Genomic DNA, 86,511 nt, shown 5'->3' on the forward strand with positions numbered 1-86,511 from the left:
CAAGGCGGATCTGACGCAGCGCGATCTGGCCGTGCTGGCGCAGATCAATTACGACCGCCAGATGGCGTTCATCGCCGAGCATGCGATGGCCGATGGCAGCAAGGAAATGCTGGGCGTGGTACGTGTTTGGAACGATCCGGACAACATCCGCACCGAATTCTCCGTGATCATCCGCGATGACCTCCAAGGACATGGCCTTGGTAGCCTGCTGATGGAAAAGATGATCCGTTACTGCAAGGGGGTTGGCATCCTCGAGATGGTCGGCACCGTGATGATCGACAATCAGCCTATGCGTGCGTTGCTGAAGCACTTGGGCTTCAGTTTCCGCTATAACATGGAAGAGCAGGTGGTCGAGGCCTCCTTGCGCCTCAATGAGCCAAGCAGCGATTGGCAACGCCACCGTCTGGAGAGTCCGACGGACTGATGCTCCTTGGTCTATCTCTCGATGTCGCGGCGAAGTCGCTTAAGGTCGGCTTCGTCGCTTGGCGAATTCGGTGATCGAGTATGATCGAGACGCTTGGAGGTCCGTGACGGGTTATTGAACCATGGATCAATCATCAGTTGTTTTCATTTGAAGCAATATCAATAAGTAGGTATGATCCAGCACGAGGCATAACGAAATTTTATCTTAATGATCATCTCTTATCATCTCCATGACCATAACAAGAGCCAGGAGACTGACCCGCCAGATACTCGCAACGTGACAACGTGACATTGCTGAGCGCTCTTGCTTCGCAAGGGCATGGCGACGACTTGACCAAAGCAGGCAAGCCTATGACTGAAACGGACGAAACCAATATCAAGATTCAGGTGCGCGGCCTGAGCAAGGTGTTTGGCTCCCAGCCTAAGAAAGCACTCGAGCTGCGAGACCAAGGGAAAAAGCGCCCCGAGATTCTTGAAAAAACCGGCCAGACCCTTGGCCTTTCAAATATCGACTTCGATGTACGTGAAGGCGAGCTTCTCGTCATCATGGGTCTGTCGGGCTCCGGGAAATCGACGCTGATCCGCTGTCTCAATCGCCTCATCGAGCCCACCGAGGGCGATATCGTGATCGATGGTCAGAACATTCCCAAGCTCAGCGAGAAAGAGCTGTTGGAATGTCGGCGCCGTCACTTCTCGATGGTTTTCCAGAATTTTGCGCTATTTCCGCATAAAACCGTGCAGGAAAATGCTGAATACGGCCTCGAGGTACGCGGCGTCGAGAAAAAATCTCGTATCGAAAGCGCACGCAACTCTCTCAAGCAGGTAGGCCTGGATGGCTGGGAAGATGCCTACCCGAGCCAGCTTTCCGGTGGTATGCAGCAGCGAGTCGGTCTGGCCCGTGCATTGGCCAACGACTCTACCGTGATGTTGATGGATGAGGCGTTTTCGGCACTCGATCCGTTGATCCGCAAGGATATGCAACAAGAGCTGATCGAGCTGCAGCACCGCATGAAGAAAACCACGATCTTCATCACTCACGATCTCGATGAAGCCATCAGCATCGGCGATCGCATCATCCTGCTCAAGGATGGCGAGGTCGTGCAGATGGGCACGCCCGAAGAGATCCTGACGCGGCCCGCTGACGATTACGTGGCGCGCTTCGTCGAGGGCGTGGACATGTCGCGCATCTTCACGGCCAACAGTGCCATGCGATCCGTGCGTGCCACGGCGCGTGAGAGCGACGGCCCGCGCACGGTGTTGCGCAAGATGAGCGACAATGGACTCGACTCCATCTACGTCATCGGTCGTGACCGTACCTTGCTGGGGATCGTGAGTGTCGATGACGTCGATGCGGCTGCCAAGGCTGGCAAGGACACGATCAACGAGTTGATCCAGAGCGACTTCCCGAAGGCCGGTCCGGATGAGCCGATGAACAATCTCTTTGCCATGTTCAACGATAAAAGCTATCCGATTGCCATCGTCGACGACAACCAGCGTCTCTTGGGAGTGGTCGTGAAGGGCGCGGTACTTGAAAAACTGGCTGAAGCGGGAGAGCACTGATGGCGATTGATATTCCACGCATTCCCCTCGGCGACGGCATCGAGGGTGGTCTCGATTTTCTAACATCGCATTATTCCGTGGTGACGCGAGGCATCTCACGTGTCACACAAAGCGGGATCACGGTGCTCAACGATGGGCTGATGTGGCTGCCCGAGTGGGCGCTGATGGCGATCATTGCGCTGATCTGCTGGCGGGTTGCCAGCTTGCGCCTAGGCATCGGGGCGGTATTGGGTCTGGCCTTGATCTGGAACCTTGGCCTTTGGGATCCGATGATCGAGACCTTGACGCTGGTGGTGATCGCCACGGTGGTCGCGGTCGTCATTGCCATGCCTCTCGGGGTGCTCGCAGCCATTTCGGATCGCTTCTATAGTGTCATCATGCCGGTTCTGGATTTCATGCAGACCATGCCGGCCTTCGTTTATCTAATTCCGGCCATCCCGTTTTTCGGTATTGGGTCGGTGTCGGCCATTTTTGCCACGGTGATCTTTTCGATGCCGCCGGCGATACGCTTCACCACGCTGGGTATTCGACAGGTTCCCAAGGACTTGATCGAGGCAGCGGATGCGTTCGGTGCTACGCGTAGTCAGAAGCTGATCAAGATACAGTTTCCGCTATCCTTGCCGACGATCATGGCCGGCATCAATCAGACGATCATGCTGGCGTTGTCGATGGTCGTGATCGCAGCGATGATCGGGGCCGATGGTCTGGGCAGCGAAGTGTGGCGCGCCATTCAGCGTCTGCGCCCCGGCGATGGTTTCGAAGCGGGTATTGCCGTAGTGATCCTCGCCATGTTGCTGGATCGCATCACGCAGGCACTTCGCAAACCGAGTAAGAAAACTAGCTAAGAAGCAAGGCGTGGTAAAACGCCGCTTATTCGAGCATGTGCTCGAAAAAAGGAACGGTCGCTGGCCGTTCCGGTAGGATCTCCCATCAATAAGAGAAGGGGAATAACGATGACACGCACTCCATTGAAGAAAGCCGTTCGCTATGGCGCCATCATGATGGCCGCCGGTGCAGGGCTCAATGCGGGCATCGCGCAAGCGCAGGACAGCAAGGGTGATATCACGCTCGCCTATGTCGAGTGGTCTTCCGAAGTGGCCTCCACCAACGTGGTTCGAGCGGTGCTCGAAGAGCAAGGTTACAATGTGGAGATGTCCTCATTGTCTGCTGCTGCGATGTGGCAAGCTGTAGCGTATGGTGATGCCGATGGCATGGTGGCAGCATGGTTACCTTCCACGCATGAACAGTACCTCGACGAGGTGGGCGACAAGGTCGAAAACCTGGGGCCAAACCTGCAGGGTACCAAGCTGGGGCTTGTCGTTCCTTCTTATACCGATATCTCGTCCATCGATGAACTTGATGACAAGGCCGATATGGTCAATGACGAGATCGTGGGAATCGATCCCGGTGCTGGTCTCATGAACCTGACCGAAAATGTCATCGATGAATACGATCTTGATGATGCTATCAACCTGCAATCAGGTAGCGGCGCCACCATGACCGCTGCGCTGGATAGTGCCATCAAGAACGATGAAGATATCGTGGTCGCTGGTTGGACACCACACTGGATGTTCGCACGCTGGGATCTCAAGTACCTGGACGATCCCAAGAACGTCTACGGTGGCGCCGAGCACATCAATACCGTCGTGCGCCAAGGGCTGAAGGACGATATGCCGGAAGCCTACGCGATTCTCGATAACTTCGAGTGGACGCCGGAGCAGATGGGCGAAGTGATGCTCATGAACCAGGAAGAAGACTCCGATCCGTACGAAAACGCCAAACAGTGGGTTGACGAGAACCCCGATGTCGTCGATGAGTGGGTAAACGGCGACAGCTAATAGGCGCTACTTTCGACATGATTTGTCGAAGAGTGTTGAAAGCAGACGCCCGATCCTTCACGGATCGGGCGTTTTGCATGAAGGGCAGGTCAATGCGCTGAATGAGCCAAGCCGTAAGATCAAGGCGCCAAGCGCGTTTTGCTCCAGGCTGCGTCCTGCTCGTGGTGACGGTAGCGAATGCGGTCATGGAGACGATTGGACTGGCCTTGCCAGAACTCCAGAATAAGCGGCCGAACACGATAGCCACCCCAGTGAGGTGGGCGCTCGACGCTCTGGTCGGCATAGACCTGTTCGAAGCGTTGCTTGCGTTCCTCCAGCCATTCGCGGTCGGGAATTTCCACGCTTTGTTGGGAAATCCACGCGCCTAGCTGGCTGTCCCGAGGACGGCTGGCGAAATACTCATCCGACATGTTGGCCTCGGCTTTTTCCACGCGTCCCTCGATACGCACCTGCCGGTGAAGTGTTGGCCACCAGAATACCAGGGCGGCATGCGGGACATTTGCCAACTCACTGCCTTTGTGGCTTTGGTAGTTGGTGAAGAATACGAAACCTTGGTCATCGAAATGCTTGAGCAATACCACGCGGGCATGCGGGAGCCCTTGGCTATCGACGGTGGCCAACGTCATGGCGTTGGAATCTTGAGGTTCATGCTCTCGGGCGGCCGAGAACCAGGTCTCAAACAAGTCGATGGGCGATGCCGGCGTGTGCGCGTCGGAGAGTGTCTCGCCGGCGTAATCGCGTCGCAGGTCAGCGATATCGTAATTCATGATCTTCCTCTCCTAAGTGTGCTTTCAGCCTTATCGGGTGGCAGCATTCCAGCTCATTCGCGTAAGTGCCAATCGCCATGCGGAAGAGGCGTCACCGTCTCGGACAGCTCGTGCATGACATAACACCAGGCTTCTCCCACGGTGTCTCCAAACGAATGCGGTCGTACCATTCAGGATAGCGCTCCAGGCGGTCGAGATCGTTCTTAGTCTGTCAATTGTTGTCGGCGCCAGCGTGCATAGGCGGCGGCGCTGACGAACAAGATGAGGGCTGCGAGTGTTTCCAACGTCCCCCATACCAGCCGCCCCGGGAGCTGTGCGATCATCAGTCCCTGCAAGATATACAGCAGGCTGACGAACGCCAGCATGACATGTCCACGCGGGCGTCGGGTGATGATAGAGGGCAGGAAGAGTACCAGTGGCAGGAGACGCACGGCGATCGGCATCAGGCCGATCTGACCGCTGGCATGCAACTGCCAGCCGCCGATAAGTTGCAAGATAGCCAGTGCCGCCAAGCCGCCCCAGACGCCTCGACGTGCTTGTGTCGCGACATATGCTAACCCGTGACGTGTCGCCAGTTGATCGAGCTGTTGGCGCATCATGTCGCCTCATGCAACGAGCGCATGGCCAGGGCGAGCCGTCCCAGTCGCTCGCCCTGTGCGTGTGCCAGTGCCGTTTCGTCATCATCCAGGGGGCGGTCCGCCTGTGCCCCGGCAAGATGACTCGTGCCATAGGGCGTGCCGCCGGATTGTGTCGTCAGCAGGCGTGTCTCGCGGTAGGGCACGCCTGCGTAGACCATGCCGTGATGCAGCAGGGGAATCAGCATCGTCAGCAGGGTAGCTTCCTGCCCCCCGTGCAGGCTGGCCGTGGAGGTGAACGCCGTGGCAGGCTTGTCGGCAAGGATGCCGTTCATCCATAGCTCGCTGGTGGTGTCCAGGAAGTATTTGAGAGGCGACGCCATATTGCCGAATCGCGTGGGGCTGCCCAGTGCCAGGCCATGGCAGTGGCGGAGATCGTCCAGGCTCGCGTAGACGGCGCCCTCGGCGGGGATTTCCGGATCGACCGCTTCGCAGGTCGTGGAAACGGGCGGGACGGTACGTAGCCGTGCCGCGATGCCGGAGATGCTTTCCACGCCGGCGGCGAACTGTTCTGCCATTTCGCGTGTGGCGCCGTTTCGTGAATAGAACAGGACGAGTACATAGGGTGTTTCAGAAGCGGGGTGAGTCATGGGAGGCCTCGTGTCGGGGGACATCGATCATTCAATCAAGTCGAGAAGAGCTTCCGGAGGACGGCCGATGCGGGCGTTCGTGCCATCGTCGAGTAGCGGGCGTGCATGAGCCGAGGATAGTCGGCAATGGCCTGCAAGCGCTCCTCGTCGCTGGGTGCCTGGAGCGCCAAGGCTTTCCATTGGGCTTCATTGGTGCGAACCAGGGCCGGCGCGCCACCCTCGAGACGCTGGGCGAGCGTACGCAGCTGAGTGAGGTCTAAAGGGGTATCGAGATAGCGATGCACGTTGACGTCGACATGGCGGGCCTCGAGCAGGGCCAAAGCCTCTCGCGACTTGGAACAGCGCGGGTTGTGGTAAAGTGTAAAAGTCGTCATGCCTTAACTCCGGCAGCTGGGGTCGACGAATCAACTAATTAGCCAAGCATTGTAGAGTGCCACATGCGACGCCCACAACTCCTCGACCGCCGCTGGCCCGTCATCATCCTGCGTAGCCTGCGTGAACTGATACAGCGTTTCGATTCTCATGATGGGCTCAAAACTGCTTCGGCGTTGACCTATACGACCTTGTTCGCCGTGGTCCCGTTCATGACCGTTGTCTATGCGATGCTGTCGGCCATCCCTAGTTTTCAGGGGGTCAGCGAAGAGCTTCAGGGCCTGATTTTCAGCCAATTCGTGCCTGCCACAGGGTCGTCGTTGGTCGAGCATCTGCGTGATTTTTCTCGCCAGGCCCGCAGCCTGACGTTAATCGGTCTGATCTTTCTGCTGGTGACAGCCGTGATGATGATGGTCACCGTCGAAAAAGCGTTCAACACGATCTGGCATGTGTCGCGGAGTCGACGGGGAGTGTCCAGCTTTTTGTTGTATTGGGCGGTGCTGACGCTCGGCCCTTTGCTGCTAGGTTCCGGGTTCTTGCTGTCTTCCTACCTGGCGTCATTGACGTTGGTGCGCGGCGCCGCCGAAGTGCTGGGCGGGCCGGCGACGTTCCTGCGTCTGCTGCCGCTGACGCTGAGCTTCACGGCATTCGTCTTCATCTACATGGCGGTGCCCAATTGCCGCGTGCGCTTTCGGCATGCCGTGGCCGGGGCAGGGCTGGCGGCACTGGCGCTGGAGCTTGCCAAGGGGGCCTTTTCGCTTTATGTCACTTATTTCCCTTCCTACCAAGTGATCTATGGCACTTTTGCCGCTGTGCCCTTGTTTTTGATATGGGTGTTTCTGTCCTGGTCGATCGTGCTGGTGGGGGCTGAGCTCGCGGCCTGGTTGAGTGAGCGCCGACGTGTCGAATGGCGCTACTGGCCACCATTCTGGCAAGCCGTGGGTATAGTATCGCGTCTTCATGAAGCGCATCAGCATGGGCGGTCGCTTGCCGACCGAGAATTGGCGATGTGCCTTGGGCTGCGGTACACGGAAGTGATGACGCCTCTGGAACAGCTCGGGGTGGCCGCTCAGCTCGACAATGATCGCTGGATGCTGGGACGTGATCTGGGTGAGCTGACGCTCTGGGAGTTTCAGCGTGCCATGCCATGGCCGGTGCCGCTGGGTGACAATGCGCCGCTGAGTGAAATGGCGCTCGTGCATGCTGCGCTTCAAGAGGCTGAAGATCACCGCCAGCAGGTATTGATGAAGCCTATTGAAAGCCTATTGCACTCGTCTCGTGAATGACGATAGGGTGATTGAAATATTCAAATCTTATACCGTTATCTATCTTTGTACTTTCACCCTATATTGAACCTGATTATAAGCGTTGATAAACCCAAGCACTTTGACCGCTAGCGAGTTTGACGTTTATACGTCGATAACGCTCGCCAAGATGCTCGTACCGGTCCAGTTTTTTGAGTTCATCGTTTGTGACTGAAAGAGTATAGCCATCGACCTGCGCGTTCGCCGCGGGTGAAATATCCAACTCATCACGGGTATAACCGCGAAGCGTGGCGGGTGTCGCAGTACCGGCACGTCCCATGATTAACCAGCGGATCGGGGCATAACGCAGAGTGCCATAGACAAATACAGTATGGTGTTCGAGGCGACGATCCATGATTGGAGGGTTAGCGGGTGCTGCATAGCCATAGGGGCTCTGGAAGGCGTACCAAAGGTAGCCGACCCCGAGAACGATGACGAGTACGGCGGCAACCCCGATTCTATAGACCCAGCGCATTGGCATCTCCCGAGTTCTTGAAGTGCAAGGCTGTGTACGAGCGAAGTAGGGTGCCCATGTTTGCGCTTGCCGCCAGGGGCGGGAAGTGTGGCATTATCTCGTTAGCTTGGGAACCGTCAACGACATCCCGAGATCGTGGGCCATAGGAGAGCAAGCCAATGAGCCAGCACATGCGGGACGATCTATTTAGGCAAATGTTAGGGGAAGACGTTCAACCATTGACTAAAGGTCACGACAAGGCCGACGTCGAGCATTCCCCCACCGTTCCTTCTGAGGCTCAATTGGCTCGCCGTGCTCAGGCCGAGGCCGATGAGTCGGAGAGCAATTTCTTATCCGATGAGTTCGTCGAGCTGGTAGGGCCGGCCGACCCTATCGAGTATCGCCGCGATGGCATTCAACTCGGCGTTCTTGAGCGTTTGCGCCATGGCGGCTATGCCCCGGAAGCGTATTTGCACTTGCAAAAAAGGCCGCTTGAAGTATGTCGCCGCGAGCTGTTTCGGTTCATACGAGACGCGCGCGAGCACGACCTGCGTTGTGTGTTGATCGTGCATGGTCGTAGCAAGGAAGCTGAAGGGCAGGCGAATATCGCACGCTCCTACGTCGGCAAATGGCTGGCGCAGTTCGACGAGGTGCAAGCTTATGTCTCGGCGCATAAAAGCCACGGCGGCTTGGGTGCCACCTATGCCATGTTGCGCAAGTCGGAGCGTGCCCGCGCCAGAAATCGCGAACGCCAGCAGAAACGGCGGGGCTGATTACCTGCCTGTCGGAGAGCAAAAGCGAGGAAAAGGCCGACGTCGTTCTCGTTTGAGCGTGCGTCGGCCAGTGCCTGGCAGCGTTAGGCGCTTTCGCGCATACGCCGTCTGAACAGGGGCTCCGGCGTGTCGGTGCCGGGCTGGTAGCTGAGGCTGAACGTGTCCAGAGCGTTGAGTGCATCTTCGACGACTTGATCCTCGCGCAGCAAGAAGGCATCGAAGCCGCAGCGCGACATGTAATACAGTTGATCGATCAGGACGTCGCCGACCGCGCGAATCTGTCCCCGATACCCATGGCGCTCGCGAAGCTGACGCGCAATGCTGTAGCCACGGCCATCGGTGAACCTGGGAAAGTCGATGGCGATCAGCGGCGCGGCAAGTAGCTGCTCGGCGAGCTCGGGCGTAAGCTCGGTATCGCTGGCAAGCAACGGCGCGATGTCGTCGCCGGACGCTTCCTGCCACTCCACCAACGGGACGATGACCCGCCCGCTCTCGGGGCGTGGTGCATCTTCCTCGCAGAGTACCCATTCATCGTCCTCAACGCGGCGATTGGCGATCAGAGTGCGTGGCTGCTCAGGCATAGACATGCTCCTTGAAAGGCTTCAGGCCGATGCGGCGATAGGTATCGAGAAACGTCTCGTCGGGCGTGCGTTCGCCGACGTAGACCTTCAGTAGCTTGTCGATCACGTTGGTCACGTCTTCTCGGTAGAAAGACGGACCAAGAATTTTGCCCAGTGACGACTCGTTGCCCTGACTGCCGCCCAGTGAAATCTGGTAATACTCCTCGCCCTTCTTGTCGACGCCGAGAATACCGATATGCCCCACGTGGTGGTGACCGCAGGCATTCATGCAGCCGGAGATGTTGAGTTCCAGCGGCCCCAGATCATAGAGGAAGTCCAGATCTTCGAAGCGCTGCTGGATTTCCTGGGCAACGGGGATCGACTTGGCATTGGCCAGCGAGCAGTAATCGCCGCCTGGGCAGCAGATCAAATCGGCCAGGGTGCCTACGGTAGGATTCGCCATGCCCAGCGTCTCGAGGCGTTGCCAGAGTTCTTCCATGCGATCCACCGGCACATCGGTCAGCACTAGATTCTGCTCGTGCGTGACGCGCAGCTCGCCATAACTGAATTCGTCGGCCAGATCTGCAACGGCGGCCATGTCTTCAGAGGTCACATCGCCGGGTGAATGGTCGTGACGCTTGAGCGACAGCGTCACGGCCTTGTAACCGGGAACCTTGTGGTCGGTGACGTTGTTGGTCACGAAGCGAGCGAAGGTACGGTTTTCCCCGCGCAGGCGCTCGTAGGCCTGAATGGCGTCCTCGGTGACATCGCGACGGGGCGGCTCGACGAAGTGGCCGGCCACGGCGGAAATCGCCTCGTCGGTCAACGTCTGAGGGCCATCCTTGAGGTGGGCCCATTCTGCCTCGGTACGGCGTCGAAACTCGTCGATGCCCAGTGCCTTGACCAGAATCTTGATACGCGCCTTGAACTTGTTGTCGCGCCGGCCGTATTGGTTGTAGACGCGCAGGATCGCTTCGAGATACGTCAGCAGGTGTTGCCACGGCAGGTCGTCACAGATCACGGCGCCGATCATCGGCGTACGCCCCAGACCGCCGCCAACAAGTACCTTGACGCGCACGTCGCCGTCCTCGTTGCGCCAGAAGCGCAGGCCCACGTCGTGCACCTGGATGGCCGCGCGGTCTTCCTCGGCACCGGTCACGGCGATCTTGAACTTGCGCGGCAGATAGGCGAACTCGGGGTGAAAGGTCGACCACTGACGAATCAACTCACACCAAGGGCGCGGGTCGACGTCCTCGTCGCCGGCGATGCCGGAGAACTGATCGGTGGTGGTGTTACGGATATCGTTGCCGCTGGTCTGGATGGCATGCATTTGCACGCTCGCCAGATCGGCCAGGATGTCCGGCACGTCCTCGAGTTTCGGCCAGTTCAACTGCAGATTGGTGCGCGTGGTGAAATGACCATAGCCGCGATCGTAGCGTGCCGCGATCTCCCCCAGCTTGCGCAGCTGATAGGAGGCCAGCATGCCGTAAGGAATGGCAATACGCAGCATCGGCGCATAGCGCTGCACATAAAGGCCGTTCTGCACGCGCAGCGGCAGAAATTCTTCGTCGCTGATCTTGCCTTCGAGATAGCGGCGCATCTGGTCGCGGAACTGGGCGACGCGCTCGTCGACGAGCGTTTGGTCGTACGTGTCGTACCGATACATACAGGCGGTGTCCTGCTAGTCACATGGATTGCCGTAGCAGGGCACCTTACCCTGCCTTCTATATTCTTTGAAAGAATAAATAATAATAGCTTATTGCATTTATGTTATTAAAAAGGCCGTTCGATGGTATCTCTCATTCGGGATCGTAGGACAGAACGGGTGACAACCAACGTTCGAGCTCCTTCAATGGCATTTGCTTGCGCGCCGCCAGCGATTCGACCTGATCGCGTCCGATCTTGCCGGTAGAAAAGTATTTCGAGTGCGGATGGGAGAAGTACCAGCCTGAGACCGCCGCCGAAGGCCACATGGCGTAGTTGTCGGTCAGCTCGATGCCGGTCTTGGCGGTGGCATCCAGCAGCCGGAAGAGCGTGGCCTTCTCGGTATGGTCCGGGCAGGCGGGATAGCCGGGAGCAGGCCGAATGCCCTGGTACTTCTCGGCGATCAACGCGTCGTTGTCCAGGGTTTCATTGGGCACATACCCCCAGAATTCCTTGCGTACACGCTCGTGCATGCGTTCGGCGAAGGCTTCCGCAAGGCGATCGGCCAGGGCCTTGACCATGATGGCGTTGTAATCGTCGCCGGCCGCCTCGTATTGCTTTGCTAGCTCGTCCGCACCGTGCCCGGTGGTCACCGCGAAACCGCCGATCCAATCCTGCTTGCCGCTGGGCTCGCCGTTTTCCAGGTCACGCGGCGCGATGAAGTCGGCGAGGCTTTGGCAGACGCCGTCGCGGTTCTTGGTGGTCTGTTGGCGAATATGCTGCAGACGCTCGATCACCTCGCTGCGCGAAGTATCGGCATACACCTCGAGGCTATCGTCGTCGATGCTGTTGGCCGGCCACATGCCGATCACACCGCGCGCCGTTATGTGGCGTTCATCGACCAGCTTGTGAAGCATCGTCTGGGCATCGGCGAACAGGCTGCGGGCCGCCTCGCCGACGACCTTGTCCTCAAGAATCTTGGGGTACTTGCCGGACAACTGCCAGCTCATGAAAAAGGGCGTCCAGTCGATGCGCTCGACCAGTTCTTCCAAAGGATAATCGTCGAATACCTTGAGCCCGCTGAAGGTCGGTTCGGGCGGCGTGTAATCGGCCCAATCAAGAGCGGGACGGCGTTCGCGCGCCTCACTGTAAGTGAGGTCGGCAGCCTTGGGGCGACGCTTGGCATTGCGCTCGCGAACCTTGTCGTATTCCTCGCGGATCTCGGTGACATAGGCTTCCTTGAGCCCTGGCGAGAGCAGCTTGCCGGCCACGCCCACGGCCCGGGAGGCATCGGCAACATAGATCACCGGGTGCTCGTAGCCGGGTTCGATCTTGACGGCCGTATGTGCCTTGGAGGTCGTGGCGCCGCCGATCAGCAACGGGATATCGAAGTTCTGGCGCTGCATTTCCTTGGCCACGTGGACCATCTCGTCCAGCGACGGTGTGATCAGCCCGGAAAGACCGATGATATCGGCGTTATGCTCGCGCGCGGCGGCGAAGATCTTCTCCGCCGGTACCATCACGCCGAGGTCTATGACCTCGTAGTTGTTGCACTGCAGGACCACGCCGACGATGTTCTTGCCGATGTCATGCACGTCGCCCTTGACCGTGGCCATGACGATCTTGCCCTTGGCCTGTGTGCCCGCGCTCTTCTCGGCTTCGATGTAGGGGATGAGATAGGCGACCGCCTGTTTCATGACCCGCGCCGACTTGACCACCTGAGGCAGGAACATCTTGCCATCGCCGAACAGGTCGCCGACCACATTCATGCCATCCATCAACGGCCCTTCGATGACCTCGATGGGGCGCTCGGCACGTTGTCGGGCCAGTTCGGTGTCGTCCTCGATATACGCGGTAATGCCCTTGATCAGGGCATGCTCGATGCGTTTCTCGACTTCCCAGCTACGCCATTCCAGGTCTTCTTTCTTCTCGCCGCCACTGCCGTCGCCCTTGTATTTGTCGGCAATGTCGAGCAGGCGTTCCGTGCCGTCGTCGCGCCGGTTGAGCACCACGTCCTCGACGGCCTCGCGCAGTTCGGCGGGGAGATCGTCGTAGACCGCCAGTTGTCCGGCATTGACGATGCCCATGCTCAGGCCGGCCTTGATGGCGTGATAGAGGAATACCGAGTGGATCGCTTCACGCACCGCGTTGTTGCCGCGAAACGAGAACGAAACGTTGGAAACGCCGCCGGAAAGCATGGCGTGAGGTAGATGCTTGCGAATCCACTGCGAGGCTTCGATGAAGTCGACGGCGTAGTTGTTGTGCTCCTCGATGCCGGTGGCAATGGCGAAGATGTTGGGATCGAAGATGATGTCTTCGGCCGGGAAGCCGATATCATCGACCAGCAGGCGGTAGGCGCGCTCGCAAATCTGCGTCTTGCGCTGAAAGGTGTCCGCCTGGCCTTCTTCGTCGAAGGCCATGACCACGATGGCAGCCCCGTAGCGGCGGCAGGCCATGGCCTGGTGACGAAAGGCGTCTTCGCCTTCCTTGAGCGAGATCGAGTTGACCACCGACTTGCCCTGGACGCATTTGAGCCCCGCCTCGATGATCTCCCACTTCGAGGAGTCGAGCATGATCGGCACGCGCGAGATATCCGGCTCCGAGGCGATCAGGTTCAGGAAGCGCACCATGGCGTCCTGGGACTCGAGCATGCCCTCGTCCATGTTGATGTCGATGACCTGGGCGCCGTTCTCGACCTGCTCCAGCGCCACTTCGAGAGCGGTGGTGTAGTCCTCATCCTTGATCAAGCGCTTGAAGCGCGCCGACCCAGTGACGTTGGTACGCTCGCCGACGTTGACGAACAGCGAGTCCGCTTCGATGTTGAACGGCTCCAACCCTGCGAGACGGCAGGCCTTGGGACGCTCGACGACATGGCGGGGCGCCAGCTCGCGAACCGCCTCGCGAATGGCGGCAATATGCTCCGGGGCGGTACCGCAACAGCCGCCGATGATATTGACCATGCCGCTTTCGGCGAATTCACGCACGATCGCTGCCATTTCATCGGCGGTCTGATCGTATTCACCGAACTCGTTGGGCAGCCCCGCATTGGGGTGCGCCGAAACGAAGGTATCGGCCTTGTGGGAGAGTTCTTCGAGATAGGGCCGCAGTTCCGCCGCGCCGAGGGCGCAGTTGAGCCCCACGGACAGCGGTTGAGCATGGCGGATCGAGTTCCAGAACGCTTCGGTGGTCTGTCCGGAAAGCGTGCGCCCCGAGGCGTCGGTGATAGTGCCCGAGATCATCACCGGCCAACGTTCGCCGCGCGCCTCGAACAGCGTTTCGAGCGCATAGATGGCGGCCTTGGCGTTGAGCGTGTCGAAGATGGTCTCGATCATGAACAGGTCGACACCGCCGTCGATCAGGGCGTCGGCCGCCTCGTAGTAGTTGTCGAACAACTGATCGAACGTGACATTGCGCTTGGCAGGGTCGTTGACATCCGGTGAGAGTGACGCCGTGCGCGAGGTTGGCCCCAGCACGCCGGCGACATAGCGGGGCACGCCGGTTTCCGATCCCATCGCCTCGCAGACATCCTTGGCCAGGCGCGCCGCTTCGCGGTTGATCTCCGGCACCAGGGCCTGCATGCCGTAATCGGATTGCGACAATTGGGTGCTGTTGAAGGTGTTGGTCTCGACGATATCCGCGCCGGCTTCGAGATAGGCGCGATGAATGTCGCGTACCACATCGGGCCGGGTCAGCACCAACAAGTCATTGTTGCCCTTGAGATCGCTCGGCCAGTCAGCGAAGCGCTGTCCCCGGAAGTCGTCTTCATCCAGCTCGTAGCCCTGCAGCATGGTGCCCATGCCACCATCGAGGATCATGATGCGCCGTGCCAGCTGTTCATGGAGCGACGAGAACGAAGCGGCGAGTGTTAATGACGAAGCAGTGGCGGCAGGCATGTCAGCGTATTTCTCCAGCGGGATCCGAGCGATAGAACGAACGTCAGCGAGACAGACTCGAGGCCAATGTCACGCAGGCGGTATAAGAACCGGGGATGGTACCAGAAGCGCCGCAATGTGGGCAGTCGCCAAGACCCAGCAAAATACTCGGGATTGTGTCGGGCGACACTTTTTCATACCATGAAGGCAACATCTCAGGTAGAGAGTAACGTGTTATGAGCCAGCCCATCCAAATCACCGACAACGCTCAGGAATATCTTGCCGAGCTGTTGGCCAAGCAGAACGTCGAAGGCATCGCGGTGCGCATCTTCATCACCCAGCCGGGGACGCCATACGCCGAGACCTGTCTGGCTTACTGCCGGCCGGGTGAGGAAGAGCCGAGCGACGAAAGGCTCGACCTGGACAAGATCACGGTATATCTCGAGAAGAACAGCATCGCGTTTCTCGAAGAGGCAGTGGTTGACTTCAATGCGGACCGCATGGGCGGCCAGCTGACCATCAAGGCGCCCAATGCCAAGATGCCGCAGGTCAACGCCGACAGCCCGCTTGAGGATCGTGTCAATTACATTCTTTACAGCGAAATCAATCCCGGCCTGGCGGCGCATGGGGGTGAAGTTCGTCTGATACAGTTGACCGAGGAAAACTTCGCCGTGCTGCAGTTCGGCGGCGGTTGCCAAGGGTGCGCTGCGGTCGATATAACCCTTAAAGACGGGGTCGAGAAGACGCTGGTCGAGCGCATTCCCGAACTGGTCGGTATCCGTGACGTCACCGACCATACCGATGATACCAACGCCTATTATCGCTGATCGACGCTAGCCGCGACCACTCTTGGTTGCAACAGCTCTGAACCAGCCTCGAAAGCCCGCCATGTGCGGGCTTTCGTTATTTCGAAGGTTGCCGCCCGAGAAGCATCCGCGTTTCGGATTAGACGACGAAGGGCGGCAGTGGTAGGCGTGCCAGTTTTTCGCGCAGCTCCCGATTGATGGCGTGCTGCTGCTCGAGCTCGCGCTCCGCCCGCCGGTTGTCGCTTTGTATCTGCTGTAGCTGGCCCTGACTTTCCCGCAATTTGTTTTCCAATGCCTGCCGTTGCGTAGTTTCGCTGCGCGCTTTTTCTTCCAGTGCCGTGTAGTGGCGACGTTGCTCAGCGAGCTCTGTCTGCACACGCTCGAATTTCTGTTCCAGCGACGCAGCGTGTTTCTGGGCCTGCTTCTCGATATTCTGGCGTTCCTGACGCGCGTCATCGAGAAGCCCCATCAAGCGTGCTTCCGCCGCTTCGTGGCGCTGTTCTTCCTGTTGTAGCTGCGTTTGATGCTCACGTGAGAGCTCTGTCATGGCATCGCGGTGCTCGCTGCGAGCGGTTTCCAGGTGGCGCTGATGTTTCTGGCATTCCTCGTCGAGCTGCTGCACGCGCCGTGCCTGCTGGGTTTCCTGCTGATGGGCCGCTTGCAGCTCGCTTTGCGCGTTGGCCAGTTGCATCGTCTTTTCTTCCAGCCGTGCCTGGGCCTGCTCGAAATGCGTATTCAACGCTGCCAGGCGCTCCTCGGCGTCTGCGGCCTTGCGCGCGGCGGATTGGGCCTCGGTTTGCGCCTCTTCGACACGCTGATCGGCCTCCTGGCGATAATGTGCCAGCGACTCCGCCGCCAGCGCCTGGGCCTTTTCCCAGAGATCCGTCATCCATGCCTGCAGCGCCTCCGGCGGGGTATCGCTCGCCGTGACATCGCGGTTCCGCTCCCGCCGCAATCGCCATTCCCGCAAGTGATCGCTGATGGTCGTGAAGCTTCCCGTGCCCAGGATGTCGCGAATCTTCTGGACGGTGGGCGCGTCGTTTTGACGTAGCAGCGTATCGATCGCGCGCTGCACGTCCTCGTATTGAATGCCGTTGCGGGCCATGTCGAGTCCTCTGTACCGGGCGCCATACAGGGCGTTGGATTACTCTTCACAGCATACCTCGTTACCCGCAATTGGCCAATATTACATTAAACGTAATACGTAAAATACATTATGAAATTTCCAATAAATTCAAGATTACGCGCATTATCTTGAATTATTGGACGTAATATCGGAGACTCGCGGCAATAAAGACACAGAAGGCACCAGGCGTCATGCAGGACGAGCGAGGGCAGAAGCCGAAAGAACAGCAGGAAGGACGACTCGAGGCGATCATCGCCCTCGAAACCGGTATCGCCTCGGCGCCGCCAGAAGCGACGCCGAGAGAGGTTGGGAGCGAGATCGAGGGCCAGCGCGCGAGGCGTAGTGCACATATCTCGGCGCGTACCGATGTGGACGCCATCGCACTCTGGTTGCGCGAATTCGAGTCGAGCCCCCAGACATGGCGCGCCTATCGCAAGGAAGCCGAGCGCTTGCTGTTGTGGCTTCAGCGGCGTGGCGAAGGGTTGGGAGACATACGCCGTGACACACTGGATGCTTACGAACGATTCCTGGCCGACCCGCAACCGGCATCACGCTGGGTAGGGCCGTCGCGTCCACGTGCCGATTTGAATTGGCGGCCATTCCGGCAGCCATTATCGGCGGCCAGTCGACGTCAGTCTTTGGTCATTCTGCAAGGCATGTTCGCCTGGCTAGTCGAGGCGGGATGGCTCGAGCACAATCCGTTTCGGCTGATGCGCGACAAACGTCGGCGCATGGACAATCGCAGCGAACGTATCGAGCGTTATCTCGAGCGAGCGCTATGGCAGCGCTTCTGGGCGTGGTTGCAAACGCCGCCGTCACCGCAGGCCGGTGACGGCGCCTATTATCGTTGGGCACGGCGGCGTTTCTTGTTCGGCTTTGCTTACCTGCTGGCACCGCGACTCGGTGAAGTGGCTCAGGCGCGCATGGGCGACTTCATCCAGCGCGAAGGGCGCTGGTGGTGGCGGGTCGTGGGGAAGGGCGACAAGCTTGCCGAGGTACCGGTGCCACCGGACATGATGACGCTGCTCGCGGAGTGGCGAATGACGCTGGGCGTGTCACCGCAGCCTGAACCCGACGACACCACGCCGTTGCTGCGCGCACTGGATGGCCGGCGCGGGGTAGGGGATAACCAGCTCTATCGGCTGATTCGCGAGACATTTCGGGCGGGGTACCAAGCTCTTGACGACCTGCCTGAGCCCACGCGCGCGCCGCTACAAAAGGCTACTCCCCACTGGCTGCGCCACACTGCCTTGACCCATCAGGCGCAGGCCGGCGTGGAGTTGCGCTATCTGGCGCATACCGCCCGCCATGCGCGCCTGGATACCACCGCGCGCTACCTGCACGCCGAGGCTGAAGAGTGGCATCGTCAATTGGCACATCACCGGCTCACGGACGCCGACACGCATGATGATGGCACGTTATAATGGGTGATCGATTTGCGAGGAGGGCGCATGACAGCACGCGAAGCACAAGCCGAACTGGCAGATGAGTTCGCCATATTCGATAACTGGATGGATCGCTACCAGTACATCATCGACATGGGCAAGCAGTTGCCGGCATTCCCTGAGTCGTTGAAAAGCGACGACACCAAGATTCAGGGATGTCAGTCCAATGTCTGGATTCACGACCGCCTGGAGGATGGCCGGCTGCATTTCGATGCAACCTCCGACGCCGCCATCGTTTCGGGGTTGATCGCCGTACTGCTGCGGATCTACAACGACCGGCCCCCCAGTGAGATTCAGGCGACGCCGCCGGACTTCCTGGGCGAGCTTGGCCTCGACAAGCATTTGTCGCCGACACGCAGCAATGGGCTGCATGCCATGCTCGATCGTATCTATACGGTGGCCAAGCAAGCCGCCTAGCTTGGCTGAAGGGTGAGTTGCTGGAAAAGTGGAGGGCCGTCAGTGTGTATCGGAACGCTCGTGGTCGGCGCAAGAGCCACAGTCGCCTGGTCCGGGCGGCACGGGGTCGACGCCGCCGGGATGACCGGGATGACATTTCAGAATCCGCTTGAGCGCCAGCCAACTGCCTTTCAGCGGGCCATGGATCTGGATGGCCTCCACTGCATATTGCGAGCAGCTGGGCCAGAAGCGGCAGCGCGGGCCGAGCAAAGGGCTGATAACGTATTGATAGCCGCGTAGCAGCCCGATCATGAGGCCCGAAAGGCACTTGCCGAGAAGGCGACGCATGGCTAACGCTGGTCGTAGAGCTCGGCGGGATCGATCAGCGGGGCGCTGTCGATTTCCGCCGTTTCCTGGCCCAGCGCGATGTAGAAGCAACTGCGCCGCCCGGTGTGGCACGCAGGGCCTTGCTGATCGACGCTCAGCAGCAGAGTATCGCCGTCGCAGTCGAGATGTGCCGCCACTAGACGTTGAACCTGCCCGGAGGATTCGCCCTTGCGCCACGGCTTGCCACGCGAGCGGGACCAGTAGCAGACACGCCCGGTCGCCAGCGTTTCCTCCAGCGCGGCCCGGTTCATCCACGCCATCATCAACACCTCGCCGCTCTCATGCTGCTGCGCAATGGCGGGAATCAGCCCGTCATCGTTCCAGCGCGCGGCGTCGAGCAGGGCGCTCGTCGATTCGTGCCTGCCTTGCGCGGCCGGCTCGAGTTGCTTGTAGAGATCGGTCATGGCATGTCGTCGCTTTGGCATGGATGAGTTAAGCGGATACTTGCTCGGTGCACGATGCACACAAGCCCAGCAGTTCGATAGTTTGGCGCTCGATCCGGTAGCCTTGTTGACGGGCTATCTGGGTCAGTTGCTCGTTGACGTCGTCGAGGTGCAATTCGTCTACACGCCCGCACGAACGGCATATCAGTAACTGAAAGCCATGTACGTGCTCGGGGCAGGGACAGGCGACATAGGCATTGAGCGACTCGATGCGATGCACCAGGCCTTGCTCGATGAGAAACTCCAGCGCGCGATAAATGGTTGGAGGGCGCGCCGAGGCATGCTCTGTGGCAAGACGGTCGAGCAGGTCATAGGCCTTGAGGCCGCCAGGCGAGGTGGCGATCATTTCCAGGACACGTCGCCGTATCGGGGTGAAGCGCGCACCGTGCTTTTGGCACTGGCGTTCCGCCTGAGTCAGTAGTGCATGGGGGTCGAGCATCGCAACACCATCGTTCTCGGTAGTGCGGAGCATTCTACGCCGTTGCCCCGGACGGGGCCAGACGCGCTCCGGCTCCCGCGCTCGATCATGCAGAACTGGCCAGTTCTCCCTCGCGTGCGAAATGTTGCTGCGCGAAGGCGACACGTGCCTCGACCGAACGTGTCTCGGCCTGCTTCTCGATCAGATCCAGGCGCCGTCTTAGCCCTTCGCCATTGGCCATCTGAATGGCCAGCCCCGGGCGCGCATTGAGCTCGAGCAGCATCGGGCCATGATGGCGGTCGAGCACCATATCGGTACCCAGATAACCGAGCCCGGTCATTTCATAGCAACTGGCGGCCAGATGGAGTAGGGCATCCCAGCCTGGAACGTACAGTGAAGCCAGGCCGTGGCCGGTGTCGGGATGGTCTTCGCGGGGGCGATTGAACTGCACGCCTCGCAAGGCCGCCCCCGTGGTGATGTCGAGTCCCACGCCAACCGCGCCCTGGTGCAGGTTGGCCTTGCCATCCGATGCCGCCGTGGAAAGGCGCATCATCGCCATGACCGGATATCCGCGGAAGATGATGACGCGGATATCGGGCACGCCTTCGTAGGTGTACGCGGCAAAGACTTCGTCGAAGGCGATCAATGACTCGATCACGGCGACATCGGGTGTGCCGCCCAGCGAATAAAGACCGGACAGAATATTGGAGACGTGTCGTTCCAGGTCCACGCGCTCGATACGGGTGCCACTGGGCTTGATGTAACCACCATCCTGTTGGCGCTCGACGACGAGAATGCCCTTGCCGCCACTGCCTTTGGCGGGCTTGATGACGAAACCGGGCGCGTCTTTCACCATCTCGACGACGCGCTTTACATCGAACTGCGTGCTCACGGTGCCGATCAAGTCCGGCGTGGTGATGCCGTGGCGCTTGGCCAGAAGCTTGGTCTGCAGCTTGTCATCGACCAGGGGGTAGAGCCGACGATCGTTATAGCGGCCGATGTAGCGTATGTTGCGGCGATTCATGCCGATGACGCCCTTGGCCTGCAACTTGGCTGGAGTCGCCCACATGTCAGTCATCCTTCGCCAAGGGCTGGAAGCGTCGCAATTCCAGCAAACGATACCCGGTATAATTCCCCAGCAACAAAATCATGGCCATGAGAATCAACTGCACACCCAGGAAGTTGAAGGTGATGTGGCGCACCCAGGGGTTGTTCATGGCCAGGTAGGCCAATACAGCGGTCAGCAGGCTGCCGAAGCCTTGCTTGAGGACTTCCTTGGGGCCTTCTTCCTCCCACAGGATCGACATCCGTTCGATGGTCCACGAAAGAATGATCATCGGGAAGAAGGTGATGGTCAGTCCTGCATTAAGACCGAAGCGATACGCCATGACCGAGAATAACGAAATGATGGCGATGACCGTGATGATCACCGCCGACACTCGCGCCACCAGTAATAGATTGAGCCTTGATAGATAGCTGCGAATCACCAGGCCTACGGCAACGACGAGCAGAAAACCGATTAAACCGGTAATCAAGGTCGTCTGGATAAAGGCCAGGGCGATCAATACCGGCATGAAGGTGCCGGAAGTCTCGAGTCCTACGAGAACACGCAGCAGCACGACCACCAGCGCCCCGATGGGAATCAACAGGATCGTCTTGAAGAGTGCCTGTTCCTCGATGGGCAAGCTGTGAATGGAGAAGTTAAGTAGGGTGTCGTCGGTAAACTGATTGCGCACCGCGACCGATGCCGGCTCGTTATGGCGCAGCATCGAGAAACTCACGCGAGAGTCGCTGCCGCCCTGGACTTCGAGCACGGCATTGCCATTACGCTCCCACAACAGGAGGTTGTCGGGTTTGCCTTGCTGTCCCGTGCGAGGGTTGATCAGCACCCACTCGTCGTTTTCGAATACTTGCAGCCACGGGGTCAGCGACTGTCGACGACGGCCGTCTTCCAACGTTAAGCCATTGACGATCCGGGCATGAACGTCGGCTTGATTGAGCAAGCGCGTCAGCAATACAGGGCGCTCGTATTGAGAGAGCAGGAGTCGGGCGTTTTCTCCCTGGCGTTGATCGGTGAATTCCTTGATCAACTCGCGCGTGAATGTGAAGGCATCCGCCGAGCGTTCATGTGCTTGATCGATGACTTCTCGGGCAGCCGTGTCATAGGGCCGCTCCCAGCCTATATCGCGTTGCAATGCCGGGGGCTCGGCCAGAAACTCTTCTTCGCCATCGGTTACCAGAAGTTGAGCCGAGTAATAAAGCTGCTGAGGCCCATTGGCTTGACGGATGGCCCACTGCGCATGGCGTGCCTTGTCGTCACGCAGATACGACAGACCGAATCCCGAGGAAGCGGTGTTTTCCGTCAGCAGGCGGAAGCCTGGCTGATTGGAGGGAAGGGCAAGATCGACTCTGACGGGGCCGTTATCGGCATCGAAATTGACCTGTGCCTCGACTTCCCATATCTGCCGTTGCTCGCCCGGCATGAAGGGAACTTCGTAGTTAAAATGCCGGAAGATGGTCAATACGATACCGATGAGCAGCAAGGCGCCGACCAACAGGTAAAAGGGCACTCGAGACATGCATTATCCTTGTCGACAAGGCGGCGTCGCCGTGACGCCGTCCACTAAGGTTATCGAGATGCGCCATGGAAGGGCGCCGGCTCAGCGAGTTTCTTCCTCGCTATCGTTGTCCTGCTGATCCTTTGCCGCTTCTGCCGCGCTCTCGCCACCGGGATATTCCGGCCGCGGATGAATGTAGGCCTGGCTGACGTCGATCAGCGCAATGTCCATGAGGAAGCGCCGGCCCAACAAGACGGGATAATCGAGATGCGAGCGGTCGTTGAGCGTGAACTCGACGCGTTGCTTGAGGGGCCCCAGGGTCATCAGCAAACTGATCACGGGGCGGCTATCGGTACCTGATGCCTGAATGATCTTGACGCGACGTGTCACCGGCGCCTCGATCACGTCGTCACGCATACCGTCGACGGCTGGCTCATCATCTTCGAGTGCCAGCTTGAAACGCACCCAGCTTTCGCCATCGCGTTCGAACTCCGTCACGTCATGCGCCGAGAGCGAGGAGGTATTGGCACCGGAATCTACACGAGCCTTGAGATAGGTGCCAACCGTGGGAAAGCCGACCCATTCGTTGCGCCCCAGCATTTCCTTGCTGGCAGTATCGCTGCGCTCGACGGGACACGTGGTCACCACGCGTGGTTCTTGACCGATATTCTCGACATCGGCGCGTAAGTGCCGCAGCAGCTTGCCATTAGCCCGTACATTGTCACCGATGCGTTGTGCGCGTTCGGCTTGAACACGTAACAGCTCGGTTTGAGTCGAGCAGCGTAGCGCCAGGTTGTTTTCTAGGCTCTCGAGACGTTGGTTGAAAGCCGTCTCGGTCAAGTCGTCGGCGGGCTGGGTCACTTGCGGTGAGACGCAACCTGCGAGCGTCAGCACACCAAGGCACAAAGCGGAAAGAAATAACGAGCGGGAGTGCATAGCATCTTCCTGTCGCGGGCCATCTTGGCAACGCATTGAAACGAAACGAGAGGGCGTAGAACTCAGACGCCAGAATATCAGACGCCAGAACAAAATCGCGCTTGATCATACGGAGTTGGTTGCAGGGATGTCCATTACTGACACAAGATAAAACATGGTATTTAACATAATATATATTATGCGAACTCAGGGCCTTATCTTTGTCACTCAATGGCGTCCCACCTTTGATGTTTATTTTGGTGATTTTCGTCATCTCTTTGTTACGTCTTTTCCGCGCGTCTTTACGTTTTCCCGCCGCTGGGCATTGCGCCCGGCGTTTATAACGTTTTTATACGCGGGAAACCTATCAATATGAAAAATCAATCTAAGATGATCGACCTCGATACCATGTTCGGCGCGGTGTCGGTGTCCGTCGATGAGGCCGTTCGCATCCTGGGCGTGCATCCCAAAACCGCCGAGCGTTGGGCGCGCGGTGCGCAGACGATCAGCCGCGAGCGCGCGGCGCTGCTGGCGATCCTGAGCGGTCAGGTGGTACCCATGCCAGAATGGCACGGGTTTAGGTTTGAGGTGCGACGCGGGCCGACGCCGCGTTACCGGCCTTATGCGGTCCTCATCGACCCGTGGGGACGCGAATGGGGACCGGCGTCGTTCGCGCCGGATATCCAGCCGCGCCAGCGGCGTGCGGCGCGGGCATGGTGGCGGCGTTCGTCAGAATAACCGCCCTTGGGTGCCGCGCTTGGCGCGGCGCCCTTTGCCTTTGGTGTTGACGATCTTGCCGCCCTTGCGAAACTTGAACCCCTTTTTGAGCCGTCCGCAGGCGTTGAGCGCGTCTTTCTTGCTAGCCATTTTTCATTTCCTGTCGTAACTCCTGGGCGATTTCGAGGCGACTGACGCGCGTCGTGAGCCGCATCATATACAGCCCCATGGCGAGAATGCCGAGATTGCCCCCGGCATTGATGGCCTCGATCAGTGTGCCGTCCGTCATACAAACGCCCCGATCAGTGAGGTGAACACGTCAGGCGGCAGGAATTGCCCGGTAAAGATGCCCAGGATCCCCGAAAGCGCAATTCCCGCGCCCTTTTTCTGGCTGTCGTTGAGTTTCATAGCGTCGAGAATCCTCCGTTATCAAAGCGATTTTGTACTTCGTCCGGCGTCATGCTGGGGCCGTCATACTCCCAGCTATCGCCCCAGGTGCTTAGCTTGATGGTGCCTTCGGTCAGGTCGCCGAATGAGGTCTTCCACCATGCCTTGTTGGCCGTTTCGGTGACGCTGGGCATGCCCCGCACCCCTTTATAGAGGCGGTATCCTACATAGGCCGCGCCGCCGATCATGGCGAGCTGGCCTAGGGTGCTGGCGTTCTTGAGTGTGCTTGCGATGCTCATGCCATTTTGACCCCGCGTTTAATCAGTGCCGTGGCGTAGGGCTGCTGACCGTTTTCGTGCTCGATGATCGCGGCGATCAGCGGGACGCGCACGGCGGGCTTGGTAATGTCGAGCGGCGCATCGGGCGACGCGCCGACCTCCTCGGCGACGTGTTCGATATAGCTACTGGTGTCGTTCTCGGTGCTGGGTGCCCAGCGATTGATGACGCCGCGCACGGTGTTGATGCCGTGTTTGCGGTAGTAGGTATCGAGCACGCGGGCGAGCGCGCGGATGCCGTAGACCGGCTCCACGAAGCGCAGAAACCGGCCATCGTTGCGCGGGCTGTCGAGTCCCTGCCAGTTGGTGCCGGTGTCCTCGATATTGCCGGGATTGTTGTTGCGGATGCCGCGTGGCTCCCATGTCGTCACGTCAAAACCTCCTAACCAGTCGAGTACCCCGCCGCTCTCGGTGTCGGTGTCCGGCTGGGGTGTGGTGTCATAATCGGGCGCCCAGGGAATGCCGGATTCCCCGAGCCCCCCGGTGGTGGTGCCGCCGCTGGTGTTGTTGCTGGACGGCAGGGGCTGGCGTGGCGTAACGAGATACCAGCCCACGCCGCCGAGCATCAGCACCGCCGCGAGGCGTCGCATCACGCGGCCCCCGTGGCGTCCGTGGTGGTGTCGTCTGCCGCCGCTGCCTCGGCGTCGAGCCGGGCCTGATGCTGGGCGTCGGCGTCGGCGAAAATGGCGTCGATGGCGTCGCTCGTTTCGTCGTCGATCAGGAGTTCGCGCCCGGCGAACGGCTGGCGCTCGAGCCAGCGGTAATCGCCCTCGACTCCGACGAAGGCCACATCGTCGGGGAGTGCGCTGGTATCCACGGGATAACTGTTCATCAGGTCGACGAAGGCCAGCCCGGCCTCTGCGATGATTTGGCGTGTCGGTGTCATAGTGCCCCCTATTTGAGTTTCATCACCCAGCGCCCGGCGATGCTGGGTTGCATGTTGTTGTGTGCGGCGTTGCCGCCGCGCTGGCCGATGCTGATGGTGTGCGAGTGATTGCCGTTGCCGTTGATGTTCAGGCTGTGCGAGTGGTTGCCGTTGCTGTTGATATTCAGGCTGTGCGAGTGGTTGCCGGCGTATGAGGTGTTTTGTGACTTTTCTTCAACGTCGCCAGTCGACCCGCCCCCTAAATCATGTTCGTAGCCAACATTATTTAGGACTTTCCCCATAGAGTGCCGGTGATTGCCGGTGGTGCTGGTGTTCCCCGAGTGCCCGTGGTAGCCCTTGGTATTGGTGCTGCCTGAGTGCCCGTGATGGCCGTTGGTGCTGGCGCTCGCACCGTGGTCGTGGCTGGGCATTTCGTCGGTGCCCAGCGTGTGGGTATCGGCCCCACCGCCCTGACCGGGCGTCTGCGCCCAGGTGTCGCCGACACGCCCGGCCCCCTCGTCGGTGCCCACCGGGGTGCGCCCCCGGTAGTCGGGCAGCGTGTCGCCATACATGGTTTTGACCTGGGTCGAGGCCCAGGCCGGCATGTCCGAGCCATCGAGCAAGACGGTGTTTTTCGGGAGCTGGGCGAGTGGTAGATGCAGTGGCACGCCCACGGGGAGCCCGCCGCCACCTGCGGGAATGAGCCGTGCCATTAGATGACCTCCGCGACGTGCAACACGTCGCCACTGTCGCCGATGATGTCGATCGCGCCGGTGATGTCGAGTTCGAAGGTATCGCCCGGCTGGATCGGCAGCCCCGCAATCGCCAGGTTATCGCCGTTGTCGGCGCTGGCCCGCATAACAAGCTGACGGCGTGCGGGGTTGTCGGGGATCGTCTCGCCTCCGGCGATGTCGCCCACGGCGCGCAGCGTGGCGGCGGGTGCCGGGGCCACGGCCCCGCTCATGCGGGCCGACTCGAATTCCCCGAGGCCGACGATCACCACCACGCGGCGCGCAATCTCGCTCTCATTGCGAAAACGGATGGTGGTAAACGCCCGGATGCGTGCGCCCTCGCCCTCGCGCACGGTGAGCGAGTCCCCGGCGTCGGTGATGGCGCGCACGGTGGCCCCATCGGCGTCTAGCACCCGGAAGTAATCCCCGTTCATCTGGACGGGCACCTCGCTACCGGGCTCGATGCTCAAGACGTAATCGCGTAATTGACCGGTTGCCATGTCTTATCCTCGTTTCGATGCCCAGGCGATGCCGACCAGCGCCACGGATGCGAAGGCGGCAACATAAATGACGGTTTTGGTCGCGTCGCCCGCATTGCCGACCTGCTCGCGCTGGGTATAGTCGCTGACAAAATCCATGGCGCGCTGGGTGCCGTTTTCCCCGGCCTGCGCGACCTCGCGGGCGAGCTGTTGCATGCCGGTTAGGGCGTCACCTGCCAATCCCAGGGAGTCGCTATTGACGCCATCGGCAAAGTCGAGCGAGTCGCGATTGACGCTATCGGCCATATCGAGCGAGTCGACGTTGATGCCCTCGGCAAATTCGAGCGAGTCGCGGTTAATGTCGCGGCTCGTCTGAGCGATCTCGTCGGCCAGGTCGAAGGCGCCATCGCTCATCTCGGCGGCATTGCCGGTGATTTCCTTGGTGCCCGATTCCAGGGCCTTGGCGATGTTGTCGAGCGTCACCGCGTCGGCGCGCTGGACCAGGACGCGGTTGCCCTTGCCGTAGACGTTCGCGCCCTCGGCCTGCTGGCTGACGTTCGTGGTGTTATAGGTTTTATCGCTGCTGCTGCTACTGCTACCGCCGCCCATATCGGTACACCCGTTCAGATTCGTGGAATCCCAGGCGGGACAACATGCGTCCCAGCGCCGGGCGCTTGGTATGGAACCGGACGGACCAGCCCCAACGGTCGGCGGTGTCACAGAGCGCGGCCACCTTGGCCGGAGCGTCCTCGCCCGCCCCGGCCACGATCACCAGCTCGGGTGCCTGCGTGGCGTACTCTTCGAGGCGCACGACGATACGGGATCCATCGGGGTACGCGAGCAGCGTGGCGCGGCCCGCGTTCACCTCGTCGATGACAATATCGGCATCGTCGCCCATCGCCGGGGACAGGGTTTCGATGTCCTCGGCGGTCATTTCTTCCAGACCTTGAGGCCAACGAGCCCGACCACGCCGATGATCGCGACCATCTTCCAGTCGATGCCGTTATCCTTGCGCACCCGTGAGCCGCTGGCGTAGAAGTCGCCAACGCTCAGGCCCAGCCCTTGCGTGTCGCCATAGTTCCCGGCGCTCGACGGCCCCGCGCTACCACCCGACCCGCTGAAGCTCATTGGAGGCATTGCCATGTCGCGAGCCCCTTACTTGATGAGATAGAACGCGAGCAACACCACACCCCCGGCGATCAGCAATTGCCCGCCGCTCAGGTTGCCGGGTAGCCCCGCCATGGCGGCGGTGTTGGGCTGCTGCCGGTTGCCGCTGGGCGTCTGCGTCGTGGTGCGCTCATAAGCCTGTGAATCGCCGGTACTCTCGGCGATGCCCTTGGCCTTCTCGAAGTTGATCCAGGTGTTGAGGCCGTCGCCTAGCACGTCGTTGACGCCGCCGAAAATGCCCTTGGCCTGCTCGAAAAAACCGCCGTCACCGTAGTTGATGCCGTCGTTGCTGTAGTCGGTGGCCGTCTCGGAACTGAGAACGTCGCCGAATAGGCCCCCGCTCCCGCTGGTGTAATCTGTTAGCGCCATGCGACCCCCTTAGATGCCGTTGTAGCCGTCCAAGTACTCGACCAGGACTGTGACCGCGCCCGGCGTGTCCAGGGTCAGGCGGAAACGCTGGTCCTGAATGTTTCGCGGGCTGGTGTCGATGGTCTGGCCCAGGTCGCCTTCCTGCAGCCAATCGACGGCCAGATACCCGCCCTGCGGCTTGCGCCCGGCTTCCTTCTGCATGTACTGCAATAGGCCTTTGTCGCCCTCCACGATCTTGCGTGAATTCTGCTCGACCTCGACGCGGCTAATATCGTCGTCGGCCTTGAAGAAATGCACGGCGGCGATGCGCGGTCCCTTGGGAATGTTGTCGATCTCGAAGGTGCCGGATGTGGCGCTTGAGTAGACAAACCGCTTGAGCTTGTTCATCACACCCAGGGGCTTGGGGGATGACTGCACCGCGCGGGCGTCGATGCTGGGGTTGGTCGCATCGGCGTGGATGTCGATTTCGAGCTGGAGCGTTTGCACTACGCCCTTGCCGTTGAGGCCCGTGCCGAGGCCGGTGACGCGCTGTTGTTCCAGGGCGTTCATTTCCGGGCGCACAAACCAGATCGTAACGAAGCCGGCTTCGTCGTGACGCCCGTAGTAGCTGTTGATGCTGGCGAGCTGCGCGGCGCTTTCGTACTCGATCACCGGCTTGCCGTCGATCAAGAGACGAATATCCTTCATCTGCTCACGGGTCACGCCGCTAGTGCGTAGCACCAGCTTTTCGTAGGTGCGGCCCAACGGCATGTTGAGCGTGGCGGTGCCGCCTGCGGTGACGTTGGCAAGCGAGGGCATGCGGACAATCTGACGCATCGTGTTTTCTCCTATCCTGTGGGGTTACTTGCCGCCGCTGACGATCTTCGCGGCGGTGTTCAGCCCCGCTTTTTTCATGCCGTAGACCGCAAGGCCGATCACCACGGCGCTTGTGAGAGTCGATACAACAATCGTCATATCCAGGTTGTCGGTGTACTTCTCGACGTAATCGCCCATGTCTGTTTCCTGCTGTTCGTTGATGACGAAAAAAGCCCCCGTGCCGGGTGGCAACGGGGGCAAGATCCAACAGCATTCGCTCAAAAGACCAGCGTCATTCGCTCAGTTCGGTCAAAATCCGGCGCTGTCCCTCGAATGTGAGGCGGTGCCAGGTGATGTCAGGGCCGCGCTTGCACAGGTAGTGCAGGGGCTCGACGGCTGCCAGGCGCTGCTCGCTGACGGCGGCGAGGCGTGACATGCGGGGAATGTCGGTGGCCTCCTGCCGTCCGATCCAATACTCGGCGGCTTGCGTGTAGACCGTTTTGCTAATTTCGGTCCCGCGCTGGCTCGCCATGGTTAGCCCGCCGTTGTATTTGCGCGCGCGGCGGATCAGCTCGCCGAATTTCGGCGTCGCTTTGCCCGCGCTGGGCGACACGTCGGCCAGTTCCTCGATCAATATCTCGGTCGGCGTTCGGCCATCGAGCGCGGTGAACACTAAGGCGCACCACCATTCCCACGTTTTGAGGTCGATGGCCCCGGCCCATAGCAGCCGGAACGGTCGCCCCGACGACACGCCCCGCGCCACGGCGCGGGCAAACTGGGCGCGGTTATCGAAATGGTGGCCGTCGTGGTCTTCGTCCGGGTCCCAGCCGATCAGGCGGATGCCCCGCGCCGGGATGACGGCGCGGATGAGCTGGCTTTTCCCGGCCCCGGTCGCCCCCAACACCAGCCGGTGCCGGTTGGGTAACGAGGTGTCGGGATTAAACGCCATGCGCGGCCCCCTGGGCCTGCCCCGCGTCGTCCTCGGCCTCGCGTTCCTGGGCCTTGGCGGCATCCTCGGCGCGGCGCTGACGGTACGCGCCGACCATCACGCCGCCGATCCAGAGCCCGGCGCTCAGGTAGTGCATGTATGGGCGCAGCCATTCGGGGATCTCGCCGGAAAAGTCCCGCGCGATGGGCATCATCACGTCTTCGCCCTGGGTGCGGCTCTCGCGGTCGAGGCTATGACCGGGATGGATGAGGCTCGCGGCCACCTCGACGCCCTGCACCGCCATTTTTGCGATGGCCTGGGCCTGTTGCTCCTGGGCCTCGGCGTCTTCCCACTCCCCGGCCTGGGCCTGCTCGGCGGCATCCTCGGCGCGGGCCTGCGCGGCCTCGTCGGTTTCGGCCTCGGCGGCGAGTTGTTCCAGGGCGTTAGCCGCGTCGTCTTGTTCGTGCGTTGCTTGCATGGTCATCGGTCGGTCTCCGGTCGGTTTATCGGGTGGCGAGGAAGGCGCCCACGCCCAGCGCGCCGAGTAGCAACACGCCCACGCCCCGCGCGGGGCTCGGTCGCCCGCTCGGTTGCGGCTCGCTCGGCGTGTCGGTCTCGGGCTCGGGCTCGTTGGGGTCAAATTCGGCGGGCGTCGGTCGCTCGGTGTCGTCGGGCACGTTGGCCGGGCGGATGGGCTGCACCCCGGTCGCCCACTGCGTCTCACGCCATAGGCGCTTTTGAATGGTCGCGCCGGTCGGCTGGCTCAGGCCGCAATCTGTGCATTGCCAGTACAGGTGCCCGCCCCGGCGCTTGGATTGGCGCACCTCGGCCCCCTCGGTGCCGCATGTCGGGCACGTCACGGTGCCTAGCGTGGGATTACTCATGGGGTGCGGCCTCCCGTGCCAGCTCGCGGCGCGTCAGCTCGTCGGCGATCTCGGCCATCATCAGCGCCGCCGCTTTGAATTGAGCGGCGGCGAGCATGGGCGATAGCCCCGCGACGGCGTCGCATTTCGCGCGTAGCTGGGCGCGTTTGTATTCCAGTTCCCGGTTGGTCATGCGGTCAGTACCTCGGCGGCTTCATCTAGTGTGATTTTCCCGTTGGCGAGCCATTGGCGGACAATGTCCTCGCCCTCTCGTATTGATTGCAGACGGTGGCGCTCGGCCTGGGCGGCGGCGATGCGCTGGGCTGATTCGTGGCGGTATTGCTCGGCGTCGTGCGCGATCTGCAAACGCAGTCGGCGGACGTTTTCGGGATCGGGGGCCGGATTCATGCGGCGGAATGATTCAGTTACGTGCCATTCCCAATCATTGAGCGGGTCGCGATGCGGTGCCGCGTCGGGGGGCGTACAGTTATTGACACCAGTCCAAGCGGCGGCGGAGCCGCCGACACCCAACTTCTCAAAATCAAACCCGGCGTCGCTCGGCTTGCGCTCGACGGTCCAGCGATAAAGCCGGGTCAGGTATTCGGCGGTGCCGACCTGACTACTGACGGCCACGCCGTAGGTCGCCGGTACCGGATCGCCATAGCGCCCGGTATCGTCCAGCTTCTCGAAGCGCCACGGGCGCGCTGGTTGATCGTCACGTTTGGTCATGGGACCGCCCATTAGGCGCAGGAACTCGGCCCATTGGTTGCCCAGGCACGCGCGGCGTAGCTCGCCCAGGATCGCCGCCGCCTCGGGCTCGGGCCGCGTCGCTTGCTCCCATGCCTCTACGTCGGCGTCGGTTGTCAGGCGGCGCAGCTCGCGCCACACGCCCACCGATGGCAGGCCGTAGAACTGAAACTGACGAATCCCCCAGGTTGCGGCCCATGCCTCGATTCGCGGCGCACTGCTGGTCAGGTCATGGCCGTAATGGTCGAGATGATCGCCCTCGACCTCGCCCCGGACGTGCTGCTTGCCGTTGATGTTCTTGCAAATGTATTTCGCGACGTAGCCCGCCGCGCTGCCCCGCGCCGGGTCGATGCGCACCGGCTTGAAGCGCTTTTGCTCGCGATCCTTCGCCTTGGCGTCACTGTCGCCGGGACGCCGGTCTATTTCGTGCGGCGAGTCGGCCAGCGCGTAGCGACGAAGAATGGCGGTGATGGCCGGTTCGTCGGCGGGCTCGCACCACAGCAACAGGTGCCAGTGCGGGCACCCGTCGTGATGCGGCTCGACGACGCGGATGCCGTAGAAGCCCAGGCCGTCGCGCCCGAATTTCGCGCGGGCCTTGTTCCATAGTTTGGTTAGGTAGGCTTGCGCCTCGCGGGGGGTGCTGCCGTCGTAATGCCGATTGACACGCGCGGTGCCCTTGATGACGGCATGAAACCGGCTCGGGCATGTGAGGGTGTAGAACATCCCCACATGCCCCAGGCGATTAGCCTCGTCCTCGGTGTCTGCGAGCCGCAACATCAGTTCGGCGCGGCGATGATCGGGATTCGCTAGCCCCAGTTCGGCTAGCTCGGCCAGGGTGTACTCCTGCGCGTGCTGATTCGTGGCGACCAGTCCGGCGAGCAATTCCCGGTTGCGGTGCTGCTGGGCGCGGCGTTGGCTCAATCCCTGATGACTGACGTAGATACCGGCGCGGTCATGCACGCGCCCTAGCACGCGTTCGCGCTGTTCGAGGCGGCGAGCATTGAGGCGGCGCAACTGGCGACGCCACCACAGCGGGCACGCCATGCGTGCGAGCCCGCCCCGGTGGCCGTAACCGGTGGGCGCGTCTAGCTGATGCCGCTCGACGCGCCGCGCGGCACGCTGATAGGCGTACACATCGTCCCCCAGGCTCGCGGCTTCCGTCGCCACGGCGCGTGCCTGTGCGCTGGCGTGGCTGGTTAGGGCGTCGTCGTCGGTGGTGCAGTACCAGGGGCCGCAGCGGCGCAGCGAGTCGGCGAGCACCTGGCGATCAATGGCGGCGGCGTGGGTGGTCATGCGGTGCCCCGCTCGATCTCGTCGGCGAGCGATTCCAGCCGCTCGGCCATTCTGATGAGCCGCCCAGCCTCCCCGCCATCGTCGTAATATACGTCTGCTGCCGTTCGCCGACTCCCCCGCGCCGAGGCCCGTAGACGTTCCACGGTGGCGTCGATCTCGTAATCGGCGATGGTCTTCATGCCTCACCCCCGATGATGCCGTTTGCGCTGGCGTCGGCTTCGATCTCGTCGGCGAGCTGGCTCAGTCGCGTCGATAACTCGGCGTACCAGTAGCCCAGGCCGGTACCGGCGTAGACGTGCAGCGCATCGCGGAAGAAATCGGCGCGGGCGCGCAGTTGGTCCACGGTGTCGCGGGTGCGGCTGTTGGTTATGCGGTCACGCCCGGCAGCGTCGTGAAGTGCGCTGCGTAGGCGATCAAAGGCAGGGGGAGTATCAATCCCAGGACTGGAAACGGCTTCAACATTTAGGCCCTGTGCGTTTTGCATAGCGTTCTCCATCGGCTTATCGCTGACGGGAAACGCTGGGGAGCTACCCCAGCGCCGGGCCGTTGGCCCTGTTCAGCGATGGAACGGAGAAACCATAGTCTGAGCCCTCTTTACTAATCAACAGGCGCTGTATCATCGCCCTCCTGTTGAATAGCAGTCTATGATGCATGGGAACGCAACATTCCCAGGGAATTGACTATGACCACTATGGAACTGCTCGAACGCCTGAAAACCGCCAATGACGGGGCCTCGGACTATCGGATAGCCCAGATTTTGGCCGTCAAGCCCCAAACGGTCTCTCACTGGAAAAACGGACGCGGAACCATGGGGGATGAAGTGGGAATTCGGGCCGCTGAGGCGTTGGGATTGGACCCGGTAAAAGTGATTGTTGACCTGCATATTGAGCGCGAGGAAGGGAACCCGACGTTCTCGGTTTGGAAGGCGCTCGGGAAGCGATTGGAGATGGCCGCACTCCCCGCCGTGGCGGGCTTCGTGGGTTATTTAGCAAGTGCCGGTTTGCAGCATCCGCTAATATGATTCCTTATATATTATGCGAACCTGAGGCATAATCAACACGGCTACGATCCACAGCGCCTGTCACTGCCTCTTAATGCTATCAATGTCGACGTCCTCGGCAGTTTTACCTCAACTCACGCACAAAAGAAAACGCTGCCTCATCCGGCAGCGTTTTCGCGGTCGAACTAGACGCTAGCGCTTATTCGTCGAGCGGCGCGTAGGATCCGTCTTCACGATGCACTTCACGCCCGGTCAAGGCGGGATTGAATGTGCATACCACGGTCATGCCTTTTTCCTTGCCACGCAGCAAGTGCTCATCGTGTTGATCGAGTAGATACATATCGCCGGCTTTGATGGGATGAATCTTGCCATCGGCCAGCGTCTCGACTTCACCTTCACCTTCGTAGCAAAACACGGCTTCAAAGTGATGCTTGTAGTGAATGTGAGTCTCGGTGCCCGGATGAATGCGGGTAATGTTGAACGAGAAACCGACGTTGTCGTCGGCCAGCACCAAGCGCGTGCTATCCCAGTTGCCGTTGTCGGCTTCGACGAAGCGCTCGGTCTTGCGACACTCTTCCAGGTTACGAACGATCATGTAGCGCAATCCTCCATGGTGCTCAATAAAGGGCCCGCAATCTCGCGGGCCGCATCCTCAGTCCACTGTAACGCATGTGACGATAACAACTTTAGTGGACTAACGAATAATACGCTCAGGCTTGACTGAAGACTTCCTTGACGCTGCGTTCAAGGATATCCAGACCTTCATTGAGATCTTCGTCGGAGATGGTCAGCGGGCACAGGCATTTGACGACCTGGCCGGAGTGCCCTGACGTCTCGATGATCAAACCGTTCTTGAAGGCCTGAGCGGTGATCTTGTCGGCCATATCGCCGTCGACGACATCCAGACCGCGCATCAGGCCACGACCACGTTCGCTGGCGTCATGCCCTTGCTCGGTCATGAAGGTGGCGATTTTCTGGAAGCGCTCTTCGACGATACCGCCTTTACGCTGAACGTCACGCTCGAAGGCATCGTCGCTCCAGAAGTGACGCATGGCGGCGGCGGCGGTCACGAGCGCAAGGCTGAACCCACGGAACGTGCCGTTGTATTGGCCGGGTTTCCAGATATCCAGCTCCGGGCGCATCAGCACGTGAGCGAACGGCAGTCCGTAGCCTGATAGCGATTTGGAGTTGGTGACGATGTCCGGCGTGATATCAGCATGCTCGAAGCTGAAGAACTTGCCGGTACGACCGCAGCCGGCCTGGATGTCATCGATGATCAGCAGGATGTCGTGAGCGCGGCAGATTTTCTCGAGGCGTTGTAGCCACGGAATGCTGGCCGGATTGATACCGCCCTCGCCCTGCACCGTTTCGACGATCACGGCGGCGGGAATATCGAGACCGCTGGAGTTGTCGCCCAGCAGCTTTTCGAAATAGCCCAGGGTGTCGGTGCCTTCGCCCATGTAGCCATCGAAGGGCATGAAGCTACCACCCTGCATCGGGATGCCGCCGGTGGCTTCACGGAATTTGCGGTTACCGGTGGTGGCCAGCGCCCCCATGGTGACGCCATGGAAACCGTTGGTGAAGGCGACGATGTTATGGCGCCCTTTGGCATTGCGGGCGATACGAATCGCGGCTTCCACGGCATTGGTACCGGTCGGCCCCGGTAGTTGAACCTTGTAGTTCAGCCCACGCGGCTTGAGGATCACCTCTTCGAGGGTTTCCAGATACTCACGTTTGGCCTTGCTCCACATGTCGAGGCCGTGAACGATGCCGTCGGAGGCGATGTAATCCACCAGCGCCTGCTTGATGTGGGGATTGTTGTGACCGTAATTCAGCGTGCCGGCGCCCGCGAGAAAGTCGATGTACTGCTTACCGTCTTCAGAGTGCAGACGGGCACCCTTGGCTTCGGTGAAAACGGTGGGAAACGAACGCGAATAGGTCCGAACTTCAGACTCCATACGTTCGAGAATCTCAGTCTGCATAGATTGCCTCTTTAAGCGGGTCAAATTCGTTGCGGCTCGAACGGGCCGATTCGGACGAGATTTTCCGGATCGTGCTCGCCACCCAGCTGCCCCGTGGAAAAATACTCACGGCTGTTCAGCGGTGCCTGCCAACGATCGGCAAGGCGCTTGAACAGCCCCCACGATGCCTCATTATCGGGTGTGATGGTAGTTTCGAGATGGCGGACACCACTCATCCCCGAGCGCATCAGCACGGCTTCGACGAGACGCCGTGCCAAGCCCGTTCCGCGGGCTTTCTCACCCACGGCCACTTGCCACAGGAAATAGGTATCCAGGGCGTTGCGTTTTACGTAGCCGGAGACGAAACCGACGATCTCCCCTCCTTCGTCCGTGGCCACGGCACAGGTATCGCGAAACTGCGTCGCGAGCAATAAATAGGCGTATCCCGAGTTGACATCCAAGGGAGGACACGCCTTGACGAGCTCGTAGATCCCCCATCCATCGTCGGTCGTGGGCTTGCGGATAAAAAGAGTCTTCTGTGCACTGCCAATCACGGTGTCGGCGACGCTCGGACGCGCTAGATCGGCGGAAGGCGTGAAGTTCTCGGTCGTGGGTGTCATATCCATTTTCGCTAATGGCGAATGTGTTCGCAATAATAACAGCGGCTTATGTATTGATCAAATGACTGATTATCGTCATGTCGCTATCACATAAAAATACATTATAGACTGATGGGCGACTATGGAATGCGTCACTACCCTGACGTTTATGTAACCACGACTGCTCTTAGTCTAGTCAATCATGATTGATTCGTATGCATGCGTTGCGTAGAGAGATCCCTTTGTCGAATAGCAACGCAAACGGGCCACCGATGTGGCCCGTCTGCTATCCGAAACTGCATCATATCGCTAGCGACGTGACAAGGAGCGCATCGTGACAAACTCCTCGGCACTGGTGGGGTGAATGCCCACCGTGGCGTCAAAGTCGGTCTTGGTCAGGCGTGCGCGTACGGCGATGGCGATCCCCTGGATGAGTTCACCAGCATCGTCACCCACCATGTGGGCGCCGACTACACGGTCGGTCATGTCGTCGACGACCAGCTTCATCAGGCAACGTTCCTGACTACCCGAGAGTGTGTGCTTCATGGGACGGAAGTCGGTGCGATAGATGCGCACCCCACCCTCGCACTGTTCGCGAGCTTCTTCTTCGCTGAGGCCGACGGTACCGATATTGGGATGACAGAACACTGCCGTGGCGATGTCCTGGTAATCCAGCGGGCGCGGTGGCGTATCGCCATAATGGTGCTGGACGAGGTGCATGGCCTCGGCAAGCGCCACGGGCGTGAGCTCGGGGCCCCCGGTCACGTCGCCCAGGGCGAGGATCGACGGCTCCGAGGTCTGATAACGCTCGTCGACTTTCACGGTGCCATTGGGATTGAGCGCGATATCCAGCTCGTCGAGCCCCAGGCCGGTAAGGTTCGGGCGGCGTCCGGTGGCCGCCAGCACGACATCCACTTCCAGCGTTTCGCCGTTGGTCAGACTGACGCGATAGACATCGCCGACCGGCTCGATACGCTCGATGGTGGTTTCGAAGTGTAGGTTGACGCCCTTCTTCTGCATCTCGTCGCGGGTGAACTCACGCACTTCACGGTCGAAGCCGCGCAGGAACAACTCGCCGCGATAGACCAGGTGCGCGTCGCTGCCGAGCCCATTGAAGATACTGGCGAACTCGACCGCGATATAACCACCGCCAAGCACCAGGAAGCGCTCGGGAAAGGTCTCCAGGTCGAAGACGCGATTGGAGTCCACGGCGTGTTCCGCACCTTCGATATCGGGAATCCACGGCCAACCGCCGGTCGCTACCAGGATCTTCTCGGCGGAGACCGTTTCGCCGTTGATCTCGATGCTGTGCGGGCTGGTGATGCGGGCGCGACCATTGATCAACGTGACGTCGGCGCCTTCGAGCAAACGCCCGTAGATACCGTTGAGGCGCTTGATCTCCTCAATCTTGTTGTCGCGCAACGTCGCCCAGTCAAAGCGTGGCGCCTCGGGCAGCGTCCAACCGAAGCCGGCGCTATCCTCGAAGGCATCATGGAAATGTGCCGCATAGGAATACAGTTTCTTGGGCACACACCCGACATTCACACAGGTGCCGCCCAGATAGCGGTCCTCGGCGATGGCCACGCGTGCACCTGTGGCGGCTGCCGTGCGTGCGGCGCGTACGCCACCGGAGCCCGCGCCGATGACAAATAGGTCGTAGTCGTACTGAGCCACGTCGTTCTCCTGACTTTTCGATGGTGAAGATGATAACAGTCCGGGGAACGCTCAGGGAGGGGCCTGATTGACGCTTGCTAGCTGAGAAGGTAAAAGTTGCTTGAATACCCCCTGCATGAAGAGAATTACATGAGCGATATCAAGAAGCTGTTGGAACAGAATCGCCAATGGGCCGCTGGTGTACGCGAGCGTGACCCGGACTTCTTCGAGCGCTTGTCGCATCAGCAGAATCCCGATTATCTGTGGATAGGGTGCTCGGACAGTCGCGTGCCAGCGAATCAGATCATCGACTTGCCGCCGGGCGAAGTATTCGTGCATCGCAACGTGGCCAATCTGCTGTATCACAATGACATGAATGCGTTGTCGGTGGTGCAATTCGCGGTCGATGTACTGCAGGTCGAACACATCATGGTGGTTGGTCACTATGGCTGCGGTGGCGTGCGGGCCGCGATCGCCGACGGCGATAACGGCATGATCGATTACTGGCTGCATAGCGTTCGTGAATTGTACAGCGTCAACCGTGAGGCGTTGGAGCCGTTGTCGTTCGACGAGAAGGTCGATCGGATGTGCGAACTCAACGTGCGCGCGCAAGTCGCCAATCTATGCCGTACCAAGGTCGTGCAGCGTGCCTGGCAGCGGGGACAGCAGCTCTCGGTGCATGGTTGGGTCTATGGCTTGTCCGACGGCTGTGTAACCGATCTCGAGTGTACGGTATCGCAACTCGACGAAGCTTCGCACATTCATCGCTTCGACCGCGTCGCGCGCTGATATCGAGCACGCGTTGGAAGCTCTCAGGACGGTGTTATTCATCTGACGAATGGCGACCATCAAGATTTCGATTGTCGTCTTCCTACAAAGCTCTTTATGTTGAAGCTGACGATTCTCGTCGCATAACAATACACAATAGGGCTTCAACATGATCGACAAGAAGACTCTCCTGGCCTCGTTGCTCGGCGCTTCCGTCGTGCTTCCACTGCCAGCGCTGGGGCAAGACGAATCCAGCGATAGCGATCCCGTGACATTACGCATGGCCTACGATGCCGACCCGGTGTCGTTGGATATCCATGAACAGCTTTCCGGCGGCATCCTTCAGCTTTCGCATCTGACTCACGACCCCCTCGTGCGTTGGACGAAAGACGTCAAGTTCGAACCGCGTCTGGCGACGGACTGGGAGCGCATCGACGACAAGACGATGCGCTTCACGTTGCGTGATGGCGTCAAGTTCCATACCGGTAACGACTTCACGGCCAAGGATGTGGTCTGGACCATCAACCGCCTGAAGCGCAGCGGCGATTTCAAGGCGATCTTCGATCCTATCGCCTCGGCCACCGCCATCGACGAGCACACCGTCGAGATCAAGACGCATAGGCCCTACCCGCTCGTTCTCAATCTCGCGACTTATATCTTCCCCATGGATAGCGAGTACTACTCCGGCGAGACGGAAGACGGCGATCCCAAGGACGAAATCGTCAAGAATGGCGATTCCTTCGCATCGCGGCACTCTTCGGGTACTGGCCCTTACGAGGTCGTGTCGCGTCAACAAGGCGTCAAGGTCGAGTTCGAGCGCTTCGATGATTACTGGGACAAGGATTCCCCGGGCAATGTCGACCGTCTCGTGCTGACACCGATCGGCGAGAACGCCACCCGCGTATCGGCGCTGCTTTCGGGCGATGTCGATTTTATCGCCCCCGTGCCGCCCAATGATCTGGAACGTGTCAAAGCCGACAAGAATGTCGAGCTGACCACCATGTCAGGGACGCGCATCATTCTGATGCAGCTCAACCAGAAGCGTGTGGAAGCGTTCGAGGACCCGCGTGTCCGCCAGGCCTTCAACTACGCGGTCAATCAGCAAGCTATCGCCGACCGTCTGATGAAAGGCTTTGCGACCCCCGCGGCGCAACTCTCGCCCAAGGGCTACGACGGTTACAACGATAGCCTGGAACCACGCTACGACGTCGAGAAAGCCAAGGAGCTGATGAAGGAAGCGGGCTACGAAGATGGCTTCTCGGTCACCATGATGGCGCCCAACAACCGCTATGTGAACGACGCCAAGATCTCCCAAGCGGTGGCCACGATGTTGTCGCGCATCAATGTCGACGTAGACCTCAAGACCTTGCCCAAGGCGCAGTACTGGGGGGAATTCGACGATCGCGCCGCCGATATCATGATGATCGGTTGGCATGCCGACACCGAAGACTCCGCCAACTTGTATCAGTACCTCACCGAGTGCCCGGACGCCGAAACAGGGGCTGGCCAGTACAACGCGGCCAACTACTGCAACCCGGAAATCGACGAGAAAGTCGCGCAGGCGAATGTCGAGACCGATCGTGACAAGCGCGCAGAGATGCTGCAGGCGGTCGAGAAGGCGCTGTATGACGACGCCGCCTTCATGCCGTTGCACTGGCAGGATCTTGCTTGGGCGGCGAAGAAAAACGTCAAGCTCGAGCCCGTGGTCAACGTCATGAACTTCCCGTATCTCGGGGATCTCGTAGTCGAGCAGTAAGGGCGCGACCATGCAATGCCGCCATCGGGCGGCATTGCCCTACTCCCATCCACGCTGTTTCTCCGGCCCGGCCCACTCTGAGCATGGGTCGGAGATGCCCGTTTAACAGGACACGCCACCCATGATCGCTTTTCTGATCAAGCGACTGATGCATGCCTTCGTGGTCATGTTCGTCATCAGCGTTATCAGTTTCGCCATACAGAGCAATCTGGGCGATCCCATCCAGCAGATGGTGGGACAGTCCGTGCCGGAGAGCCAGCGGGCCGAACTGCGAGAAGAGCTGGGGCTCAACGACTCCTTCCTCGTGCAGTACGGCCGCTTCGCGGCCAACGCCCTGCAAGGTGATTTTGGTTACTCGTACTTTTTCAACGAGCCGACGACAGAGGTTATTCAGCGCCATTTACCGGCGACACTGGAACTGGTGATTGCCGCGACACTGATCATCGTGGTGTTCTCGGTGCCCATCGGGGTCTACTGTGCCATACGTCCGCGATCGGCCCTGTCACGCTTTTTCATGAGCGTGTCCATCATCGGTATTTCGATCCCCGTCTTCCTGACGGCCATCATGTTGATTCAACTCTTCGCGATCGGCGTCGACTTCTCACCGTTTCCGGTGGAGACGGGATGGGGACAGTGGCTCAACGGTGTGCTGTCCACCGAAGGCGGAATGCCGTCATACGGGCGCGGCAACAACTTGACGCATCTCTTCGGCACCTGGGATAGCAACTTCTTCTCCCTCGATGGCCTGACATATCTGGTGCTGCCCGCCGTTTCGTTGGCGTCGATCATGCTGCCGCTGTTTATTCGTCTGATACGTGCCGAAATGCTCGAGGTCCTGCAGTCGGAATACGTCAAGTTCGCCACGGCCAAGGGAATCTCGCTCAAGCGCATCTATTTCGTGCATGCGCTCAAGAACACCATGTTGCCGGTCATTACCGTCGGCGGCGTTCAACTCGGCACCATGGTGGCCTACACCATCCTGACCGAGACCGTCTTCCAGTGGCCGGGCATGGGACTCATGTTCCTCGAAGCCATCCAGCGCTCGGATATTCCGCTCATCGTCACCTACCTGATGATTGTCGGCTTGATCTTCGTGGTCACCAACACGCTAGTTGATCTGATCTACGGGCTGGTCAATCCGACCGTGAAACTGACAGGGAAGCCGGCATGACGACAACGACTGCAATAACGCCTTCCCGCTGGAAGCGTTTCCGTAATTCTTACCTGGTCTACAGCTTCAAGCGTGACTGGATCGCGCAATTCTGTCTGGCCATTTTCCTGTGCATCCTTTTGGGAGCGGTGTGCGCGCCCTGGCTCGCGCCGATGAACCCCTACGATCTCACCCAGATCAATATCCTCAACTCCGAGCTTCCTCCCATATGGGTCGACGGGGCTGACGCTCTTTTCCCCTTGGGTACTGATGCCCAGGGGCGTGATCTGCTGTCGACCATTCTCTATGGCGCGCGCGTCTCGCTGATCATCGGTTTCGGGGCGGTGATGCTCCAGGCACTTATCGGCGTCACCGTGGGGCTGTTGGCGGGCTACCTGGGCGGCCGAATCGATGCATTTCTGATGCGCCTTGCCGACATCCAGCTATCGTTCTCGACGCTGATGGTCGCCATCATCGTCGGGGCATTGATCAAGGCCGTCTTTGGGGGTGCCGTGTATAGCGATTACGCCGTCTGGCTGCTGGTGTTGATCATCGGGCTTGCCGAATGGCCGCAATACGCCCGCACGGTACGGGCATCGGTACTCGCCGAGCGTTCCAAGGAATACGTGGATGCTGCCCGGGTCATGGGGTATCGCGACCGGCGCATCATGTTTCGCCACATTCTGCCCAACACGCTCTCGCCGATTTTCGTCATCTCCACCGTCCAGATCGCCAACGCCATCATCTCCGAGGCCGCCCTTTCCTTTCTGGGGCTGGGCATGCCGGAAACCCAGCCTTCTCTGGGCTCATTGATCAAGTCCGGCTTTGATTATCTGCAGTCCGGGTCCTGGTGGATCACCTTGATCCCCGGCGCGGTCCTCGTGGTGCTGGTACTGGTGGTCAACTTGCTTGGCGACTGGCTGCGCGACGTCATGAACCCTCGGCTCTACAAGGGGTAACGCACATGGCTTTACTCGAAGTTTCCAATCTCGATGTGCGCTTCGCCCTGCGCCAAGGTGAGGTGCGCGCCTTGCGCGACGTCAGCTTCACGCTGGATCGTGGCGAGCGCCTGGGCATTGTCGGCGAATCCGGGGCGGGCAAATCGGTGGCCGCATTCACGCTACTCAACCTCATCGCCAAACCGGGATATATCGCCGGTGGCAGCATTCGCTTCGAGGGTAATGATCTGGCGCGAATGTCGGCACGCGATCTGCGTCGTGTGCGCGGCAACCGGATCTCGATGATCTTTCAGGATCCGATGATGACGCTTAATCCCGTGCTTTCCATCGGCGAGCAGATGGTCGAGAGCCTGAAGGCGCATCGACGCATCTCGACACGCGAAGCGCGCGCCATTGCACTACACAAGCTCAAGCAGGTGTATATCCCCTCGCCGGAAACACGTCTGGACCAGTATCCTCACGAGCTTTCCGGGGGCATGCGTCAGCGCATCATCATCGCGATCGCGCTCCTGCTGGACCCGGACATCATCGTCGCTGACGAGCCCACCACGGCGTTGGATGTCACGATTCAAGCCGAGATCATGACCTTGCTGCGCGAGCTGTGCGAGAAGCACAACGTGGGGCTGGTGTTGATCACCCACGACTTGGGGGTGGTCAGCCAGATGACCCAGCGCACATTGGTCATGTACGCCGGACGCGTCATCGAGCAGGGGCCGACGCGTGAGATCATCAACGATGCCCAGCACCCTTACACGCAGGGCTTGCTCAATGCCCTGCCGCAGATGACCACGCCAGGCAGCCGGCTCAATCAGATTCCCGGCTCGATGCCCGCATTATCCAATACGCCGAGTGGCTGCGCTTTCCATCCGCGTTGCCAATATCGTTACGACGCTTCGGGACAACCGCGCCGCGATTGCCTCGAAGAGGTCCCCGAGTTCGTTACCTCGGGAAATTGCGACGTTGCGTGCCACATGGTGCGTGACATGCTCGCCAAGGAGGCCTCATGAATGCCGTTGCCGCCCAGCCCTCTCCCGCGACTACGTCACAGAACCGCGCTGAGGCCGAGTCTTTGCTGGAAATTCGCGGATTGTACAAGCATTTCCCGTTGGCCGACGGGTTTCTCGAACAGTTGCACTTCGAAAAAGGTCGCCTGGTGCGGCGCAATGAGCAGGTGCATGCCATCAACGGTGTCGACCTCAGCGTTCAACGGGGCGAGGCCTTGTGCGTGGTCGGCGAATCCGGCTGTGGCAAATCCACCGTGGCGCGCCTGGTCATGGGGCTACTGTCGCCCAGCGCAGGGGAAATTAGTTATGCCGGACAGCGCATCGATAACATGCGTGGCAAGCGGCTACTGCCCTATCGTCAGCGCATGCAGATGATCTTCCAGAACCCGTATGCCTCGCTTAACCCACGCATGACGATTCAACAGACGCTGGAAGAGCCCCTGCGCTTTCATCACCCCGACTGGACGACACCCCAGGTCCAGGACAAAGTGGCCGACGTGATGGCGTCGGTAGGCATCGATCCGGAATGGGGCAAGCGTTTCGGGCACGAGTTTTCCGGTGGTCAGCGCCAGCGGATCGCGATTGCCCGGGCGTTGGCCGTCGACCCCGAGTTCATCGTCGCCGACGAACCCATCTCAGCGCTCGATGTGTCGATCCAGGCGCAGGTGCTCAATCTGCTGATGGACGCCCAGGCCGAACGCCACTTGACCTATCTTTTCATTACCCATGACTTGGCGGTCGTCGAGCACTTCGGCACGCGTGTGGCGGTCATGTACCTGGGCACGGTGTGTGAGCTGGCCGATACGCGTTCGCTGTTCGCGAGGCCCAAGCACCCTTATACGCAAGCATTGCTCTCGGCGATCCCGCGTCTCGACGATGACCGCCCCGAGCACGTACGCCTTTCCGGCGAGGTGCCTACACCGGTCCACCTTCCTTCGGGCTGCGTCTTTCATGGCCGCTGCCCGCACGCCATGGAGCGCTGTCGCCAGGAAGTACCCCAGCTTATCGTCGCTGACGATGGCAACCAGGTGGCGTGTCATGCGGTCGAGGAAGGCCGACTCTGAACGCAATGTGGAGAAACAAACGTGCAGCGTCCCGATCACCTACGCGTGACGGGGCGCCGCCATGCGATGCCGCACGCCTCGGCTGGCGTGCGGCGTCAACGATGATGGATGGCGTCTGACAATGGAAATTCGCTGGCTCGAAGACTTTATCGTGCTGGCCAGGGAACGCCATTTTTCCCGGGCCGCCGATGCCCAGCACGTGACCCAACCGACTTTCTCGCGGCGTATCAAGTTGCTCGAGGAGGAAATGGGAACCACCTTGATCAATCGCCAAACGCTACCGTTGAGCCTGACGCCCGCCGGCGAGGAGTTTCTAGCGCTTTGCGAGCAGATTACCGAGCGTGTGCGACTGACGCGTGACCGTTTGCAGTCGATTGCCGCCGACGAAGCTCGGCGTATCCTGCTAGCCGCGCCGCAGAGTCTGGTGTCGAATTTCCTGCCCGATTGGCTCGACCAGCATGCCCTGACACCGGCGATATCGCCCTACTTGCGCGCCACGAGCTGGTTGATCAGCGATTACCTGCATGGACTGGAACGCGGCGAATGTGATTTGGCGCTATTGTACTGGCCGCGTGGTCGCATTGCCCTCGATCTTGAAATGAGCGAGCTTGAATACCTGAATCTTGGCGAAGAGCGACTCGTTCCGGTCAGCGCCCCCGATACCGAGGGGCATCCGCGTTTCACCTTGCCGGGAACGCGCCGCCAGCCCCAACCGCTGATCGCCTTTCATCCACGCGGTTTGATGGCAGCCGCGCTCGAGGCACACCTCAGCCGCCAGCCGGACGCCGTCTACCTGAACACGCTCAATGAAAGTGTGCAGGCCACCAATATTCGCGAACTGGTGATACAAGGCTACGGGCTTGGATGGTTGCCGCAACGCAGTGTGACCACGCCGATGGCCAATGGCGAATTGGTGCGCGCTGGCGACGAGCGCTGGGATGTCCCGCTGGATCTGCGCTTGTACGCACGCAAGGATTCACGTCACCCCGGTTTACCAAGTTTATGGCAACAACTCGAGGCAACGTATGGCCGTGTCTGAAGGGCACTTGCCGAGCAAACGCAACGCGTTAGGCACTGCCTTACAACGCGTAAACTGTAAGCCAGCCCGGTCCGTCTTTCGCCGATTTTGTCTTGTCTGTCCTTCGCTCGCCGACTTTGCAGACAGCGCCTAAGCTACAGATAGATTCGCAAGAGCCTAACCGATGTCACGCACGCTGTTTTCCGCCGATTTTTGCGCGCCACGAGGACTGGGTAATCGCCACGTGCAGACCCTGTTACCCCGCTTTCGTCGTCTTCCCCCACTGGCGCGCGAAACGGAAATCATTAATCTACCCGATGGCGATTTCGTCGAGCTGGCCTGGGCCCAGCCGGCTCCCACACGAGCGGACGCACCGGTATTCGTGCTGTTCCATGGTTTGGAAGGCTCGTTCGACTCCCCGTATGCACGCGAATTGATGCGCGCGGCGAGTGAGATGGGCTGGCGGGCGGTACTGATGCATTTTCGTGGCTGTGGACAGGCGCCCAACCGGCTTGCCCGGGCCTATCATTCGGGCGATACGGCGGATGCTTATTGGGTCATCGGGCAGCTGGCGCTGCGTTATCCACGTGCCATCAAGGTGGCGGCCGGTGTCTCGCTGGGCGGTAACATGCTTCTCAAGTTGGTCGCCGAGCAAGGTGGCGACGGTCTCGATCTGGCCGGGGCCATCGCCATCAGTGCACCACTCGATCTGGCGGCCAGCGCCGATGCCCTCAATCGTGGCTTTGCCCGCGTCTATCAGCGTCATCTGCTCAACGCCCTCAAACGCAAGATCACCACCAAGCTGGCGGCCGGCCCCTTGCCGATTACGCTCAATGCACGACAGCTCGCGGGCCTGGAGACATTCTGGGCATACGACAACGCGGTGACGGCGCCTTTGCACGGCTTTCAATCGGCCAGTGACTATTACCGGCGCGCTTCCGCCGGTCGCCTGCTGGGCGACATAGAACTGCCGACCCTGATACTGCACGCCGCAGACGATCCTTTCATGCCCGCCGACCTATTCTCGCGATTGCCGGCCCCGGCCGATGCCGTGCGCCTGGAAATCGCCCGCCAAGGCGGGCATGTCGGTTTCGTCGAGTCACGCCAGGGCCAACTTGGCTCCTGGCTGGCGCGGCGTGTTGCAGGGCAACTGGAATGCTGGGCTGCGCACCTGGTGCTGCATCGCTCGCTGGCGGCAGGACCCAACGGTTGATGCGCGTCGACTGTTAGAAGAGGTCTGGCGCTTTATGTCACCGGGCAGGCCACCCCCGTGCCCTTGAGGCCGCAATACCCCGCCGGGTTCTTGGCTAGGTACTGCTGGTGATACTCTTCCGCATAGTAAAAGGTCTCGAGTGGTGCGACTTCAGTGGTGACATGCCCCAAGTCTTGCTGACGAAGGGCATGGTCGTATTCCTGCAAGCTTTTGTCGACGAGCGGGCGCTGTAGCTCATCCGTGGTGTAGATGACGCTCCGGTACTGGCTGCCGATGTCGTTGCCCTGGCGCATGCCCTGCGTCGGATCGTGCGCTTCCCAGAAAGCACGCAACAATTCCGGCAGGCCGATTTCAGTGGGATCGAACACCACGTAGACCACCTCGGCATGGCCGGTGTGTCCGCTGCAGGTTTCCTCGTAGGTCGGATTGGGCGTATAACCACCGGCATAGCCTGCCGCCGTTACATAGACGCCCGGCATCTCCCAGAACAGACGCTCGGCACCCCAGAAACAACCAAGCCCCAGCACGACTTCTTCATGTCCCTCGGGAAACGGGGGCAACATCGAACGGCCGTTGACATAATGGGTGCCGCTGATACGTAGGGGTGTCTCACGCCCCTTGAGTGCCGTTTCTGGCGTGGGAAGCTCGAGCGATTCTTGTGACAACATAGGGAAAATCTCGCATGACAATGAGTATAAAAGCGTCCGATATCTGCCCCTGTGGGCAGTCACGGCGCTTCGATGAATGCTGTGCGCCGATCCATGAGGAGCCAAGCCGCGCGAGGACACCCGAGGCGCTGATGCGAGCACGCTATAGCGCCTTCGCGCGCGATGCGTACGACGCGTTGATCGCTACCTGGGATCCCGCCACATGCCCCACTCGCGACTCACTGGCCAGGAGCGAGGCACGCTGGCTGAAGCTGATCGTCCATGACAGCACCCAACAAGGCGAGAAAGGCACGGTGACGTTCAGTGCCGATTTCATCGACGCCGATGGCTTTCAGCGTCTTACCGAGACCAGCCGCTTTCGGTTCGCCACTCATGCCGACCAGTGGTTCTATATCGACGGCGACGCCCAATGGCGTCGCCTCGATATCGGTCGCAATGCCGCGTGTCCCTGCGGCAGTGGCCTCAAGGCGAAGCGCTGCTGCGCCCGAGGCTGAAGGTATAGATCAAGTCGAGTGCTTGAGCCGCGCCGGATACCGCTTCCAGATACAGGTTCTGGATCAGTCGATAGCGCAGTGTCAGCTCGGCGATGGGGGAGAAAATGCCAACGCCGTAGCCAACTTTCAAGTCATCGAAGATATAGCCACTGACGACGACCTGACTATCCTCGCCCGAGCCCGAGGTGTCGAGACTTAAATCGTCGACCCCGAAGGCCTGGCCGAGCTGGCCTACGGCACGCCCGCTCTGCGATAGCGAGAGCCCGATCAGCGCCGAGGTCAGCGCCCCATCGCCACCGTCGTCGCCCGGTGCGCGGCCTCTGAGCAGATAAGAAAGAGCCCGGCTTTCCGACATCGCGGGTTCCGAGAAGATGCTTAGTTGCGGATTCTCCGCACGGCCCGTGACGCGTAGCCCTGCGGTCACGTCGTCCTCGATGGTATCGGGGTTGCGAATCGCCTCGAACTGTAGACGCGGCTGGGACGCCGGCCCGCTGAACAGAATCTGCCCCTGGCGAATGATCAGATCCTGTCCGAACGCGGTATAACTGCCATCGACCAGGTTGACATTGCCGAACAACTGCACAGGGCCGCTACCCTGGCGTACTTCGAGCTGGCCTTCCAACTGCGACTCGAGGCCATAGGCTTCCAGGCTCATGTCCGGACCGAGATGCAGCATGACGCTGATATCCAGTGCCATGCCGGCGTCGGATAGCGCTTGAGCCGTGGCCTCGCCCTGTTCACCCGATGCTGCGTCTTCTTGCTGGGCGGCGTCCTCTTCGCGCGTGATAATCACCTCGTCGCTGCTCGGTGCGACGGCGGAGGGCGGAATCTTGCCCACCTCCAGGCGTGCCCAGGGAACATCGACATCGCCACGCACACGCAGGCGGTCCGGATTGGCATCGACGCGCAGGTCCGGGGCGACGCGCAAACGCCCGAAGTCCGGCAGGCCGATCTCCAGCGGATCTTCCTGGCCTTCGATGCCCAGGCGTGTCTGCCAGGCCGACGGGTCCTGCCAGTCGGCTTCGCCATCCAGGTTGAGCTGCCCTTTTTCACCCGCCACGAATCCTTCGATATCGGCGCGTTGTCCAGCGAAGTCGATGCCCAGTCGCGCATCGCGTATCGCGACGGGAATGGCCGCGCCACGGGCTTTTACGCCCTCGGCCGTCAGCTCGCCATCGAGATCGGGCTGACGCAACGTCCCGGCGAAGGTGACATCGCCGGCGAGTGACCCTTCGAGGTTGGATAAACCCTCGACGAGCGCACTATACGGCGCGAAGGCGACGTCATCGACCTGCAGGCGCCCTTCCAGGGCGGCTTCGCCCAACGGATCGTCGATGCCCAACGACAACGCCAGTTGCCCGGTGTCGCCTTGATCGAGTGTCAGGCGTGTATCGGCGCGAGATGGCGTGGCATCGAACGTCGCCGCGAGGCGGCTGTCCGGCAGTTCCCACGGGTTGCCACGAGCATCTTCACCGGTGACGTCCAGTTGGCTATCGATCTGCCCTTCGGCATGCCACTGTTGGCCCGCCTGTTGCCAGCTCAGGTTGGCCTCGCCCTGGGTCCCGCCATCCACGTGCCAGCCCGACGGCAGTTTGTCGGCAAGCAGGTCCATGGGAACGTCGCGCAAGGCCAGTGACGCGTCGCCGGCATCGGCGGAGAGTCGCGCCTGGTCGATAAGACAGGCCTCGCCTCCCTGCTGGCGCACTAGGCAGAACGGCGAGAGCGTCACGCGTTGGGCGGCGACATCGGCATCGAAGTCCAGGGCGTCATCGAGCGCGATATCGCCGTATTCGGTCGCGAGGTCAAGCGGCGCCAGCGACCCGCGATAGCGCTGAGTGTCGGCGTCGTACTGGCCGTCGAGCGTGAGACTCGCTTGTGAAAGCGGCAAGCCGCTTCTCATCTGGGCATCGAGCCCCAGGGTGTGCTGAGATAAACGCCCCGACAGCGTAACGCTCAGGGCGTCGACACGTTGACCACCGGCCTCGAGTCCTTCGATAGACACATCGGCCTTCACGCGCGGGTCGTCGATTCCTTCGCTATACGCCTTCAGCGACAGGGATTCGAGTTGTTGCGCCTGGTAGCGTAGCGCCTCGCCGGTCAAATCGAGGTCGAGACGCGGCGATTCGAGGGAGCCCTGAGCGTCGAGGTCGCCCTGCAAGGCGCCACCGAGCCCGGGCCATAACGTGGCGAGTTGCGGTGCCTCGATGCGACTGCGCAGATCCAGACGCTGTCCGATGTTGCCTTCGGCGGTGATGCGGTTATCGCCCTGACGCAGGTCGAGTTGGTCGATCGCCCATTGCATCTGGCTATTGCCGCTGAGCTTGGCGTTCAAGCGCAGGGCTCTGTCTTGCAAGGTGCCATCGATGGCCAACTGCGGTATACGTAGCCGCCAGCCCTGAGGCTGCATGTCGAAGCCGACGCGCGCCTGACCGTTGAGCGTCCCGTCGACGGCTTCGGTAAAAGCGCCTACGGGCAGCTTGTCGAGCTGAAGTTCGCTTTCCACCGAAAGTGCCGAGGCCCAGTCCACCTGACCGCGGCCGGTCAGGGTTCCGCCTTCGGCCTCGAGTGTGAGCGGTGCCCAGGCGAAGTGAGACGTATCGCCACGGCCCTCGAGCGTCAAGCGACTCTTGGGGAGGCCATCGCCACGTGCCGCCAGATCGAGTGCGACCCGATAATCTTCCAGGGAGCCATCGGCGTCGAGATGCAGCGTGTCGAGCCGATAGACGGCTGTGCCTGCGCCCACGCGCTGCGCTGCCGACAGCGCGGCGGCGTCCAGACGGCTCTGCGCAGCGAGCTCAGGCGCGGTGAGCGCGCCCGCCAGCGGCCAAGTGATATCGTTGGCCTCAAGCGACAGATCGAATGGCAAGGTCGGTGCCAGCGCATCGACCTGTCCCTTCAGCGTGGCCGTGACGGGACCATTGGCGTCGAGGTCGAGCGCCAGATCGGCCAGAGAGCCATCCAGCGTCAACGTCGCTCGCTGACCGGCCAACGGAGCACGTGCGATATGCGTTTCCAGACTGCCGTGGAGGGGATAATCGCCGCTCAAAGTAGCCTGCAAGGCAAGTTCCGCTTCACCGTCATCGCTGCGCACGTGCAGTCGATGAATCGCGACGTCGCTGCCTTCGGTGGACAGCGACAGCGTGGCCCGCGCTAGACGGTAGGACGTTGCGCCACGCAACTGGAAGTCGTCGATCACCAGGCTCGGGGCGCGGATGTCGAGCGGCAAGTCGATCTCGGGTAATTCAAGGCGGCGTGCGGAATCGGTATCGGATGTCTGACTATCAGCCGCCGGCACTTCTTTGGCCTCAGATGACTTATCGGTCGCGGATTCCTCGGCAGTATGACTCTCGACCGCCTGTGAAGCGGCATCGATAGTTACTGCAGGGATAGCCGGCGATGCCATTCCTTGGGTCAGGCGCTGTCCCTCGCTCATCGGCAGGTAGAGTTGCGTTCCCTCCAAGCGTGTGGGCAGTAATGTAAGGTCGTTGCCGGAGACGCGCGCCCCGCTGGTGAAGTCATCCCATTGCAGTTGCGTGCCATCGGCCAGGTCGACGCGTACGTCCTCGAGCCCGAGGGCGCGTATCTCGATGGGGAACGGGAACCACAGCGCGGGCATGCCCCCGCCTGACGATGCATCGGTTTGGGCATCGTCGCTGGTCTCGCCAGGTGACAAGGCAATGTGCGCGCCCTTGACTTGCAGTCCCTGGAGACAGAGCTTGCCGTCCAGCAGGCAGTCATCGGCCCAGCTCAGATGCAGTCGCTCGACATCGAGGGCGAGAGTGCCGATATCGAGATGCAGACCGCGTAACGTCAGCGTGTCCAGCGGTGCTCCTTCTACCTCCTCGACCTCATACCAGCCACGCGACTGACCTTGATCGGCCAGCCACGCGGTCCCCCAAGGTGACAACGCCACCCCGAGCAACGACAACACCAGTCCCAAGAGCCACAGCGGTACGTAAATCAGTGCTCGGATCAGAATTCCGGCCCGATGGCGAAATGCAGACGCCACGCGTCCTCCTCATTGTCGAAAGGATGGGCGATATCGAAACGCACGGGGCCCACGGGCGAAATCCAGCGCACACCGATACCGGCACCGGTCTTGAGTTCCTCGGGCCACCACTCATCGAAGGCGTTGCCGGTATCGATGAAGGTTGCCCCCCACCAGTTGCCGGTGACCCGACGTTGGTACTCGGCGCTGGCGGTTAACATATGCTGGCCACCGAGCAGTTCGTCATCGTCGTTTTCTGGTGCCAGGCTCTCGTAGCTGTAGCCGCGCACGCTTTGATCGCCCCCGGCGAAGAAGCGCAGCGAAGGAGGAATCTTGTCGAAGGTGTCGGTGGCCATGGCTCCCCCACCGACACGACCGACGAAGCGGTTGTCCTGTCCCAGCGAGCGAATCCATTGCGAATCGAACGTGGTGCGCACAAAGCGCGCGTCCGACCCCCACTTGGGATCGGAGACCTCCAACGACAGCCGTTGTCGATCGCCCCACATGGGGAAATTGGGCTGCCGCGTGCGGGTACGGGTCCAACTGATGCCTGGATATAACAGCAGGACTTGTTCGTCCTGATCCGCCTGGGTGAAATCCTCGTATGTGGTACGAAAATAGAGTTCCTGCACCCAGTCGTTGTCGAATTCCCAGCGCCGCGCCAGCTCGACCGAACTCTCCAGACTCTGGGTATCCTCATTGTCAAGGTTACGCAGACCATAGCCGAGGCGGTAGCTATCGCGTAGCGGGTCCGCCAGCGGCATCAGATACTCACCATCGAAGCGCTGCTCGGGGCCCGAAAGGTACAAGGCATTCGACAGGCTGTGGCCACGATCATTGAGCCACGGCATGTCCCAACTGAATTGGACGCGTGGCCCCACATCGGTGGCATAGCCGATCCCGGTCTCGAACTGGTGGCGGTCGGCGGGAATGACATCGACGTCGACGGGCACGTCGGTGCGCTGCTGGCCATGGAGTTGGCGCACGGCGGCAAGCCCTGGACCATTCGTCAAAGGAGGCCTACGCCCGGTGGCCTCTTGCCACCATCGCCCATTATTCGCGTCACCTCCGCCACTATCGAGACGTGGGCGCACGGCGATGCCGCGAAACCAGTCGGTTTCTCCCAGACGCTGGTTGTACTCGGCCAGTTGCCCGGCCAGATAAGGATCGCCGTCCTCAAACGGCAGCATGCGGCGCAGGCGGTCTTCTTCGATCTGGCTCCCCGAGAAACGGATGTCGCCGAAATGATACCGTGGCCCGCTGTTCATCCTCAGGAAAATACGCGCACTGGCTTCCCAGGGACGGACTTCCATTCGACGTTGGGTAAAGCCGGCATCGAAATAGCCGCGTTCGAGCGCCAATGTGGAAAAGCGGCTCTTGGCACTTTCGTAACGGTCATGACGTAGTGCATCGCCTTCCTTGAGAGCGACTTGATCGAGCGCGTTCTGGAAGGCGCGATCCTTGTCAGCCTCGCCGTCGATACCCACGTCGAGCTGGGTGATATGTGTCTGTGGGCCTGGGTCGATGGTAACGACGGCGTCGGCATCGAACGTTCCCTCGGGATACGCCGTTTCGATCTGGGGCGAGTAATAGCCGAAGGCACGCAGCGCTCGTTGGGTGCGATCGCGGACCTCGCTATCCAGGCGTTCCTCGCTGATGTTCTGGGTATCGACCGGGCGCAGGAAGGTGACGACATTCTCGGCAGCGGGGCCTTCGAGCCCCTCAACGGACGCATCCAGCGCATAGGCGCCGGACGTGACGATACTCAATGCCGCTCCCCACAGGAGGCGCCGTGTCATGGAGAGGCGCATCGGCGTCAGCCTCCCCGATGCTGCTGATCGACAACGTTCACCCGTGGCGAGGCGATAAACCTCGCGCGTTGATCTCGGCTGATTTCCAATGACTCAATCCTTGTCGTGAGATCGCGTGATTAGTCGCGGACGGCATTACTGAGAAGCGGAAAGCGCTTCCACATTGGCATTGAGAGCCAATTGTCCCTGGCGAAGTTCCCTTAGATCGTCCTGAACGGCTGCGACCTCATCGGCGACCTCATCATGATCGCCGGAGAGTGAGGCGAGACGCGCGCTCAGATCGTCGAGGTTCTCTTGCAGGTCGTCAAGCGTTTCGCCACGCGCCTGACGTGCATCGGCCAGTTCCTCGAGACGCTGTGACAAAGCCTCGATCCCATCGCCCTGCTCTTCCTGGTGCGAAGAGAGCGATTCCAAGCGTGACGACAAGGTGGCGCGCGCATCCTCGCCGGTGCTTTCCAGGGCCTTGAGCGAGGATTGCTGGGCAGCAATCAGCGTTTGCTGCGTCTCTTGCGTCTCACGCAACCTCTCCAAGGCATTACCCGAACCTGTGCTTTCTTCCAGCTCGCTAACCTTGGTTTCCAGGTTGCCTATCACCGCGCGGGAAGCGCCCAGTTCAGATCGCAGCCGGTCCAGTTCATTGCGCAAGCTGTCGCTGGAGGCATCCAACGAGCTGCCTGTGGCGTCTAGGCGGTCGGTCAAGGTGTTTTGACGTGCTTCAAGGTTGGAAAACCGCGCCTGCCAGGCTTGGCGCTCTTGCCAGTAAAATCCCGTGATCCCTGCCAAGGCGACGATGAGGAGCAGCGTCAGGCACCATAATGGCCAGACGCGCGAACGGCGCCGTCGCGTGCCGCTGCTGCGACGCTGTGGATGGCTGTCGAGGCGTTCCTCGGCGATGGGGGCGTCGCGCTCGGGCACAATACGCGGCTCCTGACGTGTTCCTTCAGGTCGTTCAGACATGCTCGGCTCTCGTCTCGACTACGTTATTAATCAATACCCTGGCGCATCCACGAGTGTGGTGAAATGGGCGCTTACCGGGGCCGATGCTAGGATACCGGGCGTCGTTGAGGACGCAGATGCTTGGTATTGTAAGGTTTTTAAGCAAAAGGAGAACACCATGGCATTTGAACTGCCCGCCCTACCGTATGAGAAGAATGCGCTCGAACCGTATATCTCCGCCGAAACCCTGAAGTATCACTACGGCAAGCACCATCAAGCCTACGTGAACAAGCTCAACGAGTTGACCCAGGGTACCGCCGATGAAGACAAGTCACTCGAAGAGATCATGCAATCGGCTTCCGGCGTCATGTTCAATCAGGCCGCCCAAGTATGGAACCATACTTTCTACTGGCACTGTCTTTCCCCACAGGGTGGCGGCGAACCCAAGGGCGCGTTGGGCGATGCGATCAAAGCGACGTTCGGTTCCTTCGAGCAGTTCAAGGAAACGTTCCACGCCAAGGCGGCAGGTAACTTCGGCTCCGGCTGGACCTGGCTGATCAAGACCGCCGATGGTGGCGTGACCATCAGCAACACCGACGATGCCGACTGCCCCATCGCGCACGGTCAGACGCCGCTGATGACCATCGATGTCTGGGAACATGCCTACTACATCGATTATCGCAATGCTCGTGCCAAATATCTGGATGCCATATGGAACGTCATCAATTGGGACTTCATCGCCCAGAACTTCAACGGCTGATCGTCCGTCGAGATAAGCACTGAGCACGCCCCGTTTCGACGGGGCGTGCGTCATTCAGGCATTCGCAGGGTCCGCTCGTCGGCCGATACCGCGATAGATCAAACCGCGTGCCGCGACATAATCGGGATCGAAGATGTTGCGGCCATCGAGGATCAACGGCGTGGCCATGAGTTCACTCAGACGACGCCAGTTGGGATTCCAGTAGCATTTCCACTCGGTGACCAGCATCAGGGCATCCGCGCCCTCGCAAGCGGCGTAAAAATCGCCGTCGCAAAAGCGCACGCGAGGATGATCCCCGTAGAGGTCACGCAGTGCCGGCAACGCCTCGGGATCGTGAATGCTGACATAGACGCCCTGTGCCAGCAGCGCCTCGAGCAAGGTCAGCACCGGCGCCTGGTCGATGCGGGTGGTGCCGGGCTTGAATGCCGCTCCCCAGATCGCCACGCGCCGCTCGAAAAGCTGACCATTAAAGTGGTGCCAGAATTTTCGAAACAGCGTCTCTTTTTTCTGCTCGTTGATGTCGAGGACATGCTCGAGCAGCAGCGATTCGCGACCGGAGGCATGCTGGACATCGGCCAGGCGCATGAGGTCGCGCGAGAAGCTGGGGCCGCCAAAACCACAACCGGGATACAGATACTCGAACCCGATGCGACTGTCGGCGCCCATCCCCAGGCGGACGTGTTCGACATCGACATCCAGCGAGTCGGCCAGGCCCGCCAACTCGTTCATGTAGCTGATGCGTGTCGCCAACATGCCGATGATTGCCAGCTTGGAGAGCTCCGCGGCACGGCGTGGCATGAGCTGGAAGACGTCCTGACGGCGGTTGAACGCGCGTAGCAGCTCGCGTACCTGAGCGGTGGCCTGGCTATCTTCGCTGCCGAGCAACCAGCGTGCCGGACGGGTGAAGGTTTCCCAGGCACGCCCTTCTTCGAGCATGTCCGGCAAGGCGACGGCTGACTGGCCGGCATGGCCTAGCAGTGCCTCTAGGCGTTCGGTGTGGCCGACCGGAAACGTCGAATTATTGACGATTACCAGCGGGGTGCTTTGTGCGGCGGGAATGTCGGCCACATAGGCTTCGGCGGCCTCGCGCTGATCTGGAGCCAGCGCCAGCCAATGGATCTCGACCTCTTCCCGCATGGGCGTGTCGGTCAGGCGCAGCAAGCCCGAGCGACACCCTGCATCGATCTGGGATTTGAGTCCCGGTTCGCGAAGCAGCCATTCGGCATGTTCCAGACGTTGCCAAGGCACCTCGGGATGCGAGCACCAGTCGACCTGGTGCCCCACCGAGGAAAGCGCTGCCGCCGCCACGGCCGCCGATAGCTCGCTTCCATACACGTTCACGCGCATGGCATCAGCCCTCGTTTGCGTAACGGCCCAACAGGGCTCGGAATCCTTCGCCATACTGGGGATGGCGCTTGGCGAGTGCCAGCGTGGCTTCCAGGTAGCCTAGTTGGTGCCCGCAATCGTAGGTATTGCCGCGCATGCGATAGGCCTCGGCGCCCTGCTGCTGGCGCAGGGTTTCGAGGGCGTCGGTGAGCTGGATCTCATTCCCTGCACCGGGCTTGGTCTCCGCGAGCAACGGAAAGATTGCGGCCGGTAGCAAATAACGCCCGATCACCGCCAGGCTCGAAGGCGCCTCCCCGGCCTTGGGCTTTTCGACCATGCCGGTCAGCGGTGCGCTATCGCCGGGGCTCGGTGCCTCGCCCTCGAGCGCGACGATCCCATACTTGTGGGTCATCTCTTGCGGCACGTTTTCGACCATGATCTGTGCCTGGCCGCTCTTGCCGTAAGCCTCGATCATGCCCGCCAGGTCGTTCTGCGCCAGGTCGCCGGCATCTACCAGCACATCGGGCAGCAGCACGGCAAACGGATCGTCGCCAATCACTGACTGTGCACACAGCACGGCGTGCCCCAGTCCCAATGCGACCGGCTGGCGCACGGCAATGATGCTTACGTCCTCGGGCACGATGTTGCGGACTTCCGCGAGCAGTTCATCCTTGCCCTTGGCTTCGAGCATCGCCTCGAGCTCGAAGTTCTTGTCGAAGTGGTTCTCGATAGCGCTCTTGCTGGAATGCGTCACCAGCACTATCTCCTTGATGCCGGCGGCCACCGCCTCTTCGACGACGTATTGAATGACCGGTTTGTCGACGATAGTGATCATTTCCTTGGGGATGGCCTTGGAGGCTGGTAGACAACGTGTACCGAGCCCAGCAACGGGGAGTACGGCCTTCTTGATCATCAGGAATCCTTCCTTAGCGTTCTAGGGTCGAGTGTCGGCAGTATGCCATAGTGAAAAGCACGAAGGCGCCACCGATTCGGCATTCCTTTGATGGTATTCAGGCAAAGAGGTTCGCACTGTCTTGCATTGTCGAGGTTGTCGGAAAGTGCCCCTCAACATCCGCGCGTAACATTGTAGAATGTGCCTTATTGGCGTGCCGACACGTGACGACCCATACAGACATTAGATTTCGAGACGAATGCTGCGGCATCGGTTCGATCATTTCTCCAAGAGGAAGCCCCATGAGCGAGACGTTCGGTAACAACGTGGATCACGCCGAGATCGCCAAGTTCGAAGCGCTTGCCAGCCGCTGGTGGGATCCTGAAAGCGAGTTCAAGCCGCTGCATGAGATTAACCCGCTGCGTCTGAACTTCATTGATGAGCAGGCCAATCTGGCGGGCAAGACCGCCATCGATGTGGGCTGTGGCGGCGGCATTCTCAGCGAGGCGATGGCGCATCGCGGTGCCCGGGTCACGGGCATCGACATGGGAGAAGCGCCGCTCGCCGTTGCGCGCCTGCATCAGCAGGACAGCGAGGTAGAGGTCGACTACCGCCAGATCAGCGCCGAGGAAATGGCGGCCCAGCATCCCGGTGAGTTCGATGTCGTCACCTGCCTGGAAATGCTCGAGCATGTCCCCGATCCGGCGGCGATCGTGCGTGCGTGCGCGACCCTGGTCAAACCCGGCGGCCACTTGTTCTTCTCGACCATCAATCGCAACCCCAAGGCGTACATGTTCGCCATTCTGGGGGCCGAGTATGTCTTGCAGCTGTTGCCTCGCGGTACGCACAGCTACGATAAGTTCATTCGCCCGGCGGAGTTATCGTCCTGGTGCCGCGACGCCGGATTACGCGTGCGTCGGCAAACCGGACTGACCTACAACCCCGTGACCAAGCGCTATCGCCTGGTGGCCAACGACGTGTCCGTGAATTACATGATGCATTGCACACCGGAATGGACGGGTACGGGAGAGGCGCAATGAGCCACGCCCGGCCGGCGGCGCTGCTTTTCGATCTCGATGGCACGCTCGTCGACACGGCGCCTGATCTGGCGCAAGCCACCAATGCCTTGCGAACCCATCACGGACTCGCGCCATTGCCTTATGAAACCATCCGCGCACAGGTCTCGAATGGCGGCAGCGCCCTGGTGGAGCTGGCGCTGGGATGGGCGCCTACGCATGCCGATCATGGCGAGGCCCGGCGTTACCTGCTCGAGACCTACGGCCGTAACATCGCGGTGCATAGCCGCGTATTCCCTGGCCTGACGCCTCTGCTCGCGGCATGGGATCGGACCCAGCGCCCCTGGGGAATAGTGACGAACAAACCGCGCGCCTATGCCGCACCCTTGGTCGAAGCACTCGGTCTGACACATGGCGTATTGCTGGCTGCGGATGATCTGCCGCTCAAGAAACCCGACCCTGCGCCACTACTCGAGGCAGCGCGCCGTCTCGGCGTCGCGCCCGTCGATTGCTGGTACATCGGTGACCATCTACGTGACATGCAGGCGGCGCGCGCGGCGGGCATGCACGCTATCGCGGTACGCTATGGCTACATTGGCGATGAAGAAACCCCCGATACGTGGCCGGTGGATCGTTGGTTCGAAACGCCGGAAAGCCTGACGCAGGCGCTTTGGCCTTGCGAAAACGATCTGAGCGTTCACTCAGGCTGACGATACCGCCTACGCGAAAGCGGGCGCTGCTCCCTTTGTGAGCGGCACCCTGAGCACTTGGCGTTGCTCCGGCATGTTTCCTCAATCAGTCGTCCGATTGATTGAGGAAATCCTCGGCCATTTCGGCGGCATTGCTATCAGGATAGTCGTCGCGAACGCGATTCAGAAGTTCCTCGCTTTCATCGGGATGGCCTTGGCGCGCCTTGAGCAGTCCCAGCTTGTAGAGAGCATCCGCGACCTTGTTGCTGTCGGGATAGTCATCGATGACCGTCTGGAACGATTCGGCGGCCGCGTCCAATTGCGATTGAGCGGAATACAGCTCGCCTAGCCAGTAATGCGCATTCGGAAGCAGATCGGAATCTGGGTATTCATCGATGAAATCTTCGAAGGCTTGTACCGCATCATCAAATTGACGCGCCTGAACCTCTTTGAAGGCAGCTTGGTAGGCGTCGCGCCCCTGTTCGCTTGACGTACCCTCTTGAGCGCCACCTGCTTGCGACTCGTTGGTACCGGCATCACCGGTGACCGACTCGGCCACGCCACTATCTACCCGGGAGGAACTGGCACGCGACGCCATGTTATCGACGCGCTTTTCAAGATCCAGAAAGCGTTCCTGCGAAAGTTTCTTCTGCTGCTCGAGTTGATAGCGCAATTCCTCGAGCTGCCCACGCAATTGCTTGATCTCGCGTTGGCTGTCCTGGAGCTGATTGAACAAGGCCAGGTTGCCGCCACCGCCGCTAGATTCTTCACGCGCGGCTGTCTGGCTATAGAGGCTGCTACTGGACTGGTCGTTCAAATCATCGACCGAGGGTTGAGCCCATACGGACAACGGGAGCATCAAGGCTCCCGCGCCGCACAGTCTTTTCAGACCGTGTTTCATACCTGACTCCGGCGACGTTTAGTAGGAAAAGACGACGCGGCGATTCTGGGCATACGACTCTTCATCGTGTCCACGTACCGCGGGACGCTCTTCGCCATAGCTCACGATTTCGACCTGTGACGACGAGACGCCTTCCACGCTGAGATATTGCTTGACGGCTTGCGCACGACGTTCACCCAGCCCCAGGTTGTACTCACGGGTGCCACGCTCGTCGGCATGTCCTTCCAGGACGACATCGGTGTTGGGGTGATTCTTGAGGTACTTGGCATGCGCTTCGAGTACCGATTCGAATTCCGGACGAATGGTGTCGCGGTCGAAAGCGAAGTAGATGGTGCGCTGTTCGGGAATGGCATCGCGGTCGCTCATCTCGCTGCCCGAGGTGCCCTGCCCGCTTTCCATGCCTTGGCTGGAGGCAGAGCCTGAAGCAGCGGCGCCGGATCCGGACGTGCCGTCCATGCTGCCATCCTGAGTGCCGCCAGTGCTGGAACACCCCGCGAGGACGGCGAGTGAAATGGCGACGGCGAGGCCTTGGGCATAAGGTTTGAATTGCATTGTTTTCTCCTTGCTTGAAAGTCGAATGACTCTAACGCGGTTTAGTCCAAAAAGGGTGACCATGCGGGTTCGCGAACGTCCCCTTGTGGCGATGGCAGCCGGAAGGAAGCACTACCATCGTCCGATACGGCTCCCAATACACCGCGGGTCCCTTCTTGCGTAGCGAAGATTATCATGGTGCCATTTGGTGCGACACTGGGAGATTCATCCCAGTTGGAATCGGTGAGGATCGTCATGCGATCAGTATCCAGATCCTGGCGAGCGATGTGAAAGCCATCGTCGTCCCGGGTCACCATGAATATCGCATCACCATCCGGATTGAAACGCCCACGTGAATTATAGCTACCGGTAAAGGTGATCCGCTGGGCCTGATCGTCTCCCAGGTTGTAACGATAGATCTGCGGATTGCCACTACGGTCGGAGGTGAAAATCAGGCTACGACCGTCCGGTGCCCACTCGGGTTCGGTGTCGATCGCGTCGCTATGCGTCAGACGCGTGAGGTCACGCGAGGCGAGATCCATGACATAGATCTCCGGCTGGCCATCCTTGGAAAGCGACATCGCTAGCTTGCGACCGTCCGGTGACCAGGCCGGTGCACCATTGATCCCTTCGAAGGAGGTCAGACGGAGACGCTGCCCTGTCGAAAGATTCTGGACATAGATGGAGGGCCGTCCCGTCTCGAACGAGACATAAGCCAGCTTGCGACCGTCGGGCGACCATGCCGGCGACATGATGGGCTCATCCGAGGAGAGGATTTCCTGGTTGTTGTGCCCATCGGAATCGGCGATATTCAACGTATATTGGATGTTGTCATCGACGCCATTGGCCGTGACATAGGCGATGCTCGTCGAGAAGGCGCCACGAATGCCGGTGATCTCTTCAAATATCTGATCGCTGATATAGTGCGCGCTATCGCGCAGTTGATCGCGGCTGGAGGTCACGACTTCGCCGAGCATGCGATCTTCGCCATTGACGTCCAGAAGTTCGTACTGAATGCGGTACTGGCCATCCTGGTTTTCGACCTTGCCCACCACCAGGTAGTCGCTATCCAATTGTTGCCAGTCTTGGTAGTAAACTTCATCGCTACTGCTGGGCCTAGAGATCAGCGCATCGCGCGACAGTGGCTCGAAACGACCGCTTCGTTCCAAGTCATTGCCGACGATGCGCGAGACCTCTTCCGGTAGCTCATCTCCTCCTTCCATGGGGACGATGGCAATGGGGATGGCCTGATCGCTGCCCTTGGTGATTTCGATGGTCAGCTCGGCATGCGCCATTCCGGCACACAACATCAGCAACAGAGCGGCTGTCCAAAGGTTGAGTCGTTTCATCAGCGGATGTCCTCTGGGTTAAAGTCCAGATTGAATTCACGGAACTGACCTTTTACCGAAGCGTCGAGTTCGCGCATTTCACGGAATGGCGCCGCCTTTTCGACGGCTTTGATCACGGAATGATCGAAAGCGGAATCTCCACTGCTTTGAGTGATGGTGGCGCTTACCAGCTCGCCAGTGGGCAGTAATTGGATTCGCACGATGGCGCGTAACTCCGAAGACGCATTGGAGGGTACATTCCAGCTTTGCTCGACGTATCGGCGCACCAGGTTCTTGAAGCCATTGGCGGCTTCGCTGGCCTGCTCGGCGTTAGCAATGGATTGTTCTTCATCACTGATCATGCTGTCCAGTGATGACTCATTGGCCTGGGCCGCCCGTTCGGCAAGTTCTTCCTGACGCTGCCGCTCGGCTTCGGCCTCTTCCTGGCGTTGTCGCTCGGCTTCGGCTTCTTCCTGACGCTGCCGCTCGGCTTCGGCCTCTTCCTGACGCTGCCGCTCGGCTTCGGCTTCTTCCTGACGCTGCCGCTCAGCTTCAGCCTCTTGCTGACGCTGTCGTTCGGCTTCGGCCTCTTGCTGACGCTGCCGCTCGGCTTCGGCTTCTTCCTGACGCTGCCGCTCGGCTTCGGCTTCTTCCTGACGCTGCCGCTCGGCTTCGGCTCGCTGCTGTGCTGCGCGTTGCGCTTCTTCCTGCAAGCGCCGGGCTTCGGCCTTGGCTTCTTCCACTGCGCTATCCGTTACCTCTGCGTCGCTATCGGCCTCTGGTTCATCAGAAGATTCGGAAGGCACCGATTCCTCGGGCTCCGGCGCATCCTCCTCTTCCTCCGGCTGTGAAGGCGGCGGCGTGGAATCTTCGGTCTGCTGAGGTTGATCGGTCGCCGTTTCAGCGCGCACCAGCGTCGCCTGGACCACCGATGAAGAGGTCGGATCGGGCTCGCTTTCAGGCCATTTGATGATGGTGAGCATCAGCGCCGCGATATGCACGCCAATGGCCAGCAGCACTGGCCAGCCATAGCCTACACGGCGTTCACGTTTCGCCATGTCGATGCCTCACTCTTCACCGCCGGAGGGAGGTTCGGAGATCAGTCCGACGTTGCCCACTCCCGACCCTTGCAGCGTACTCATCAACGTCACTATCTGACCGTAGGCAACATTACGGTCGCCGCGCACCATGACCGGTGTGTTTCCGTGGCGGCTCAGCATGGCCTTGACCTTTTCCCCGAGTTCATCGAGGGCGACGGACGTCTCTTCGTCTCCCAGGGAAATGTAGTACTGCCCTTCACGGTCCACCGACACGATCAGTGGCTCTTGCTCCTGGGTATCGATGGGCTCGGAAGACACCTGTGGCAGTTCGACATCGACGCCCTGATTGAGCATGGGGGCGGTGATCATGAAGATCACCAACAGCACCAGCATCACATCGATGAACGGCACGACATTGATCTCTCCCATCGGCTTGCGCCGCTGGCGATGATGATAGGATCCGTACATGCTTCCTCCCTCAGGATGCCTCGCGTTCGCTGCGCCCCTGCAGGTTACGGTGCAGGATGGCGTGGAATTCCTCGGCGAAGTTTTCGTATTTGCCGAGCAAGCGTCCCGCATGAGCGGATAGTCGATTATAGAAGATCACTGCGGGAATAGCGGCAAACAGCCCCATGGCCGTGGCGACCAACGCTTCCGCGATCCAGGGCGCCACAGTGGAGAGCGTGGCCTGCTGTGCCATCGACAAGCTTTGAAACGATCCCATGATGCCCCATACGGTACCGAACAGACCGATATAGGGGCTGGCCGAAGCGACCGTGGCCAGGAAGGTCAGGTTCAGCTGGAGGCGGTCTTCTTCACGCGAAAGCGCGACTCGTTGGCCTCGCTGCACGCCCTCGAGTACGGCATCGGTGCTTTGAGTCTTGGGCATCAGACGGTTGAATTCACGAAAGCCGGAGCGGAAAACATGCTCCGCACCCAGCGATTCCTGTTCGGCGGGCAGGTCACGATAGAGCTCATTGAGATCAACGCCGGACCAGAAGCGGTCCTCGAAATCACGATATGCCTTTTCGGCGCGACGTAGCGCGATGCTGCGCTGGAAAATGATGATCCAGGAGGCTATGGAGGCAGCCAGGAGCAGGAGCATGACCAGTTGAACGATCAGGCTGGCGTTCATGATCAGATGCGGAATGGACATGGAGTCGTTCACGGCAGTCCTCGTGTCGCTTGAGAGTTCGTTTCGCTTGGGTTATCCGTGCATCAGTGGTTGCAGGGCATCCGGCCAACGTACGGGTTTAAGCCGAGAAGCCTCGAGGCAGACGATGTCTACCCGGGCTTCGCACAGTCGTTCCCCGCGACGTGTCACTGTCTGGGCGAAGGTCGCCCGGCAGGCAGTGGATTCGACGACGTCTGCCGTGATCTGCAGTTCGTCGTCGAGGTGGGCAGGCTTGGCATAACGGCATTCCAGATGATGCACGACCAGTTGGATACCCTGTGCGAGCAAATCACGCTGGGTCAGGCCGTGGTGGTTTAACCACTCGCTGCGTGCCCGCTCCATGTATTTGAGATAGTTGACGTAATAGACGATGCCGCCGGCATCGGTATCTTCGATGTAGACCTTGAGCGTATGCGTGAAACCGCTCATGCATCGTCCTCCACCCGCTTGTCGTCAAGCGACGGCGCCGCGACGACGGTATCGCTCGGTGTCAGGCCGAAGTGTTCATAAGCCAGACGTGTGACCACGCGTCCGCGAGCGGTACGCATCATGAATCCCTGCTGGATCAGGTACGGTTCTAGGACATCTTCGATCGTGTCGCGTTCCTCGCTGATCGCTGCCGCGAGACTGTCGACCCCGACAGGGCCTCCATCGAACTTCTCGATCATGGCCATCAATAGGCGTCGGTCCATGTGGTCGAGTCCATGGCGGTCGACATGCAGCATGTTGAGGGCTTGATCGGCAATTGCTTCGTTCAGGCGACCGTCGCCGCGCACTTCGGCGAAGTCACGCACGCGCCTCAGCAGACGATTGGCGATACGTGGCGTACCACGCGCGCGGCGGGCTATTTCGGCCGCGCCATCACGGTCGGCCTCGACCCCCAGTAAATGCGCCGAGCGGACGACGATCTCGGTCAACTCGTCGACCGCGTAGAATTCCAGCCGCTGCACGATACCGAAACGATCGCGTAGCGGTGACGTGAGCAGACCCGCACGCGTGGTGGCGCCGACTAGCGTAAAGGCCGGCAGATCGAGCTTGATGGAACGCGCGGCGGGACCCTCGCCGATCATGATGTCGAGCTGGTAATCCTCCATCGCCGGATACAGCACCTCTTCTACCGAGGCGGGAAGGCGATGGATCTCGTCGATGAACAACACATCACCGGCTTGCAGGTTGGTGAGCATGGCGGCAAGGTCGCCGGCGCGCTCGAGCACGGGACCGGAGGTCGATTTGATATCGACGTCCATCTCGGCGGCGATGATGTTGGCCAGCGTGGTCTTGCCCAGGCCGGGCGGCCCGAAGACCAGAGTATGATCGAGGCTATCGCCGCGCTGACGGGCGGCGCTGATGAAAATATCCATCTGCTCGCGGACGCGGGGCTGACCGATGTACTCGGCAAGCCGCTGCGGACGGATGGCATGATCCACGTGCACTTCGCTGCCCTGAGGTTGTGCCGCGATCAGACGGTCGGTATCGATCATTCGCGGTCCTTAGCCTGCCATCTTGCGTGTCAGGGCGGCTTTGATCAGGCCTTCCGTGGAAAGGCTCTCGTCCAGCCCGGACAACATGCGCGAGGCTTCGGTGGGTTTGTAGCCCAAGGCCACGAGGGCTGATTCCGCATCGGCGAAAGGATCGGCTGCAGGCGCTGCGGGTGAGGCACCCAGCTCAAGGGCATGCAGGGCGTTTTCCTGCTCGAGCTGCCAATGGGGAAAGCGATCACGCATTTCCACGACCAGGCGATCGGCGGTTTTCTTGCCGACCCCGGGAAGGCGCGTCAGCGCCTTGCTGTCATCTTCCATGACGCAGCGGATGAAGGCTTCCTGATCCATACCGGAGAGAATCGCCAAGGCCAGCTTGGGCCCTACCCCGTTGACCTTGATCAGGGCGCGAAACAACTGGCGTTCTTCACCGCGCGCGAAGCCATATAACAGATGCGCATCCTCGCGCACCGCCATATGCGTGTGGAGCTGGACCTCTTCCCCCACCGCCGGCAATGCCAGCAAGGTGGTCATGGAAGTCTCCAGTTCATAGCCGACGCCGCCGACGTCGACGACGATCCACGGCGGTTGCTTTTCCAGCAGGGTGCCACGCAAGCGTCCAATCATGCACATCGAGTCCTTCGATTGACTGGGTTGACACTATACTGATCCGCCTCGCGACTGACCAGCACTCGACAAGCGGCGCCTCAGTCGGGGCGAAAGTCCCGCCAACGCTGACGCGACCCGCTTCGCCGCCGCCCACGTGCCGCTGATAGCGAGCGTCCCTGGCGAGCATAGGCATGCGTCAGGGCGATAGCCAGTGCATCGGCGGCATCGGCCTGGGGCGTGCCGTCGAGCCCCAGAATCGCCGTCACCATATGCTGTACCTGATCCTTGGTTCCTGCGCCGGTGCCGGTGACGGCCTGCTTGATCTGGGTGGGGGCGTACTCGAAGACCTCAAGACCATGATTGGCGGCACAGACGATGGCCGTGCCACGTGCCTGCCCCAGCTTGAATGCGGAGTCGGCATTCTTGGACATGAAGACCTGCTCGATGGCGACTTCATGCGGACAATGCACGCCGATCAACTCGGCGATGCCGGCATACACCTGGGCGAGCTTCTGGGCCAGATGATCGCTCTTGATGCGGATGCAGCCGCTGGCAACGTAACGTGGCGTCGCCGAGGCGACATCGACGACGCCGTAGCCGGTGATACGCGACCCGGGGTCGATTCCCAGCAGAATCATCGACTCATCATCTCCGTGGCGCCACTCACACGCGTCACACTACTCACTCGAGTTCCGCCATGACGGCATCGGAAAAATCGGCGTTGGAATAAACGTTCTGCACATCGTCGAGGTCTTCGAGCATGTCGAACAATTTGAGGACCTTGCGCGCCGTGTCGACGTCGTCGATGGGGGAATAGTTATCCGGATAGGACCCGACATCGCTTGCGGTGGGCTCGATGCCCGCCTCGACCAGCGCATCCTTGACTGCACCGAAGCCTTCCACGGACGTCACGATCTCGAGCGTACCATCGTCCTGAGTGACGATGTCTTCGGGTTCGGCGACCAGCGTAGCCTCCATGGCGGCCTCCTCGGAGGTGCCCTCCGGCAGTGTCAGCCGACCCTGCTTATGGAACATGAAAGCGACGGACCCGGACGTCCCCAGGTTACCGCCGTTCTTGTTGAAGGCGTGGCGCACCTCGGAGACCGTGCGATTGCGGTTGTCGGTCATGCACTCGACCATCACGGCAACGCCTTCGGGACCGTAGCCCTCGTAGACGGTTTCCTCCATCTCATCGCCGTCGGTATTGCCGGCGCCGCGCTCGATGGCACGCTGGATGGTGTCCTTGGTCATGTTGTTGGACAGCGCCTTGTCGATGGCAGCGCGCAGGCGGGGGTTATCCGCCACTTCGCCACCTCCCTGACGCGAGGCAACGGTCAGCTCACGAATGAGTTTGCTGAAGATCTTGCCACGTTTGGCATCCTGGGCGGCCTTGCGGTGCTTGATGTTCGCCCATTTACTATGGCCTGCCATATCGACGTCACTCCTTGGGAAAACAGGCGTTCGCGTTTGCAGGACACCCGGCGTCGCCTCGACGCCGGGAAAACGAGAAGAACGTGGCACAAGCGGCGTTCGTCAGACCTCGCCGTTGCCACCTTGCTGCGCCTTCGGGCGCAGGCGGATGTTGAGTTCCTTGAGCTGCTCGGCGCTGACCTCGCCTGGCGCGTCGGTCATCAGGCAGGCGGCGCTCTGCGTCTTGGGGAAGGCGATCACTTCACGAATCGTCTTGGCACCGCTCATCAGCATGACCAGACGGTCGAGGCCGAAGGCCAGTCCGCCATGCGGCGGTGCGCCAAAGCGAAGAGCATCGAGCAGGAAGCCGAACTTCTCCTCGGCTTCTTCCTCACCGATGCCCAGCACCTCGAAGACTGCACGCTGCATGGCTTGATCGTGGATACGGATCGAGCCGCCGCCCAGCTCGGTACCGTTCAACACCATGTCATAGGCACGCGACAGCGCCTTGGCGGGTTCTGACTTGAATGCCTCCGGCGTGCACGACGGTGCGGTAAACGGATGGTGCAAAGCCGCCAGGCGGCCGGCATCGTCGGCTTCGAACATGGGGAAGTCCACGACCCACAACGGCGCCCAGTCCTGAGTATAAAGATCGAGATCCTCACCCAGCTTGACGCGCAACGCGCCCAACGCCTCATTGACGACGCGGGTCTTGTCGGCGCCGAAGAAGATGATGTCGCCATCCTCGGCTCCCACGCGGTCGAGCAACGGCTCGATGATGCCTTCCATGAACTTGACGATGGGCGACTGCAGCCCTTCGATGCCCTTGGCACGCTCGTTGACCTTGATCCAGGCCAGCCCCTTGGCACCGTAGATGTTGACGAAATCGGTGTAGGCGTCGATGTCCTTGCGTGACAGCTTGGCGCCGCCGGTGACCTTGAGCGCCGCGACGCGCCCGTCATCGGCCTTGGCCGGACCGGAAAACACCTTGAAGTCGACATCACGCATCAGGTCGTTGACATCGACCAGCTCGAGCGGGATACGCAAGTCGGGCTTGTCCGAGCCGTAACGGTTCATCGCTTCGCTGTACGGCATCTTGGGGAATGCCGGCAGGTTGACATCGAGCACTTCCTGGAACAACTGACAGATCATGCCTTCGGTCAAGGACATGATGTCGCTTTCTTCGACGAACGAGGCTTCCAGGTCGATCTGAGTAAACTCGGGCTGGCGATCGGCGCGCAGGTCTTCGTCACGGAAGCACTTGGCAATCTGGTAGTAACGGTCGAAGCCCGAGACCATCAATAGCTGCTTGAATAGCTGCGGTGACTGCGGCAAGGCGAAGAACTCACCCGGATGCGTACGGCTCGGCACCAGGTAGTCGCGGGCCCCCTCCGGCGTGGCACGCGTCAGAATCGGCGTCTCTATATCCAGAAAGCCCTGGGCCTCGAGATAGGCGCGTACGCTGTGCGTGATCCGCGAGCGCAACCGCAGCTTGTCGATCATTTCCGGGCGACGCAGATCGATATAACGATGCTTGAGACGGATCTCCTCGCCGACCTTGCCGTGCTCGTCGAGCTGGAACGGCGGCGTGGCGGCCGTGTTGAGCACTTCGACGTCTGATGCCAGCACTTCGATCATGCCGGTGGGCATGTTGGGGTTCTGGGTACCGTCGGGACGCAGGCGAATGCGTCCGCGAATGCGCAGTACAAACTCGTTGCGGGCACGATCGGCATTGGCGAACGCCTCGGGAGTATCGGGATCGACGACGATCTGGGCGATACCATCGCGGTCGCGCAAATCGAGGAAGATCACTCCCCCGTGGTCGCGACGACGATGTACCCAGCCGCAGAGTGCGACTTCCTTATCCACCTGGGTTTCGTTCAATTGACCGCAATAGTGACTGCGCATGTCTTATCCTGTTTCGTTGCGTGTTTCATGGGGCGATTCGGCGCCGCCCGAACGGCGCCGAACGCATCAGGCGGGTGTCTTGCCGCCAGTCTCTGTAGATGTGGAAGGCGCGGAGGCCTCTCCCGCGAGATTGCGTTTTTGCCCCGATTTGAAGTCGGTTTCATACCATCCGCCGCCGGCCAGGCGAAAGCCCGCCGCGGAAACCAAGCGTGATAATTCTGCGCGCTCGCAGCGTGGACAATCGGTCAACGCTGCCGCGCTGACTTTCTGCAGCTTTTCCAGGCGATGGCCGCAGGCCTTGCACTCATACTCGTAGATGGGCATGGTTCTCACCATTCATGTCATCAAGAAGCGCCCGCGCGACGTTCGCGCGGTGGCAGGGATATAGGGCCGGAGATCGCACTTTCCAAGCCTTTTCTTAAAGCCGCTCATTATAGCGCGTTGCGCCACCCAGCGGGCAAGCGTATCAGGGTTCGATATCATGTAGTTTGCCGCTACGATGCCAGCCCCACTCCACTTCGTTAAAAGAAAAGGATGTCGCATGAAAGCCGTGATTCTCGATGCCGCCAGCCTCGGCGACGATATCGATCTCTCGCCGCTGCACGCAGCGGTCGACAACCTCGAGGTCCATGCGCATACCGCTGCCGATAAACGCCAGGAGCGTCTCGCCAATGCGGATATCGCGATTACCAACAAGGTGGTACTGGACGGCGATCTGCTCGCGTCCCTGCCCGATCTTAAATTGATCTGCGTGTTGGCGACGGGGACCAACAATATCGACATGGAGACTGCCCGAGCCCAGGGTATCGAAGTGCGTAACGTCTCCGCCTACGGCACGGCGAGCGTAGCGCAACATACCCTGATGTTGATGCTTGCACTGGCCAATCGTCTACCGCTTTACATGCGCGATGTCGCTGCTGGGCGCTGGAACGATAGCGCCTTGTTCTGCCTGCTCGATCATCGCACCTTGCAACTGGCCGACAAACATCTGGTCATCGTCGGCCATGGCGAACTCGGTCGTGCCGTGGCGCAGTTGGCCGAGGCTTTCGGCATGCGCGTCACCTTTGCTGCACGCCCCGGCAACGAAGCGCAGGATTCGCGCCCTTCCCTCGCCTCGCTGGCTGGCGAGCTCGATGTATTGAGCCTGCACTGCCCGTTGACGGAGCAGACACGGCATCTCGTCGACGCCGAGATGCTGGCCCGTTTCAAGCCCAGCGCCTTGCTGCTCAATTGCGCGCGCGGCGGTATCATAGACGAAAGCGCCGCGTTGGACGCGCTACGTGGCGGCTCGCTTGGCGGGCTCGGCGTCGATAGCTTGCCCGAAGAACCCCCGCGTAAGGGGCATGCGCTGATTGGCGCCATGGACGAGGCGCTCAATCTCATCGTCACCCCGCACAGCGCTTGGATCTCGCCGGAGGCTCGCGCCAATGTTGTCAGCCTGACGCGCGACAACCTGCACCAATGGCTCGCTTCGCGTACTTAATACATGATTTCTACGGTCGGGAGCTTGCATGCTTTACAACTACGGTTCCATCAATATCGATCATGTCTACCGCGTCAGTCATCTGGTGCGGCCCGGCGAGACACTATCCAGCCAGAGCTTCACGCAGGTGCTGGGCGGTAAAGGTGCCAATCAATCATTGGCCATGGCTCGAGCAGATGGTGACGTGACGCATTGGGGACGTGTATCTCAGAACGATCGCTGGGTGCTGGAAATCCTTGCTCAGGCGGGCGTCAATACGTCTGCGATCGAACTCACCGCCGATGCCAGCGGGCATGCCATCATTCAGGTCGACGATCACGCCGAAAATGCCATCATTCTCTATCCCGGCGCCAATCATGGCTTCAGTGAACGTCACCTCGATGCCTTGATGCCCTCGGTCAGTCCTGACGATTGGTTATTGCTGCAAAACGAATGCAATGCGCTCGAAAACGTCATGGCCCTCGCCTCGCACCACGGCATGCGTATCGCCTTCAATCCCGCGCCGCTCGGCGCCAACGTGCACTCTCTGCCCCTCGAATTGTGCCAGATGCTGTTCCTCAATCGTGGCGAAGCTGCAGCGTTGGCGGGGCTCGACGAACACGCCGGGGCCGACGAACTCATGGAGGTTCTCTCTCGACGGCTGCCCGAGGTGGAGCTGGTGTTGACGCTGGGACGTGATGGCGTGCGTTATCAGCATGGTGCCCAGCGCCTCGAACTTCCTGCGTTCCCTGTTGAAGCCGTGGACACGACTGCGGCGGGCGATACCTTCATCGGTTACTTCATGGCTGCACGCCAACGCAGCGACCCCATCGAGACGTGCCTGTATGAAGCGAGCGCTGCTGCGGCCTTGTGCGTGCAATGCGCCGGCGCAGCACCCAGCATCCCGCTTGCCAGCGAGGTCGCAGCGACCTCTCGTGATTGGCCGGCGCGCGATATCTTGCGCCGTTGACTCTCGCGGTACCGTCTTTTGGTTACTTGAACATTATTTGCAACAGGACATCTATGAGCATTCCGCTGATTTTCGATACCGACCCCGGCGTAGACGACGCCCAAGCCATTGCCATCGCCCTGGGGCATCCCGAGATCGAACTTCTCGGCATGACCACGACCTATGGCAATGTCGATATCGAGACTGCCACCACCAATGCATTGCTGCTCGCCGAGCTCGCCGACCAGCGCATTCCCGTCGCGCAGGGTGCCGCAGCGCCCCTGGTCAAGCTCAAGCATCCGGCGCCGGCGCATATCCATGGCGATAACGGGCTGGGCAATCATCCCTTGCCGGTACCGACGCATCATGCGGAGACGATCAGTGCGCCACAGTTCATCGTCGAGCAGATCAATGCCCGCCCCGGCGAGGTCACCCTGGTCGCCGTGGGTCCGCTGGGTAACTTGGCCGCTGCGCTGCAGCTCGACCCGGGCATCGTCGAGCGAGTCAAACAGATCGTCGTCATGGGGGGAGCGATTCGCGAGGGTGGCAACGTCACGCCCGTCGCCGAAGCCAATATCTTCAATGATCCGCATGCTGCGGCACGCGTATTGACGGCAGGCTGGCCACTGACCCTGGTGGGGCTGGATGCCACGCATCGCTGCGTGCTGGGGCCCGCGCAAATGGACAAGATCGCCGCCGCCCAAGGCAAGCTGGGCGAGGTGCTGGCCGGCAGCTATGCGTTCTATCGCGCCTTCTATCGTACCGCGCTGGATATCGATGGCTGTTGCCCGCACGACAGCTGTGCCTTGGCGTGGCTGATGCGCCCGGAACTCTTCACCACCAGGCGCGGACACTTGAATGTCGTCACCGATGGAGACGCCGAAGGCCAGACGCTGTTTGCGCCGCAAGAGCGTGCTTTCATCGATCCCCGTTGGTCACGCACACCGCTCGTCGATGTGTGCATGAACGCCGAGGGTGAGGCCGTCGTGGACTGGATCGTCGAGACGCTGACCCGCTGAGAGCCCGTTGCCCCGCCTTTTCTGCCCATAGCTGGTGGAACGCGGCGGAGGCCGTTTCAACCGAGCTCGAAGGTACTCGGAGGCGTGACCTCGACTTTTTCACACTCGACATGGGTAACGCGCGACGCCGGCGGCCCTTGCCATAACCAGCGCACGACACGGTCGACGGCCGCCTGCTCGCCGCACAGCATTACTTCGACGCGGCCGTCGCCGAGGTTCCGGGCATACCCTTTGAGTTCTTCCTTTAACGCTTGATCGCGTGTCGCGGCGCGAAATCCAACGCCTTGCACGCGGCCGGTGACCCACGCCTTGAGACAATATTCATGCATGGCCCTCTCCTTTGCTTTCAGGCGTCGCGCTGGCGGCCGTATATCCTGAAGAATCCACGAATTCACGCTTGACCAGGACTGCAGAGTTGCGCGGCACAATACGCTTGCCACGCGCTTCGAGATGGGTGCGAGTGAAAGCAGCGCCATACAGCAGAATCAGCGAGCTGTAGTAAACCCACAGCAGTACCAGCACGACCGAGCCCGCCGCGCCGTATGTCGACGCCGTAGCGGTATAGGCAAGATATGCGGCAATGGCGTAACGCCCTATTGCAAATAGCACCGCCGTTACGACCGCGCCAACCATAACATCTCGCCAACTGACGACGACATCCGGCAATACCTTGAAAATAGCGGCGAAAAACAGCGCAATCACTGCCAGCGAGACGAGGAATTCGGCGCTGCCCAAGAGCGCGTTGATACCCGGTAGCCAGTCGCTTGCATACCTGAAAAAGGCTTGCAGCATCACGCCCAGCACCAACGACACCATGAGGATGAAACCCACTGCCAGCACCACGGTCAGCGATAGTAGACGCTTCTTGATGAACAACCAAAAGCCATTGCGATCGGGACGCGCCGTTACGCCCCAGAGCGTATTGAGGGAGAACTGCATCTGTGCGAAGACGGTTGTGGCCCCGATCACCAGCGCGCTGATGCCGAGCAAGGTTGGCAAGATGCCGGAGCTTTCGATGCGCGACTGCGCCACCGCTTGCTGAATCGCCATGGCGGCGTCCTGACCCATGGTATCCTCTAGCTGCGCCACGATCTGGCCTTGCGCAGCATTCTCGCCCAGTACCAGCCCAATCACGGTGACGGCAATGATGATCGTCGGCGCTAGTGAAAATAGGGTGTAAAACGCCAAGGAACCCGCGTAGCTGAACGCATTGTGTTCAAGCCACAAGGTCGTGGCATTGACGACGATTCGGTACCAATAGCGCGGCGAAAGATTAATCACGGACTCCCCTTGTCGAACATGATGAATGACGAACACAACGTGGCTTTGTCTCAGGATAGCGCAGATGCCCCGGCCACTGCTTATATTGCAGAGCCCCGAGTGGCTGCCCATAATGGCTCGGCCCTGCCAACGGAGCTTTCATGTCCAACACCACCACATCCTTCCCCTCTTCCGATACACCCTATGCTTTCGATTGTCTGGTCTTCATCGGGCGTTTCCAGCCGCCGCATCGAGGGCATATCACTGTCATCCGCGAGGCATTGCAGCAGGCACGGCAAGTGATCGTGATGGTGGGGTCTGCCTGGCAAGCCCGTTCGCTGCGCAACCCGTGGCGTTTCGAGGAACGTCGAGACATGTTGCGTGCATGCTTCGATGGCGAGGATAACGCGCGACTCGAAATCACGCCGTTACTGGATGCGCTCTACAACAACGATGTCTGGGTGCGCGATGTGCAGCGCCGGGTGCGCGATGTGGTCGTTCCCCAACAGGGTCGGTTACCACGGATCGGATTGATCGGCGCCAGTCGCGGTCAGTCGAGCTACTATCTCACGCTGTTTCCGCAGTGGGAGTCGGTCAGCGTGCCGCTGGTCAGCGACGTCTCGGCGAGTCGGATTCGCGAGGCATTGTTCGGGCAGCCGGCATTGGCGGGCGATTACTTGGCACGCGAAGAAATCAGCGGCTTGCCGGCACCGGTCTGCGATGTGCTGCGGCGCTTTCTCGAAACACCCGAATGCGCACAATTGTGGGAAGAGCAGCATCTGCTTGAGCAGTATCGTGAGGCCTGGGCGCAGGCGCCCTATCCGCCGGTGTTCGTGACCGTCGATGCCGTCGTGGTGCAATCCGGGCATGTGCTGCTGGTCGAGCGGCGAGCGGCGCCCGGCAAGGGGTTGCTTGCTTTGCCGGGAGGCTTCATTCAGCCCCAGGAGCGCTTGTTGGATGCCTGCCTGCGCGAGCTGCGTGATCGGGTGCGCTTGAAGATTCCCGAGGCCGTGCTCAAAGGCTCGCTACGCGGTCAGCGCTTGTTCGATGAGCCTCACCGCAGCTGGCGTGGCCGAACTCTGGCGCAGGCTTTCTATTTCGCCCTACGGCCCGAACAGCAACTCCCCCAGCTCAAGCCTTCGCGCAGTGGCGAACAAGCCCATTGGGTGGCGTTGGCAGACCTCGACCCCGAGGCATTGTTCGAAGATCATTTCTTCATCATTCAGAACTTTCTAGGCTTGCCGGCCGGCATGGCGACGCCGTGACGCGACTCGCTGTCAGGTGTTCATGCCTGCAGAAAATCGCGTGGCAGCTTCATCATCTGCCGCCAGAGTTTCTCGACGCCGGGCTTGTGCACCAGCGAACATCGATACAGGCGAATCTCCAGGGGAATGTCCCATTGCGCGTCTCCCGCGCGGACCAAGCGCCCTGCGGCGAGTTCTTCGCGTATACAGAAATCGGGAATCCACGCCATGCCGACCCCTTGCAGGGCCATGCCCTTGAGACCTTCCGCCATGGCGGTCTCATAGACGGTCTTGAGGCGCATGCGTAGCGGGTCGTTCTTGAGCAGCATGCGCACGCTACGTCCCAGAAAAGCCCCTTGGGTATAGGCGAGAAACGGAATACTCGCCTCGTCATCCAGCGCGAAGCGTGGGGAGCCGTCGTCGTTGGGCACGCAAACCGGCAGCATTTTTACCTGACCGATGGAGAATGAAGGAAAGGCCTCGCCATCGAGCTGCATGCTGGCATAGGGGTCATAATACGCCAGCATCAGGTCACAGTTGCCTTCACGCAACACGTGGATGGCGTCCCCCACGTTCATGGCCACTAGTCGCGTCGGAAGTTCACCCACGCCCTTCTGCAGGCGCGAAATCCAGCGTGGGAAAAACGTCAACGCCAGCGAGTGTGCTGCGACGATATCGAGCGCTTCGTTGGCCATCGATAGGCCACGCAAGTGAGCGAGACATTCACTCAACTGCTCGACCATGCTACGTGCCGTGACCAGAAATAGCTGCCCTTCCGGAGTCAGCCCGATAGGCGTCGTGGACCGATCGACCAGGGTGGCACCCACGGCTTGTTCCAGGGAGCGAATGCGTCGGCTGAAAGCGGGTTGAGTGACGTGGCGTTGTCTCGCTGACGCGGAAAAACTGCGTGTATTGGCGAGGGCCACGAAATCTTCGAGCCACTTGGTTTCAAGATTCACCGGTACTCCTGGTGGTCACGTAATAAATGTACGAAAGACGCAAAGCATGCCATAGACGTCGTATCCCGACACGCTGCAGATGTCATTGTACGGGCGCTAGCAGATACGCCGCCCGAGAGACGAGCTTACGCCAGATGGGACGATTGTTGAGTTCATCCAGCGAGACCTCTCGACAGACCGCAAGATCCCGGCGCAGCATATCCTCGACTTGGCTGGCAAACGACGCATCGGGCACATAGGCGGTAATCTCGAAGTTGAGCCGAAACGAGCGATTATCGAGATTGACCGATCCGACCAGTGCCGTCTCGTGATCGACCAGGACGACTTTCTGGTGCAGGAACCCCGGTTGATAGCGAAAAATACGTACGCCGTGGCGAATCATTTCGGGCAAGAAGGAAAAGGCGGAGAGGAAGACCAGCAAGTGATCGGGACGCTCGGGAATCATCACGCGCACATCGACCCCCCGCAATGCGGCAAGCTTCAAGGCATCTTGTACTCCCTGGTCGGGGACGAAGTACGGGCTGGTCACCCACAGTCGTTCATGGGCCCCGTGAATGACATGCTGAATCAACAGGCTTGCCGTCTCGCAGTTATCGGCCGGACCGGAGGGCACGATCACCACGTGCTGGCACTCCTCGCAGGTGATCGACGGTTCCCAGTTCAGTGACAGAATCTCGTCGGTGGCCCAGTACCAGTCCTCCCAGAAGGCCTCCTGCAATCCCATGACGCTCGGTCCGGTGAGCTTCAGATGGGTGTCGCGCCAGGAGCCGTATCGCGCCACCCGTCCCAGATACTCATCGGCCACGTTGAAGCCACCGGTCCATCCTTCGCGGCCATCGACGACCAGAATCTTGCGATGATTGCGGAAGTTGATCTGGAAACGGTGCCGCCAGCCGCGCGACGAGTTGAAGGCCGTCACTTCGACGCCGGCTTCCGCTAACTCGCGCAAGTAATCATTGGATAGACTGCGACTGCCGATTTCATCGTAAAGCAGGCACACCCTCACACCTTGCTCGGCTCGACGCATCAAGTGCTGCTTGAACAAGGTGCCGATTTCATCGGCGCGGTAAATGAAAAACTGCACGAGAATATATTCGCGTGCCGCATCGATTCCCCTCAGCAAGCTCTGAAAGGTTTCGTCTCCATCGATGAGCAGCTCGGCGCGATTGCCAGTGCTCATGGGCATCATGGCTAGGCGCTCCACGGCCTGAATACGCGTAGTGTCAAACGAGGGACGAGAAAAGAAAGGCTCGAGCCGCGGCCTGAAACGCAATAGTACCTGGCGTAGTACGGTGTCGCGTTCACCGCGGGCGGAGGTATACCCGTAAAAACGCGGACGACCGAAGATCCAGTAGATAGGGACGGCCAGATAGGGAAAGGTCAACAGCGTGACGATCCAGGCAACCGCCCCTTGTGAAGTACGGCTCGACATCAATGCCATGATGGCAGACAACGCACCCAGCACATGGATCGTTACGATCAGGATACCGATCAGCCCGGATGTCATGTCGGCTCCTCCCTGAAACCTTCGAAGCGCCCGCTGGCTAAAAATCAGGCCCCGTGTGGACGGAGCCTGAAGCAACGATCATCGCATGATCATGCACTCGCGGCGATGATCTCTTTCCATTTCGCCGGACCGATCTGATGGACCGATTCGCCTTGGCTGTCGACGGCGACGGTCACCGGCATGTCTTCGACATCGAACTCATAGATCGCTTCCATGCCGAGATCCTCGAAGGCGACCACGCGAGACTTCTTGATCGCTTGCGCCACCAGGTATGCAGCGCCCCCGACCGCCATCAGATAAACGGCCTTGTTGTCACGGATCGCCTCGATTGCCATCGGCCCCCGCTCGGCTTTGCCGACCATCCCCTGAAGGCCTGTCTGCTCGAGCATGGTGCGCGTGAACTTGTCCATGCGTGTGGCGGTCGTGGGGCCGGCAGGGCCGACGACTTCATCGCCCACCGGATCGACGGGGCCAACGTAATAGATGAAGCGTCCCCGCAGATCGACGGGCAGTGGTTCGCCTTTGGCCAGCATGTCGACCATGCGCTTGTGCGCGGCATCACGGCCGGTCAGTAGTTTGCCATTGAGCAGCAGTGTATCGCCCGGCTGCCAGGAAGCCGCTTCTTCAGCCGTGACGGTGTCCAGGTTCACCCGCTTGACGTTGTCACCCATTTCACGCGTGATTTGCGGCCAGTCTTCCAGCTTCGGGGCGGGGAGCGATGCCGTGCCGCTGCCATCCAGCGTGAAATGCACGTGACGCGTGGCCGCGCAGTTGGGAATAATGGCGACCGGCTTGTTGGCAGCGTGGGTAGGATAATCCTTGACCTTGATATCGAGCACGGTCGTCAGCCCACCCAGCCCTTGCGCGCCGATGCCGGTGCGATTGACTTGCTCGAAAAGCTCGAGACGCAGTTCCTCGGCCCGGTTCGCGGCGCCACGTGCTTTGAGATCCTGAATATCGATGGGATCGAGCAAGGCTTCCTTGGCGAGTTCCATGGCCTTTTCGGCGGTGCCGCCAATGCCGATGCCCAGCATGCCCGGCGGGCACCACCCTGCCCCCATCTTGGGTAGCTGTTCCAGGACCCATTCGGCGACATTGTCGGAGGGATTGAGCATCGCGAACTTGGACTTGGCCTCGCTCCCGCCCCCTTTTGCCGCGACATGGATCTCGATCTGATCGCCGGGAACTAGCTTGTGATGGATGACGGCTGGCGTATTGTCGCCGGTATTCTGACGTTTACCGTTGGGATCGGCCAATACCGAGGCGCGCAGCACATTATCGGGAAGCTGATACGCTTGGCGGACGCCTTCGTTGATCATATCGTCGAGGCTCATGTCGGCTTCCCACCGGACGTTCATGCCGATTTCGACGAATACGGTCACGATGCCGGTGTCCTGACAGATCGGCCGATGGCCTTCGGCACACATTCTAGAGTTGATCAGGATCTGGGCGATGGCGTCGCGAGCGGCTGGATTTTCCTCACGCTGATACGCCTCGTGCATGGCGTCGATGAAGTCTTTGGGATGGTAGTAGGAAATAAACTGCAAGGCATCGGCCACGCTCTGGATTACATCATCCTGGCGTATCACGGTCATGAAAGGAACTCCTTCTTATGAGTAAGATCTCGCGAGGTGCCGTCAGGAAGCATCGCGAGAAACACAAGCGCAGGATTATACCTAAAATGAGCGATCACGCCTGTGGTGATCACTAACGTCTATTAACCGATGTTTAGCTTTATTGGGGATTTTTGTAACAAGAGATAACGGTATAAATCTATGCTTTCCATATCAGCCCAACTCAAGCAGCCTTGCTTTCAAGGATTGCAATTGATCACGCAGCCTTGCGGCTTCTTCGAACTCTAGGTTCTGCGCAGCTTCGTGCATGGCGTCCTCGAGCTTGCCGATTTCGCGAGTCAGACCCGAAGCATCCATCCGATTGAGCTGCTCGGCACTGTAGTCACCCGGCGCTTCGGCAACACGCTTGTCGGGCCGCTTGTTCCCGACCTTCTTGCCCGGAGTCTGCGCCCCTTCCATGATATCGGCGACCGACTTTGTCACCGTCTTGGGCGTGATGCCATGCTCTTCGTTGAAGGCGATCTGTTTATCACGCCGGCGCTCGGTTTCATCCATCGCTCGACGCATCGAATCCGTTATTCGATCACCGTAGAGAATCGCCTTGCCGTGCGCGTTACGCGCCGCACGCCCGATCGTCTGTACCAGTGAGCGCTCGGCACGCAGGAAGCCCTCCTTGTCAGCATCGAGAATCGCCACCAACGAGACTTCCGGTATGTCCAGTCCCTCGCGCAGCAAGTTGATGCCTACGAGTACGTCGAATTTGCCCAGCCGCAGATCGCGAATGATCTCTATGCGCTCGACGGTATCGATATCAGAGTGCAGGTAGCGGACCCGGATATCGTGCTCACCGAAATACTCGGTGAGATCCTCGGCCATGCGCTTGGTCAACGTCGTCACCAGAACGCGCTCCCCCACGTCGGTACGCAACCGAATCTCGGAGAGCAGATCGTCTACCTGTGTACTCGCCGGCCGCACTTCGATTTCAGGATCGACCAAGCCGGTGGGACGCACGACCTGCTCAACGACCTGGCCAGCATGTTCGGCCTCATACTTGCCCGGCGTCGCAGAAACGAAGGTTGCCTGCGGGCATATCCGCTCCCACTCCTCGAACTTCATGGGACGATTGTCCAGCGCCGAGGGTAACCGGAACCCATACTCGACCAGCGTTTCCTTGCGTGAACGGTCACCCTTGTACATGCCACCTACCTGGGGAACGCTGACGTGGGATTCGTCGATGAATAACAGCGCGTCATCCGGAAGGTAATCGAAGAATGTCGGGGGCGCCTCACCTGGCGCACGGCCCGATAGATAACGTGAGTAGTTCTCGATGCCGTTGCAATATCCCAGTTCGAGCATCATCTCGATGTCATAAAGCGTGCGCTGCTCGAGACGCTGAGCTTCGACGAGCTTGTCGTTCTTGCGCAACCAGTCCAACCGCTCGGCCAGTTCGGCCTTGATGTCATCCACGGCGCCGAGGATCGTCTCGTGCGGCGTCACGTAGTGGCTCTTGGGATAGATCGTCATGCGCGGCACCTTGCCACGCACTTCACCGGTCAACGGGTCAAACAGGCTGATGGTCTCAATCTCGTCGTCGAATAGCTCCACCCGCACCGCTTCATCTTCCGCATCCGCCGGGAAGACGTCGATGACATCCCCCCGAACGCGATAAGTGCCGCGACGGAAATCCATGTCGTTGCGGGTATATTGCAGCTCGGCGAGACGCCGCAGGAAGGTGCGCTGATCGATCTGCTCGCCACGGTTGAAGTGCAAACGCATCTTCAGGTACTGATCGGGATCCCCCAAGCCGTAAATGGCCGAGACGGATACCACGATCAACGCATCGCGACGTTCCAGAAGCGCTTTGGTCGCCGAGAGACGCATCTGCTCTATATGGTCGTTGACCGAAGCATCCTTCTCGATGAAGGTGTCCGACGACGGTACATAGGCTTCCGGCTGATAGTAGTCGTAATACGAAACGAAATACTCGACCGCGTTATCGGGAAAGAAGCTCTTGAACTCGCCGTAAAGCTGGGCTGCCAGCGTCTTGTTCGGCGCCATGACGATGGTCGGACGCTGCAGACGCTCCACCACGTTAGCCATGGTAAACGTCTTCCCCGACCCGGTGACCCCGAGCAGTGTTTGATGCGCCAGTCCTGCGTTGAAGCCGTGGATCAAGCCCTCGATAGCCGACGGCTGGTCGCCCGCAGGCTGGAATTGCGACTGAATGCGAAAGGGTTTGCTCATGAGTCTCACATAAGGGCGAGGTAAGGGCCATTCAAGCCTCGACCGCGCTCGCGGTCAGGCCGGGCGCGTGGTGATGTTCACGTCGCTTGCGGTCATCAGGCGTTGTATCGGGCAACGGTCGGCAATCTCGAGCAGACGGTTCAGAGTTTCGGGATTATCGATGCCCTGGAACGCCAGGGTCACGGTAAGTCGATAATGACCACGCCGCAAACTCCCTCACCGTCGCCTGCTGGCGAAACGATCCAATGACCGTGATTGTCATGGCATCCTCCCTGTGGCACTCAGTGTGCCTTGTAACCCAGTGCCTGGACAGTCCGCAGCAATGCCTCGCGTCGCACACGCCCTTCGACTTCGGCGCCATGACGGCCGACTTCGGCTTCCTCGACGCCGTCCATTTCCATCAGGGCCGTGGTGATGCGATTGACATCCTCGGCACTATCGACCTGCTCGAAGGTCAGTACTATATGCGCCATGGGAGCTCCTCCATCCGTTCATTCGTTTGCAGATGGCAGTTTATCATGGCACAACGGCAGCGCCGCGATGGTTGGAAAATCCCTTGCTCGCCCTGATATTCGAGAGTGACATTCGAATACGGTCGAGCGACCGTCGCGTTCGCGATACGGAGTTATTCCATGAACGATTGGAGCAGGCATCTAGAAGCGCAAGGGCTAGTGCGCACAGCGGAGAATGAGTGGCACTTCGGTGAGGCCGTTTCCGAGGCGCGCGTGCCCTTGTCGTCCACGGCAATTGCGCCGTTGCCGCAGTACTCGATCATGGAAATTGCCGGCCCCGATGCCGAGCGTTTTCTCCAGGGTCAGACTAGCGCCCAGGTGACGCTTGTCGATGGCGAGTTCGCGCCCTTGACGGCGTTTTGCTCTCCCAAGGGGCGCATGCTGGCCAATGGCCAATTGATGCGCGTGGACGAGACACGCTATTGGCTTGTGCTGGATAGTGGGGTGGCCGAGCCGTTGCATGCACATCTCGCGAAATATGCTCCCTTCTACAAGGTCGAGATCACGCAGCCGGCGACGCGGATATTCGGTGTATTCGGCGAGGATGCGACTGCCCAGGTCGAGGCGCAACTCCATGTCACGGCCCCAGCCACATGGGCGATGGCTCAAAACGATGCAGCGGTCATCCTGCGTCATCCAGGCCCGATTCATCGCTTCATGATCGTCGTTCCCGAGGACACGGCCTTGTCCGCATGGAAGGCTTTCGAAGGCATCGCAACGCCCGTCGGCAACGCAGTATGGCGTTTGCAGGACATCCAGGCCGGCCTCGCTTGGCTGGGCGAGACGCAACGTGACAGTTATCTCCCCCAGATGATCAATTGGGAAGCGTTGGGCGGAATCAGTTTTCGCAAAGGCTGCTACACCGGCCAAGAAGTGGTCGCGCGGGCGCATTTCCGTGGTCAGGTCAAAAAGCGTCTGCTGCGTACTCAGTCGGAAAACGCCACGTTACCAGCGCCGGGCACGCCCGTGCATGACGCTAACGGCAAGTCTCAAGGCGACGTTGTGTGCGCCGCCCTGAACGCAGATGGAAAAGCCGAGGTACTCGCTATTATCACCCAGCGCGACGAACCCCGCGAGCTCAACATCGATGGCGTGCCGCTCGAGCGCCTGGCGTTGCCCTATGCAATCGAGCGTGTCGATCCGGAAAGCATGTCCCTTAGCGCTTGATATTACGCCAATCCGAATAGGCGGCGGGCGGTGGCGGTGCTCTGCGTCGCCACCATGTCGTAGGACTGCCCCCGCAGCTCAGCCACCGTTTTGCAGACAGCATGAACCTCGGATGGCTCATTGCGTACGCCTTGTGCGCCGCATAGCGGCATATCCGGACTATCGGTCTCGAGTACATAACCATCGTCGGGCAGCGAATGTATAGCACGATGCAGGCGCTGGGCGCGTGTATAGGTCGCGCCCCCACCGAGCCCGAGGACGAATCCCAACGCCAGAAATCCCCGAGCTTGCTCCGGGCTTCCCGAGAACGCGTGTATCAGGCCGCCGGCGGGCAATGCGAGCTGACGCAGGCGCTTGACCACCTGATCGTTGGCTTGCACGCAGTGAATCACGACCGGCAGATGGCGACGTTTCGCGATACGCAATTGCGCATCGAAAAGCTGCCACTGACGATCGAGATCACCCAAACGCGCATCGATGCCGCATTCACCGACGGCGACGGTATCCGGATGAGCGTCGAGCTGAGCTTCAAGCGCGTCGGTATCTCCAGCCGCGTGTGCCTGAAGAAAGTAAGGGTGCAGCCCATAGCAGACACTGATCTCCGGGCGTTGCCCAAGGTCGGCTACCCGTGGCCAACGCGCACGCGTCGTCCCCGGAACGATGCAATGCCCTACCCCGGCCTTGGCCGCACGCGCCAGTACAGCGTTGCGGTCTTCATCGAAGACATCGAAGTCAAGATGACAATGGGCATCGATCAGCGTTGCGGACATAGTATGTCTCTCTCGCCGACGCACACGAGACAATGCGCCGGCGACAGGTGCGCTAGCGAGGCGTCAGTGTTCACGCGTGGCACGGAATTCGACATCCGGCCAACGCTCTTGCGTCATCTGCAGGTTGACGCGCGTCGGCGCCAGGTAAGTGAGATAGTCCCCACCATCCCAGGCGAGGTTGGTGCTGGCTTTGCGCTTCAGCTCATCGAGCATCTTGGTATCGTTACAATACACCCAGCGCGCGGTTTGTACATTGACCGGCTCATAAAGACAGTCGACCTTGTATTCCTGCTTCAAGCGATGCGCGACGACATCGAACTGCAGCGACCCGACGGCACCGACAATCAAGTCGTTGTTGTCCATCGGCATGAACACCTGCGTCGCGCCCTCTTCCGAGAGCTGCTTCAATCCCTTTTGCAGGGCTTTCATCTTGAGCGGATCACGCAATCGCACACGCTTGAACAATTCGGGCGCAAAGTGAGGGATACCCGTGAAGCGCATATCCTCGTTCAGGGTGAACGTATCGCCGATTTGAATCGTGCCATGGTTGTGCAAGCCGATGATGTCGCCGGGCCAGGCTTCTTCGACATGCGAACGGTCGGAAGCCATGAAGGTCAGCGCGTCGGCAATCTTGACGTCTTTGCCGATGCGCACGTGGCGCATCTTCATGTTCTTGTCGTACTTGCCCGAACATACGCGCAGGAAGGCAACACGGTCACGGTGCCTGGGATCCATGTTGGCCTGAATCTTGAAAACGAAACCGGTGAAACGTTCGTCGCTTGCCTCGACGGTGCGCTTATCGGTATCGCGCGCTAACGGTGAGGGCGCATATTCGACGAAGCCATCGAGCATTTCACGCACCCCGAAATTCCCCATTGCCGTTCCAAAATATACAGGGGTCAATTCGCCACGGCGATAGGCATCGAGATCGAAAGTATGAGACGCGCCGCGGACCAGTTCGACTTCCGCCCGCAATTCTTCAGCGGCATCCTTGCCCAGCGTTTCCTCGACCTCGTGGCTATCGAGCCCTTCGATGCGTAAATCTTCCGGGATCCGGTTGCCCTGACCCTGCTTGTAAAGGTGGATGACATCATTATAGAGGTGATAGACGCCACGAAAATGGCGTCCCATTCCCACCGGCCAAGTCATCGGGGCACATTGAATGTTCAATACCGTTTCGACCTCATCCATCACTTCGACCGGATCACGGATATCGCGGTCCATCTTATTAATGAATGTCAGAATCGGCGTCGTGCGCAAACGACAGACGTCCATCAATTTGATGGTGCGATCCTCGACCCCTTTGGCGCCATCGATCACCATCAGTGCCGAATCCACGGCCGTCAGCGTGCGATAGGTATCCTCGGAGAAGTCTTCGTGGCCAGGTGTATCGAGCAGATTGACGATCCGACCGTTATACGGAAACTGCATCACGGATGTCGTCACCGAGATGCCACGCTCCTGCTCCATCTTCATCCAGTCGGACGTGGCATGGCGCTCATCGCGCTTGCTTTTGACCGAGCCGGCGAGCTGAATCGCGTTGCCGAACAGCAGCATTTTTTCGGTAATGGTGGTCTTGCCGGCGTCAGGGTGCGAGATGATGGCGAAGGTCCGGCGTAATTCTGCTTCTTTAGCCACTTGAGTGTCTGACATCGATATACTTCGCTGATTTGCGGCAGTCGATGCTGATAAAGCATCTGACTGAAAAGAATGGATTCTTGCCGCGAATTGTACTGCTTAGACGTGCATGTGGGTAGAGGCTTCTAAACACCAACGGC

At 60.2% G+C, this 86,511-nt stretch carries 97 protein-coding genes (1 of these 97 cut by a window edge); 28 read left to right on the top strand and 69 right to left on the bottom strand.

Translation table 11 applies throughout. From position 1 onward, the window contains the following. From L1073_RS07620 to L1073_RS07635, 4 genes are all read left to right on the top strand, one after another. Positions 1 to 424, top strand: the 3' end of a protein-coding gene (locus L1073_RS07620) for a bifunctional acetate--CoA ligase family protein/GNAT family N-acetyltransferase (protein WP_246898123.1). It extends 2,324 nt beyond the left edge of the window; only the last 424 of its 2,748 coding nucleotides appear in the window; the start codon falls outside the window, past its left edge; its stop codon occupies positions 422 to 424. 350 nt (positions 425 to 774) lie between these two features. Next, on the top strand, positions 775 to 1,983 hold the full coding sequence (locus tag L1073_RS07625; RefSeq protein ID WP_246898125.1) for a quaternary amine ABC transporter ATP-binding protein: 1,209 nt from the start codon (positions 775 to 777) through the stop codon (positions 1,981 to 1,983). After that, a complete protein-coding gene (locus L1073_RS07630; RefSeq protein WP_246898127.1) occupies positions 1,983 to 2,828 on the top strand; it encodes an ABC transporter permease in 846 nt (281 codons plus the stop codon). The genes L1073_RS07625 and L1073_RS07630 overlap by 1 nt, the downstream gene beginning before the upstream one ends. Before the next feature lie 108 nt (positions 2,829 to 2,936). Beyond that, entirely contained in the window at positions 2,937 to 3,821 is an 885-nt protein-coding gene (locus L1073_RS07635; protein ID WP_246898128.1) for a glycine betaine ABC transporter substrate-binding protein, read from the top strand. Positions 3,822 to 3,940: 119 nt separating this feature from the next. Here the strand turns inward: L1073_RS07635 and pdxH are convergent, their stop codons facing one another. The 4 genes from pdxH to L1073_RS07655 all read right to left on the bottom strand — a co-directional run bounded on the left by pdxH (position 3,941) and on the right by L1073_RS07655 (position 6,187). Next, positions 3,941 to 4,588: a pyridoxamine 5'-phosphate oxidase gene (pdxH, locus tag L1073_RS07640; RefSeq protein ID WP_246898130.1), complete on the bottom strand. Its 648-nt coding sequence runs from the start codon at positions 4,586 to 4,588 to the stop codon at positions 3,941 to 3,943. Between the two features lie 203 nt (positions 4,589 to 4,791). After that, a complete protein-coding gene (locus L1073_RS07645) occupies positions 4,792 to 5,187 on the bottom strand; it encodes a DUF2069 domain-containing protein (protein WP_246898131.1) in 396 nt (131 codons plus the stop codon). Beyond that, positions 5,184 to 5,813 carry an NAD(P)H:quinone oxidoreductase gene (wrbA, locus tag L1073_RS07650; protein WP_246898132.1) on the bottom strand — a complete coding sequence of 210 codons (630 nt, stop codon included), beginning with the start codon at positions 5,811 to 5,813 and terminating at the stop codon, positions 5,184 to 5,186. The genes L1073_RS07645 and wrbA overlap by 4 nt, the downstream gene beginning before the upstream one ends. A 35-nt stretch (positions 5,814 to 5,848) precedes the next feature. Beyond that, positions 5,849 to 6,187: an ArsC/Spx/MgsR family protein gene (locus L1073_RS07655; RefSeq protein WP_246898134.1), complete on the bottom strand. Its 339-nt coding sequence runs from the start codon at positions 6,185 to 6,187 to the stop codon at positions 5,849 to 5,851. Positions 6,188 to 6,250: 63 nt separating this feature from the next. Between L1073_RS07655 and L1073_RS07660 the strand changes: the two genes are divergently transcribed. Then, a complete protein-coding gene (locus L1073_RS07660; RefSeq protein WP_246898136.1) occupies positions 6,251 to 7,471 on the top strand; it encodes a YihY family inner membrane protein in 1,221 nt (406 codons plus the stop codon). 73 nt (positions 7,472 to 7,544) lie between these two features. Here L1073_RS07660 and L1073_RS07665 read toward each other — a convergent pair whose 3' ends face one another. Next, on the bottom strand, positions 7,545 to 7,964 hold the full coding sequence (locus tag L1073_RS07665) for a gamma-glutamylcyclotransferase family protein (RefSeq protein WP_246898138.1): 420 nt from the start codon (positions 7,962 to 7,964) through the stop codon (positions 7,545 to 7,547). Positions 7,965 to 8,122: 158 nt separating this feature from the next. Here L1073_RS07665 and smrA point away from each other — a divergent pair, with 158 nt between their 5' ends. Continuing rightward, complete coding sequence (gene smrA, locus L1073_RS07670; protein WP_246898140.1) at positions 8,123 to 8,716, top strand: DNA endonuclease SmrA; 594 nt, start codon at positions 8,123 to 8,125, stop codon at positions 8,714 to 8,716. Positions 8,717 to 8,799: 83 nt separating this feature from the next. Here smrA and L1073_RS07675 read toward each other — a convergent pair whose 3' ends face one another. The 3 genes from L1073_RS07675 to metH form a co-directional block, all read right to left on the bottom strand. Then, the gene (locus L1073_RS07675) at positions 8,800 to 9,297 is read right to left on the bottom strand and encodes a DUF934 domain-containing protein (RefSeq protein WP_246898142.1); all 498 of its coding nucleotides are present in this window, start codon (positions 9,295 to 9,297) and stop codon (positions 8,800 to 8,802) included. After that, on the bottom strand, positions 9,290 to 10,942 hold the full coding sequence (locus tag L1073_RS07680; protein ID WP_246898143.1) for a nitrite/sulfite reductase: 1,653 nt from the start codon (positions 10,940 to 10,942) through the stop codon (positions 9,290 to 9,292). The genes L1073_RS07675 and L1073_RS07680 overlap by 8 nt, the downstream gene beginning before the upstream one ends. A 133-nt stretch (positions 10,943 to 11,075) precedes the next feature. After that, positions 11,076 to 14,813, bottom strand: a complete 3,738-nt coding sequence (gene metH, locus L1073_RS07685; RefSeq protein ID WP_246898145.1) for a methionine synthase — start codon at positions 14,811 to 14,813, stop codon at positions 11,076 to 11,078. A 215-nt stretch (positions 14,814 to 15,028) separates the two neighbouring features. Here metH and nfuA point away from each other — a divergent pair, with 215 nt between their 5' ends. Continuing rightward, a complete protein-coding gene (gene nfuA / locus L1073_RS07690) occupies positions 15,029 to 15,619 on the top strand; it encodes a Fe-S biogenesis protein NfuA (RefSeq protein WP_246898147.1) in 591 nt (196 codons plus the stop codon). Positions 15,620 to 15,737: 118 nt separating this feature from the next. On the opposite strand, the gene L1073_RS07695 is transcribed toward nfuA, so the two are convergent. After that, the gene (locus tag L1073_RS07695) at positions 15,738 to 16,703 is read right to left on the bottom strand and encodes a DNA-binding protein (RefSeq protein ID WP_246898149.1); all 966 of its coding nucleotides are present in this window, start codon (positions 16,701 to 16,703) and stop codon (positions 15,738 to 15,740) included. 212 nt (positions 16,704 to 16,915) lie between these two features. Here L1073_RS07695 and L1073_RS07700 point away from each other — a divergent pair, with 212 nt between their 5' ends. Further along, complete coding sequence (locus L1073_RS07700) at positions 16,916 to 18,148, top strand: tyrosine-type recombinase/integrase (protein ID WP_246898151.1); 1,233 nt, start codon at positions 16,916 to 16,918, stop codon at positions 18,146 to 18,148. Between the two features lie 27 nt (positions 18,149 to 18,175). Continuing rightward, positions 18,176 to 18,586: a SufE family protein gene (locus L1073_RS07705; RefSeq protein ID WP_246898152.1), complete on the top strand. Its 411-nt coding sequence runs from the start codon at positions 18,176 to 18,178 to the stop codon at positions 18,584 to 18,586. A 39-nt stretch (positions 18,587 to 18,625) separates the two neighbouring features. On the opposite strand, the gene yidD is transcribed toward L1073_RS07705, so the two are convergent. From yidD to L1073_RS07735, 6 genes are all read right to left on the bottom strand, one after another. After that, on the bottom strand, positions 18,626 to 18,913 hold the full coding sequence (gene yidD, locus L1073_RS07710; protein ID WP_246898154.1) for a membrane protein insertion efficiency factor YidD: 288 nt from the start codon (positions 18,911 to 18,913) through the stop codon (positions 18,626 to 18,628). Between the two features lie 2 nt (positions 18,914 to 18,915). Next, entirely contained in the window at positions 18,916 to 19,356 is a 441-nt protein-coding gene (hisI, locus tag L1073_RS07715) for a phosphoribosyl-AMP cyclohydrolase (RefSeq protein WP_246898156.1), read from the bottom strand. 28 nt (positions 19,357 to 19,384) lie between these two features. Then, positions 19,385 to 19,834, bottom strand: a complete 450-nt coding sequence (locus L1073_RS07720; protein WP_246898158.1) for a transcriptional repressor — start codon at positions 19,832 to 19,834, stop codon at positions 19,385 to 19,387. Between the two features lie 85 nt (positions 19,835 to 19,919). Further along, the gene (locus tag L1073_RS07725) at positions 19,920 to 20,882 is read right to left on the bottom strand and encodes an alpha-L-glutamate ligase-like protein (protein WP_246898160.1); all 963 of its coding nucleotides are present in this window, start codon (positions 20,880 to 20,882) and stop codon (positions 19,920 to 19,922) included. 1 nt (position 20,883) lies between these two features. Next, positions 20,884 to 22,392, bottom strand: coding sequence for an inactive transglutaminase family protein (locus tag L1073_RS07730; protein ID WP_246898162.1), 1,509 nt, complete (start codon positions 22,390 to 22,392; stop codon positions 20,884 to 20,886). A gap of 81 nt (positions 22,393 to 22,473) precedes the next feature. Further along, positions 22,474 to 23,307, bottom strand: a complete 834-nt coding sequence (locus tag L1073_RS07735; protein WP_246898164.1) for an ATP-dependent zinc protease family protein — start codon at positions 23,305 to 23,307, stop codon at positions 22,474 to 22,476. Positions 23,308 to 23,658: 351 nt separating this feature from the next. Between L1073_RS07735 and L1073_RS07740 the strand changes: the two genes are divergently transcribed. Beyond that, positions 23,659 to 24,024, top strand: a complete 366-nt coding sequence (locus L1073_RS07740) for a hypothetical protein (protein ID WP_246898166.1) — start codon at positions 23,659 to 23,661, stop codon at positions 24,022 to 24,024. Here L1073_RS07740 and L1073_RS07745 read toward each other — a convergent pair. The 21 genes from L1073_RS07745 to L1073_RS07840 all read right to left on the bottom strand — a co-directional run bounded on the left by L1073_RS07745 (position 24,016) and on the right by L1073_RS07840 (position 33,446). Beyond that, entirely contained in the window at positions 24,016 to 24,153 is a 138-nt protein-coding gene (locus tag L1073_RS07745) for a hypothetical protein (protein ID WP_246898168.1), read from the bottom strand. The genes L1073_RS07740 and L1073_RS07745 overlap by 9 nt on opposite strands. After that, the gene (locus L1073_RS07750; protein WP_246898170.1) at positions 24,146 to 24,292 is read right to left on the bottom strand and encodes a hypothetical protein; all 147 of its coding nucleotides are present in this window, start codon (positions 24,290 to 24,292) and stop codon (positions 24,146 to 24,148) included. The genes L1073_RS07745 and L1073_RS07750 overlap by 8 nt, the downstream gene beginning before the upstream one ends. Further along, positions 24,289 to 24,411: a hypothetical protein gene (locus L1073_RS17215; protein ID WP_281506020.1), complete on the bottom strand. Its 123-nt coding sequence runs from the start codon at positions 24,409 to 24,411 to the stop codon at positions 24,289 to 24,291. Before L1073_RS17215 ends, L1073_RS07750 begins: the two co-directional genes overlap by 4 nt. Then, positions 24,408 to 24,689 (bottom strand): hypothetical protein, encoded by a 282-nt coding sequence (locus L1073_RS07755; protein ID WP_246898172.1) that lies wholly within the window; start codon positions 24,687 to 24,689, stop codon positions 24,408 to 24,410. The genes L1073_RS17215 and L1073_RS07755 overlap by 4 nt, the downstream gene beginning before the upstream one ends. Beyond that, positions 24,686 to 25,318, bottom strand: a complete 633-nt coding sequence (locus tag L1073_RS07760) for a hypothetical protein (RefSeq protein WP_246898174.1) — start codon at positions 25,316 to 25,318, stop codon at positions 24,686 to 24,688. The genes L1073_RS07755 and L1073_RS07760 overlap by 4 nt, the downstream gene beginning before the upstream one ends. After that, complete coding sequence (locus tag L1073_RS07765) at positions 25,315 to 25,611, bottom strand: hypothetical protein (protein ID WP_246898175.1); 297 nt, start codon at positions 25,609 to 25,611, stop codon at positions 25,315 to 25,317. Before L1073_RS07765 ends, L1073_RS07760 begins: the two co-directional genes overlap by 4 nt. Before the next feature lie 8 nt (positions 25,612 to 25,619). Continuing rightward, the gene (locus L1073_RS07770; RefSeq protein ID WP_246898177.1) at positions 25,620 to 26,303 is read right to left on the bottom strand and encodes a hypothetical protein; all 684 of its coding nucleotides are present in this window, start codon (positions 26,301 to 26,303) and stop codon (positions 25,620 to 25,622) included. Next, complete coding sequence (locus L1073_RS07775) at positions 26,303 to 26,821, bottom strand: hypothetical protein (protein ID WP_246898179.1); 519 nt, start codon at positions 26,819 to 26,821, stop codon at positions 26,303 to 26,305. The genes L1073_RS07770 and L1073_RS07775 overlap by 1 nt, the downstream gene beginning before the upstream one ends. Positions 26,822 to 26,824: 3 nt before the next feature. Further along, positions 26,825 to 27,409: a hypothetical protein gene (locus L1073_RS07780; RefSeq protein ID WP_246898181.1), complete on the bottom strand. Its 585-nt coding sequence runs from the start codon at positions 27,407 to 27,409 to the stop codon at positions 26,825 to 26,827. Further along, positions 27,396 to 27,734, bottom strand: a complete 339-nt coding sequence (locus L1073_RS07785) for a hypothetical protein (RefSeq protein ID WP_246898182.1) — start codon at positions 27,732 to 27,734, stop codon at positions 27,396 to 27,398. Before L1073_RS07785 ends, L1073_RS07780 begins: the two co-directional genes overlap by 14 nt. Further along, on the bottom strand, positions 27,731 to 27,943 hold the full coding sequence (locus L1073_RS07790) for a hypothetical protein (RefSeq protein ID WP_246898183.1): 213 nt from the start codon (positions 27,941 to 27,943) through the stop codon (positions 27,731 to 27,733). Before L1073_RS07790 ends, L1073_RS07785 begins: the two co-directional genes overlap by 4 nt. A gap of 12 nt (positions 27,944 to 27,955) precedes the next feature. Beyond that, complete coding sequence (locus L1073_RS07795; protein ID WP_246898185.1) at positions 27,956 to 28,336, bottom strand: hypothetical protein; 381 nt, start codon at positions 28,334 to 28,336, stop codon at positions 27,956 to 27,958. A 9-nt stretch (positions 28,337 to 28,345) separates the two neighbouring features. Beyond that, positions 28,346 to 29,152, bottom strand: coding sequence for a major capsid protein P2 (locus L1073_RS07800; RefSeq protein ID WP_246898187.1), 807 nt, complete (start codon positions 29,150 to 29,152; stop codon positions 28,346 to 28,348). 24 nt (positions 29,153 to 29,176) lie between these two features. Continuing rightward, positions 29,177 to 29,329, bottom strand: a complete 153-nt coding sequence (locus L1073_RS07805) for a hypothetical protein (RefSeq protein WP_246898188.1) — start codon at positions 29,327 to 29,329, stop codon at positions 29,177 to 29,179. 94 nt (positions 29,330 to 29,423) lie between these two features. Continuing rightward, a complete protein-coding gene (locus L1073_RS07810; RefSeq protein ID WP_246898190.1) occupies positions 29,424 to 30,080 on the bottom strand; it encodes a hypothetical protein in 657 nt (218 codons plus the stop codon). After that, entirely contained in the window at positions 30,070 to 30,543 is a 474-nt protein-coding gene (locus L1073_RS07815; protein WP_246898191.1) for a hypothetical protein, read from the bottom strand. The genes L1073_RS07810 and L1073_RS07815 overlap by 11 nt, the downstream gene beginning before the upstream one ends. Positions 30,544 to 30,562: 19 nt before the next feature. Then, positions 30,563 to 30,943, bottom strand: coding sequence for a hypothetical protein (locus L1073_RS07820; RefSeq protein WP_246898193.1), 381 nt, complete (start codon positions 30,941 to 30,943; stop codon positions 30,563 to 30,565). Further along, positions 30,936 to 31,115 carry a hypothetical protein gene (locus tag L1073_RS07825; protein ID WP_246898194.1) on the bottom strand — a complete coding sequence of 60 codons (180 nt, stop codon included), beginning with the start codon at positions 31,113 to 31,115 and terminating at the stop codon, positions 30,936 to 30,938. Before L1073_RS07825 ends, L1073_RS07820 begins: the two co-directional genes overlap by 8 nt. Continuing rightward, entirely contained in the window at positions 31,112 to 32,962 is a 1,851-nt protein-coding gene (locus tag L1073_RS07830; RefSeq protein WP_246898195.1) for a replication endonuclease, read from the bottom strand. The genes L1073_RS07825 and L1073_RS07830 overlap by 4 nt, the downstream gene beginning before the upstream one ends. Continuing rightward, positions 32,959 to 33,141 (bottom strand): hypothetical protein, encoded by a 183-nt coding sequence (locus L1073_RS07835; RefSeq protein ID WP_246898197.1) that lies wholly within the window; start codon positions 33,139 to 33,141, stop codon positions 32,959 to 32,961. Before L1073_RS07835 ends, L1073_RS07830 begins: the two co-directional genes overlap by 4 nt. After that, positions 33,138 to 33,446 (bottom strand): hypothetical protein, encoded by a 309-nt coding sequence (locus tag L1073_RS07840; RefSeq protein WP_246898199.1) that lies wholly within the window; start codon positions 33,444 to 33,446, stop codon positions 33,138 to 33,140. The genes L1073_RS07835 and L1073_RS07840 overlap by 4 nt, the downstream gene beginning before the upstream one ends. A gap of 198 nt (positions 33,447 to 33,644) precedes the next feature. On the opposite strand from L1073_RS07840, the gene L1073_RS07845 reads away from it, so the two are divergent. Next, entirely contained in the window at positions 33,645 to 33,983 is a 339-nt protein-coding gene (locus tag L1073_RS07845; protein WP_246898201.1) for a hypothetical protein, read from the top strand. A gap of 178 nt (positions 33,984 to 34,161) precedes the next feature. On the opposite strand, the gene L1073_RS07850 is transcribed toward L1073_RS07845, so the two are convergent. The 4 genes from L1073_RS07850 to gorA all read right to left on the bottom strand — a co-directional run bounded on the left by L1073_RS07850 (position 34,162) and on the right by gorA (position 38,196). Next, positions 34,162 to 34,557: an ectoine synthase gene (locus L1073_RS07850; protein WP_246898202.1), complete on the bottom strand. Its 396-nt coding sequence runs from the start codon at positions 34,555 to 34,557 to the stop codon at positions 34,162 to 34,164. 115 nt (positions 34,558 to 34,672) lie between these two features. Next, complete coding sequence (gene ectB / locus L1073_RS07855; protein ID WP_246898204.1) at positions 34,673 to 35,944, bottom strand: diaminobutyrate--2-oxoglutarate transaminase; 1,272 nt, start codon at positions 35,942 to 35,944, stop codon at positions 34,673 to 34,675. A 20-nt stretch (positions 35,945 to 35,964) separates the two neighbouring features. After that, on the bottom strand, positions 35,965 to 36,543 hold the full coding sequence (ectA, locus tag L1073_RS07860; protein WP_246898206.1) for a diaminobutyrate acetyltransferase: 579 nt from the start codon (positions 36,541 to 36,543) through the stop codon (positions 35,965 to 35,967). Between the two features lie 288 nt (positions 36,544 to 36,831). Then, entirely contained in the window at positions 36,832 to 38,196 is a 1,365-nt protein-coding gene (gene gorA, locus L1073_RS07865; protein WP_246898208.1) for a glutathione-disulfide reductase, read from the bottom strand. A 129-nt stretch (positions 38,197 to 38,325) separates the two neighbouring features. On the opposite strand from gorA, the gene can reads away from it, so the two are divergent. The 8 genes from can to L1073_RS07905 all read left to right on the top strand — a co-directional run bounded on the left by can (position 38,326) and on the right by L1073_RS07905 (position 47,107). Further along, positions 38,326 to 38,964 (top strand): carbonate dehydratase, encoded by a 639-nt coding sequence (gene can, locus L1073_RS07870; RefSeq protein WP_246898210.1) that lies wholly within the window; start codon positions 38,326 to 38,328, stop codon positions 38,962 to 38,964. Positions 38,965 to 39,112: 148 nt separating this feature from the next. Continuing rightward, the gene (locus L1073_RS07875; protein WP_246898212.1) at positions 39,113 to 40,699 is read left to right on the top strand and encodes an ABC transporter substrate-binding protein; all 1,587 of its coding nucleotides are present in this window, start codon (positions 39,113 to 39,115) and stop codon (positions 40,697 to 40,699) included. 121 nt (positions 40,700 to 40,820) lie between these two features. Beyond that, a complete protein-coding gene (locus tag L1073_RS07880; RefSeq protein ID WP_246898214.1) occupies positions 40,821 to 41,870 on the top strand; it encodes an ABC transporter permease in 1,050 nt (349 codons plus the stop codon). Then, complete coding sequence (locus L1073_RS07885; RefSeq protein ID WP_246898216.1) at positions 41,867 to 42,808, top strand: ABC transporter permease; 942 nt, start codon at positions 41,867 to 41,869, stop codon at positions 42,806 to 42,808. Before L1073_RS07880 ends, L1073_RS07885 begins: the two co-directional genes overlap by 4 nt. A gap of 5 nt (positions 42,809 to 42,813) precedes the next feature. Then, on the top strand, positions 42,814 to 43,815 hold the full coding sequence (locus tag L1073_RS07890; protein WP_246898218.1) for an ABC transporter ATP-binding protein: 1,002 nt from the start codon (positions 42,814 to 42,816) through the stop codon (positions 43,813 to 43,815). After that, positions 43,812 to 44,876 (top strand): ABC transporter ATP-binding protein, encoded by a 1,065-nt coding sequence (locus L1073_RS07895; protein WP_246898220.1) that lies wholly within the window; start codon positions 43,812 to 43,814, stop codon positions 44,874 to 44,876. Before L1073_RS07890 ends, L1073_RS07895 begins: the two co-directional genes overlap by 4 nt. A 121-nt stretch (positions 44,877 to 44,997) precedes the next feature. Beyond that, complete coding sequence (locus L1073_RS07900; protein ID WP_246898221.1) at positions 44,998 to 45,915, top strand: LysR family transcriptional regulator; 918 nt, start codon at positions 44,998 to 45,000, stop codon at positions 45,913 to 45,915. Positions 45,916 to 46,078: 163 nt separating this feature from the next. Next, positions 46,079 to 47,107 (top strand): hydrolase, encoded by a 1,029-nt coding sequence (locus L1073_RS07905; RefSeq protein ID WP_246898223.1) that lies wholly within the window; start codon positions 46,079 to 46,081, stop codon positions 47,105 to 47,107. Positions 47,108 to 47,139: 32 nt separating this feature from the next. Here L1073_RS07905 and msrA read toward each other — a convergent pair whose 3' ends face one another. Continuing rightward, complete coding sequence (gene msrA / locus L1073_RS07910; protein ID WP_246898224.1) at positions 47,140 to 47,775, bottom strand: peptide-methionine (S)-S-oxide reductase MsrA; 636 nt, start codon at positions 47,773 to 47,775, stop codon at positions 47,140 to 47,142. 14 nt (positions 47,776 to 47,789) lie between these two features. Between msrA and L1073_RS07915 the strand changes: the two genes are divergently transcribed. Then, positions 47,790 to 48,269 (top strand): YchJ family protein, encoded by a 480-nt coding sequence (locus L1073_RS07915; protein ID WP_246898226.1) that lies wholly within the window; start codon positions 47,790 to 47,792, stop codon positions 48,267 to 48,269. Here L1073_RS07915 and tamB read toward each other — a convergent pair. The 3 genes from tamB to L1073_RS07930 all read right to left on the bottom strand — a co-directional run bounded on the left by tamB (position 48,238) and on the right by L1073_RS07930 (position 55,025). Continuing rightward, positions 48,238 to 52,278 (bottom strand): autotransporter assembly complex protein TamB, encoded by a 4,041-nt coding sequence (tamB, locus tag L1073_RS07920; protein WP_246898229.1) that lies wholly within the window; start codon positions 52,276 to 52,278, stop codon positions 48,238 to 48,240. The genes L1073_RS07915 and tamB overlap by 32 nt on opposite strands. Next, positions 52,242 to 54,056: an autotransporter assembly complex protein TamA gene (gene tamA / locus L1073_RS07925; protein ID WP_246898230.1), complete on the bottom strand. Its 1,815-nt coding sequence runs from the start codon at positions 54,054 to 54,056 to the stop codon at positions 52,242 to 52,244. The genes tamB and tamA overlap by 37 nt, the downstream gene beginning before the upstream one ends. Before the next feature lie 147 nt (positions 54,057 to 54,203). Next, the gene (locus L1073_RS07930; protein ID WP_246898232.1) at positions 54,204 to 55,025 is read right to left on the bottom strand and encodes a hypothetical protein; all 822 of its coding nucleotides are present in this window, start codon (positions 55,023 to 55,025) and stop codon (positions 54,204 to 54,206) included. Positions 55,026 to 55,182: 157 nt separating this feature from the next. Here L1073_RS07930 and L1073_RS07935 point away from each other — a divergent pair, with 157 nt between their 5' ends. After that, positions 55,183 to 55,764: a superoxide dismutase gene (locus L1073_RS07935; protein ID WP_246898234.1), complete on the top strand. Its 582-nt coding sequence runs from the start codon at positions 55,183 to 55,185 to the stop codon at positions 55,762 to 55,764. A gap of 54 nt (positions 55,765 to 55,818) precedes the next feature. On the opposite strand, the gene L1073_RS07940 is transcribed toward L1073_RS07935, so the two are convergent. Further along, entirely contained in the window at positions 55,819 to 57,111 is a 1,293-nt protein-coding gene (locus tag L1073_RS07940; protein ID WP_246898235.1) for a nucleotide sugar dehydrogenase, read from the bottom strand. Between the two features lie 4 nt (positions 57,112 to 57,115). Then, the gene (gene galU / locus L1073_RS07945; RefSeq protein WP_246898237.1) at positions 57,116 to 58,003 is read right to left on the bottom strand and encodes a UTP--glucose-1-phosphate uridylyltransferase GalU; all 888 of its coding nucleotides are present in this window, start codon (positions 58,001 to 58,003) and stop codon (positions 57,116 to 57,118) included. Between the two features lie 281 nt (positions 58,004 to 58,284). Here galU and ubiG point away from each other — a divergent pair, with 281 nt between their 5' ends. Both ubiG and L1073_RS07955 read left to right on the top strand, forming a co-directional pair. Further along, a complete protein-coding gene (ubiG, locus tag L1073_RS07950; RefSeq protein WP_246898239.1) occupies positions 58,285 to 59,022 on the top strand; it encodes a bifunctional 2-polyprenyl-6-hydroxyphenol methylase/3-demethylubiquinol 3-O-methyltransferase UbiG in 738 nt (245 codons plus the stop codon). Next, positions 59,019 to 59,708 carry an HAD-IA family hydrolase gene (locus L1073_RS07955; protein WP_246898241.1) on the top strand — a complete coding sequence of 230 codons (690 nt, stop codon included), beginning with the start codon at positions 59,019 to 59,021 and terminating at the stop codon, positions 59,706 to 59,708. The genes ubiG and L1073_RS07955 overlap by 4 nt, the downstream gene beginning before the upstream one ends. Before the next feature lie 85 nt (positions 59,709 to 59,793). On the opposite strand, the gene ybgF is transcribed toward L1073_RS07955, so the two are convergent. The 13 genes from ybgF to L1073_RS08020 all read right to left on the bottom strand — a co-directional run bounded on the left by ybgF (position 59,794) and on the right by L1073_RS08020 (position 70,390). After that, positions 59,794 to 60,588, bottom strand: a complete 795-nt coding sequence (gene ybgF, locus L1073_RS07960; RefSeq protein ID WP_246898243.1) for a tol-pal system protein YbgF — start codon at positions 60,586 to 60,588, stop codon at positions 59,794 to 59,796. An 18-nt stretch (positions 60,589 to 60,606) separates the two neighbouring features. Further along, the gene (pal, locus tag L1073_RS07965) at positions 60,607 to 61,140 is read right to left on the bottom strand and encodes a peptidoglycan-associated lipoprotein Pal (protein ID WP_246898245.1); all 534 of its coding nucleotides are present in this window, start codon (positions 61,138 to 61,140) and stop codon (positions 60,607 to 60,609) included. 41 nt (positions 61,141 to 61,181) lie between these two features. Further along, the gene (tolB, locus tag L1073_RS07970; RefSeq protein WP_246898246.1) at positions 61,182 to 62,468 is read right to left on the bottom strand and encodes a Tol-Pal system beta propeller repeat protein TolB; all 1,287 of its coding nucleotides are present in this window, start codon (positions 62,466 to 62,468) and stop codon (positions 61,182 to 61,184) included. After that, entirely contained in the window at positions 62,468 to 63,505 is a 1,038-nt protein-coding gene (tolA, locus tag L1073_RS07975; protein WP_246898248.1) for a cell envelope integrity protein TolA, read from the bottom strand. The genes tolB and tolA overlap by 1 nt, the downstream gene beginning before the upstream one ends. Positions 63,506 to 63,514: 9 nt before the next feature. Beyond that, positions 63,515 to 63,955, bottom strand: a complete 441-nt coding sequence (gene tolR, locus L1073_RS07980; RefSeq protein WP_246898250.1) for a protein TolR — start codon at positions 63,953 to 63,955, stop codon at positions 63,515 to 63,517. A 10-nt stretch (positions 63,956 to 63,965) separates the two neighbouring features. Continuing rightward, on the bottom strand, positions 63,966 to 64,643 hold the full coding sequence (gene tolQ, locus L1073_RS07985; protein ID WP_281504585.1) for a protein TolQ: 678 nt from the start codon (positions 64,641 to 64,643) through the stop codon (positions 63,966 to 63,968). A gap of 51 nt (positions 64,644 to 64,694) precedes the next feature. After that, complete coding sequence (ybgC, locus tag L1073_RS07990) at positions 64,695 to 65,090, bottom strand: tol-pal system-associated acyl-CoA thioesterase (protein WP_246898253.1); 396 nt, start codon at positions 65,088 to 65,090, stop codon at positions 64,695 to 64,697. Beyond that, positions 65,087 to 66,142, bottom strand: coding sequence for a Holliday junction branch migration DNA helicase RuvB (gene ruvB / locus L1073_RS07995; protein ID WP_246898254.1), 1,056 nt, complete (start codon positions 66,140 to 66,142; stop codon positions 65,087 to 65,089). Before ruvB ends, ybgC begins: the two co-directional genes overlap by 4 nt. Positions 66,143 to 66,151: 9 nt before the next feature. Beyond that, the gene (gene ruvA / locus L1073_RS08000) at positions 66,152 to 66,766 is read right to left on the bottom strand and encodes a Holliday junction branch migration protein RuvA (RefSeq protein ID WP_246898256.1); all 615 of its coding nucleotides are present in this window, start codon (positions 66,764 to 66,766) and stop codon (positions 66,152 to 66,154) included. A gap of 80 nt (positions 66,767 to 66,846) precedes the next feature. Further along, entirely contained in the window at positions 66,847 to 67,386 is a 540-nt protein-coding gene (gene ruvC, locus L1073_RS08005; protein WP_246898257.1) for a crossover junction endodeoxyribonuclease RuvC, read from the bottom strand. 43 nt (positions 67,387 to 67,429) lie between these two features. Continuing rightward, positions 67,430 to 68,179: a YebC/PmpR family DNA-binding transcriptional regulator gene (locus L1073_RS08010; RefSeq protein WP_246898259.1), complete on the bottom strand. Its 750-nt coding sequence runs from the start codon at positions 68,177 to 68,179 to the stop codon at positions 67,430 to 67,432. A gap of 102 nt (positions 68,180 to 68,281) precedes the next feature. Beyond that, positions 68,282 to 70,066, bottom strand: coding sequence for an aspartate--tRNA ligase (aspS, locus tag L1073_RS08015; protein WP_246898260.1), 1,785 nt, complete (start codon positions 70,064 to 70,066; stop codon positions 68,282 to 68,284). A 66-nt stretch (positions 70,067 to 70,132) separates the two neighbouring features. Continuing rightward, entirely contained in the window at positions 70,133 to 70,390 is a 258-nt protein-coding gene (locus tag L1073_RS08020) for an FmdB family zinc ribbon protein (protein ID WP_246898261.1), read from the bottom strand. Between the two features lie 217 nt (positions 70,391 to 70,607). Between L1073_RS08020 and L1073_RS08025 the strand changes: the two genes are divergently transcribed. Genes L1073_RS08025 through L1073_RS08035 form a run of 3 tightly spaced genes read left to right on the top strand, consistent with a single transcriptional unit; the run spans position 70,608 to position 73,496 of the window. Continuing rightward, complete coding sequence (locus tag L1073_RS08025) at positions 70,608 to 71,549, top strand: NAD(P)-dependent oxidoreductase (RefSeq protein ID WP_246898263.1); 942 nt, start codon at positions 70,608 to 70,610, stop codon at positions 71,547 to 71,549. 28 nt (positions 71,550 to 71,577) lie between these two features. After that, the gene (locus tag L1073_RS08030; protein ID WP_246898264.1) at positions 71,578 to 72,498 is read left to right on the top strand and encodes a ribokinase; all 921 of its coding nucleotides are present in this window, start codon (positions 71,578 to 71,580) and stop codon (positions 72,496 to 72,498) included. 53 nt (positions 72,499 to 72,551) lie between these two features. Beyond that, the gene (locus L1073_RS08035) at positions 72,552 to 73,496 is read left to right on the top strand and encodes a nucleoside hydrolase (RefSeq protein ID WP_246898265.1); all 945 of its coding nucleotides are present in this window, start codon (positions 72,552 to 72,554) and stop codon (positions 73,494 to 73,496) included. A 56-nt stretch (positions 73,497 to 73,552) separates the two neighbouring features. Here the strand turns inward: L1073_RS08035 and yccX are convergent, their stop codons facing one another. Together yccX and L1073_RS08045 are read right to left on the bottom strand one after the other, a co-directional pair. Further along, positions 73,553 to 73,825, bottom strand: a complete 273-nt coding sequence (gene yccX / locus L1073_RS08040) for an acylphosphatase (protein WP_246898266.1) — start codon at positions 73,823 to 73,825, stop codon at positions 73,553 to 73,555. Continuing rightward, on the bottom strand, positions 73,818 to 74,777 hold the full coding sequence (locus L1073_RS08045; RefSeq protein ID WP_246898267.1) for a YihY/virulence factor BrkB family protein: 960 nt from the start codon (positions 74,775 to 74,777) through the stop codon (positions 73,818 to 73,820). The genes yccX and L1073_RS08045 overlap by 8 nt, the downstream gene beginning before the upstream one ends. 140 nt (positions 74,778 to 74,917) lie before the next feature. On the opposite strand from L1073_RS08045, the gene L1073_RS08050 reads away from it, so the two are divergent. Next, positions 74,918 to 76,021, top strand: coding sequence for a bifunctional nicotinamide-nucleotide adenylyltransferase/Nudix hydroxylase (locus tag L1073_RS08050; protein WP_246898268.1), 1,104 nt, complete (start codon positions 74,918 to 74,920; stop codon positions 76,019 to 76,021). Positions 76,022 to 76,041: 20 nt separating this feature from the next. Here the strand turns inward: L1073_RS08050 and L1073_RS08055 are convergent, their stop codons facing one another. From L1073_RS08055 to L1073_RS08075, 6 genes are all read right to left on the bottom strand, one after another. Then, positions 76,042 to 76,959: a LysR substrate-binding domain-containing protein gene (locus L1073_RS08055; RefSeq protein WP_246898269.1), complete on the bottom strand. Its 918-nt coding sequence runs from the start codon at positions 76,957 to 76,959 to the stop codon at positions 76,042 to 76,044. Positions 76,960 to 77,041: 82 nt separating this feature from the next. Next, the gene (gene cls / locus L1073_RS08060; protein WP_246898271.1) at positions 77,042 to 78,466 is read right to left on the bottom strand and encodes a cardiolipin synthase; all 1,425 of its coding nucleotides are present in this window, start codon (positions 78,464 to 78,466) and stop codon (positions 77,042 to 77,044) included. Positions 78,467 to 78,555: 89 nt separating this feature from the next. Beyond that, complete coding sequence (locus tag L1073_RS08065; protein ID WP_246898272.1) at positions 78,556 to 80,061, bottom strand: fumarate hydratase; 1,506 nt, start codon at positions 80,059 to 80,061, stop codon at positions 78,556 to 78,558. Positions 80,062 to 80,253: 192 nt separating this feature from the next. Next, the gene (gene uvrB / locus L1073_RS08070) at positions 80,254 to 82,284 is read right to left on the bottom strand and encodes an excinuclease ABC subunit UvrB (protein ID WP_246898274.1); all 2,031 of its coding nucleotides are present in this window, start codon (positions 82,282 to 82,284) and stop codon (positions 80,254 to 80,256) included. A 54-nt stretch (positions 82,285 to 82,338) separates the two neighbouring features. After that, positions 82,339 to 82,467: a hypothetical protein gene (locus L1073_RS17225; RefSeq protein WP_281506021.1), complete on the bottom strand. Its 129-nt coding sequence runs from the start codon at positions 82,465 to 82,467 to the stop codon at positions 82,339 to 82,341. A 98-nt stretch (positions 82,468 to 82,565) separates the two neighbouring features. Next, complete coding sequence (locus tag L1073_RS08075) at positions 82,566 to 82,757, bottom strand: hypothetical protein (RefSeq protein WP_246898275.1); 192 nt, start codon at positions 82,755 to 82,757, stop codon at positions 82,566 to 82,568. Positions 82,758 to 82,916: 159 nt separating this feature from the next. Here L1073_RS08075 and ygfZ point away from each other — a divergent pair, with 159 nt between their 5' ends. After that, positions 82,917 to 83,963, top strand: coding sequence for a CAF17-like 4Fe-4S cluster assembly/insertion protein YgfZ (ygfZ, locus tag L1073_RS08080; protein ID WP_246898277.1), 1,047 nt, complete (start codon positions 82,917 to 82,919; stop codon positions 83,961 to 83,963). A gap of 2 nt (positions 83,964 to 83,965) precedes the next feature. Here ygfZ and L1073_RS08085 read toward each other — a convergent pair whose 3' ends face one another. Both L1073_RS08085 and L1073_RS08090 read right to left on the bottom strand, forming a co-directional pair. Continuing rightward, positions 83,966 to 84,733 (bottom strand): TatD family hydrolase, encoded by a 768-nt coding sequence (locus tag L1073_RS08085; RefSeq protein WP_246898278.1) that lies wholly within the window; start codon positions 84,731 to 84,733, stop codon positions 83,966 to 83,968. 63 nt (positions 84,734 to 84,796) lie between these two features. Then, the gene (locus L1073_RS08090) at positions 84,797 to 86,386 is read right to left on the bottom strand and encodes a peptide chain release factor 3 (protein ID WP_246898279.1); all 1,590 of its coding nucleotides are present in this window, start codon (positions 86,384 to 86,386) and stop codon (positions 84,797 to 84,799) included. Positions 86,387 to 86,511 lie beyond the last annotated feature (125 nt).

The sequence above is a fragment of the Chromohalobacter nigrandesensis genome (assembly GCF_023061285.1).
GTDB classification, from domain to species: domain Bacteria; phylum Pseudomonadota; class Gammaproteobacteria; order Pseudomonadales; family Halomonadaceae; genus Chromohalobacter; species Chromohalobacter nigrandesensis.

What these genes read in the sequence shown, in the direction of transcription:
- tolR (WP_246898250.1), bottom strand. Translation starts at nt 63,955, where the DNA reads ATGTACGGATCCTATCATCATCGCCAGCGGCGCAAGCCGATGGGAGAG.
- yccX (WP_246898266.1), bottom strand. Translation starts at nt 73,825, where the DNA reads ATGCATGAATATTGTCTCAAGGCGTGGGTCACCGGCCGCGTGCAAGGC.
- L1073_RS07675 (WP_246898142.1), bottom strand. Translation starts at nt 9,297, where the DNA reads ATGCCTGAGCAGCCACGCACTCTGATCGCCAATCGCCGCGTTGAGGAC.
- L1073_RS07740 (WP_246898166.1), top strand. Translation starts at nt 23,659, where the DNA reads ATGAAAAATCAATCTAAGATGATCGACCTCGATACCATGTTCGGCGCG.
- L1073_RS07655 (WP_246898134.1), bottom strand. Translation starts at nt 6,187, where the DNA reads ATGACGACTTTTACACTTTACCACAACCCGCGCTGTTCCAAGTCGCGA.
- metH (WP_246898145.1), bottom strand. Translation starts at nt 14,813, where the DNA reads ATGCCTGCCGCCACTGCTTCGTCATTAACACTCGCCGCTTCGTTCTCG.
- L1073_RS08035 (WP_246898265.1), top strand. Translation starts at nt 72,552, where the DNA reads ATGAGCATTCCGCTGATTTTCGATACCGACCCCGGCGTAGACGACGCC.
- tamA (WP_246898230.1), bottom strand. Translation starts at nt 54,056, where the DNA reads ATGACACGGCGCCTCCTGTGGGGAGCGGCATTGAGTATCGTCACGTCC.
- L1073_RS07830 (WP_246898195.1), bottom strand. Translation starts at nt 32,962, where the DNA reads ATGACCACCCACGCCGCCGCCATTGATCGCCAGGTGCTCGCCGACTCG.
- yidD (WP_246898154.1), bottom strand. Translation starts at nt 18,913, where the DNA reads ATGCGTCGCCTTCTCGGCAAGTGCCTTTCGGGCCTCATGATCGGGCTG.
- L1073_RS07625 (WP_246898125.1), top strand. Translation starts at nt 775, where the DNA reads ATGACTGAAACGGACGAAACCAATATCAAGATTCAGGTGCGCGGCCTG.
- L1073_RS08090 (WP_246898279.1), bottom strand. Translation starts at nt 86,386, where the DNA reads ATGTCAGACACTCAAGTGGCTAAAGAAGCAGAATTACGCCGGACCTTC.
- L1073_RS07730 (WP_246898162.1), bottom strand. Translation starts at nt 22,392, where the DNA reads ATGTCTCGAGTGCCCTTTTACCTGTTGGTCGGCGCCTTGCTGCTCATC.
- L1073_RS08030 (WP_246898264.1), top strand. Translation starts at nt 71,578, where the DNA reads ATGCTTTACAACTACGGTTCCATCAATATCGATCATGTCTACCGCGTC.
- aspS (WP_246898260.1), bottom strand. Translation starts at nt 70,066, where the DNA reads ATGCGCAGTCACTATTGCGGTCAATTGAACGAAACCCAGGTGGATAAG.
- L1073_RS07845 (WP_246898201.1), top strand. Translation starts at nt 33,645, where the DNA reads ATGACCACTATGGAACTGCTCGAACGCCTGAAAACCGCCAATGACGGG.
- galU (WP_246898237.1), bottom strand. Translation starts at nt 58,003, where the DNA reads ATGATCAAGAAGGCCGTACTCCCCGTTGCTGGGCTCGGTACACGTTGT.
- pdxH (WP_246898130.1), bottom strand. Translation starts at nt 4,588, where the DNA reads ATGAATTACGATATCGCTGACCTGCGACGCGATTACGCCGGCGAGACA.
- msrA (WP_246898224.1), bottom strand. Translation starts at nt 47,775, where the DNA reads ATGTTGTCACAAGAATCGCTCGAGCTTCCCACGCCAGAAACGGCACTC.
- L1073_RS07725 (WP_246898160.1), bottom strand. Translation starts at nt 20,882, where the DNA reads ATGTGGGCGACTCCAGCCAAGTTGCAGGCCAAGGGCGTCATCGGCATG.
- L1073_RS07645 (WP_246898131.1), bottom strand. Translation starts at nt 5,187, where the DNA reads ATGATGCGCCAACAGCTCGATCAACTGGCGACACGTCACGGGTTAGCA.
- nfuA (WP_246898147.1), top strand. Translation starts at nt 15,029, where the DNA reads ATGAGCCAGCCCATCCAAATCACCGACAACGCTCAGGAATATCTTGCC.
- L1073_RS07720 (WP_246898158.1), bottom strand. Translation starts at nt 19,834, where the DNA reads ATGCTCGACCCCCATGCACTACTGACTCAGGCGGAACGCCAGTGCCAA.
- L1073_RS07705 (WP_246898152.1), top strand. Translation starts at nt 18,176, where the DNA reads ATGACAGCACGCGAAGCACAAGCCGAACTGGCAGATGAGTTCGCCATA.
- L1073_RS07790 (WP_246898183.1), bottom strand. Translation starts at nt 27,943, where the DNA reads ATGGCAATGCCTCCAATGAGCTTCAGCGGGTCGGGTGGTAGCGCGGGG.
- L1073_RS08075 (WP_246898275.1), bottom strand. Translation starts at nt 82,757, where the DNA reads ATGGCGCATATAGTACTGACCTTCGAGCAGGTCGATAGTGCCGAGGAT.
- L1073_RS08050 (WP_246898268.1), top strand. Translation starts at nt 74,918, where the DNA reads ATGTCCAACACCACCACATCCTTCCCCTCTTCCGATACACCCTATGCT.
- ybgC (WP_246898253.1), bottom strand. Translation starts at nt 65,090, where the DNA reads ATGAGCGGTTTCACGCATACGCTCAAGGTCTACATCGAAGATACCGAT.
- L1073_RS07815 (WP_246898191.1), bottom strand. Translation starts at nt 30,543, where the DNA reads ATGACCATGCAAGCAACGCACGAACAAGACGACGCGGCTAACGCCCTG.
- L1073_RS07940 (WP_246898235.1), bottom strand. Translation starts at nt 57,111, where the DNA reads ATGCGCGTGAACGTGTATGGAAGCGAGCTATCGGCGGCCGTGGCGGCG.
- L1073_RS07825 (WP_246898194.1), bottom strand. Translation starts at nt 31,115, where the DNA reads ATGACCAACCGGGAACTGGAATACAAACGCGCCCAGCTACGCGCGAAA.
- L1073_RS07770 (WP_246898177.1), bottom strand. Translation starts at nt 26,303, where the DNA reads ATGGCACGGCTCATTCCCGCAGGTGGCGGCGGGCTCCCCGTGGGCGTG.
- wrbA (WP_246898132.1), bottom strand. Translation starts at nt 5,813, where the DNA reads ATGACTCACCCCGCTTCTGAAACACCCTATGTACTCGTCCTGTTCTAT.
- L1073_RS07735 (WP_246898164.1), bottom strand. Translation starts at nt 23,307, where the DNA reads ATGCACTCCCGCTCGTTATTTCTTTCCGCTTTGTGCCTTGGTGTGCTG.
- tolQ (WP_281504585.1), bottom strand. Translation starts at nt 64,643, where the DNA reads ATGTCCATTCCGCATCTGATCATGAACGCCAGCCTGATCGTTCAACTG.
- L1073_RS07935 (WP_246898234.1), top strand. Translation starts at nt 55,183, where the DNA reads ATGGCATTTGAACTGCCCGCCCTACCGTATGAGAAGAATGCGCTCGAA.
- ectA (WP_246898206.1), bottom strand. Translation starts at nt 36,543, where the DNA reads ATGACACCCACGACCGAGAACTTCACGCCTTCCGCCGATCTAGCGCGT.
- ectB (WP_246898204.1), bottom strand. Translation starts at nt 35,944, where the DNA reads ATGCAGACTGAGATTCTCGAACGTATGGAGTCTGAAGTTCGGACCTAT.
- smrA (WP_246898140.1), top strand. Translation starts at nt 8,123, where the DNA reads ATGAGCCAGCACATGCGGGACGATCTATTTAGGCAAATGTTAGGGGAA.
- L1073_RS07700 (WP_246898151.1), top strand. Translation starts at nt 16,916, where the DNA reads ATGCAGGACGAGCGAGGGCAGAAGCCGAAAGAACAGCAGGAAGGACGA.
- L1073_RS07850 (WP_246898202.1), bottom strand. Translation starts at nt 34,557, where the DNA reads ATGATCGTTCGTAACCTGGAAGAGTGTCGCAAGACCGAGCGCTTCGTC.
- L1073_RS07880 (WP_246898214.1), top strand. Translation starts at nt 40,821, where the DNA reads ATGATCGCTTTTCTGATCAAGCGACTGATGCATGCCTTCGTGGTCATG.
- L1073_RS07750 (WP_246898170.1), bottom strand. Translation starts at nt 24,292, where the DNA reads ATGACGGACGGCACACTGATCGAGGCCATCAATGCCGGGGGCAATCTC.
- L1073_RS07800 (WP_246898187.1), bottom strand. Translation starts at nt 29,152, where the DNA reads ATGCGTCAGATTGTCCGCATGCCCTCGCTTGCCAACGTCACCGCAGGC.
- L1073_RS08025 (WP_246898263.1), top strand. Translation starts at nt 70,608, where the DNA reads ATGAAAGCCGTGATTCTCGATGCCGCCAGCCTCGGCGACGATATCGAT.
- L1073_RS07840 (WP_246898199.1), bottom strand. Translation starts at nt 33,446, where the DNA reads ATGCAAAACGCACAGGGCCTAAATGTTGAAGCCGTTTCCAGTCCTGGG.
- L1073_RS07820 (WP_246898193.1), bottom strand. Translation starts at nt 30,943, where the DNA reads ATGAGTAATCCCACGCTAGGCACCGTGACGTGCCCGACATGCGGCACC.
- L1073_RS07890 (WP_246898218.1), top strand. Translation starts at nt 42,814, where the DNA reads ATGGCTTTACTCGAAGTTTCCAATCTCGATGTGCGCTTCGCCCTGCGC.
- L1073_RS07905 (WP_246898223.1), top strand. Translation starts at nt 46,079, where the DNA reads ATGTCACGCACGCTGTTTTCCGCCGATTTTTGCGCGCCACGAGGACTG.
- ygfZ (WP_246898277.1), top strand. Translation starts at nt 82,917, where the DNA reads ATGAACGATTGGAGCAGGCATCTAGAAGCGCAAGGGCTAGTGCGCACA.
- ybgF (WP_246898243.1), bottom strand. Translation starts at nt 60,588, where the DNA reads ATGAAACACGGTCTGAAAAGACTGTGCGGCGCGGGAGCCTTGATGCTC.
- L1073_RS07780 (WP_246898181.1), bottom strand. Translation starts at nt 27,409, where the DNA reads ATGGGCGGCGGTAGCAGTAGCAGCAGCAGCGATAAAACCTATAACACC.
- L1073_RS07805 (WP_246898188.1), bottom strand. Translation starts at nt 29,329, where the DNA reads ATGGGCGATTACGTCGAGAAGTACACCGACAACCTGGATATGACGATT.
- ubiG (WP_246898239.1), top strand. Translation starts at nt 58,285, where the DNA reads ATGAGCGAGACGTTCGGTAACAACGTGGATCACGCCGAGATCGCCAAG.
- L1073_RS07745 (WP_246898168.1), bottom strand. Translation starts at nt 24,153, where the DNA reads ATGGCTAGCAAGAAAGACGCGCTCAACGCCTGCGGACGGCTCAAAAAG.
- L1073_RS07695 (WP_246898149.1), bottom strand. Translation starts at nt 16,703, where the DNA reads ATGGCCCGCAACGGCATTCAATACGAGGACGTGCAGCGCGCGATCGAT.
- L1073_RS07835 (WP_246898197.1), bottom strand. Translation starts at nt 33,141, where the DNA reads ATGAAGACCATCGCCGATTACGAGATCGACGCCACCGTGGAACGTCTA.
- L1073_RS07895 (WP_246898220.1), top strand. Translation starts at nt 43,812, where the DNA reads ATGAATGCCGTTGCCGCCCAGCCCTCTCCCGCGACTACGTCACAGAAC.
- tolA (WP_246898248.1), bottom strand. Translation starts at nt 63,505, where the DNA reads ATGGCGAAACGTGAACGCCGTGTAGGCTATGGCTGGCCAGTGCTGCTG.
- can (WP_246898210.1), top strand. Translation starts at nt 38,326, where the DNA reads ATGAGCGATATCAAGAAGCTGTTGGAACAGAATCGCCAATGGGCCGCT.
- L1073_RS07635 (WP_246898128.1), top strand. Translation starts at nt 2,937, where the DNA reads ATGACACGCACTCCATTGAAGAAAGCCGTTCGCTATGGCGCCATCATG.
- L1073_RS07795 (WP_246898185.1), bottom strand. Translation starts at nt 28,336, where the DNA reads ATGGCGCTAACAGATTACACCAGCGGGAGCGGGGGCCTATTCGGCGAC.
- L1073_RS07930 (WP_246898232.1), bottom strand. Translation starts at nt 55,025, where the DNA reads ATGTCTGAACGACCTGAAGGAACACGTCAGGAGCCGCGTATTGTGCCC.
- L1073_RS07875 (WP_246898212.1), top strand. Translation starts at nt 39,113, where the DNA reads ATGATCGACAAGAAGACTCTCCTGGCCTCGTTGCTCGGCGCTTCCGTC.
- L1073_RS07665 (WP_246898138.1), bottom strand. Translation starts at nt 7,964, where the DNA reads ATGCGCTGGGTCTATAGAATCGGGGTTGCCGCCGTACTCGTCATCGTT.
- uvrB (WP_246898274.1), bottom strand. Translation starts at nt 82,284, where the DNA reads ATGAGCAAACCCTTTCGCATTCAGTCGCAATTCCAGCCTGCGGGCGAC.
- L1073_RS07660 (WP_246898136.1), top strand. Translation starts at nt 6,251, where the DNA reads ATGCGACGCCCACAACTCCTCGACCGCCGCTGGCCCGTCATCATCCTG.
- L1073_RS07785 (WP_246898182.1), bottom strand. Translation starts at nt 27,734, where the DNA reads ATGACCGCCGAGGACATCGAAACCCTGTCCCCGGCGATGGGCGACGAT.
- L1073_RS07765 (WP_246898175.1), bottom strand. Translation starts at nt 25,611, where the DNA reads ATGACACCGACACGCCAAATCATCGCAGAGGCCGGGCTGGCCTTCGTC.
- L1073_RS17215 (WP_281506020.1), bottom strand. Translation starts at nt 24,411, where the DNA reads ATGAAACTCAACGACAGCCAGAAAAAGGGCGCGGGAATTGCGCTTTCG.
- hisI (WP_246898156.1), bottom strand. Translation starts at nt 19,356, where the DNA reads ATGACCGATCTCTACAAGCAACTCGAGCCGGCCGCGCAAGGCAGGCAC.
- ruvA (WP_246898256.1), bottom strand. Translation starts at nt 66,766, where the DNA reads ATGATTGGACGCTTGCGTGGCACCCTGCTGGAAAAGCAACCGCCGTGG.
- L1073_RS07630 (WP_246898127.1), top strand. Translation starts at nt 1,983, where the DNA reads ATGGCGATTGATATTCCACGCATTCCCCTCGGCGACGGCATCGAGGGT.
- tolB (WP_246898246.1), bottom strand. Translation starts at nt 62,468, where the DNA reads ATGAAACGACTCAACCTTTGGACAGCCGCTCTGTTGCTGATGTTGTGT.
- ruvB (WP_246898254.1), bottom strand. Translation starts at nt 66,142, where the DNA reads ATGATCGATACCGACCGTCTGATCGCGGCACAACCTCAGGGCAGCGAA.
- L1073_RS07885 (WP_246898216.1), top strand. Translation starts at nt 41,867, where the DNA reads ATGACGACAACGACTGCAATAACGCCTTCCCGCTGGAAGCGTTTCCGT.
- L1073_RS08065 (WP_246898272.1), bottom strand. Translation starts at nt 80,061, where the DNA reads ATGACCGTGATACGCCAGGATGATGTAATCCAGAGCGTGGCCGATGCC.
- L1073_RS07755 (WP_246898172.1), bottom strand. Translation starts at nt 24,689, where the DNA reads ATGAGCATCGCAAGCACACTCAAGAACGCCAGCACCCTAGGCCAGCTC.
- L1073_RS07775 (WP_246898179.1), bottom strand. Translation starts at nt 26,821, where the DNA reads ATGGCAACCGGTCAATTACGCGATTACGTCTTGAGCATCGAGCCCGGT.
- cls (WP_246898271.1), bottom strand. Translation starts at nt 78,466, where the DNA reads ATGACATCCGGGCTGATCGGTATCCTGATCGTAACGATCCATGTGCTG.
- L1073_RS07955 (WP_246898241.1), top strand. Translation starts at nt 59,019, where the DNA reads ATGAGCCACGCCCGGCCGGCGGCGCTGCTTTTCGATCTCGATGGCACG.
- L1073_RS08010 (WP_246898259.1), bottom strand. Translation starts at nt 68,179, where the DNA reads ATGGCAGGCCATAGTAAATGGGCGAACATCAAGCACCGCAAGGCCGCC.
- ruvC (WP_246898257.1), bottom strand. Translation starts at nt 67,386, where the DNA reads ATGATTCTGCTGGGAATCGACCCCGGGTCGCGTATCACCGGCTACGGC.
- L1073_RS07810 (WP_246898190.1), bottom strand. Translation starts at nt 30,080, where the DNA reads ATGGCGTTTAATCCCGACACCTCGTTACCCAACCGGCACCGGCTGGTG.
- L1073_RS07680 (WP_246898143.1), bottom strand. Translation starts at nt 10,942, where the DNA reads ATGTATCGGTACGACACGTACGACCAAACGCTCGTCGACGAGCGCGTC.
- L1073_RS07900 (WP_246898221.1), top strand. Translation starts at nt 44,998, where the DNA reads ATGGAAATTCGCTGGCTCGAAGACTTTATCGTGCTGGCCAGGGAACGC.
- pal (WP_246898245.1), bottom strand. Translation starts at nt 61,140, where the DNA reads ATGCAATTCAAACCTTATGCCCAAGGCCTCGCCGTCGCCATTTCACTC.
- L1073_RS08020 (WP_246898261.1), bottom strand. Translation starts at nt 70,390, where the DNA reads ATGCCCATCTACGAGTATGAGTGCAAGGCCTGCGGCCATCGCCTGGAA.
- L1073_RS07915 (WP_246898226.1), top strand. Translation starts at nt 47,790, where the DNA reads ATGACAATGAGTATAAAAGCGTCCGATATCTGCCCCTGTGGGCAGTCA.
- L1073_RS08085 (WP_246898278.1), bottom strand. Translation starts at nt 84,733, where the DNA reads ATGTCCGCAACGCTGATCGATGCCCATTGTCATCTTGACTTCGATGTC.